This window comes from Marinospirillum perlucidum (genome assembly GCF_003336805.1).
Classification (GTDB): domain Bacteria; phylum Pseudomonadota; class Gammaproteobacteria; order Pseudomonadales; family Halomonadaceae; genus Marinospirillum; species Marinospirillum perlucidum.
Genome location: NZ_QFWJ01000003.1, coordinates 401,322 through 490,887, shown reverse-complemented (window position 1 = coordinate 490,887; position 89,566 = coordinate 401,322). Strand labels below are relative to the sequence as shown.

Genomic DNA, 89,566 nt, shown 5'->3' with positions numbered 1-89,566 from the left:
TCCATCACTCACACATCTTCATGCTGGGAGGAGAAAGCTATCGACTGAAAGAAAAGTTAACCAATTAACGCATCAGGTGGGTCAATTTTATTGGCCAAAGGTGGGTCAAAATAAATGGCCATTGACACCTTCTCAGTCAAATACGCCAGCTTACGACGCCTTTCTTTGGGATCATCCTGTGTGTACACCAGATTCAACCCAGGCTTCCCCAGCCGGTGTTGAGCCGATAACAGTGCCAAATTCCGCGAGCAAGAGGACTGCGACAAACCAGTTTTACTGATCAATTCACTGACCGTAATTCCAGGCTTTCTGGCCACCTCCAGCAGCAAATGTACAGCCTGAATACCGATTTCAGGAGCAACTTCACGAATGGCAGCGACAGCTCCAAGCAGACGCTTGATTCCAATTTTAACGACCAAGTGATTCTTTTCAGCCTGTTTAGCATTAGAGGTAATCGCTGGCTTTTCAATGCTTTCCATCAGCTTTCCCTCCCTGTCGGTGAATAGGATCGATATAGAAGCCAGTCGAATTCCAAGCCATCTCCAAACAACCTGGAATCTTTAAATAGAAATCCCCAAGGAACAAACGCAGCTCGAAATCACCAATTCTAAAACCGGCACCCCAGCGCCCAATTTCCATCTTCATATCTACCTCTCATATCAAGTAAAGACAGGATCTATATAGCACCTCGAAAAACAGATTAAAAGTATCAATATCAGCAACTTACAACACACTTATGCAATTAAATCGCTTCCAGATTAGTTGCGCCAGCGGCTTTAAAAACGCGCAACTCCCTGTAAACTCTTTGCTGTAGTAAGATATTTCTTCAAAGACATGAACATGAGGAGCAGTACACCTTGGTTAACGGAGACGTGGGGAAGCGCCTATGGGCAGCAGCTGACCAGTTATGGGCCAATACCGGCCTCAAGCCCGCCGAGTTCTCAACTCCCGTGCTGGGGCTCATCTTCCTGAAGTACGCCGACAAGAAGTACTCAGCAGCCGAAGAGAAGCTCGGGCCGGTGGGTTCCGGTGGCCGCCGCAAGGTGAGCAAGGATGACTACCTGGCCGAGGGGGTGATTTTCCTCCCCGAGACCGCCCGCTTCTCACACCTGCTGTCGCTCACCGAGGGCGATAACATCGGCAAGGCGATCAACGATGCCATGAAGGCCATCGAGGACGAGAACCCCGACCTCAAGGGGGCCCTGCCGCGCACCTACACGCGCCTGGAAAACTGGGTGCTGATGGAGCTGCTCAAGCAGCTTGCACCGGTTGACCTGTCAGGAGACGCCTTTGGCAAGGTCTACGAATACTTCCTGGGCAACTTCGCCCTCAAGGAAGGTCAGAAGGGCGGTGTCTTCTACACCCCCGAGTCCATCGTAAAACTGATCGTTGAGATCATCGAGCCCTACCACGGACGCATCTTCGACCCGGCTTGTGGCTCAGGAGGTATGTTCGTCCACTCGGCAGACTTCGTGGAGCGTCACCACAAGACGGCCATGGACGAAATCTCGATCTTTGGCACCGAAAAGGACCAGACCACAGTCAACTTGAATAAGATGAACTTGGCTGTGCACGGCCTATCGGGCGATGTCCGGGTCGCCAACACCTACTACGAAGACCCTCACAATGCGGTCGACAAGCTCGGTGGCCGCTTCGACTTTGTGATGGCCAATCCTCCCTTCAACATGTCAGGCGTGGACAAAGAGCGCCTTGAAGGTGATCCACGGTATCCACTCGGGTTGCCCAAGACCGATAACGCCAACTATCTGTGGATTCAGCTCTTCTACATGGCGCTCAATGAGCAAGGGCGCGCTGGCTTCGTCATGGCCAACTCAGCTGGGGATGCACGTGGAAGTGAGCAAGTGATCCGCCAGAAGCTGATCGAGTCCGGTGCCGTCGATGTGATCGTCTCGGTGGGGCCGAACTTCTTTTACACCGTCACGCTGCCCTGCACCCTGTGGTTCTTCGACCGGGCCAAAAGCGAGACCGAGCGTGGCGACAAGGTACTGTTCATCGACGCTCGCCACCTTTACCGCCAGATCGACCGAGCGCATCGGGACTGGTTGCCGGAGCAGATTGAGTTCCTGGCCAATATTGTGCGGCTCTACCGTGGCGAGGCCATCGAGCTGGATCAGGGCAGTAAGACGTTGTTAACCGAGAAGGGGCTAGCCGACGGCTATGCCGATGTTCCTGGGCTCTGCAAATTGGCGACTAGGGAAGAGATCGAAGCGCAGGGCTGGTCATTGAATCCGGGGCGCTATGTCGGGGCAGCGGCAAGAGGTGCTGATGATGTGGATTTTGCTGAACGGCTTGAAGAGCTGTCCGAGGAGCTGGAAGTACTCAACGCTGAGGCTAGAGAGTTCGAGGAAGCCATCAACTCGAACTTGAGTTCTATTCTGGGAGCCGCCTCATGAAGTTGCCAGAAAACTGGATACGCGTACCAATAAAAAAGGTTTACGAAGGCCTGTACGATGGTCCACATGCTACGCCCAAGCCGTCAGAAGAAGGTCCGGTTTTTTTGGGTATTGGTAATGTCACTGAAGACGGCCACCTTGATTTTAGCAAGGTTAGGCATATCTCGGAGGACGACTATCCCAGGTGGACGAAAAGAGTTACACCTCAGAGTGGCGACATTGTCTTCACTTACGAAGCAACCTTGAATAGGTATGCCATTATACCTAATGGCTTCCGTGGCTGCCTTGGAAGAAGGATGGCCTTGATAAGGCCCAATGTCGATAGAATAGACACCAGGTTCCTGCATTACTACTTCTTTAGCAACGACTGGCGAGACACTATTGAAGCAAACAAGCTCGCTGGGGCAACTGTCGACAGGGTTCCACTGACTCAATTCCCTGAGTTCCCTATTAGCCTTCCGCCGTTAACAATACAACGGAAGATAGCCTCCATCCTTTCCGCCTACGACGACCTGATCGAAAACAACACGCGCTGCATCGAGATCCTTGAGGAAATAGCCCGGCGGTTGTACGAGGAGTGGTTCGTTCACTTCCGCTTCCCTGGGCATGAGGAGGTGAGCTTCAAGGAGAGTGAGCTTGGGGAGATTCCTGAGGGGTGGGAGGTTCTGGAGCTTGGTGATGTTGCTCAGATTAACCCAGAAGCTATCAAGCCAAAGTCTGCTCCGGATGAGATCCATTACATTGACATAGCGTCTGTATCGCCAGGACAGATCGATAAAGCTGAGACGATGCAATTCGCCAACGCGCCAGGAAGAGCAAGGCGCATCGTCAAGTCTGGCGATGTCCTCTGGTCTTGTGTCAGGCCCAATCGTCGCTCATGCGCAATGATCGTTGAACCAAGGGAAAATACTGTTGCTTCGACTGGTTTTGCTGTGCTGAGAGCAGGGAGTATCTCCAAGCACTACCTGTACCAGTATGTCCATGCTGATCAATTCGTTAGCTACTTGGTCAACCGAGCTACCGGAGCAGCTTACCCCGCTGTGAAGGCTGCTGACTTCAAAGAGGCGAAGCTCATCGTGCCTCAGAGAGATATCCTCTCAGACTTTGATAAAGCAGTCGCACCGATGAGAAGCCTTATTCACAGGCTGGATCGAAAGAACGCGAACCTCCGCGCCCAACGCGACCTGCTCCTGCCCAAGCTGGTCTCTGGTGAGATCGACGTATCCGACATTCCCATGCCCGAAGACAAGGAGGTCGAAGCCGCATGACGCCCCCGCCATCCCCCGCTTATGCCTACTCCGAGGATGCCCTGGTCGAGCAGCCCGCCATCGAGCTGTTCTCTGACCTGGGCTGGGACACCGCCAATCTCTACGGAGAGTGGTCGGGTACGGTATCGAGCGAGGGACGGCAGACCCAGCAGGATGTGATGCTGGTGCCCCGGCTGCGGGTGGCTCTTCAGAAGCTCAATCCCGAGCTACCCGCCGATGCCCTGGACAAGGCCATCGAGGAACTGACCCGCGACCGCTCCAAGCTGCTCCCGGTGAACGCCAACCTGGAGGTCTACCGGCTGCTCAAGGATGGTGTAAAGGTCGAGGTATCCGAGGAGGATGGTGGCACCGCTATCGAGACCGTGCGGGTGATCAACTGGAGCCAGCCCGAGGAGAACGACTTCCTGCTGACCTCGCAGTTCTGGGTAAGGGGAGAACTGCATACACGACGTACCGATCTTGTAGGCTTCGTGAACGGGCTGCCGCTGCTGTTCGTGGAGCTGAAGGCCAGCCACAAGACCCTCAAGGCCGCCTATGACGGCAACCTGAGCGACTACCGCTCGGTGATCCCCCAGCTGTTCACCTACAACGCCGTGGTGATGCTCTCTAACGGCTCCGAGACCCTGGTGGGCAGCACCTTCTCCCCCTGGGAGCATCTCTTCGAGTGGAAGCGGATCAACGACGAGGGCGAGAAGGGTGTAGTGTCCCTGGAGACCGCCATCCGAGGTATTGCCGAGCGGACGCGGCTGTTGGACATCGTGGAGAACTTCACGGTATTCGAGGAGGCCCAGGGCGGCACCATCAAGAAGATCGCCAAGAACCACCAATACCTTGGGGTGAACAAGGCCATCGCCGAACTGCAGCGGATCAAGAACCGCCCTGCCGGTGAGGCCGGTCGGCTGGGGGTCTTCTGGCATACCCAGGGCTCGGGCAAATCTCTCTCGATGGTGTTCTTCACCCAGAAGATCCATCGCACCATCACCGGAAACTGGACATTCGTGATCGTCACCGACCGTAACGAGTTGGACGAGCAAATCTACAAGACCTTCGCGGCCACGGGTGCCGTCAACGAGGTAGAGGCCCACGCCGAGAGCGGTGCTCACCTCAAGCAGCTGCTCAGCGAGGATCACCGCTACGTCTTCACACTGATCCAGAAGTTCGGCACCAAGCTGGGCGAGACCTACCCCAAGCTCTCGGACCGGCAGGACATCATCGTCATCACCGACGAGGCCCACCGCTCCCAGTACGATACCCTGGCGATGAACATGCGGACCGCTCTGCCTCATGCTGCCTTCCTGGGCTTCACCGGGACACCGCTGATGGCTGGTGAGGAGAAAACCAAGGAGGTGTTCGGTGACTACATCTCTATCTACGACTTCGGCCAGTCCATCGCCGATGGGGCCACGGTGCCGCTCTACTACGAGAACCGCATCCCTGAGCTGCAGCTGATCAACGAGAACCTCAACGACGATCTGACCCAGCTGCTGGAAGATGCCGAGCTGGACGAGGATCAGGAGAAGAAGGTCGAGCGAGTGTTCGCCCGTGAATACCACCTGATCACCCGCGATGACCGCTTGGAAGCCATCGCCGAGGATCTCGTGCAGCACTTCGTCGGTAGGGGCCACCAGGGCAAGGCGATGATGGTCTGTATCGACAAGGCCACCGCCGTGAAGATGTACGACAAGGTACAGGCCCACTGGAAAAACTACCTGGCCCGGCTTCAGGCTGAACTGGCATCGACCCCCAAGGAGCAGCAGGAGGCGCTAAAGCACAAGATCGAGGTGCTGGAGACAACTGATATGGCGGTGGTAGTCTCCCAGGGACAGAACGAGGTCAAGGAGCTGGCGGACAAGGGGCTCGACATCCTGCCCCACCGCAAGCGCATGGTGGAGGAAGACCTTGATGAACAGTTCAAGGATCCTGATGGACCGCTGCGGTTGGTGTTTGTCTGCGCCATGTGGATCACCGGCTTCGATGTGCCATCTTGCTCCACCATCTACCTCGATAAGCCGATGAAGAACCACACCCTGATGCAGACTATTGCCAGGGCAAACCGCAAGTACCCCGGCAAGGAAGCGGGCCTGATCGTGGACTACGCGGGTGTCTTCAGGAAGCTGCAGGAGGCGCTGGCCATCTACGGTGGGGCTTCATCCAAGGTAGCTGAGCCGAGGCCAGGATACGGAGATGAGCCACCTCAAGACGGTGAGACACCGATCCACCAGAAGGCCGAGCTGGTGGAGTACCTCAAGCATCTGCTGGCCAAGGGGATTACTTTCCTGACCGAGAAGCAGATCAACCCCGAGGCTATCAAAACGGCTGGGGGCTTCGATAAGGTTGCCCTGTTGGATGATGCCGTTGAGAAGCTACTGGAGAGTGAGGAGACCAAGAAGGCCTTCTTGAACCTCGCCAGGGCCACTTCCCGAGTCTATCGAGCCATCCTCCCTGATCCCTCAGCAAATGATCTGGCCCCTGATGCGGTGCTGCTGTCCGTGCTGGCCCAGAAGATCAAGGCGCTGGAGCCCGAAGTGGATATCTCCCAGGTGATGAAGGACGTGGACGACCTGCTGGATCAGTCGGTCGCTCCGGTGCCCTACGTCATCGAGGATACGGATAAGGAAAAGCTCTTCGATCTCAGCCAAATCGACTTCGAGAAGCTCAAGGACCGATTTAACAGGGGGAAGCAACGTACTGAGGCCGAAAAACTACGTGCACTGCTGAACCAGAAGCTCGAAAGCATGATGGCCAAGAACCCCAGTCGCACCGATTTCATGGAGAAATTCAAGAAGCTGATCGAGAAGTACAACGCAGGTAGTGTGAACATCGAAACCTTCTTTCAAGAACTGATTAAATTCACCGAGGACCTTCAGGAAGAAGATCAACGAGCTATCCGCGAGGGTCTCACCGAAGAAGAATTGGCACTTTTTGATATAATTACCAAGCCAGCACCGGAAATGACCAATAAGGAAGTAGCCCAGGTTAAAGCCATGTGCCGGGAACTACTGGAGACCCTCAAGGAGGAGAAGCTGGTGTTGGACTGGCGGAAGAAGGCCCAGGCCAAGGGAGATGTCCGCCGCACCCTGGAAATCGTCTTCGACCGGGGACTACCGGATAGCTTCGAGGAGGAAATCTACAACGAGAAATGTGATGCCGCCTTTCATCACCTGATGACCAGCTACTACGGCGGTGGGCAGAGCGTTTATTCAACTCTCACCCACTAGATAAAAATAATCGATCAACACCCCCAAGCACGTTTAGATAATACATAGAAATGCGCAAGTTATTGTTTGTTGGCTTAACGCTATTTGTATCTTCACTTACCGTTTCAGCTGAAATCAATGAACCGAGTAACCATGCAGGACAGTGCTTTGCACTATTTGAGTTTTCTAGGCAAGTCACTGAAGACCCACAGGCTAAATCAATTTTTGAAGAAGCCCGAAAAAGGGCTGGAGCATCTCTCATTCGGTTAAAAACATCAGAGGGCTATTCTTTCGACACAACAAGTGAAAATGCCTTCAATAACCAGATGAAAGAGTTATTGATGCACTACAGCCAGATGAATCGTACTCTCACCCTCGATGAGCTCAATCAGCTATGGGATCAGTGTGAAGTTGAGTTTTTGTGAGCTACAACCGCACCTATTTAGGTATACCTCAACGAGTACGGCCATAGGCCGGTTCTAGGTGTACCGATATAGCATTCTTGACAACCCAAACGGATACGCTATAAATAACCACACCCATACGAGTACATGGGATTGTGAGAGAGGTAGCGAATAATGTCACCACACATTTTTATCCGTGGGTACTTGAGGGCCTCCACCGAGGACCAGAACGCCGAGCGAGCCCGTGAGACCCTCAGCAGGTTTGCACAGGAGCATGGCGCTCGCGTGGCGGCGTGGTATACCGAGAACGTCAGTGGCACCAAGGCAGAGCGTTCCGAGCTGATGCGACTGCTGTCCGACTCAGGGCCTGGAGATGTCCTTCTGATCGAACAGGTGGACCGACTCACCCGCTTGACCCGCGATGATTGGGAAACACTGAAGACCGCCATTCAGAGGGCTGGTGTGAGAGTGGTGTCCCTGGACCTGCCAACGAGCCATGCCGCCATGCGGGTGACCAGCGGAGACGATTTCACCGCCAGGATGCTGGATGCTGTGAATGCCATGTTGCTGGACATGCTGGCAGCCATTGCCAGGAAGGACTACGAGGACCGCAGGAGGCGTCAGGCCCAGGGGATCGAGCAAGCCAAGGCTAAGGGCATCTACAAGGGGCGTCCTGCTGATGAGGCGCTTCATGCCAAAATCAAGGAGCTGCGGGACAAGGGCTTCAGTATTCGCAAGACGGCGGAACTGGCTGGGTGTGCTCCAAGCACAGTTCAGCGAGCCATCAAGATGGGTGCGGCTGCATGACCTGCCTGACACCATCCCCACTTGACCCAGGATTGGGGGCTGGCGTACAAGTTGCCATCACGCACCCGCGCCAGCAGTCTCCTCTAGGTCATGCCCCGGCCTGGCATCATTTTCACAGGCCCATCCCTGGGGCCACGGGGGGGAGTCTCGTCTCGCAGCGCGTATAATACCCCCTCAGATTTTCGCCGGAAAAATTCTGGGTTAGCTAACCTGTGTCCTCTTTCGTCGGTATCGCTTGTTTGGCCTGACTTCAGTCAGAATCGGTTTTCCATTTTGACTTTTGCCCTTAAAGAATGACCAACAGCCTTTCTCGTCATACGGCTTCCCTCCAGTCAAACTGGTAGTCACCGACCTGTCGGTAGCTTTTGAAAACCTGCCCGCGAGCTGCCGCCCCAGCCATGCTATCGGCTAGTTCATTTTGTGGGTGGCCACTGTGGCCCTTCACCTTGTAGAAGGTCACTTCGTACTGCTCCAACAGTTCATCTAACTGCTTCCAGAGATCCAGGTTCTCAACAGGCTTCTTGTCGGACTTGATCCAACCGTTCTTCTTCCAGTTGTGTCGCCAGGTGATGCAACCATTACGAGCATAGGCGCTGTCTGTGTAGACGTTAATAACCTTGCTACTGCTACGGACCGCCTTCAGGCCCTTGATAATAGCCATCAGCTCCATCCGCTGGTTGGTCGTCGGGCATTCTCGTCCACTGATTCGCAGTTGCTTGCAGTCGTTCTCTAAAACCGCTGCCCAGCCACCTGGTGCGAACTCCGATCCGTTGTTCAGGCAAGAACCGTCTGTGTAAATGCTGATATCTGATTTCATGATTGTATCCTCATCGTCGAAAGCGACTGGCTCCCTTCAGGCAGACAGACCAGTGAGCGGATACATACCGCCTACCTGACCAGTCGCCTTCGAGGATGTCACTGGGTTAACTTGGAGATTGGCTCATGGTCGGCTCAGGGAGTGGCCGACAGAGCTGGTGGGTGCTGACAGAATGCTTCAGACAACTGCTCATCAGTCATCATCACAATCCATGTCAGAACCGTTCAGGATGGTTTCATCAAGTGATCTTGTGGATGTCACTCACAGGATTAGCCAACAGAGAGACCACAAGAGAGACTTGATGTAGGTCTTTCAGATAGAGACCTGTATAGGTGATTACTTATGATGGTAATGAAGTAATGGATATCTCATAGAAGAACTATAAGACCCACTGAAAGTGGGGCTTCGCCCCCTCTACTACCACCATCTGAAATTCGTCAGATGTAGCCGACTTCAACGCAGTGCCCCCTCAAATCATCTGCGCCAGTCTTGCCCGGTTCACGTCTGCCCCAACTGCCACCAGTCTGGTTGTGCCAACTGGTGCGTTCATACAGCTCATGCCGGAAGCTCAAAGGGAGTAGGCCTCTGGGGGCGCTGGATGTGCACCCCTCAGTGAGGTCTTCAAGAAACACAAAGCCGGGAACATGCGTTCCTCTTCAATTAAATTGTCACCTAGTTGCCGGACATCGCTGCTCTGTATTGTTCTCCATAACTGGCCCCTAATTGAACGTCGCCGATCTTGCAGCGATCTTGCGCGTTGCTGTTCAGGGGCTCCGTCAGTGAACCTGGGGACCGGATTACACAACTTCCGCCTGTTGCGGTCGAACGGTGGCCGGATCGGACTTCTTGCCGAGCATCTCGTCAATCACTGCGATTGCACGATCCTGCGCTTCCTGAAGCCTCTTGGCATCATAGCCTTTGCTGTAATAGCCGTAACTCATGGTGAGCCCCTTACGGCTGTGGCCGAGGAGGTAGGCTGCTACCAACTCCGAGACATCGCCCTGTTGCAATGCTGTAGCCATCATTACCCGGAATGAATGGAAGCCTTTGTCCTGGCGCTCGGTTACGTGCTTGCGTTTGATCTCGCCGAATCGCTTGGTAGCCAGGTAAGCAAGCCGACCATCCGGTCGAATACTCACCAAATCATGGAAAAGATATTCCGAGCCCACATCGGCTGACTCCATCCTGAGTTTCTCAACTTGGGAGAGGCAAGGCTTTGGCACCGGAATCCATCGGGTTGCTGCCTCTGTCTTACCATCCTCTTGCGAGGCTATACCCATAAGGTGAACACCATCTTCTTCCTTAAAGTCTTGGAGTCTCAAGCTGATCAGTTCACTAATCCGGGCTCCTGTGTACAAACCCATGCACGTCAAAAGCTGCATCGAAAAAGGCTGATCCTCTATAACAACCATGAGTTTTCTCAGCTCAGCTTCAGTGAAGGGTTGTTTCTTTTGACGCCCTTTACTGGTATTTATCTTGTGTTTCTCAAAAGGGTTATCACCTTTAACCCAAGCACGAGAATAGGCGTAATTCCAGAGTGTCTTCAGTCGAGATATATGACCTTGTACAGTTGCACCTGATAGCCTCTCTCGACAATGATCTATAAAATCAAACACTTGGGAACGTTCAATCTGATTGAGTTGAATATCAGCTTCATTCAGGTAAAGCAGAAAGGAATCAACTGTCTTTTTAAACCTCTCCCTGGTTCCCTTTGTGTGGAGTTGCTCTCGTTCACTGGCTCGAATCTGATGGGCTAGAGTTTCTTTCAAGGTAATTCCATAACGATCACTATCAGTCTTTCCTTGTGTAACTACCTTGTAGGCTTCGACATACTCGGGATCATCTTCTTTTCTGACTGAAGCTGGATCAAGCACTTCTTCCCATTCAACATCTGGGCCGACAAACCTGTCCTGGGCTACCTGTCGAAGCTCGTCAACGTAGCGTCGGAACCTTTGGCGGGGCTCCGACTCGATTTTGATTAGGTGCTCTCGCTGACGAAGCTGACCGAGGATGATGTCGCGCCGATGCCTCGCTTCCTTTATGTCTCCGGTCTCCAGTGACTTCTCAATGATGTCAGCATCCGGGTACAGAGGTTTCAGGGCTTTAGGTACGCGCTTCTGGAAATACCAAGTATTGTGGCGTAATTTCAGGTACTTACGATCATTCATTTTTCTAGGCGGCAAGAAATGTAGGAAGATTTGTAGGAATCTATGTATGGCCAAACCCACAAAATTCAATGCTTTCATGAGCTTATAAAGAAACAGACCTGCATGATGTAATCCGCCCGGCTTTTCAGCCTGACCCTAAAAGCCCCGGCTTTCCTTGGAAAGCCGGGGCTTTTTATGTCAGCAAACATTTGAAAGCTTTGCTGGTCGTGAATTAGAGCACCTGGCCATTCACACTCAGCGCTACCTCCAGATTGCCACGAACTGCATTGGAATAGGGGCAGATCTGATGAGCTGAGCGTGTCAGCTCGACGGCTGCGTCTTGGGGCAGATCCAGCTGGATTTCCAGACTGACGCTCAGCGCAAAACCTCCACTGGCATTAGGGCCTAGCCCCACCTCGGCTGTAACCGGGGCTGTCTTAAGTGCAACCTTTCCTTCACGGGCTACGTGAAGAAGTGCATTGGAAAAACAAGCCGAATAGCCTGCTGCAAACAATTGCTCTGGGTTGGTCGCAGCTCCGCTGCCGCCCATTTCCTTGGGATAGGCCAAATCCAGGTCAAGAAGACCATCATCAGTTTTAACCTGGCCGTTACGTCCTGCTGAAGCAGTTGCACGAGTTGAATAGAGATTTGCCATGATTCCTCCTTATATAGATTGCGCACAATTTAATTGCTAGCAACCATTATAACCGGCAAAACCCTGCTTGCAAGAAGGTTGTGCGCAATTTATATTGAGCCCACTTTGTTTTCACTCTTTTTCAGGCCTGACTATGTCCTCCTGCACCAACAAACCAACCCTTGACGCTGAAGAAGCACTGCTGCTTAAAAACCAGATCTGCTTTCCTCTGTATAGTGCCGCCAATGCGGTGATCCGGGCCTATCGCCCTTTGCTGGAAGCGCTGGAACTCACTTATTTGCAGTATCTGGTTATGCTATTGCTGTGGGAAAAAGACGGTGTCAGTGTCAAGGATCTGGGCCAGCAGCTGCATTTGGACTCAGGCACCCTAACTCCCTTGCTCAAGCGCCTGGAAGCCAAGCAATATCTGACTCGAGGCCGGAGTGAAACCGATGAACGTATTCGGGTACTCAACCTGACGACTGAGGGCAAAAAACTCAGGGAACGCGCACTTACCGTGCCCGGAGCCATGGCCTGCAAGGTAACCCTGGATACGAATGAGCTCATCCAGTTAAGAAATCTTTGTGAAAAAATCATTGATCGCCTGGAAGGAGACGATCATCCAGGCTAACCAGTAAATAAAAGCCAAGCTCACCTTTCTACTAGGCAAGTGTTTTCCCCAGTACAACCCATTTGCCCTGCGAGCCGGGTAAGGGCTTTTTTCTCGCTCCTGTCTCGGCTAGTCTAAGGGCTTTTACACAAGAGCCTGACATGACCCCGACCTACCGTCTGACCCAATACAGCCACGGTGCTGGCTGTGGCTGCAAGATTTCCCCGAAAATGCTGGATCAGATCTTGAGCAAGGCTGGCTCCCAGGTTGCTGACCCACGCCTTTGGGTGGGCAATGCTTCGCGCGATGATGCTGCTGTCTTTGCCTTGAATGCTGATCAGGGCGTGGTTTCCACCACGGACTTTTTCATGCCCATTGTCGATGATCCCTTTGATTTTGGTCGCATTGCCGCGACCAATGCGATTAGTGACATCTATGCCATGGGCGGAACCCCACTGATGGCCATTGCCATTCTGGGCTGGCCGATCAGTAAACTCCCTGCCGAAGTAGCGGGTGAAGTCATTGCCGGAGCCCGCTCCATTTGCGATCAAGCCGGAATTGCCCTGGCGGGTGGTCATTCCATCGATGCGCCCGAACCGATTTTCGGTCTGGCCGTGACGGGCTTGGTAGAAAAAAGCCAGCTCAAGCAAAACAACACTGCCAACGAAGGCGATCTGCTCTTTCTGACCAAACCCCTGGGTATCGGCATCCTGACGACAGCAGAAAAACAGGGCAAATTGCGCCCGGAGCACCAGGGACTGGCGACCGAATGGATGTGCCGGTTAAACCGGATCGGTCAGGAACTGGCTCGTCTGGCCGGCGTCACTGCCATGACCGATGTCACCGGTTTTGGTTTACTGGGCCATCTGGTGGAAATGGCTGATGGCAGTGGTTTGACTGCTTGCATCCAGGCTGATCGAGTTCCCCGACTGGAGGCAGCCGATGAGTACCTACAAATGGGCTGCATCCCCGGAGGTACCGGACGCAATCTGGATAGCTATGGTCACCGTCTGGGCAAGATGACACCCGAACAGCAGCAGCTATTTTGCGATCCTCAAACCAGTGGCGGTCTGCTGGTCGCAGTCCATCCCCAGGCAGAGACAGAATTTCTTGCGCTTACCAGCCAAGCCGGTCTGCAACTCCAGTCACTGGGTCAGATGCAAGCGGCTACTGCTCAGGCAGTCGAGGTTAGCTAATGACAAGGGCGTCTCAGCTTTACCGCGAGTTATTTATGGCATCCACACCGCTGATGGATACCCGGGCTCCGGTGGAATTTAACCGTGGCAGTTTTCCGACGGCAGAAAACCTGCCACTCATGACCGATGACGAACGCGCCCAAGTGGGCACCTGCTACAAACAAAAAGGCCAGGAAGCGGCCATCAAGCTCGGTCACCAACTGGTCCAGGGAGCCACCAAACAGGCCAGGGTGGAAGCCTGGATCGACTTTACCCGCCGTCATCCAGAGGGGTATCTGTTCTGTTTTCGTGGTGGGCTGAGATCACAACTGGTGCAGCAGTGGCTAGCTGATGCCGGCGTTCACTATCCACGCGTACCCGGTGGCTACAAGGCACTCAGGCGTTATCTACTGGATACCAGTGAAACACTGATTGAGGCCGCTTCGCCCCTGCTACTGGGTGGCATGACCGGCACCGGAAAAACCGAGTTACTCCCCCGGCTTCCCGGCAGTATCGATCTCGAGGGCCTGGCTCACCACCGGGGCTCCAGCTTTGGACGTCATGCCAGCGGCCAGCCCACGCAAATCAATTTTGAGAATCAGCTCGCCCTAGCTTTACTCAAACAGCAGCATCAAGGCTCCTTCCTGATTCTGGAAGATGAAAACCCCATGATCGGTCGTCTGGCCCTGCCCAGAAGCCTTTATTTAAAAATGCAGAAAAGTCCTCTGGTACTCCTGGAAGCACCGCGCGAGGAAAGAATTGAGCGCCTGCTGCAAGAGTATGTTATCAAGCTGCAACAGGAATTTATTGACCGTGACGGTCAGCTCAGTGGCCCTGCCAACTTCGGGGGGCACCTCCAGGCCGCTCTGGGTCGCATACGCAAGCGTCTGGGGTCAGAGAACTACCTTAAGCTACTGAAAATCCTGCAGGAAGCACTGGCCTGTCCGGATGAGAAGCTGAGTCTGGCTCTTCACCGGCGCTGGATCGAGGGGCTGCTGGATCGTTACTATGACCCCATGTACCACTACCATGAACAACAAAAAAGCGAACGCCTGATTTTTCGCGGCTCTGCCACCGAAGTCCAAGCCTTTCTGCAAGCCCGCAATCAGCCAAGCCATCCTCTTGTAAACGAGTAGATACCCTCCATGGCCACCCTCTTATTCAAACTCTATGGCGTTCCTGAAGACGAAGCTCAGGAGGTTCGTGAACTCCTCGAAGAAGCTGAACTTGCCTTTTATGAAACCTCAGCCGGTCGCTGGTTTCTGGGTGTAGATGCCCTCTGGCTGGTTCATAACGAGGATTTGCCGGAAGCCAGGCGCCTTCTCAACGAATACCAGCAAAAACGCTACCTGGCAGCCCAGGAGAATGCCGAGCAAGAACGGGCTCAGGGCCAACAAGTGAGCTTTTTTGAGCAACTACAGGCAAGACCTGGTCGCTTTTTGTTATCCATGCTGGCCATCCTGATCATCCTGACCCTCGGCTTTCTACCGGTTGTCTGGCTCTTTTTCTGATCGGAAGACAGATCAGAAATAAAAACAAATAACAATAATTACCACTTGCAAACCTCTCAACAAGGCGCTAACCTTATTAATAATAGTTAGCATTTGCAGGAGAAAGCCACATGTATGTTTGTGTTTGCAAGGGGATAACCGATCAGCAAATCAAGACCTCCATTGAACAGGGGGCAGCGAGCATGCGTGATCTTTACAAACAGCATTCACTGGGCAGCCAGTGTGGCAAATGCGTTTGTACGGCCAGAGAACTCCTGCGCAACCAGAAGGAAGCCTGTAGTTCGTGTGAAATAGTAGCCGCCTGACTCTAACTGACCGCACAAACAACCCACCTTTTTTTGCCTAATTTACTTGGGCATACTATCCTATACCCTGAATTTGCCAGCCAGCCGCTATGGCAAGCCAGCTTTCATTCATTTGGCAACCTCAGGGTAACTAACATGCAAGGCAATTCAGCCATTAAGGAAGAACTCAACAAGGTCCTCACCTTGGAGTTAACTTCAATTAACCAGTATTTCCTCCACGCCCGGATGTTTCGCAACTGGGGCTTTGAAAAGCTCAATAAAGCCGCTTACAAGAAGTCCATCAAGGACATGAAGCAGGCCGATGAACTGATTGAGCGGATTCTTTTCCTCGAAGGCCTGCCCAACCTGCAACACCTGGATAAACTTCGCATCGGCGAACACACCCAGGAAATGCTCAAGTGTGATGAAGACCTGCAGCTGGATGCTATCAAGATGCTGCGTTCTGCCATTGCCCTCTGCGAGAAAGAAGAAGACTTCATCAGCCGCCATCTGCTCCAGGAGATTCTGGAAGATGAAGAAGAGTATCTGGACTGGCTGGAAACCCAGCAGTACCAGATCAAAGAAATGGGCATTGAAAACTATCTTCAGGCATCGATGGAAGAGGAATAAGACATGAAAGGCAATAAAAAAGTAATTCAGGCACTGAACGAGCTGCTTGGCGGCGAACTCACTGCAATGGATCAATACTTCATCCACTCGGAGATGTACGCGGATTGGGGACTGAGCAAACTGCACGAGCGAATTGCGCATGAGTTTGATGATGAAAAACAGCATGCCAAGGCTCTGATCGAACGGATTCTCTTTCTGGAAGGTACACCTGACATGGTGACCCGTCCCCCCATCAATGTGGGCAAGGACGTCAAAGAAATGCTGACCAACGATCTCAAGCTGGAATACCAGGTCGTGGCTGATCTGAAAAAGGCCATCGCCCTGTGTGAAAAAGAACAGGACTATCAAACCCGCGAAATTCTGCGTCAAATGTTGGATGATACAGAAATGGATCATGCCTACTGGCTGGAAATCCAACTGGGCTTGATCGAGCGTATTGGCATGAAGAACTACCAGCAGTCGCAAATCTGATTCCTTCAATCAGAAGCTGCCAGGAAGCACCTCCCAGCGGAGGTGCTTTTTTTATGCTCAAAAAAAAAGCCGCCCCAAGGGGGCGGCAAAGACTCGCTTGATGATGAGGAGAACCTAAAACAATGAGGGAACCTGTAAACACCCTTTGCTTTAAGCCATGGATTTCTCAACCCATGAGTTAATGGTAACGATTCTCATTTTTGATTGCAAGTACTTTTTAAAAACTTTTCTGTCAGACGGGTTTCTGGATCGAGTCACCGGCCAGCAATAAAAAAAGCCGCCCTTGAAAAGGGCGGCTTAAAACTCGCTTGATGATGAGGAGAACCTAAAACAATCTGAGCAGCGACCTGCCCTTGCCTTAAGTCAGGATCCTTGATCCCATGGTTTTAATGTTAATGTTTCTCGTTTACCTTTGCAAGGTTTTTTCACAGGATTTGTTTGCTAACCCAACTGATTCAGCAAAGGGGCCAGAATACTCAAAAACAAGCCTGTCATGACCAGTTGCAACCAAAGATTTCTTTTAAGCATGATCAACTCCTTTATTGCAGCCGGGTAAAAAGATTACGCACCAGCAGATTTTCTGCCGCTTCTGGATCCGAGTCCTCACGAACCTGCAGAACCAACTGACCCGTATCCGAAAAAATATCCAGTGAGGTCATCCACCCCTGCCCCTTGGGTGTTCGAACCAGAAAAGCCTCCCCCAATTGCGCCGGGTTTAGATCAATTCGGCCACCGCAATAGGCCAGCTGCCACTCTTGCCGTTCCAGTCGAGTGGCCCTCAAGTAACCGCGACATCCCTGCACACTGCCTGGCGTGTAAAAATCCAGACGCAAACCTCTGGATTTGCAACCACAACCACCTAATTGCTGCTGAGCGGCCAACAGGCTTTCCAGGCTGTCAATACTGACACTACGGGCCAATCTGGGTTCCAGAAGCTCCACAGCCTGACGGTAGTTGATTCCCTGCTGATTCAGCAGCTGATTCACCTGGCTGGGAGATCCCAACTGCCGCCATGCCTGACAAAAAGAATCAGGGTTAAGCGTGGAAGCTTGGGTCCTTGTCTCTGTACGGGTAGCAAAGAGTGGACGGACCAACTGCTGCTGGCTCCGAGAGAAGGTTTCCACCAGCGTCATCCAGGCGTTCAAGGCTGTGCCGGCCACTGCCGCGATTTTTAGAAACCTTTTTCCCTCACGATCGAAAAACTGCAGACTCCATTGCTGTTCGCCTTGAGCATCCTCCTCTTCCAGTGCACAACCCCAATACCAGTCCTCAAGAAAAAAACTGATTTCCTGAGATCCACTGGTAAATTTCAAACCCAACTGACTGGGATCTTGCAGGCAGAGTTCCGGTGCCGAAAAGCTGCCCAGGTAGCTGACCTGGCCGCCATCATTAAAGCTGGTGACCTCTACCTCCTCCAAACTCGACAACTGATAGAGCAGGGAGAAAACATCTTCCAGGGCATGAATATTTTCCTGACCCAGGCGTGAGGCCTGCAATTCACCTTCACTGGTCGCCAAAAGCCGACTCCAGTGCTGCAAGCCAAGATGCGGGTGAGCCTGGCGAACGCCGCTCAAGGCAAGGTAGACCAGAGAGGGAGCGGATTCCTGCTGAAATTGCTCTTGAAGGGGAAGCTGGACCAAAGCATTCATGACGATCTCCTGACGGCAAAATACAAACAAACCTTAAGGGATGCCTTGGCTAGTTAAACGCGGGGTTATCACTGGCTCAGCACCAATTGATAATCATTATCATTTGTATTGCTATGCCTGTCAAGCCTGAATGAAAAAACCCGGCAGTTGCCGGGTTCAGGGGAAGCAAGACAGGAAAACCGGGGTTACTTGGTCAAGATCAAACGCCCCTTGCTGGTGATGCGCAGGCTATAAACCTCACCCTCATGCTCGATGAGAAGTTGTTTGCAGGAACCGGGAAAAAGCTCACGCGTCGTAACCTTAGGTGGCGTTGTCGCCGCTGGGCTGGAGTTCGGGGAAGGTTTTACATCCATTTGCTGTAACCTGCCTTCTGGACGGACCAAAAACTGTTAGCAGTTTTTTCATATGATTCTATATATCAAATGAGAATACTATCAATTATCACCTATGTCCAGTTCAGCAATAAAAAAGGCCTCCACAGAGGCCTTAAAGCTACTGCACTAGCAACCAGAATTCATGGTAGAGCGGAATCCCCAGGAGCACATTGAAGGGAAAGGTAATCCCCAGTGAAGCCAACATCGCCAGACCGATATCCGCTTCAGGAATGGCATTACGAATTGCCACCGGGGCTGCAATATAGGAAGCACTCGCCGTCAAGGCTGCTAGAATCAGGGCAGAGCCTTCGGGTAGCCCCAAAAGTACTGCAGCAAATATACCCGCCAGGGATAGCACCATTGGTGCCAGTGCAGCAAAGACAACCACCCGCCAGTAATGCCAGCGCAGATTGCGCAGGCTTTCTGCTGCAACCAAACCCATTTCCAGCAGGAAGAGCGCCAAAACCACCGCAAAGCTGCCAGTCAGCAACTGGGTGACCTGAGATCCTTGGTCATAACCGTAAAGGGCACCTATGACGACACCACCCACCAGAAGCACGACACTACGGTTGGTAAAGGTTTCATGCAGCAGCGCCTTGAGGCTGAAAGCTGTCTCACTCTTTTCACGCGTTAATTGATAGATACTCAGAGCTACCAATAGAGCAGGCAGCTCCAGGAGAACCAGATAGAGAGTCACCTGGCCGCCGGTTTCCAGCTGATGGGTCATGGTGTAGGCCAAAGCCACCGCAAAGGTACCCGCACTCACCGAACCATAGTGAGCCGCCAGACTGATAGCATTGGGGGCAGTCAGCCCGACCACCAGTTTCAATAGAGGAATCAGAATCAAGGGAATAACGAACCCCAGACTCAGGACAACTAAGGCCTCCAGCAAAAGATCCGAAGAAAAATTACCATGCAGAGCCATCCCGCCTTTTAGACCGATGGTCAGCATCAGGAGAAGACTCAGGGTGTCATAAGCAGCTTTAGGCAGATTGAGGTCGGATTTCAACAGACCTGAAATCACCCCCAGAACAAAAAACATGGCCACGATATCCGGCATCAATTCACCTCGGATTTTCTGATTCAAGTCAAAAACTGCGGCTAGTTTACCCTAGTCTTTAGTCGCTAGCCTACTCCTGACCCCTAAAGATGCTTTTAGCGAATACGATTACGCCCCTCACTTTTGGCCTGATAGCAGGCTTCGTCAGCTCTTTTAACCAGATCCTTGGCTGCTTGATCAGTGTCTTCAAAAGAAGCCAAGCCAATACTCGTGGTGACTTGAAAGCCTTCAGAACCTGGCAGTGTCAGATTCATAACCGCCTGACGCAGAATTTCAGCTTCGCGAGCAGCTTCTTCCCGAGACATCCCGCTTAACAAGAGAGCAAACTCGTCGCCCCCCTGGCGAGCTGCTGCCCCAGATTCGCCAGCCCTTTCCTCAATCAGCTCGGCAATACGAATCAACCAGCGATCTCCCACATCATGCCCCAGGTTATCGTTGATGGGTTTGAAGTGGTCCAGATCAATCAGTAACAACACGGCTGGCTGGCGTTTTTCCTTCCAGGCTCTGAAGGCCTGATGCATGACGGCATCAAAGCCCCGCCGGTTGAGCAGATGGGTAAGCCCATCATGGTGGGCGGCCCAGCGATCAGCTTCCTCTTTCTTCTTACGCTCGGTAATATCCCTGATGGTTCCGATATACCCCTGGACCTGTCCAGCTTCATCGACAATAGGTGAGGCATGAGCCTCCAGCCAGATCAACTGCTTGTCCCAGGTCCAGTAGCGGTACTCCACCTCATAATTGCTCTTGGTGGCCATGGCCAGCTTCCAGTCCTGCAAGAGGGAGGATTTATGGTCGGCATGCAGCTGCTCCAACCACCTCCAACCCAGCAATGCCTCCTCGGGCAGGCCGGTCATGCGCATATAGGCCGTATTTACATAGATACTGCGCCCTTCCAGATCGGTCAGGAAGATGCCTGCCGGAGAAGAGTCGAGTACCGCCGACAAGTACACCTGACGCTGCTGTAGCTCATCCTTGATACGCGCCTGGTTGGATAAGAGAGTATTAAAACGCCGCGCCACCGATTGTAATTCACTGAGTGGAGACTGGGCTTCGATTCGCTCCTGCTCGCCCCGGGTGATGGATTCTATTTGCAAGGAAAAGCGCTTCACCGGACGCAGTAGAAACCAGAGCAACCACCAGATAAAGGGCAGAGTCAGCAGAATCACAGCCCCACCAATAATCCAGAGCAACCACCAGAGGCGATCAAAAGCCTTGTAGGCCTCATCAATCGGCAGGAAAACGCCTATCACCCAATCGGCACTCCAGATTTGCTGGTAGGCTTGGAGAGCTCGTACATCCAAGTAGCTGGATTCTACTGCACCTTCCCAGCCTAGCAGGGCCAGCTCAAGATACGGATTACTGCCTGGGAAGGGCTGCAGAATCATCTCGTGATTCGGATGCACCAATATTTGTCCCGAAGAGGAAGCAATACCGGCGAAACCTTGCAGCCCCAACCGGTGCCTTTGCAGGAATCCCAGAAAATTATTGCCGCTGATTGGCAGCGTCCCGCCAACTATACCGATAAATTCGCCATCATCATTACGGATGGGATCAACCAAAACGACCAAGGGCGTATGACTAATACGCCCTATCAGGGGCTCACTGACAAAGCCAAGGTGGACTTCCCGGGCCCGTCGAAAATATTCGCGATTGGAGATATCCAGTTGATGTGCTTTGGGGTTATCCGGCCAGAGAGCTTCTATCCGCCCCGCTGCGGAAGCATAAAACAAGCGGTCAAAGTAGGCTAGAAGCGCTGAGTTCTCTGAAAGAAGCTTGTCTGCAAGCTGAGGTTGATTTTGAACTTCCTGCCCCAGTTGATCTAATGCCTGAAGACGATTATCGATATTCTGTTCTATCGTTTGGCCCAGCATTTCCGCCTGATAGTCCAACTGCACCAACAGGGATTCACGGGTAATATCCCGACCGACATACCAGGAGGTGGATAGAAGCACACTGACCACCAACACCCAGCCCAGGCCCAGACTGAGCATCAGGCGTGCGTGTAAAGAATTCATCCAGTACTTCATTATTGTTCCTTGGAAAACATCGCTCTAAGCTATAGCTTTGTACAACGATCTAGGGGTTACCCGGAATTCTGCATGCAGTCACTCACACTCCCGCAAAACCTGCCCTGGACTCAACTGACCGAACTCCTGCAAGGCCACCAGCAGTGGCTGGTCCTCTCAGGAGCAGGCCTCAGCACGGGTTCGGGCATCCCCGACTACCGGGATGATCAGGGCCAATGGAAACGCCGCCAACCGGTCCAACATCAAGATTTCATGACCCGGCCCGAAGTACGCCAGCGCTACTGGGCCAGAGCTCTGGCCGGTTTTGAAGCCTTCCGGCAGGCTCAGCCAACCCAGGGTCACCTGGCTTTGTGTCAACTGCAAAATCAGGGCCTAGTTGACCAGATTATCACCCAGAATGTCGACCGCCTGCATCAAAAGGCGGGTTCTCGCCGGGTCATCGACCTGCATGGACGGGGAGATACCGTCAGCTGCCAGACCTGCGGTTTCCGCAGTATGCGCTACGCCTACCATCAGCAACTTAAAGAACTGAATCCAGATTTCTCCACCCTCACTGCAAAGATAGCACCTGATGGCGATGCCGACCTTGAAAACCGGAATTTTGAAGCTTTTCACCTGCTTCCCTGCCCCCGCTGTGGTGGTATTATCAAACCGGATGTGGTCTTTTTCGGTGATCTGGTTCCCCAATCGGTGCGCCTGGCTGCAGAAAAAGCACTGGAAACAGCCGGTGGACTCTTAATCGTCGGCTCCTCCTTGATGGTCTATTCAGGGTTCCGGTTTTGCCGCCTGGCCCAACAAAAAGGAGTGCCCCTGGTGGCCATCAATCGTGGCAAAACCCGGGCCGATGACCTGCTGGATCTAAAAATCTCCGCCGACGTCAATGAAGTTCTAGGCGCTCTGGTAAATTTTTAGTAGGATCAATAACCTTTAAAAAAATGCGCTCAATATAACAGGCGCTGCGGAGACGGGGCTGATGCTGCAAAAACTCTATAACGTCAAACTCTGGATTCGACTGGTCGGTGTTCTCTGGCTGCTACTGGTACTCTCCTGGACCGGCATGATTGGCTGGGCTTCCTGGGAACAACGCAAAACGGCCTATGACCAGTCTCAGGTCTTTGCCTACTCACTCTATGAAAGCACCATGGCAGGCCTGACTACCATGATGCTGACCGGTACCATAGATCAAAGGGATGCCTTTCTGGATCAAATCACCGAACTACAAAACGTCTCCGATTTACGCGTGATCCGCAGCGAACATGTTAAAAAGCAGTTTGGCGAAGGGACTGAAAGCGAACAAAGCCAGGATGCCCTGGAGCAGCAGGTGTTGCGCGAGGGTACTCCCTATTTGGCAGTAGATAACGAAGCCCAGGTGCTCAGAGCCATTATTCCTGCCTTCAATCGCACCGATTACCTGGGCAAAAACTGCACCCTCTGCCATGCCATGGCTCCCGAAGGTGCGGTTCTGGGTGCCGTGACCATGAATATCTCGCTGGAGGATGTGAATAACGAAGCCAACAGCTTCAGCATCAAACTCTTCACTCTGGCCGTAATCATCAGCTTCATCCTTTTGGGTATTGTCTATATCTTTGTGCGCCTGTTCATCACCAACCCCCTGCATCAAATGACAAAAGGCATGCAGGAAGTGGCTCGTGGCGGCAAAAACAGCCTGCAGCACCAGCTGGAGGTCAAGGGGCAGGATGAAATCGGCCAGGCCTCCTCCGCTTTCAATCAGGTGCTGCAACGCTTTGCCACCCTGGTTGAAGCCATTCGTAACTCGGTAACCGGTATGCAAGGCTCGGTCGAACGCCTGGCCGAGGTAGCCGATACCACTTCCCGGGCGGCCACTAGCCAGCAGGATCAGACCGATCAGGTGGCCACAGCCATGAACGAAATGACCGCCACGGTTCAGGAGGTCTCGCAAAGTGCAGTGAGTGCTGCCGATTCAGCGCAAAATGCCCGTGATCGCGCAGCAAATGGCAAGGAAGTCGTCATGCAGACCATTGCCATGATTAATACCCTGGCCCGGGATATCCAGGAAGCCGACTCGGTCATTCAGGAAGTGGAAAGCAATACCGAAAACATCGGTGTAGTGCTCCAGGTCATTCGTGATGTCGCTGAACAAACCAATCTGCTGGCTCTGAATGCTGCTATCGAAGCAGCCAGGGCAGGCGAAGCCGGGCGCGGATTTGCCGTGGTCGCTGATGAGGTCCGCAATCTGGCCCAACGAACCCAGGACTCCACTCAGGATATTGAAGATCAGGTTGCCCGCCTGCAGGAAAAAACCCGCAAGGCTGTGGAAGTCATGCAGCACAGTCGTAAACAGGCTGAAGAAGGCATGCAGCAGGCCAGCCAGGGTGATGAAGCGCTGGACACCATCACTGAAGGGGTGGATTCCATCAGCGACATGACCAGCCAGATAGCCAGTGCTGCTGAAGAGCAGAGTAGCGTTGCCAATGAAATCGATCGCAATATCATTGAGATTAGCCAGATGGCCGAGAATACTTCCAGCCAGGCTCAGGAAGCTGTCCAGGTAGTCGAGCAGTTACGTCAGATTGCCCGCGATCTGGGCCAACTGATCAACGAAGAGGATCGCTAGCTCGTAAGCCCGGGGTTAGCCCCGGGCAAATTCACGAATGGCATTAATGCAGGTTTGCGGTTCCTCCTTCTGGGGAAAATGCCCGCAGCCTTCCAGTATCAGGGAACGGGCCGGGCCGCCTGCTGCGCTCACCAGCGCCTCGGGGCTGGCCAGGGATGCATATTCATCTTCATCGCCATGAATGGCCAAAAGAGGCACCTGCAACTGCTGAGCCCAGGGTTTCAGCGTCCAGTCGGCAAAATCCTCGGATAACCAGATTTCTGTCCAGGCATCCAGAACCCAGCGCGCCTTCTCGCCATGCCAACGGGCCAGGCGTTCAAAGACCTCGGGCCGACCAAATTCCCCCCTTGCCTTGCGAATGCCTTCCAGCGTTCTGACCTCAACAAACGCCTGGGCAGCCAGAGTCACCACCCACTCACAAGCCTTGCCCTGAATAGCAGCCAGAGTCACAGCCATAGGGCCACCAACACTATGGCCCAGTAATGCGTAGCGCTCTAGACCCAGAGCCCTGACCAGAGGTGGAAAATACAGCTCCGCCTCTTCCTGGATAAACCCCAAAGAAGGCAAGGCCTGACGCGAATCCGATCGCCCGTACCCCAGGCGGTCGTAAGCGATTACCGGCCTTTCCAGCGCTTCGGCCAGCCGTTCGGGAAAATCTCGCCAAAGATCCACGCATCCCAGAGAATCATGCAAGAGAATCAAGGGGGTCGAGGTTACCAGAGACTCAGGTGTCCAACGACGTACAAACACCTGTCCTTCTGCCAGTTGTAGATAACGATCATCAGTTTTCACAGCCAGGGCTCCCTTGAATATCAAGAAGGATAGGAATCAAGCTCTAGGCTGGCCTGCCAGCCTTTTTTTCTGCAGACGCACGGCTTCCGTCATGAACTCCAGTAAGGAATTGATCCGGGCCACGCCACGCAAATCCGGGTGCAATAAGAACCACAAGGGGTAACTCAGGGATTCGATCGGATCGGTCAACTGGATCAGATCGGTTTCATAGTCAGCCAGATAACAGGGTAAAACCGCTATGCCCATACCGGCTTTGACGGCACTGAGCATGCCGATCAGGGTATCCACCCGAAAATAGCAGAGGTCGTCATAGCCCTGGTCGGTCATCCAATCGATCAATGGCTGGTCCATCAAACGGGCGCCCGGCCCCACCCAGGGTTCTTCATCAAGATTGGCCACTGCCTGGGGATAATCGGATTTACGCCCGTAAACAGCCATGCCGATTTCCACCAGTTTGCGTCCCACCAGATGATCCGGTGGTGAATTGGAAGCGCGGATGGCCACATCAGCTTCACGCCGGGTCAAGTTGAACGGCTGGTTAGAAACCGCTATATCCAGGCTGATTTCAGGAAACTCCTGACGAAAATCCACAAATAAAGGCGCCAGCAAACCGGCCAGCAAGGAGTCAGTGGTAGTCACCCAGATAGGCCCACGCGGTTGCAGATCCCGTCCGGCCACTTTTCTTTCCACAGCCAGCACCGAAGCCTGGATTTCTCGGGCAGTGGCAGCCAGGTCTTCCCCGGCCTGGGTGGGCGCATAACCCCGACGTGAACGTTCAAACAGCAGCACCCCCAGGCGTTTTTCCATCTCACCCAAACGCCTGAAAATCGTTGCATGACTGACGCCCAGCTCTCTGGCAGCACCCGATAGAGAGCCGGTATCAGCAATGGCCAGCAGGGTCTCAAAATCATCCCAGTGGATGCGATTGGGGCCTGTTTTGGGGCGTCGTTTCTTCTGTTCGATTTTGCAAACTCCATTTTTAATTTTAGGGAATTTTATTGCACCCGACTTCAGATTAGCATGCGCATCCCAATTCACAAGACATAGGAGGAAAGCCATGAATCAACAGGCCGCAAACCAGTTTCCCGAATACACCACCGACCTGCTGAACACCACTGCAGCCGCTGCCAACGACCAGCATCTGCAGATCAAGGAAGTGCTTCCTCTGGAATACCGTCTGAACAATGACCGCATTGATCTGCAGCGCGTCCATCGCCAGGTTCGTGCTGCCAAAGCACAACTGGTTCGTCAGTTTTTTGCCCGCCTGCTGGGATAAACCCTTGCTGGTCTGGAAGAGGAAAACAGACGCCCTCTGTTCCTCCTGCATTTAACCTTCCCTGTTGATCAACAGGGAAGGTTTTGATCCGGCCAGGTACCAGCCGCATGGCTCTACTCTTTTAACGTTCAACTGATCAACCTAACCCTAGCATTCCCTCGCAAAATAAAAAACGCCTGCAAGGATTCCTCCTCGCAGACGCTCTAGGTGTTTAACTTCAAGCCCGTGTTAAAGCTTAACGATCAGCTTACCCTGGTTCTCACCGGTCAAGAACAACTGTAGGCCATCAATTGCTGCATCCAGCCCTTCGATCACGTGAGCACGATACTTGATTTCTCCCTTTTGCACGTGCGGCAATAGTTGCTGCAAGAGTTCGCCTGTCTGGTGCAGATGATCCGGCATGGTAAAGCCCTGGATGAGAAGCCGCTTCTTGATAATTTGCATCCAGTTAGGACCGGGTGCAGGAGTCGCTGCTGTATAGTCGGCAATCAAACCACAAACCACGATTCGACCCTGGGCATTCATACGGTAATAGACTTCCTCCTGGGCGGCCCCCCCGGTGTTTTCAAAAAAGACATCGATGCCCTCGGCAGCCACTTCATCCAGCTTTTCACCGATAGCCTCGGTTTTGTAATTGATGGCGGCATCAAAACCCAGTTCATGCGTTAACCAGTCACATTTTTCCTGGCTACCGGCGATACCAATCACCTTCATGCCTCGGGCCTTACCCAGTTGGCCGACCAGAGATCCCACCGAACCGGCTGCACCTGTAACCACCAGGGTTTCCCCGGCCTGGGGACGACCGATATTGAGCAACCCCTGAGTAGCCGTCAGCCCGGGCAGTGCCAGAACCGAAAGCACCATCTCTGGTGGCAGATCAGGGTCGACTGCATTCACCTCTGACGCTGAGACCAGGGCATACTCCTGCCAGCCAAAGCCCCCCTGAACTCGATCACCGGCTTGAAAATCCGGATGATGAGACTCCACGACCTCGCCATAACCAAAAGACCGCATCACCTCGCCCAGTTCAACCGGAGCAATATAGCTGTTGCGGTCACTGGTCATCCACCCCAGCATGGCCGGGTCCAGGGACATGTGTGTCTGGCGTACCAGCAACTGGCCATCTGCCACTGTAGGCAAGGGTGTCTGCCGGGTTTCAAAAAGCTGTGGTCCCAGAGGGGTGGTATCCAGATGGCGAACCAGATGGATGGCGGTATTCTGTGGCATAAGTCCTCGCTTGCTTAGGATAAAAAGCCGATCCTAAACCTTCATAAAGAATTTTATAGAGGGTAATCTGATAATCTCTTTTGTCATTAAGGCAATAATCATCATGGACCAGCTCAAGGCTATACACTATTTTATTGCCGTTGCCGAAGAAGGCAGCTTTACCGCAGCGGCCAGACGCTTCCGGCTTCCCCCCTCTTCGATTTCCCGCAGAGTCGCAGATCTGGAAAAACATCTGGGTGTGCAGCTACTGCTACGCAGCACACGCCTGGTGCGCCTGACGGAAATGGGGCAAATCTATCTACAAACCATCAAGCCCTTGACCCAGCAGTTGGCTGCCACTCACGAAAAGCTAAGCAGTTATCAGCGTCAGCCTTCCGGGCTTTTGAAAATCAGTGCCATGGTGACCTTTGGTGAGCAGCTCCTCTTACCCCTACTGGATAGATTCAACCAGCAGTACCCTCAGATTCAGCTAGATGTGCACCTGACAGATACCCTTTCGGCACTGGATTACGACGATCTGGATCTGGCCATTCGCGGTGGCACAGCTCCAAACACCCGGGTTCTGGCCCATCGTCTGATGGATAACCACTTTTATCCGGTTGCGGCACCGGCCTATCTGGAAACAGCAGGTTACCCGAAAACGGCCCGTGAACTGGCTCAACATCGGGGACTTTACTACCGCACTCCCCAGGGGCCTACACCCTGGCTGGCTTATCTGGACGGGCAATGGGTGGATGTTTCCGGCCCCAGGGTTGCTGTTTCTAATCACACCCCCTGGCTACTGCAAAAAGCGCTGGCCGGTGAGGGCATTCTCATGCTACCCAGGTGGGCATCTGCTCACCTGATCCAGCGAGGGGAACTCCTGCCTTTGCAGTTCAGCGATCCGGTGCGAATCAGCCGCTCCCCCAGCAATGAAGTTTACCTCCTCTACCAGCCCCAGCGTTTTGAGGTTCCCAAAATACGGGTTGCTGTGGAGTTTATTCTCCAGGAAATGCAAAAACTGGAAGTCAGACTGGGGCTCTAGGCTTCCAGTCCCTGACCGGCCGCCACACCTGAAGCCCAGGCCCACTGGAAGTTATAGCCGCCCAGGTGGCCGGTCACATCCAGCACCTCACCGATAAAGCGAATCCGGGGGCAGGCTTGTACACTGAAATCCCGCGATGACAAGGCCCGTGTATCCACGCCCCCCAGGGTTACTTCTGCGGTGCGATAACCTTCTGTGCCTGCCGGGATGAACGACCAGGCTTGTAAAAAAGCAGCTACTTCCTGCAGACGATTATTGGAAAAATCGGCCAAGCGCAAAGGCAAGGAGCCTTGGGAAGCCTCCAAGAACTCAACCAGGGTCGCAGCCAGGCGTTTGGGCAACTGCTCAGCCAGCCAGCTGGCCAAAGAGGTTTTAGGCTGCTGCTCTCTTAATCGTGTCAATTCCGCTTTCAGATCCAGACGCGGTAGCCAGTTGATCACCACTTCTTCACCTGCCTGCCAATAGCTGGAGGCTTGCAAAATGGCCGGGCCGGAGAGTCCTCGATGGGTGATCAAAAGCGGTTCCTGAAAGGTTCGGCCACCCGTGGTGACACTCACCTCTGTACTCAGGCCGGACAAGGGAGCTAGGTGTTCTTTCAGGTCAGGATGCAGCGTCAAGGGCACCAGACCTGCTCGCAGAGGCAGAACGTCCAGCCCCAGATCCCGAGCCAGATCATAGCCAAAGCCTGTCGCACCCAGGGTGGGAATGGACAGCCCTCCGGTTGCCACGATTAGATGGCCTGCCTCAATCCGACCTGCGGAGGTAGCCAGATTAACGCCTGAAGCCGTCGCTTCAACCGCCTCTATGCGTGTTTTCATGCGTAAATCCACACCGGCCCAGTCTGCTTCAGTGAGCAGGATATCCAGCAGTTCACGACTCTTGCCTGCACAAAACAACTGCCCGGGGGCTTTTTCCACATAATCCACGCCATGGCGCTCCACCAATTCCAGAAAATGCTGAGGCGTGTAGCGTTTCAATGCAGAAATACAGAAATGAGGATTGCTCGAGATAAAGTTTTCGGGTGTGGTGTTGAGGTTGGTGAAATTACAGCGCCCACCTCCCGACATGAGAATTTTTTTGCCCGGTTTATCGGTATGATCCAAAAGCAGGACCCGGTTACCGGCATAGCCCGCTGTCGCCGCAGCCATCAACCCTGCGGCCCCGGCTCCGATAATGACCACATCAGCGGTTGTCTGCGACATAAAATCTCCGCATTGAATTCAAGGGTGTTTTCAGGAGCAGAAGGATAAAGGATTTGCGACTTTTATGCAGTCTCTGGCTTTCCTTTCTTTTGGATGCATTTTAGTGTCATTTGAATCGGATCACTTCGATACCGTAAGATTAAAGCTGCATCCGGCGGAAACCCCACTCAAGGAAAGTCATGTTCAAGTTATCCCTGACCCAACGTCTTCTCGCAGCCCTTCTGGTGCCGCTGGTGATTGCCTTCTTACTCCTCGGTTTTTTGATGACCTGGCAATTGAACACCAGCGTGCCCTCCCTGATCAAAAACACCAGCCAACTTCAGGTCGAAGCTCGCAGTGACGAAGTGGGTCGCTGGCTTGAAGGTTACCGCCAGTGGCTGGATGCATTGGCCAGTGACCCCCGTCTTCTTGAAGAGGTCCCTTTAAGAGCCTTGCAGATCCATCTGCGTAGTTGGCTGGATGAAGACCCGGCCATAGAATCTCTCTTTTTTGCCAATCTCGAGGGTCGTGCCATTACCCATCGTGGCGCTCTGATCAGAATCAATGACCGCGACTACTTCCAAAAGCTGGTGGTTGAACAGCAACAGGAGCAAGCGCTCACCAATCCGGTTTTATCCCTGATCTCCCAGGAGCCGGTAGCCATTCTGGCTCGCCAGGTTGTGGATGCCGATGGCCAGGTTCGTGGCCTGCTGGGCATCTCCCTGACCATGTCGGAACTTTCCAAGATAGTGGCCGCTCTGGAAATGGGGGAAGGTAGCTATGGGTGGGTCGTGGATGGCCAGGGGATGATGGTCGCCCATCCAGACCCCGAGGTTCGCATGCAATTGCAAGTTACCCAGGCCGACCAATCCGGTTTTGAAGGCATGAATGAACTGGGCCAACGACTGATCCAGGGGGAAGCCGGTCTAGGCAGTATTCGTAACCATCAGGGTGAAGACATGACCCTGATCTGGAACCCCATTGCCAACACGCCCAACTGGACAGTGGGAGTCTCCGTCCCGGACCATATTTTCACGGACACAACTGCAGAATTGCTGGGCAGTCTGAGTCTGCTTTTGATCATCACTCTGGCAGTACTGGTGGGTCTGATTTTCCTGATTTCGCGGCAACTGGTTCTGCCCATTCGCCGTGTGGTCAAACAGCTCCAGGCCATTGCCCAGGGGGAAGCCGACCTGACCCACAAACTGCCGGTGGATCGCAGTGATGAAATGGGGCAATTGGCCGAGGCTTTTAACCGCTTCATAGATTCCATTCGCCAGCTGGTCAGTGATATCACCTCCACTTCTACACAACTGGCCGCAACGGCTCAACAGGTCAGCAGCAGCAGTCGACAGATGGATGCAGACATGGCTAATCAGCAAGCAGAAGTCGATCAGGTAGCAGCGGCCATGAATCAACTGGTAGCCACTGTGGATCAGGTGGCTCGCCATGCTCAGGAAGCTTCTACTGCCGCTCAGGATGGTGGCAGTGAAACCACTCAGGGCAGCCAGCGAGTCGAAGGCGTGGTTGCCTCTATTCAACAGCAGGCAGGAGTGATTGGGGAAACGGCCGAGGAAGTGGAAAAACTGCAGGAATCCGGCGAGGAAATCGGCGAAGTCATGGAAGTCATCAGCGCCATTGCCGAACAGACCAACCTCTTGGCCCTGAATGCAGCCATTGAAGCTGCACGTGCCGGTGAAGCCGGTCGTGGCTTTGCCGTGGTCGCCGAAGAAGTCCGCTCCCTGGCTGCTCGTACCCAGGAATCAACCGAAGGAATTCGCTCCACCATCGAGCGTCTGCGCGAACAAATTGCCCAGGCCGCCAGCTCCATGCGCACTACAACCGAACAGGTTACTGCCAGTGTTGCTGAAGCAGAAGCCGCCGGCCAGGCACTCAGCAGTATTACCCAGGCGATTGAAAAGATCGAGGGCATGAATATTCAGATCGCCTCAGCGACAGAAGAACAGAGTGCAACCGTTGATGAACTGAATTACAACCTGGAAAAGATCGTTGAACTGAGTGGTGCCACCAGTCAGGCGACTCGGGAAACATCATCCAGTGGCCGGGAATTGGACCAGGTTTCGGAAGAACTTCAAGCGCTGGTGGGTCGCTTCAAGGTCTAGTCAAGGCGGCTAGCAGTGAAGGAAGAGGGTAAAAGAAATAATTAAAGGGTCTGCAAAGACCAAGTCAGGCCCTTAGCAAAAAATCACAGGCATTAAAAAACCCGCCAGAAGGCGGGTTTTTTACGTAAAACTAAGAAGTAATTCTTAGATTACAGTAATTTTTGCAGCCTGCTTACCTTTAGGACCTTCGGTTACGTCGAAGGAAACCTTCTGGTTTTCAGACAGAGATTTGAAGCCGGAAGCTTGAATCTCGGAGAAGTGAGCAAAGAGGTCGTCGCCACCGTCGTCTGGAGTGATGAAACCAAAACCTTTAGTGTCGTTGAACCACTTAACTGTACCAGTTGCCATATCGATAATTCCTATGTGTTACTGTTTTAAATTTGAGCGCCACCCTAGTCATGAGGATTTTGCTCTGTCTTGCGGGAATCAAGATAGTACGTATGACGAACTGACTGGTGTTACCGATATTTCGATTACAACTGCGTTACGACACTACTTTTTGCTACCTTGCTGCCTACAGGATCTAGACTGATCCAATTCAGGCCCCACGTCAAGTAGTTTTAGAAAAACTTTCTGACAGCGTCAAGTCAGTAGGAAGACGTTTTTGTTGCACCACTTGCAGTTTCTGTGAACGCGGTAGTTTTTTGATTTTGCGCTCCAGCCGCAGGGCTTGGCTCAGATCACCAACGGGGCAGGAAAACACCAGTTGCAAAGGCCCCTTGCCCCGCAAACTCTTGGCGGCGCGGCGACCTCCAGCCTGGTGTTCTGCAAAACGACGGGGAACATCGGTAGTAATACCGGTATAAAGCTGGCCTCTGGCCAGCTTGAGAATATAAAGATACCACTGGGCGTCTGATTCAGCGGTCATGCTCTTGGGTACTCGTCTGAGAAGCGCCCCACTGCTGATCCAGATCCCGATCAGAAAACCCGATCAGGTAAAGAATGGCATCCAGCCCCAGGGTGGAGAGCGCATGGCGTGCCGTCTCACGAACCAGAGGCTTGGCCCGAAAAGCAATCCCCAGCCCGGCCAGCCCTAACATGGGCAGATCATTGGCACCATCGCCTACGGCAATGGACTGTTCCAGGTTGATGCCTTCCTTGCGGGCAATTTCCTGAAGCAATTCGGCCTTGCATTCACCATCAACCACCCGGCCCACAACGCGACCGGTTACCCGGCCATTTTCGATCTCCAGTTCATTGGCATGGACTTCGTCAATACCCAGCTTTTCCTGCAAATAGCGGCCAAAATAGGTAAAACCACCCGAAAGTATGGCCGTACGATAGCCCAGTGCCTTGAGTGTGGAAACCAGTTTCTCCGCACCTTCGGTAATCGGCAAACGCTGGGCAATCTTTTCCAGTACAGAGGCATCCAGTCCTTCCAGAAGCGCCACCCGGGCCCGAAAGCTTTCGCCAAAATCCAGCTCACCGCACATGGCCCTTTCGGTTATTGCAGCGACCTGATCCCCGACACCGGCTTCATGCGCCAGCTCATCAATCACCTCGGTCTCGATCAGGGTCGAATCCATATCAAAGACCACCAGGCGGCGGTTGCGGCGATAAATATTATCTTCCTGAACAGCAATGTCGACTTCCAACTCGCCGGCCAGAGCCAGGAAATGGCGTCTCAGTTCAGCCGGATCCAGGGCTTCCCCCCTGACGGAGAATTCCACACAGGCCCGCCCGGGATTATTCATTTGTGAACGGCTGACCCGTCCGGACAAACGATTGATGCGATCGATATTCAGACCATTATCGGCAACCGTGCGTGTCACCCGGGCAATCTGTTCTGCCGTGATCTGACGACCCAAGAGGGTGACGATATAACGGCTCTTCCCCTGACCGGCCACCCAGTGCTCATAGCTGGTTTCAGCAACCGGGGTAAAACGTATCTGCATGCCCCATTCATGCGCCTTGAAAAGCAGTTCCTGCAAAACAGGCGAATGCTGAGCTTCAGCCGGAAGGTGGACCAGCAGCCCCAAAGCCAGGGTGTCATGGATGACGGCCTGACCAATATCCAGAACCTGGACAGAATAGTTGGCAAGTATCTCGGTAATGGCCGAGGTGATCCCCGGACGATCATGGCCGGACAGATTGATGAGCACGATGCTGCGATCCTGGATATTCATTCGTAGCCTGTAGAAATAAAAAAATTGTTCATGCAGAAAAACAGAAAATTTCTATACTGAAATCATTTGTTAATATAGGGATATTTCATGCACCAGTATAACGCTCCTTGACAGTAACTTGCACTGTCAGGGCTTTGGAGATGAAGAGCCATGACCACACGAGGTCATCAAAATCTTGATTCCCTAACCCCCCAGCTGGGCAAGGTGTGTTCACCCTGTTTTCGCCGGGTCACGAATAATTGTAAAAAACACTTCCAGGTCAGCCTGGCCGCTATTGCGCTGCGTGAAGACCGCCATCTCCGACTTTACTATGACAACGCCTACCAGCGCCGGATGCTGCTGGATGATGCCCTTTGCGGGCTACCCCTGGTGATTCCCGGCGAGCAGGTCGTGATTCCCGATCTACATGAAGTTCCCGAGGAAATGCAACCGCATTTTGCCGTTGCCCTGGGCATGCGCAGCTATGCCGGTGTCCCCATCTTTCTCGATGAACACCTTGTTGGCAGCCTCAGCTTGGCTGATTCCCAACCCAGGAACTTCGTGGACGATGAAATCAGCTACCTAAAAAAACTGGCAGACTGGACCGGAGATCTGCTCAAGCTGCATCTTTAGTCATGAGCAGAGCGGCTGTGCTAAAATTGCTAAAAAACAGAGCAAGGATTATCAAGCCGCATGTCTGCCAAAGAACAACCCCCACATCTGATCTGGATCGACCTGGAAATGACCGGTCTCAATCCGCGTCAGGAAAGAATCATCGAGATCGCCACCCTGGTCACTGACAGTGATTTGAACCTTATCGCGGAAGGCCCGGTCATGGCCATTCAGCAGCCGGATAGCCTGCTGGATGCCATGGATGACTGGTGCACCAAGACCCATGGCGCTTCCGGCCTGACCCAGAGAGTCAAGGAAAGCCAGATCACCACACGTGAAGCCGAAGAAGCCACCCTCGCTTTTCTGCGCCAGTATGTTGAAGCCGGTGCCAGCCCCATGTGTGGTAACAGCGTGCACCAGGACCGGCGTTTCCTGGTCCAGGAAATGCCCGAACTGGAAGCTTTTTTCCACTACCGCAACCTTGATGTCTCCACCCTGAAAGAATTGGCCAAGCGCTGGAATCCAGAAGCGCTCAAGGGTTTCAAGAAACAAAACACCCATCTGGCACTGGATGACATTCGTGAATCCGTGGCAGAACTGCGCCATTATCGTGAAACCCTGCTACAAACGGCAGCTGCCAAGCCTGCATGAGCAAACGTAAACTGAGCCGCCAACAGCGCTGGCGTATAGAAAAGGTTCAGGCCGAACGCACCCAGCGGGCTCAGAACAAGGACAAGCAACTCACGGCTGCGGTTGAAGAAGGCCGCCTGGCAGAGGCCATCAGCGGGCAGGTGACCGCTCACTTCGGGCGACAGGTTGAAGTTCGGGCCCTGGATCACCCGGAACAGCCTGGGTTGCAACAACGCTGCCATGTCAGAGCCAATGTCGAAACCCTGGTCACTGGCGATAAAGTCACTTGGCGCCCCTCACTGGAAAACGAGCAAATCGGTGTCGTAGAAGCCCGGCAAACCCGCCAGAGCCTTCTCGCCCGCCCCGATATGCGCGGAGTGATGAAACCTGTTGCCGCCAATGTCGACCAGTTGATGCTGGTCGTGGCTCCCGAACCGGAACCCTTTGCCAATCTGATTGATCGTTATCTGGTTGCGGCCGAGGATTCGGGGCTGGAACCCGTGCTGGTGATCAACAAATGGGACCTGGTCACTCAAGGCCAGTTGACCGACAAGATCGTGACCCGACTTCAAGAATTCATCCACCTTTATCAGCAAATCGGCTATCGCGTTCTGACCACGTCCACCCAGTCAGCTGCTGACCTGGAAACCCTGCAGACACAATTACAAAACCGTATCAGTGTTTTTGTGGGGCAATCGGGGGTGGGCAAATCCTCCTTGATCAATCAGCTGTTACCGGGGGTGGATCTGCGGGTGGGTAGCCTCTCCGAAGACAGCCGCAAGGGGCGGCATACCACCACCACGGCTCAACTCTTTGATTTTCCGCTAGGTGGCCAACTAATCGATTCTCCGGGAATTCGCGAATTTGCTCTGGGCTTTCTTGAAGCCGATGACATTGCCCAGGGCTTTCGTGAATTCAGACCCTTTCTGGGACGCTGCCGCTTCCGCGATTGTCGCCATCAGGGCGATCCCGGCTGTGCCCTGCAGGAAGCCGTTGATCAGGGTGAGATTAGTGTGAGCCGCTTTGCCAGCTTCCAGCACCTGATCAATAGCCTCAAAGAGCGTTAATGCACTAGGGTTAATCCATCAATTTACGCATCTCATCATGCAAACGGGCATCCAGGGTCAGAGGGGCCTGGCGCAACCAGCGGTTCGTTGTCATCAGCTCGCGCAACAGATCAATGGAAAGCACGGGGCCGCGCCAGCTGGCTCCCTTGTCTTCACTGCCGGGGTCAACCGGTTCGGCAAAAGCATCCAGATAATCCCGCCAGAAACCGGGAATAAAGCGGCGCACCGGCCGCTGACTGAGCATGCCCAGTCGCTCGGCAACTACCAAGCCCTGGTGATCAAGATCGCCAAAATGCACATGGGGTACAAACTGGGGCAGAAAACGCAAAAAGGCTCCGGCCAGTTCCAGTTGCTCGGGTGCAACCCAAACCAGCAGCAGATTCTCGGGCAGATCAATATCCAGAAAAACACCCCGGTCTTCTATGGTCATCACCAGGTAGGGCAATTCACCATCCAGCTCACGTACCTGTTCAAAATCCCTTTCCGGCAGTACCGCTTCACTCAGCTGTCGCCAGATTTTTTTCAGCTCAATGCTGCTGCCATGCCGCTTGACCAATTTAAGATCGAGATTACCTCTCAGGTGCAGGCAGCGGTCTTCACACATTTCCAACTTGGGAAGCTGTTTGAACAGATGCTCGGGAAACTCGTCCATTTCCTGACCCAGCAGAGCCTGCTGCAGACTGGCCCGGTTCATGACCCGGGGCAAATCGGAGCGTAATTCCTTCTGTACAAACTGCCAACGCCGATCGAAGGTTTCGCTGACCAGGGGAGCTTCACCATCCAGCACCTCCAGCCATTCGCGCCATTCCGGCAAACGCAGATCCAGCAGTTCCACCAGCCCCGCCTTGCCCCGGGCACTCAGGGTGAAATAGTCTTCCGCTTCACTGGGCAGCAGCCAATTGCTGGTTATCAGTTCATCCACCAGACCCGCATTGGCCTGGGTTCGACGAACCTGGTGGTGCTTGTAGAGCGTCAATACGGCTTCCTGAATCGCCAGCGACTGCCAGTCGATCTGTGCATCTAGCATGATGTCCTCTCTGCTTCACTTTAGGGATCAAGATACCACAGGTTGAGCTTCTCACTGAGTCCGGAAAAAAGCGGTTCACCAGTTTTACACGCCGGGTCTCTTTCCCCGACTACACTTTGCCTTCAATAAGGGATAGACTGCTTGATTAGCAATACCTGATCCATCAACAAGGCTCCCGGTTTTACTATGCAAGCATCCTGTCTTCTGACTCTTCACAAACGCATCCTCATGGTTGCCTTGCTGGGGGTTCTGGTGACAGGACTACTGGTCAGTCTGGCCACTGCTATCCCTCTTTATCAGAATGCCCGAACCAGTCTGGCGGAAAACAATCGCATCAGCACCCAGGCCCAGGCTGCAGCGATCAATAATCTGCTGGAAAAATACCGAGGCATTGCCCGCCAGTTTACCAGCCGCACGGAAATTCGCCGCCGCCTGCAAGCTTATCAACAACAGCAGCTCTCGCTGGCCGAAATTCGTGCCTTTACACAACCACGTTTGGCTGATGCCATGCGCATATCGCCTGCGGTGGATGCGCTGTTACGCCTGGGCCGCAACGGCGAGGTGATTGCCCAGTTGGGGCAGTTGGTCAACCCCCATGAGGTCAATAAATTCCTGCGCCATCCTTCTTCGACTCAGCAGTATATTTTCAGTGGTGGCGGCAAAATGCAACTGATGATCACTGCCGACATCTTTGATGAAGAAGGTGAAAAATTGGGTCAGGATATTCTGTTTTTCAATCTGCAGGAACTGGCTAAACAACTGGTTGCTCCCACTTCCTTTGGTGAAGAAGCCCAACAATTGCTGATTCACTGGCCAACGCGCCAGCAGCTGGTGGGGCACCCACTGGCTGGCCTGAAACTCCAGGCGGTGGATCAACAGCTCAATCGCCTCCAGGGGCATTTGTCCACTCGCCAGCAGGAGTTGCTGGTTCGCTCTCAAATGTCAGATCGTGAACAGCTGGCTTTTTCCGCTCCTCTGGGCAGTCAGGGCTGGACACTGGTCATCCAACGCCCGGCCAGCCTCTTCTATCTATCGGTATGGGAAAGGCTCTGGCTTCCTTTTATCACGACTTTTTGCATGCTGGTGCTGGCAACCCTGGTCATGACCCGAACCCTGCAACCTCTGATTCAGGATGCCCGTGAGCAGAGTCTGCAAGACAGTCTGACCGGTTTGGCCAACCGCAACCAACTGGAACAGACGCTCGAACGTCGTGTCGCCCTAGCTCGACACCAATCCAAACGTCTGGCCGTCATTTTCATGGATCTGGATTATTTCAAGGAAGTCAACGACAGCCTGGGTCACCAGGCGGGCGATCGTATCCTGCAACTGGTCGGTCAACGCTTAAGCCGTCTGATGAGAGAGGAAGACCTGCTGGGACGCTTATCCGGCGATGAATTCCTGATTCTGGTGGATACCAGCCAGGACAGAGGAACAGCCGAACGCCTGGCTACCCGTATCATCCAGGCCATTCAGGAACCCTTTCAACTGGAGCAACAGCTGATCAACCTGGGGGCTTCTCTGGGAATCAGCCATTTCCCCGAAGATGGCCTGGAAGCCAGAGACCTGATCCGCCGCGCCGATCTGGCCATGTATCAAGCCAAACAGGAAGGTCGCAACAACTGGAAAACCTTTACCCGCAAACTGGATCCCCGAACGTCCTAAAGGCTCAACTCATAAAGGGGAAGGTTTGTGCACACTGCCTGCAGCCGCAGCTTCGGCTAAATAAAACTGCAGGGTAAAACAGGCCCCTTCCGGGGTATTTTCCACCTGAATACTGCCGTGCATCTGTTGTTCAATGACCATCTTGGCCATATAGAGGCCGATCCCACTGCCTTCAGGCTTGGTCGTGAAGTAGGGATCAAAAATCTGGCTGAGAATATCCTCGGGAATCCCCCCGGCATTATCACTGATGGTCAAGCTGGCCTGATCGTGACGTTTATGCAATTCAATCTTGATAGAGCCCTGATCGATCTCCCTGTTTTTGATGGCTTCACGAGCATTTTGCAGCAACACCAGAATCACTTGAATAATCTCATTGGGGTAGCCCAAGACTGCCAGGGTGGGGTCCAGATCCATTTCCAGTTCCACCTGCTGTAGACTACTGGTCAGCATATCCACGGATTTTTCCACAATGGTCGCCAGATTAAAGCTCTCTGCCTGTTTGCGCGGTCGAAAGAAGGTGACAAAATCCCTGACGGTCTGATTCATCTGGTTAATCAGCTTGTCTGCCTGCTCCAGGTTTTCTTCAAACACCTCTTCGGTCAGGTCGCCAAATTCCTTGGCATCACTGAGATTACCCAGCGTCAAACGCAGGCTGTTCAGAGGCTGACGCCACTGGTGGGCGATATTGGAGACCATCTCACCCATCGCAGCCCTGCGCGCCTGATGCCGCAAGAGCTGTTCCTGTTCTTTAACCTTGGTTTCCGCTGCATGGCTTTCGGTAATATCAAGAATGATGCCATCAACCCTCTGGGGGCTGCCCCGATCATGGTAGACCAGCCAATAACGTAGGCTCAGTACTCGCCAGGATTCATCCCGGGGATTAAAGAAAAACAGGTCTCTTTGTCCCCGTCCACGCGAGGCCATATTCTGTAATTCATGAATCACACTACCGGCCTGCTTGGGATCCAGATGAGAACGCAGGATCACCAGAGGCTGTTGCAACCATTCTGCGGCGGTATAACCGGTCATGGCCAGTACACTGGGGCTGATATAACTGAGTTTAAAACGTGCTTTGTCCTGCTCTTTATCCAGACTGGCCGACCAGAGAACTGCCTCCATGGAGTCCATAACGCTCTGCAGGTGAATATGGGCATCCATAAGTTCCTGGGTTCTTTGAACCACCGTGTTTTCCAGTCTCAACTCCTTGTTTTGCAGACGTTGAAACTGATCCCTAAGCAGCCCTTCCATCTTCTGCAATTCCTGACTCAACTGAGAAAATTCCAGAATCTGATGGGTGGCCGGCCAGGTGTAATGAGGTTCGGGCAGCTTTAGCTGCTCGGGAATAGTACGGGCAATATTTACCAGCTGCTTGGCCGGGCGCGCTGCCCAGGCGGCCAGCCAGTGGTTGAGAACCAACCCCAACGCCATCATGATGCCTGCCAGGGTAAAGAGGAGGCCATACATCTGGTAAATGGTGCCCTGCTCCTGACGAGGCGAGAGTTCCACCCTTAACTCCCCTGGCAGTTCCACACCCAACTGGGTCCAGGGTGTTTGTAGATAAAAAACCGAATCAGCCCAGCGGGAAACCAGCATGCGTCCCTGGTTGGGCACCCAGTGCAGCAGAGCATTGGAGGCGCTGGATGGCGTATCCAGAGGCAGGGGAGAATAATAATCGCCCTTGGGGTCCACCAATACCGGCTCTTCCTGGTTTATCCAGAGGTAATCCAAGTGGGGATGGTTGCTACCAGAGAGGAGTTCGGACTGGATACGGTAGAGGTTAACGAGACCGGCCAACCAGGTTTTTTCTCCACGTGGTCCCAGAACCTGTCGCATGATCAGCAGGCGGCCGCGGCCAGCCAATTGCTGATAGGTATTTTCCTGACGGGCGATCAGCTGGCTACGAGCCTGAGTCAAAGCAGCAATCAATTCAGGAGTTAACCGCTGACGTGGCGAAAGAGCATTCAAGGCAGACCAGGCAGTGGTTTCCGTTTCATACAGGAAAAACTGCTGAAAAGACCCGAAAAGGGCCCTGCGATTATAGCAATGCTGCTGTTTGATGCGGTCACTGAAAGCCACTTCCTGGCAAAGGTTATTGGCCTGATACAACTGATTATGCAGTTGCGAAATTTCCGTTTGCAGCTGAAAAGCCAAAAATTGCTGGCTGTTCTCCAATTCCCGATGAATATCCGCTTTAAGCTTGTCCAGATGATAGTTTCCGCTCAGGGTCACCAAGAGCAGACTGCCCAGCATCAACAAGAGAGTCGGCAGATAAAAGAAGAGATCCGTAATGGCAAGCGAGCGCCGATCGCCCAGCCGTGAACTCTGTGGAAAGAGGGAATACACCAAAATCAGTGCCAGGGTCCCGCCCCCCAGGGCATTCATGGCCTGTTTGCCCGACAGCATCCAGGCTTCGACCCAGGAAAAATCCATCAACAGGATATAGGTCATCAGCGAAAGCGGCAGCCCCAACAACAGCCAGAAAAACACCTGTAACAAGGGAAGACTGCGAAAACGTAAATAACGTAAGCCGATGCCAACAAAGATTAACTCCAGAACATGAGTCAATCCCGACCAAGGTTGTTCCCAAAGCAGCCAGGTCAGCAGATAGGCTGGCAAGGCTGCCAAGAAAGCCGGTAAAAGCCCCCAATATAAAAGGATGAGATAAATAAAAACCCCACCCAACAGCAGATCTACCCCAGGCAAAAGATGCAGAGGGAAATAATTACCTAGACACGCCAGTAGGGTTAATCCGCCCCAAACCAGCAGGGATGACGGCGAGGGCATCAGCATTTAGCCATCCATTTCCCGCGCCAGCCTTCGCAAGCCCATGGCCCAGGCCATGGCTCTGACACTCAGGCGGGTTTTCTGATGTTGCAAATTGGGATTGGCACCTGCTTGCAACAATAAACGTGCAGCCTCTTCATTACGCATCATGACCGCAAACATCAGCGCCGAATTGCCCTGCTGATCAGGCAAATCGATATCCCCCAGCTCTTCGACCAGCTCTTCCAGAGTCTGAGTATCGCCTTCCACAGCAGCAATTCTCAGGGCCACGGCCTGATTATGACTACCCCCGTTTAGCTGTTGACGCTCTTGCTTAAGATGGCTGAGTGAATGATGCTTTCCCAGACGCAACTGGATCGCTTTCAATAATCCGGCGCGGGTAAAGGGCTTGGTCAGATAATCATCGGCTCCCAGCTTACGACCCAACTCCTGATCTTGTTCCGAGGATTTGGCGGTTAAGAAAATAAATGGCAGGTGAGCTGTTTGAGGATGACTGCGGACAGCTTTTAAAAACTCAAAGCCATCCATAACCGGCATCATGATGTCGCAAATGATCAGTTCCGGAAGCTGGTTTTTCAGTGCAGTCAGACCTTCCTGCCCTTGTTTGCATTGAATCACCTGATAGCCTTCCAGCTCCAGCATCTCGGCAATATTATTCAGCAAATGAGGTTCATCCTCGACCAGAAGAAGGGTTTTATCCATTTGCTTGCTCCTCCATTACTTGTGCCCAAGGCAGGCTGATACGAAAGCAACTGCCAATATCCAGCCGGGTCTGGATATTCAAAGCCCCGCCGTGCAAATCCACAAAATGTTTGACGATTGACAAGCCGAGACCTGTTCCCGGTACATCAGCGACATTACTGGCCCGGTAAAAGGACTCGCCCAAATAACAAATCTCATCTTCGGGAATACCGCATCCCTGATCTTTAACTTCCAGATATAAATAATCTTGCTCACAACCCAGATTAATAAAAACCTTTTCGCCAGCATCACTAAAACGGATAGCATTGGAAACCAGGTTGGTCAGAATATGTTGCACCAAATAAACATCCAGGTTAAAAACTTTATTCTTTAATGGAGGCTGGCAGGAAAAAACCAGACTAATATCCAGTTTTTCTGCCAAGGGAGCCAGGCTGCCGAGTACTTCATCGATCAGGCGACTCAAGTTAACCGACCCCGGCTTGAATTGGATGCGTCCCGCCTGACTCTTTTCCAAAACCAGCATTTCCTTGACCAGCCCTTCCAGGCCTTCCACGGTATTTTCCATGAGCCGGATATGATCGTTTAACTTATCCAGCCAGGGGCTATTGACTGTTGCTTCCAGTTTTTCACAGTAGCTTTCCATCAGTTGCAAGCTGGAATAAACACTGGCCAAGGGCGTACGCAGCTCATGGCTGGCCATAGACATGAACTCGGATTTCATCCGGTTCACTTCTTCCAGGCTGGAGACGGCTTCTTCCAGCTTGCGTCGAGCCTCGATTTCCAGACTGACATCATGCAACAAAAGCACTCGCGCGGGCTGATGCTGCCATTGAATCGGAGTTTCCTTGACTAGAAAGACCGCCTCTCCACCTGGGTGATAGGTCTTATCTACCTTCACGAACAATTCCTGATCAGCCACCAGGGCAGGTAAAAAATCGGCCAGGCAAGCCCCCTGCCTTTGCAGCTGCTCACGGGTGATCCCCGACGCGTAAAAGAGTTGACGGGCAGCGGCATTGGTCAAAAGCAGACAGGTATCCTGATCCACGACCATCAAAGGAGCCGGATGACTGAGCAATAAATCCCGCATCTTGATTTCGGTGGCCACCAACTGCTTAAGCAGTACCGAAGGCTCTGATTCCTGCAGGTCATCATGATTGGCTATGGCTAGTCTCGAAGCCAGTTCCTGGCCCTGTTTTTGGGCTTTTTTCACTCTAGTCCTTAGATCCTGCCTTTCCTTATTAAGCCAACTCTTTAAGGGTAAAGTAGAGGAAGGGGCATCCGTCATTGTCCTGACTCCGTAATTAGACCCTGTTAATAGAGCTGCAATTTTTTTATTAAAATATTTAAATAAAAATTATCTGCAAAAAAATTATAATAACCAATAAAAAATAGCAGATCCATCCTGATAAAGCGAATCAAATAATAAAAATAAACCAACAGCCAAGTTAAAGCTCTGAAAGATAATTGATTGTATGGTCCTCTGAGAAAAGAAGTTCTTTGAAAAGTGCCTGGAAATCTCTGAACAATGACTGAGAGAAAAACATTCGATGATGCTAGTCAGTCAAGATCAATCCTCCGGGAAAGAAGAGAGCTCACAGAGGGATTCCATGGTCATTTCCAACACTTCGACCAGGGCCTTCTGCTCTGCCAGGCTAGCCAGGGTTTCCGTCGCATCACGACAAGTCAGTACACCCAGCTCCTGATGACCGGTGTAGAAATGAGCCACCAATAACTCAGCAGGGAGAGGCTGGCCTGAGCTTTTTTGCATATTGACCAGCATGATGTCCTGTTGGTCCGCGGTTTCTTCCAGCAGCTGACGGATACCGGCCGGGTCTTTTTGGCTAAAAAGATCTGTCACACTGAGTTTTCCCAGTTGCTTCAGCGTGTGGCCAAACAGCTGCTGATGCTTGCGATTGAATTCGAGGATTTCCAGGTTTTGCCAATCAAAAATACAAAAGGCGTCCATGGCTGTCCAAAAAAGGGTTCGGTAATGTGCTTCACTTTTCTGCAAAGCCAAGCGTGCGGCCTCCAGCTCATTTTGCAGATACAGCTGTTCAGCCAGGTTCATGAGGGTGGAATGGAGTTGGCGGGTGTTGACCGGTTTGAGGATAAACTTATCTACGCCCAGATCGATAGCCTTGAGCAGATATTCCGTTTCTTCATGGGCGGTGGTCATGACGATTGGCTGACGTGGCCGGGTTTGCCTGATTTCTTCTGCCATGCTCAATCCATCCAGGCGGGGCATACGGATATCACTGACCACCAGATCCGGCGGGTTGACCCCCTCATGATAAAGTTCCAAACCTTCAGCACCATTGGTGGCAATCTTCACGTCTTGAAAACGCCGCTGAAGAAAACGTGTTAACTGCTCGCGCACGTCATCGTTATCTTCCACATAGAGAACACTCAGCGGCTGTTTTTTCAGTTCTGCCTTGCCTTTTTCCGAACCAAAAATTTCCATGTCCCGACCTCCTGGATGACTTGGGCCACTGATTCACGTCATTAACGCCAAACCCGGCAAGGAGCATGAATCAGGCATTGACTAAGGAGCCTTTGATCTACGCCGCAACACTAAGACAGTAGTTAATCAGAGGTTTCCTAACCGCGGCCTTGGGTTTTGTTTTTATAGGGCGCTGCGTTCTTTTCAATATAGTCAATAATCAGGCCAGCGACATCTTTTCCAGTCGCTTTTTCTATGCCTTCCAGGCCGGGCGAGGAGTTCACCTCCATCACAACCGGGCCATGATTGGAGCGCAACAGGTCCACACCACTGACCCTCAATCCCATGGCCTTGGCCGCTCTTACGGCGGTGGATCGCTCTTCCGGGGTGATCTTGATCAGTTCAGCCTGACCACCCCGGTGCAGGTTGGAACGAAATTCGCCATCCGGTGCCTGACGTTTCATCGCTGCAACCACCTTATCGCCAATCACAAAGCAACGGATATCAGCCCCACCCGCTTCCTTGATGTATTCCTGCACCATGATATTGGCCTTCAAGCCCATGAATGCCTGGATAACACTCTCGGCTGCTTTCTCTGTTTCCGCCAGGACCACACCGATGCCCTGGGTTCCTTCCAGCAGCTTGATCACCAGCGGAGCACCGCCGACCATCTGAATCAAATCGGGAATATCATCCGGCGAATGCGCAAAACCGGTTACCGGCAGCCCGATTCCTTTGCGCGAGAGAAGCTGCAGGGAACGTAGCTTGTCTCGCGAGCGGGTAATGGCCACGGATTCATTCAGGCTGAAAACACCCATCATCTCGAACTGGCGCACCACGGAGGCACCGTAAAAGGTGATGGAAGAACCGATGCGTGGAATAACGGCGTCAAAATCTTCAAGGTCTTCCCCCTTATAGTGAATACGGGGTTTATGCGAAGCAATGTTCATGTAGCAGCGCAGGGTGTCCACGACACGAATCGTGTGACCCCGAGCTTCAGCAGCTTCCATCAGACGACGGGTTGAGTACAGAGAGGAATTACGCGAAAGAATGCCTAGATGCATAGTAACTTCATCCACTGATTAATGGGTATTCAAAAGATAGCGGACCCCTGGTGCGACCAGGATGCCTTCTTCCAGGGCCGTACGCCCCAGAAGCATGGGGTATTTCATTTGCGAACGATCGGCCAGGGTGACTTCCACCTTCCTCTCCAGTTCGCCCAAACGCAGTAACAGGTGTACGACGTAACGCTGGGTTTCAGCGCCATTGGAACTGCGAACCCAGCGCTTGTCATACACAGGCAGACTCATGGCAATTTCTTCTGTGCCTTCTTTATCCTGAAAAGTATAGAAATTCACCCACTGCTGCTGGCCTCTAACTTCGACCTGTAGATCACGAGCGTGAAGACTGGAGGTCTTGGCACCGGTATCCACCTTGGCCTTGACCCAAAAATCATGATCCGGAAAGAACACCCTTTCCCGGGCACCGATGATCAACCAGCCATCCACCTGGGGCAGTGGCATCCACCTTGTTTTGTGCGTCATAAATCCAGCCCTGTCACTGGTGATTAATTAACCAGAAATATTCAGCCAGGGGTCCTGGCTGGCTAAGAGGAGTTTTACTAAAGTTATCCACATCCCTGTCCACGCAATCTGTGAGTAAAAGCCTGCATCAAAAGTTTTCCACCCAGGTACGGCATTGCCCGTCGGCGTATAAATCCAGGCAACGCAAACCTGCAGCAGCCTGATAATCCAGCATAAATTCATCCTTGCCCGGTGCAAACTGCAGGGCGGTGGAGGGTGTGGAGTAAACCTTCACACCCTGATGCTGCCAGGTTTGCGTCTGGTGGACATGTCCACACACCACCACCACGGGTGACCGAGCCAACTGCAGACGCTGCCAGAAAGCATCAGCATTTTCCAGTGCAATGGCATCCATCCAGCGACTACCAACAGCCAGGGGATGATGATGCAAGGCCAGCAATAACGGCCGGGGTTGCATCAGGGCCTGATCAAGCCGGAGCAGCTGTGCCTCCGGCAAATACCCCGAGGCTTTACCCGGCTGACGGCTGTCCAGTCCCAGCAGCTGCCAAATCGGGCCCTGTTGCCAGAAGCCGGGCTCCGCCCAGTTTTGCATGAGTTCAGGGGCGTCATGATTGCCCGGTAACCATAGCCACTTGAGTCCCGAGGCCTGTAATTGCTCCACCAACCACTGGTAGGTTTCAGCCTTCTCATCCTGGGCCAGATCCCCGGTTAAAAGCAGGTAATCCGGTGCCAGGCTAGTAGCCAAATCCAGACCCTGCAAAAACTGGCGACGTGAATCCACACCCTTGAAGAGGGCCTGGTCATCCGCGAGTAGATGCAAATCCGTCAGCTGTACCAGCCGCCAGCTAGAAGTCATGACTCAACTCCACCTCCAGGCTGTAGCCCTTGTCCAGTACAAATCGCAGCAGTTCACTCAAAAAACTGTTCACCTGCACCTTTTCATCGGGATGAAACATGGCCTCATTAGGGTAGTCATAACGTCCCTCTCTGGCCTGTTTTTTCTGGAAGGCCACCACTTCGGTCAGGCGCACATCATGATAGCTGCGAACCTGAAGCTGGGCCGGTTTAATGCCCTGAAAACCGGTTTCCACCTGCAAGCACAATTCCAGTAATTCCGTCCAGCGTGTCGCTTCCCGCCTTTCCACACTAAACCAGCCCAGGTCCCGGCCATGATGGCGTAAACCATAACGAACCCGGCCGGATTCCGGGGCCTGCCAGAGGCGCTGTAAAAGCAGGTAGTTAGCGGCTGCATCTCTTTGCAAGCGCTGTAATTCAGCGACATAACGACGTGGCATAGACTCTCTCTTTATTCAAGGTAGCAGTAATCAGCTAGGCTGAAGCTTCCTCCCTGATCTTGTGATAATGGCTCTGCAACCACTGCAAAGCAATCAGTGTCATGGCATTGCCCGCTTGCCCACGGCAGGCTTCGCTAAAGGCATCCTCGCGTGCCAGCACCCGGACGCGGATATCCTCGTTTTCTTCGACCAGACCATGTACACCTCCAGCCTGGCTGGAATCCACCAGTCCGCAAAAGAGCAGCACCTGCTCATCCGTACCACCGGGACTGGAATAATAGGTATAAAGATGGCGTAGCCCGGTCAAGGTTAATCCGGCTTCTTCCTGCGCTTCACGGACAGCTACTTCCTGGGGCTCTTCACCCTCTTCCACCAGGCCGGCGATCACCTCGATCAGCCAGGGGTTGTCCGATTCCAGAGCACCGACACGAAACTGTTCCACCAGGACCACCTGATCCAGATGGGGATCATAAGCCAGAACACCAACTGCCTGCCCCCGGTAGAGGAGTTCTCGACTCATGACCGGTGTCCAGTCTCCGGCAAACCGCCGATGCTTGAGGCGCAGGCGATGCATGCTAAAAAAACCCTGGAAGACAGGTTTGTTTTCCAGAATCTGATAATCCTTGTCTTGCTGGTCAGTGGATGTCACAGAAGTCTCCTGATGGTAAATTAACTGCTTCAATTCACGCCTACCCTGACGCCATTTCATCAAGAGGCAAGCATGCAAGGTCGTTATACCCAGCGCTGGCGAGATCCCGCCAAGGATCCCAGGGCAGAAGCCAAAACCAATCTGATCACTCCGGAAGGGTATCAAAAATTACGTTCAACAAGGGATTTTCTGTGGAGAGTCAGGCACCCGGAGTTGGCCGCCAAGGTTCAGGAAGCGGCAGCCAATGGTGATCGCAGCGAGAATGCCGATTATACCTACAATAAGCGCGAATTGAATCGCACGCTTTCACGTATCAGCTATCTGGATAAACGCCTGGATGAACTCCAGGTGGTGGACCGCCTGCCTGCAGATCCCGAAAAGGTCTATTTTGGAGCCTGGATCACCCTGGAGGACGAAGAAGGAGCAGAAAGCCGCTGGCAGTTGGTGGGGCCTGATGAGGCGGATGCCAGCAAGGGCTGGATCAGCATTGACGCTCCCCGGGCGCGTTTGCTGCTAGGCCAACCTCTTGATGCTGAAGTTGTCCTGCCCACGCCCGAGGGTAAAGCTCAATTTATTATTACCGAAATCAGTTACTTGCGCCGCTGAAGATTGAGACTACCAATAAAGTTTTCCGCCAGCAGATGCAGGTTGCCGACCTGATTATCCAGCTTGTCTGATTCGACGCGCGCCGCTTCGCCCGATTCTACCGACTGCTGAGCCAGATCGGCCAACTCACTCACCTGGCGGCTTGTTTGTTCACTGAGTACCGACTGGTTTTCCGTCATCTGTGAAACTTCAACAGCCAACTGATTGATCTGCTTCACAGCCTCCAGAATCTCTTCCAGTGAAGAACGCATGCTGGCTGCCAGCTCCACAGTTTCTTCAGAAGCAGCCACCCCCTTCTCAATAGCGGTCACCGAGCCCTGGGTGTCCTGTTGCAGTTGATTGATAATAGAGCGCACCTGCTGGGTGGAATCATGGGTACGCTGGGCCAGCCCCCGAACCTCATCAGCAACCACGGCAAAACCGCGACCGGCTTCGCCAGCACGCGCAGCTTCAATGGCGGCATTCAGCGCCAGCAGGTTGGTCTGCTCGGCCACATTGGTAATCACATCAATCACCGTACCTATCTGTTCACTGCTGGCGGCCAGACTGGCTACCTGCTGCTTGGCTTCTTCCAGTTCATGGGCCTGGGCAGCAATCGCTGTTGCTACCTGATCAATATGATCCTGACCGGCCTGAGTCGCTGCTTGAGACTGATGCGCGGCTTCGGCCGTTCGCTCGGTACTGGCCATCACACTTTCCAGACTCTGCATCTGGTCCTGCATAGCCTGCTGAATTTCAGTGACACGGCTGCCTTGCCTTTCAATGTAATGAAAAGCTTCTTCCAGGCGTTCATCCGAGCGGGATTTACTGCGCCGCAAATACCCCGAGTTGTTATAGAGTCGAGCGACCACAGCACGCAATTCGGAACTGCGTGTCCTGATCGCAAAACCGATAGCCCCTAATTCATCACGCTCACCGGTGTAGATGTAGTGCATGATGTGGTTATCAACTACACGCCGCGCATATTGGGTGAGTGCCTGTAAACCCTGAGTTTGCCAGTAGACCAGCAAGCCTGCCAAAACAGCGCCAGCAGCTACAACACCCGCGGCCAACCATGCCTGCATGAAAGCCAAAGCAGCAGCCGAAAAAATTCCCGGCAGTAAAGCTGCCAAAAACACGCGCAAGCGACGTGCCAAGGGGGGACGCTTAATAAATCCGGGAAGACTTCCATTAAGCCAGGGGCGGTAAATTCTTTCTGCACGGGGAATCGCGTCACGAGGAGCAGCTATACGAACCGATTGATATTCCACCACCTTGCCTTCACGACGGATCGGCGTGACATAGGCATCGACCCAGTAAAAGTCACCATTTTTGCAGCGGTTCTTAACCAGGCCTTTCCAGGATTTCCCTTCAGCAAGGGTATCCCAGAGATTCTGGAAAGCGCCTGGCGGCATGTCGGGATGACGGATAATATTGTGGTTTTGACCAACCAACTCTTTACGCGAGTAACCTGAAACCTGGACAAAAGCATCGTTGGCAAAAGTAATGATACCGCGTAAGTCAGTAATGGTAATCAGTTGAACATCATCGGGAACCTTCAACTCATTACCGGTGACCGGCTCATTAATCCTCATGGGGACATCCTCTTGGTCAATTCTGGCTTGAAATAACTCCTGCAAAGTCCGGGCCATTTATTATTATTGTCCGAACAAGCCAGTTCTCCATTCTATAGAGAAGCCCCCAACCTTAGATGAAATCCAGCCTAAAACCCTTGACAGACATCAACAAACCCACTGCTGCTGACCCAGCCCTTACAGCTAGAATACGAAAAGGGTTCACGAGGCTTCCAACAAAGCCTGCAATTGTGGCAAAAGAACATCCAGCTGGTTTTGTAGTTCAAGCAACACTGGTTCCAGACTCGCCCAGGGAGCATCGCTTCTGGCCAGAGACTCCAACTGCTTGGCCAGTTCCCAAGGCTTCCAGGCTGCAAAGGTGGCCAGAAGACTCTTGAGGGTATGGGCGGCAGTGGCCAGTGCTTCCCTATCATCCTGCTCCCAGGCATCCACCAGCTGTGCCTGATACACCGGATACTCCTCAACAAAGAGCTTCAAGGCCATTCTTAACAGGCTTTCATCCTCACCTAGAGCACTGAGGGCTTCCTGCCAGTTATAATCCAGCTGGGGTTCTGGAGGCGTTGCCTGGACGACCGCTGCTTCATCTCTGCCAGGATTGACTTCGCGAAACCAGTCTTCGGCCTGATCCAGGAGGTCATCCAGTTCACCCGAGCCTTCATTACTGGCTGGGATGGTCTCTTCTTCGGAACGGGGGTAAGCCTCCATGACTCTATCCAGCTCACTATAAAGCAGCTGGGGGTTTACAGGCTTGGGAACATAACCCTGCATGCCTTCAGCCAGGCATTTTTCCTTATCTCCCTGCATGGCATTGGCGGTCATGGCAATAATCGGTGTCAGGGAACGCCCCGTCTCTTCCTCCTTTTGCCGCCACAGGCGGGTGGCATCCAGACCATCCAGAACGGGCATCATGATATCCATGAGTACCAAGTCAAAGTCTTCGGCCTCCAGCGCATTCAGGGCTTCCTGACCATCAGCCACTAGGGTCACCTGGTGTTTCTTCCTTTCCAGCAGTTTCACGGCCAGCTTCTGATTGACCACATTGTCCTCGGCCAAAAGAATATTGAGTCCGGACATTCTTCCTACCGGCTCAGTCGCATCATAGGTCTGCTGATGAGGGTGTTTTTTACCCAGCACATGACTCAGGGTGGATCTCAGTTCCGTGGTGATCAGCGGCTTGGTCAGATAGCCGGTCAATCCCAGTTCACGACATTTTTGTGCATCTCCGGCTTCAGCGGAAGAAGTCAGGAGGATGATCTCGGTGCTGGCCAGCTCGTTATCCTGCTGAATCCTTTCGGCCACCTTGAAACCATCCAGACCCGGCATTTGGGCATCCAGCAGAAGCAGATCGTAAGGCTGCCCCTCCTCGAGGGCATGCCGCAGCTGGAAAAGCGCTTCAGGACCTGAAGTGGCATAGGCATGGGGAATATCCAACTGAGTAAGCATGGCTGATAAAACCCGACGATTTACAGCCTGATCATCAACCAGAAGAATGCGATAAGCGGAAAAATCCACCAGTGGCGGCTGAATTTCGGACGGTGCCGAAGCCAGGGGCAACCTCAGGCGCAGGGTAAAGGTGGAACCCTGATCTGGCTCACTGCGAGCAGAAACCTCACCACCCATCATTTCAGCCAGCTGCTTGACAATGGAAAGCCCCAAGCCCGTGCCTTCAAATTGCCGATTACGGTCACTGTTTACCTGTTCGAAAGGATCAAACACCTTTTCCAAAAGCTCAGGAGCCATGCCGATGCCCGTATCCGTCACATCCAGACGCACCCAGGCTTCTGTTGCATCCAGGGATTCACAGGTCGCGTCCAGCTGAACTTCGCCAGCCAGGGTAAATTTGATGGCATTGCCCAGAAGATTAATCAACATCTGGCGAATGCGAGACGGGTCGGCATAAACAAACTGCGGCAGGTCCGGTTCCATGTTGTAACGCAGACTCAAACGTTTGACCCGGGCACGACTGGAAAGACTGCGTAGCGTCTGACCCAGCAATTCAAGAAAATCAAAAACCTGGGGCTGCAAATCCAGTTTGCCTGCTTCAATCTTGGAGATGTCCAAGAGGTGATTGATGATCTCCAGCAGGTGTTCCGCCGAGAGGCGCGCCAGATCCAGGTGTTCGCGTAGCTCTCTTTCCAGCGAGGTTCCCAGAACCAGATCCAGCATCCCGATAATGCCGTTCATGGGAGTACGAATTTCATGGCTCATATTGGCCAGAAACTGGCTTTTGGTCCGGCTGGCGGTTTTTGCTGCTTCAATCTGCTGGTGCAAGCGAGCTTCATTCAAACAGCCTCGACAGAACTGGGCCAGTTTGTCCATCAACTCCTGCAGGGCAATCAGAAGGTCGTGCGACAAGGGCTCTTGCCTACGCCATAGCAAGAGAACACCAAAGCCGGGGAGATCAAAAATCTGCAGCCAACAATCGGAAAAAGCCTGACTGAATGGCAGACTCTGACGCCAGCGCCCTAACTCCTGCACGCTAGCGGGCAGTTGTAAGAACTCGCTTACCTGGGGGTGTGACCAGCAGGATTCGGCCTCAGCCGGTAACAGTAAACGCGCCTGCCAGTTCACTTTAAGCCGGCATAGGGCTTCCTCACCCAGGCCTTCTGAGCAGACTTCTTCATTGACAAAATCGGATTGGAAAACTTCAGCCTGGTAGCAATCCAGTTTCTCGAGAAGCACTTCCAGCGTACGGGTCAGCATGCTATCCAGATCGGGACTCGAGCCCATGGACAAGGCGATCTCGTAAAGAATTTCCGTTTGCTGAGTTGAATTCACGGTCACTGATTCTCCGTTAACAGGGATTGCGATAAACCTAAGGCCTTGACCTGACGAGATAACTCTTCCAACCAGGAATCCACGGCAGCCAGCACTTGTTGCAACCAAAGGTCGTCCACAGCATCACGAGTCTGTAGGGCCTTGAGAAGCGTCTCCACTGCCTGGGCAAGATGATCGACACCCAGCAAAGACAGGTTGCTCCAAAGTGACTGGAGTGAATTCTGTAAATCCTGCTGGCGTCTCTGTGCAGCTGCATCTCTGGCTTCTTCCACCAGTGGGCCTCCCTGTTGTAAGAGTACAGGGAGTAGCCCTTCAATCACATCCTTGTCTGCTGAAGAAAAAGACCAGTCAAAATTCGCCGGGGTTTGCAAATCCAGCTGTGGAGCTTCGTTGGCTAGCAGTTGCCGCTCGATGACCTCAGCCATTTCCTGGGTGGTAACCGGCCAGGTCAGGTAGGCAGTTGGCTTGAGCCGGGTGACCCTTTGCTGTTCCTGCTGGGCCACCAGAGGAGAGAGAAGAAGTAATGGCGGATAAACCGGCAGCTGACTCCAGTCTACGCTTTCCAGCCAGGCCAGCGCATCAAAGACCGGGGGCTGGTGTTTGATTACCACCGGCAGGTGTGGATAGCGTTGCAGATAATCCAGAAACATCTCTTCACTTCCAGCAGCAATCACCGAGCAGCCCAGGCGGCTCAACTGTAAGGTTAGACTCTGGCGATTGGTTGGATGGGGGTCCAGCAACAAAATGGAAGTCGGTAAAGAAGCTTCTGCTTGCTGCTGGCTAGGTAAAATTTTGAGCGGTACATCCAGCCAGAAGCGACTGCCCTGCCCCAAGCAACTTTCTACAGCCAATTTCCCGCCCATGAGTTCAGCCAGGCGGGAACTGATCGACAGCCCCAACCCCGTCCCGCCATATTCACGGGTGGTGGAGGTATCCGCCTGGGCAAAGGCCGCAAAAATTCGTGCCTGCTGCTCCTGGCTAATCCCCCGACCGGTATCCTTGACTTCCAGGCGCAGCCACCCCTCTTGCTCTGCGCTTGGCTGCCAGTGAACAGCCAGGAGTATTTCCCCCTGCTCGGTAAACTTGATGGCGTTATCCACCAGATTAGTGACCACCTGACGCAGGCGCCCGGCATCAGCCAACAACTGTTGCGGCAACTGGGGGTCCAGCTGCCAGACAAGGGTCAATGCTTTGGCATGAGCACGAATAGCCAGGGGTTTGAGCATCTCCGCCAGGGCATCGACCAGTTGCACAGGCTGCTCTTCAATAACCAGTTTACCTGCTTCTATCTTGGAAAAATCCAGAAGATCATTGAGTAGCTGCATTAGCGCTTGTGCTGATGAATGCACCAGCTGCAGGTAGTCTTTCTGAGTCGGATTCAAGGAAGTCTGCAAAGCCAGCTCAGTCATGCCCAGAATACCGTTCATGGGAGTTCGGATTTCATGGCTCATATTGGCCAGAAATTGGCTTTTGGCCTGATTGGCTTCTTCTGCAGCCTGCTTGGCCTCCAGCAAACTGGCTTCCCACTGGGATCGTTCGGTAATATCAAAAATCACTGCGACCAGACCCGTCACCCGACCATCGGGTGTTTTCAGGGCTGCCTTGTTATAGATGGCTCTTACCCGTCCCTGATCCGGATGCTCATGCTCAGCCTGATAGGTTTGCACCCCCGCTGAATCCAGCAACTGGTGATCTTCACGCAAATGCTGCTCAGCGGCCTGGGCATCGACTAAAGCAAAGACCGTCTGCCCCAGGATCTCCTCTCGCTTGACTGCAAAAAAATCCTCGAAGGCCCTGTTTACTCTTTGAAAACGGCCATGCAGATCCTTGAGATACACGGGCAGGGGCACTGCTTCCAGAATTTCCTGCAGCAGGTGGTAATGACTGCTGAGGTCATCCAGTAGTTCCTGACGCTGCTCGTGGGTGGCACTCAAGGCCTGCTGCTGATCGCGAGCCAGTTGTAAAGCCCGGGCCAGGCGGATATCCATCCAGTAAAGCAGGGCAATGCCCACTAGAAGAACCAGGATCACCAAAACAAAGAAAATCCAGAAACGCTGGTCTTGTAGATAAAAACCTGAAGGCAGGCTGGTTTCCAGTTGCCCCAGACCTTCCAGCAACCAGATCGCCAACCCCATAAAGGCAAATGCCAGGAAAACACCGGCCACCAGTACGCTGGTACGAAAACGCTGGTGATGAAGGTGAGCCAGCTCAACCGGCTTCAAATGCGGTGTTTTCATGCAGCAGTAAAACCTTCAAACAGAAAGAACCAGATCCGCCTTCTGGTCTGGCAGGCTGGCTTCGCCAGGCTTGGCTAACAAAATGTAACGTTATTCATTTTTAGCAGCTGGATGCAAGCCGCTACACTGTTCGCCCTGCTACCTGAAGGCCGAACAAGAGTTTCCGCTTATGAGTCCTACTGCCACACCCATATCTGTGCTTATTGTTGATGATAATGTAGTTATGCGCGGTCTGCTAAGACAAATTCTCACCGACAAGGGGATGAACCTTGTTGGCGAAGCTGCCGATGGTCCCCAGGCGCTGGATATGGTCAGCCGCCTCAAGCCGGATGTTGTCTGTCTGGATATTGAAATGCCGGAAATGAATGGCCTGGATGTGCTGGCCCGCATTCAATCGCAATACGAAGATGTTGCCGTGGTTATGGTCACCGGCGACAGTCAGGCCAGCAGCGTGCAACAAGCGATCAAAACCGGCGCCAGAGGGTACATTGTCAAACCCTTCAACGGCACCAAGGTGGTGGAAACCGTCAGAAAGGCTGCCGGGAGGTAAGGGAGCCAGCCAGACCAGCTTTTAGCTGGCTGCCGGGGTGGTGCGTTTACGAAAATGATCCAGTACCGCCATGGCCAGATCATCAGCATCAAACTTGGCGATAAAGTTATCGGCTCCTACCCGTTTAACCATGGACTCGTTAAAAACACCGGACAGGGAGGTGTGCATCAGAATAAAGAGTTCACTCAGGCGATCATCCTGTTTGACCTGGCGAGTCAGGGTATAGCCATCCATTTCCGGCATCTCGATATCGGAAATCATCAGCAAATACTCTTCCCAAGGCTTTTTGCCCTCATCAGCCATAGTTTTCAAATGCTCAAGGGCCTGCTTGCCATCCTTGAGGAGTACGGTATCCAGCTCTACTTTTTCCAGGCAGCGTTTAATCTGGTTACGCGCAACGACCGAATCATCAACCACCAGCACCTTACGTGGCACTTCAGAGGTCTTGAGCTCACCAAAGTCCTCGGTAATCTGGGCATTCATGTCTTCGGGCAGAGGGGTAACTTCCGAAATCACCTTCTCGACGTCAATAATCTCGACCAAACGTCCGTCATAGCGGGTCACTGAGGTCAAATAATGGCGACTCCCAATACCCTTGGGCGGCAGAACGATGTCGCTCCACTCCATATTGACAATATTCTCGATCTTATCGACCAAAAAACCCTGCATCTTGCGATTGTATTCACAAAGAATGACCTGCTGACTACGCGGGTTATCCACCTTGCCGGATTGAATCGCACTGAGCATATCCAGAATCGGCAGGGAACCATCCATCGTATTGGCCACGCCAGCCACATGCGGATGGTGGTAGGGCATCTGCGTTAGCGGGGGACAGGGGATGATCTTCTTGACCTTGAAGACATTGATGCCGTACAGCTGGCCATTTTGCAGACGAAACAGCAACAACTCCAGACGGTTTTCACCCGCCATCTGCGTACGTTGATTCACATTGCGGAGCAGCTTGCTCATAGGCGGGGTCTCCCGAAGCGGTGCCTGACGATTATTGAAACCCGAACCTCTAACGGACGCAATACATATTTACATTTTGCAACGTCAAAAGGTTCAGATCAGGCCACGCATAAAGGGATCAACCGAAGAAAGGTCGGTTCTGCTGTCCACTCTCAAGGCATCAATGCCCCAGAGGGTGGCAGGATTGATCCGAATTTTCTCGCTGGCATCACACACATACTTGACCGCCAGATCACTGGAATCCAGATTTCTTTTAAGGGGAGAAGGATACATATAGCCATCCGAACGGCGAATGCTGGCTACCTGGGGAGCCTTGGGGTTTTTTGTTCGGCCGACAACAACAGCCAGATCATCGTTACTCAAACGCACATAAACCCCGGGCGGATAGAGACCCAGTTCCATAATAAACAATTCGGTCAACTGGCCATCAAAGGCCTTGCCGCGCTGCTCAAACAAATCCTTGAGGGAATCCTTGAGTTTTAGCGGACCCCGATAGCCCCTTGGCGTCACCATGGCCGAATAAACATCGGCCAAGGCCAGGATTCGAGCCTCGTGACGTACCGCCTCACCACTCAGGCCGCGAGGATAGCCCTGACCATCCAGTTTTTCGTGATGCTGGGCCACCAACTCCAGCCAGAGCTCATCTTCAACACCGGCCGCACGCAGGAGTTCACTACTGATCAGCGGGTGACGGCGGATCAAATCCTTCTGGGCTGCGGTCAAGGGCCCCTTTTGCTGATCCAGACGCTTCTGAAAAGGGTTCATTCCCAGGTTACAGGTCAGGGCTGCACAGATTACGCTGAGCCGGATCGGCTGTTCGACTTTCAGGCGTTCCAGAATCAATTCGGTTAGTACCGAAATCTGCATGGGGTGCTGGATAGGATAGTCAAAGCTTTCGGTCAGGTGCACCGCCCCCATCAGGGCATCGGCATCGTAATGCACCAAGCCCTGAATCTGAGTAGCCAGAGTTATTACTCTTTTCGCAATCAGTCCAGGCGCAAAGTTTTTGCCGGATTCCAGGCGCTTGAAAAGTGCGTCCAATTGCACGCAAAGATCATCGAATTCGGCAAAGGGATTGACCTTACCCCGAAAACGAGTCGGTTGTGGCAAATTTGCTGCTTCTTCTCGGGCAAAAAAGCCCACCTGTTCCAAGAGTTTTTTCAGTTCCTTTGAATCGATCAGGCTTCCTTGCTGCAGGAGTACTTCTCCTCGGTTATCACAGATTGTCCAGGGAACAGGCTGGTTCAGCAGCAGCTCACCTGGTGCAACCTTTAACAGCCTGAAATCTTTAGGTAACATTTTGCATCTCAAGATAACATTTACACCTAAAAATAAGCTGCGAACTGATCTCTGTCAACAGAACCTACTAATATAGGCATAAAAAAACCCGCCAGCAGGCGGGTTAATTAGCAGTCTCCAGACAGGTTTACTTAAAAGCACAACCCGTCTGTATCCCCAGCTTTTTAAAGATCATTACCGCCGGGCAGAAGCCGGTAATACTGGCTTGCATCATGTTGGCCGCAATGAAAACGGTAAACCAGACAAAGCCTGGATGCACGTAATGGGTCAGGGCCAGGCTGACTAGAATCATGATGCCTGCAAACATCAGTAGAGCGCGATCAACGTTCATCTCTTTCTCCAAAAGCAATCACTTAATTAAGTATTATCTTAATTAGTATACTCTACCTTCAATGCTTTGCAAGCCTTTAGCGGGTTTTCAGGGCAACCTCGGCCACCTCTTTGAAATGCTTGGCAAAGTGAACCTTCATCCCCTCCTGCAGATAGTCCGGCAGCTCTTCGTAATCCTGGCGATTGGCTTCAGGCAACACCAGTTCACGGATGGAAGAACGCCGGGCAGCAATCACTTTTTCGCGAATTCCACCCACGGGCAGCACCTGACCGGTCAGACTCAATTCCCCTGTCATGGCTACCTTGGCTGGCTTTTTATTTAACGCCAGTGACATCAGGGCTGTGGCCATGGTGACCCCGGCAGAGGGACCATCCTTGGGCGTAGCCCCTTCGGGCACATGCAGGTGGACAAAAGACTTGTCGAAAAACTTGGGGTTAGCCCCAAAGGTTTTCAGATTACCCTGCACATAGCTGTAAGCGATTTCTGCTGACTCCTTCATCACATCGCCCAGCTTGCCCGTCAGCTTGTAACCCCGGTTGAGCTGATGCACCTGGGTCGCCTCCACCGACAGAGTCGCCCCGCCCATGGCTGTCCAGGCCAGTCCGGTAACCACCCCCACGCCTTTCATCAACTGGTCACTACGGAAAGCAGGCGTGGAGAGATAGTCTTCAAGGTTTTTCACCCCGACACGAATCGAATCCACCTCGTCTTTTTCCAGCAGTTCAACCGCAGCCTTGCGCAGAATCCGGTGGAGCATTTTTTCCAGCTTGCGTACCCCGGCTTCACGGGCATAGCCTTCAATGATCTGACGCAGGGCAGCATCAGTGATGTTCAATTGCTTTTTCTTCAGACCGGCACGCTTGAGCAAGCGTGGCCAGAGGTGATGCTTGGCAATCGCGACTTTTTCTTCAGTGATATAACCGGCCAGGCGAATCACCTCCATCCGGTCCATTAAGGGGCCGGGGATGGTATCCAGCTGGTTGGCAGTGCACAGAAACAGCACCTTGGATAGATCCACCCGCACATCCAGGTAGTGATCCAGGAAATTAACATTCTGCTCAGGGTCCAGTACTTCCAGCAGTGCCGAGGCCGGATCACCCTGGTAGCTGGCTCCCAGCTTGTCGATTTCATCCAGCAGGATAACCGGGTTTTCGGTTTCCGCTTCTTTCAAAGCCTGAATCAGCTTGCCGGGCAGTGCTCCAATATAGGTACGTCGATGCCCCTTGATTTCAGCCTCATCACGCATGCCCCCGACCGAGAAGCGGTAAAACTTACGATCCAGGGCTTCGGCAATGGAGCGACCAATGGAGGTCTTGCCCACACCGGGCGGGCCGACCAGCAGGACGATGGAGCCGCCGACATCCCCTTTGAAATGCCCTTCGGCCAGGAATTCGATAATGCGGTCTTTGACATCTTCCAGGCCATCATGATCACGACCCAGCACCTGACGGGCATGCTGCAAATCCAGGTTGTCATCCGAGCGGATGCCCCAGGGCAGGCTGGTGATCCAATCCAGGTAGTTACGGGTCACGGCATATTCAGGGGAACCGGATTCCAGTACCGCGAATTTTTGCAGTTCTTCATCAATGCGCTTGCGGGCATCCTCGGGTACCACCTTGTCTTCCAGACGCTCCTTGAATTCATCCACTTCGGCAGTCTTGTCATCCTTGCTGATCCCTAGCTCGCGCTGAATCACCTTGAGCTGCTCACGCAGGAAAAATTCACGCTGGCGATCCTGAATCTTCTGGTTTACCTCTTCGCTGATTTCATCCTGCAGGCGAGCGACTTCCACTTCCTTGCGCAGCAGAGGCAGCACCTTCTGCATCCGGGGCAAAAGTGGCAGGGTTTCCAATACTTTTTGCAGCTCCTGGCCCTTGGCCGAGGTAATAGCTGCGGCAAAATCAGCCAGGGGACCTGGTTCGTTGGGGCTGAAGCGATTGAGGTAATGCTTGAGTTCCTCGCCATAAAGAGGGTTCAGTGGCAGCAACTCCTTGATGGCATTGATCAGGGAGAGCGCATAGGCACGCGCCTCATCACTGGTATCTTCCTGTTCGCGAGGATAGCTGACTTCCACCAGATAGGGCGGCTTGCGGGAAATCCAGCGGTCGATACGAAAACGCTTAAGACCCTGGGCAATAAACTGGATGCGGTTGTCCTCGGTTTCCACACGGTGGGTCTTTACTGCGGTGCCCACCTTGGGGAGGGCATCCAGATCGAGTTTCTCCGGCGGCGTTTCGCCCACATAGATGACACCGGCGACTTGATGCGGGGTATCTCCTACGCGCTCCAGGGTGGATTCCCAACGCTTGCGGGGAATCACCAGGGGTTGAATCTGAGCCGGAAAAAACGGGCGATTATGTATAGGCAGAAGGTAGATACGCTCGGGCAGGTACTCATTCGACAGTACCAACTCTCCTGCGTGCACTTGGGAATCCTGTTCTTCAGTCATGCACTGGCCTCTAGTCACAAGGAGTTAACTTATGATTCCCTTGATGCGGCTCCTCGCGCTGAATTTCAAGTCATGACCTAAGCCTACGCCCTGCCTATGGAGACCCAAACGCCGTCAAAAGTGCCGGTAATCCTAAAAGTTTACCGGCCTGGTTGTTAAACAGCGCTTAACTCAGTTCCTGCCAGTTGCCCTGGCCTTGCCAGGAATCATCTTGCTTAAGCCTTTCCTGGGCGATATAAAGCGCCGCAATCGAACGCCCTTCATGAAAATCATCCCGGCCCAGCAGCTCACCCAGCTGATCCAGCGGATGCAGTTTGACTTCCAGGGGTTCCGGTTCGTCGCCTTCCAGCTTGCAAGGGTAGAGATCCCTGGCCAGGACCACCTGCATTTTGTGGCCCATGTAATTGGGAGCCAGAGACAGTTGTGTCAGGGGTTCCAGTTGGCGGGCACCATAGCCGGTTTCTTCCATCAGCTCGCGATTGGCGGCCACCAACAGATCCTCACCGGCTTCCACCAACCCTTTGGGTAAAGCCAGAACATAGTCATGCATACCCCCGGCATATTCCTGGATCAGGACTACTTCCCCCTGATCAGTGAGGGCAACCACCATGACAGCCCCGAGCCCCTGGCTGACCAGCCGCTCATAATGGCGCTGAACCCCATTGGCAAATTCCAGGTGCATCTCTTCCACCTTGAAGAGGCGGCTTTGCGCCACGATTTTCCGCTGCAGAATACTGGGTCGAACCGGCATGGGAGCCACTCCTCGGTTGTTATCGATCAAAAGGTGATATGGGTTCTGGTCGAACTCAACTTCAGCTACAATCCAGTTAATTATCAACCCTATCCCACCGACCCACAAGGCCGAGCATGATCAATTGGAGTTGCATCGACACAGTTTTGCTGGACATGGATGGCACCCTGCTGGATTTGCACTTTGACAGCCACTTCTGGCTGGAGCATCTGCCGCGTCGCTATGCCGAACTGCATAAGCTGGACCCGGAAGCTGTAAAGGCTGATCTGGTTCCCAAAATCCTGGCCGAAAAGGGACAGCTCAACTGGTACAGCCTGGATTACTGGACTGACCGCCTGGGTGTGGACATTGTTGCTTTAAAACATGAAATCCAGCATCTGATTGGTTTTCGAGCTGATGCCGTGGATTTTCTCACCTGGTTACAGGAAGCTCATCCACGGGTGATACTGGCCACCAATGCCGACCGTAAAAGCCTGGAATTGAAGCTCGGCCTCACCGGTCTGGATGACTACCTGGATGCCATCGTCAGCTCGGCAGATGTCGGCATCCCCAAGGAAGAGCAGGGCTACTGGGAAGCCTTGATGAAAATCGAACCCTTTGATCCGGCCCGCACCCTGTTAATCGACGACAATGAAGAGGTGCTCGCCTCGGCCAAGCGCTACGGCATTGCCGAATTGATTACCATCACCCAGCCGGATAGCCAAACCCCGATTCGCCAGATGACCGAATTTCCGGCAGTAACCCGCTTTGCCGAACTGCAACCTGTTAACAAACCACCCTTATCACCGGCATCATGAACAAGAAAAGCGCTGCATCTTCACAGGAGGTCCGTCTGGATAAATGGCTCTGGGCGGCCCGTTTTTTCAAAACCCGCAACCTGGCCAAAACCGCCATTGAAAACGGCAAGGTTGAATATGACGGCCAACGCCCCAAAGTCAGCCGTCTGGTCGAAGTGGGTGCCCGCCTGAAAATTGCTCAGGGCTGGGATCGCAAGGAGATTGAAGTCCTGGCGTTATCGAATCAGCGCGGCCCGGCCAGTGAAGCCCAGAAACTCTACCAGGAAACCCAGGCCAGTCAGGACAAAAGAGCAGCGGAAGCGGAAAAGCGTCGCCTGGCCGGCGCTGCCACCCTGGCGCCTCAACAGCGTCCGGACAAGAAATCTCGCAGACAACTTCAGCGCTTTAAACGGCAGGATATTGAATGACTACTCAAGACAAGGCCCCGACCCAGGATCAGGTACAACGCTTTCTGTTTGACCAGACCGCCGTGCGCGGCGAACTCGTGCACCTGCAAAGCACCTTCCAGGAAGTGTTGGATCGGCATGATTATCCCCAGGCTGTGGAAACCCAACTGGGTCAACTGCTGGCCGCCGCTGCACTACTGACAGCCACCGTTAAGCTGGAAGGCACCCTGAGCCTGGAAGTACGCGGCAAGGGGCCGGTTACTCTGATGATGGCCGAATGCAATACCGGCCGCCAGGGTGGCGATCAGTTGCGGGCCATTGCCCGTTATGAAGGCGAGCCGCAAGCAGAGGGCTTGCAAGCGCTTATGGGCGAAGGTCAACTGGTGATCACCCTAGATCCGGCCCAAGGCAAACGCTATCAGGGCATAGTGGCGTTGGATTCCGATCGGCTCTCCAACTGCCTGGAAAGCTATTTTGCCAACTCCGAACAACTGCCCACCCATATCTGGCTGGAGGCTGATCAGCAACAGGCAGCCGGTTTACTGATTCAACAGCTCCCGGATGATCACAATAATCAGGACCCGGATGCCTGGAATCGCATTACCCAACTGGCAGCAACCGTGAAGGCAGAAGAACTCCTGGAGCTGCCTGCTGAAGAGCTTCTGCACCGCCTCTACCATGAGGAAACCCTGCGGCTTTTCCCGGCCCACCCCTTGGCTTTTGGCTGTACCTGTTCGCGTGAACGCACCGGTGAAGCCCTAGCCAGCCTGGGTGAAGAGCAACTGCAGGAAATCCTTGAGGAAGAAGGCAAGGTGGAAACTCAGTGCCATTTCTGCAATACCCGCTACACTTTTGGCAAAGAAGACTTGTCGGAAATCTTCGGGCAACCCGGTGCCAAAAACCTGCCGGATGGCCACCAACTGCACTAACAAAACCTGGCTGCCCTGACAGGGGCAGCCTTTTCCAAGAGCTGGAACGCCAAAAAAACAGTTGTGCAGGCAGGCCTGAAAAAACCTCGCTAAAAACACTCTGTAGTCACTATTGAACACTTTCTGACCAGAAGTGGAATAATTATTATTTATAGGCTGCAACCAACTGTTTTTAAACGATTTTATTTATGTAATGGGCCTACACTGGCTTTTGGTCACTTTTTGACTGAGCGCAAGTCTTCGCCCTGAAAGGTTTTTTTGACATAATAGCGCCCTCTTTTTTCGGGCGACTAAGATAAAAAGGCCACCCTTGACTAATGACCAACATTAACGAGAGCGCTGTGAAAACTCATACCAACCTAAGCAATGCCCAACTGATCGAACTTGCCATTCAACGTGGCGAAGGCCACCTTGCCAACAACGGAGCCTTGGTTGTCAATACTGGTCAACGCACCGGGCGCTCACCGTTGGATCGTTTTATTGTCGATGAGCCTTCCACTTCCACACAAATTGAATGGGGCGCCATTAACCGTCCTTTCAGTGCCGAAAAGTTCTCCGCGCTCTGGGATCGTGTTGATAGCTTCCTGAAAGAAAGCGATCACTTTGTTTCCGAACTTCATGTTGGTTCCGATCCCGAACACTACCTGCCTGTACGTGTCACCACAGGTACTGCCTGGCACAATCTGTTTGGTCGCACCCTGTTTATCCGCCCTGACAGCTTCAACCCTTCCGCCAAGGAAGAGTGGACCATTCTCAATGCACCTGATTTTGAGTGTGATCCTTCCCGCGACGGCACCAACTCCGATGGCTGTGTCATCATCAACTTTGCCGAGCGTCGCGTTCTGATCGCCGGTATGCGTTATGCCGGGGAAATGAAAAAAGCCATGTTCTCCGTGCAGAACTTCCTGCTGCCGGATGCCGATGTACTGCCCATGCACTGCTCGGCCAATGTTGGCGAAGACGGCGAAACCACCCTCTTCTTTGGTCTGTCCGGTACGGGCAAAACCACCCTGTCCGCCGATCCATCCCGCTACCTGATTGGTGATGACGAGCACGGTTGGGGTGTGGGCACTGTCTTCAACATCGAAGGCGGCTGCTACGCCAAGTGTATCGACCTGTCACAAAAGAACGAACCCATCATCTGGGATGCCATTCGTTTTGGTTCCGTACTGGAAAACGTGGTACTGGACGAGCTGCGCGAGCCGGATTATGCCGATGACAGCCTGACCCAGAACTCCCGCGCAGCCTACCCGCTGGAGCACGTGGAAAAACGCGTTATGGAAAACCGCGCAGGTGAACCCAATGCCATTATCTTCCTGACTTGTGACATGAGCGGTGTTCTGCCTCCCGTTTCTATTCTGTCCAAGGAAGCGGCTGCCTATCACTTCCTGTCCGGTTACACCGCCAAGGTGGGCTCTACAGAAATGGGCTCCACTTCCGGTCTGGAAGCCACCTTCTCGACCTGTTTCGGTGCGCCTTTCTTCCCGCGTCCTGCGCGTGAGTATGCCGATCTGCTGATCAAACGTATCGAAGCCTTTGATTCCAAGGTTTACCTGGTTAACACCGGCTGGACCGGTGGTGCCTACGGCCAGGGCGGTAACCGCTTCAGCATTCCTACAACCCGTGCCATCGTTAATGCGGTACAAAACGGTGCCCTGGCTGATAGCGAAACTGAAACCCTGCGCACCCTGAACCTGCAGATTCCTACGCACGTTCCCGGTGTTGATGCCAGCCTGCTGAACCCCAGAGAAACCTGGGAAGATAAAGATGCCTATGATCGTCAGGCCAAAGAGCTGGCTTCCAGCTTTATCGAGAATTTCCGTAAATTCTCCGGTGTGGACGAGGCCATCATCCAGGCAGGCCCAACGCTGAGCGAATAATTCGCCTGCGTGAAGAATAAGCCTGCAACCTCTTGAGGTCTGCAGGCTTTTTTATGCCTGTCTACTACAAAAACCTTGAATAAAAACACAGTAGTCACTCGACACCCGCCCCTGCTTCAGGGCAAACTAGTGCGCTTTCCACTAGCCTCGGTGTAATCAGGATAAGTCAGATGAGCCAATACAACGCCAGTGCCATTGAAGTTTTAACCGGCCTTGATCCCGTGCGTAAACGCCCGGGCATGTACACCGACACCTCTCGTCCCAACCACTTGGCTCAGGAAGTCATCGATAACAGTGTGGACGAGGCCCTGGCCGGTCACGCCAGCGAGATTACCGTTACCCTGCATGAAGATAACAGTCTTAGCGTGCAGGATAACGGCCGCGGCATGCCCACGGACCCTCACCCTGAATACGGTGTTTCCGGTGTGGAACTCATCCTCACCCGCCTGCATGCCGGGGGCAAGTTTTCCAACAAGAACTATGAATTTTCCGGCGGTCTACACGGCGTGGGTGTCTCGGTCGTCAATGCCCTGTCCCACAAGCTGGAAGTCACCGTCTGGCGTCAGGGGCAGGTGCAACGCATCACCTTTGCCGATGGCGAAAAGGCCTCGGAACTGGAGATCATTGGCAGTTGTGGCAAAAAGAATACCGGCACCTGTCTGCGTTACTGGATCGATGAAAGCTATTTTGATAGCCCGCGCTATGCCCTGGGCCGTCTCAGGCACCTGCTACGGGCCAAGGCCGTACTCTGTCCGGGCCTGAAAATCCGCTTTATCAACGAGCAGGAAAAGGATGCCGAAACCGGCCTGGTCAGTGAAGACGAATGGTATTTTGAAGACGGTCTCAGGGATTACCTGACGCTAAGCTGCAAGGATTGGGAAACCCTGCCCGAACAACCCTTCAGCGGTGAGTTCAGTGCCCAGCATGAGGCCGTAGACTGGGCCATCTTCTGGTTGCCCGAAGGCGGTGAACTCATCCAGGAAAGCTACGTTAACCTGATTCCCACCCCCCAGGGCGGCACTCATGTTAACGGCCTGCGCTCCGGCCTGCTGGATGCCCTGAAAGAATTCTGCGAGTACCGCAACCTGCTGCCACGCGGAGTGCGTCTGGCTCCGGAAGATCTCTGGCAGGACTGTGCTTTTGTACTCTCTCTAAAGATGCAGGACCCCCAGTTTGCCGGTCAAACCAAGGAACGCCTGTCATCACGCCAGAGCGCTGCTTTTATCAGTGGCGTGATCAAGGATGCCTTTTCTCTGTGGCTTAACCAGCACACCCTGGATGCCGAGCGTCTGGCCGAACTGGTACTCAGCCGTGCCAATAGACGCCTGCGTGCGGCCAAGAAAGTAGTACGTAAAAAAGTCACCCAGGGACCGGCCCTGCCCGGCAAACTGGCCGACTGTACCGGCACGGATATCGCCCGCAGTGAACTCTTTCTGGTGGAAGGGGATTCGGCAGGCGGCTCGGCCAAACAGGCCCGAGACCGAACCTATCAGGCCATCATGCCGCTGCGAGGTAAAATCCTGAATACCTGGGAAGTGGACTCCTCGCAGATCCTCGCCTCCCAGGAGGTTCACGACATTGCCGTGGCGCTGGGCATTGACCCCGGCTCCGATGATCTCAAGGGCCTGAGATACAACAAGATCTGTATTCTGGCTGATGCTGACTCGGATGGCCTGCACATCGCCACCCTGCTCTGCGCGCTCTTCCTGCGTCATTTCCCGGCGCTGGTTGACCAGGGCCATGTCTTTGTTGCCATGCCCCCGCTGTATCGCATCGACTGTGGCAAGGAAGTCTTCTATGCCCTGGATGAAGGGGAAAAAGAAGCGGTGCTGGACCGCCTCAGTGGTCGCAAGGCCAAGATCAATACCCAACGCTTCAAGGGTCTGGGTGAAATGAACCCTCAGCAGCTGCGTGAAACCACCATGGCTCCGGAGACCCGCCGCCTGGTGCAGCTCTATCGCGAGGAAGGCGATCAAGTCAGCGAACTGCTGGATATGCTCCTGGCCAAAAAACGCTCTTCTGATCGTAAAAGCTGGCTGGAATCCAAGGGTAATCTTGCGGAAGTAAATTGATTCCGGGGTCATTTCACACGCAGCAGGGCTGGGGTGTTTAAGCACAACCGCTTAGCCAGCCCTTTCAGCCAAGCAATAAAAAAGCCGATCCTGGGATCGGCTTTTTTAGTAAAGGCATCTTTTAGTGAGAAGAAAGACTATCCTGCTTTTCTTCTTCAGCTTCATGACCTGCTTCTTCATGACGCTTTTTCTTGCCCGGCTTGATATTGCGCCCTTTAATGATTTTCACGGGCAGGGTGGAATGCGCCTTGATAATACCGCGTTTACCCTGGGGGGCTTGCTCGGTACGGGTGGTCTCACCGCTTTCATTGCTGTCCGGATAGCTGCTGCGATCAATATCATTGCCCATTAAGAAATCGGCAATGGCGTACATATCCGAGCGCGAGATTTTGAAGGTGTCCAGACCACCGTACATCTGGAATTCGCGCTTCTTGTAAGCACTGAAGGTCCGGTTGATGCTCTGGGTCAGGGCTTCGGCAAAAATAATGCTGGAATTGTTAATGCCCGTTCCCACGATAGCGCTCTTGGGGGCCTGAATAAACAGGGTATCTATGGGCATGTTCTCAAAGGTTTTCTGGCTTCCCTTGGAGCGCGTCAAGAGTTGATCGATGTTCTCAGTCATCATCTGGCGCAGGTTGCGACTGACATATTTGAACATCTCAATGGGGTTCTGCATGGCCACTTCCCGGCCCCGAATACTGCGACTCCATTCCCCACGGTAGTTGATTTCGATCTTGCCATGAATAGCCCGACTGTTGATCAGCGTCATGCCATAGCTATGCAGAACGACATGATCGACATTGACCGTCCGACCTTCGTCATAGGGCACACGAATATCATTTAATACGACAACATCTTCATTGCTTTTAAAAGCATTACGAAGACGGGTTGCCGCATCGGCACAAGTCTCTTCCGACTTGGGGTCGGCATCGGGACGGTGGATATAATCTTTCAAAATCATCGCATGTCTCCCTGACACTCGGGGAAGCTCAGTCATTAGGCTAAAGCTGATTATAGCGGCTGCCTGATGGGGGGGATAGCCTTGTCTACACAAGGAAACAAAGTTGGCTGGTGAATAATGAGGATTTATCCAGTAAGCTATGCAGGTTTTTTTCAAGATCAGCCGTGACCTCAAAATAAAAGGCCAGCCCGATGAGCAGCTATAACGAATTTGTGGATGATAATTTTGAACGCCAGAGCCTGAGCCAGTACACCGAAAAGGCCTATCTCGATTATTCCATGTACGTGATTCTGGATCGTGCCCTGCCTCATATCGGGGATGGCATGAAGCCGGTTCAGCGGCGCATCATCTATGCCATGAGTGAGCTGGGCCTGAATGCCACGGCCAAATACAAGAAATCAGCGCGTACTGTCGGTGATGTTCTGGGTAAATTCCACCCTCACGGCGACTCGGCCTGTTACGAAGCCATGGTGCTCATGGCCCAGGATTTCAGTTACCGCTATCCACTGGTGGATGGCCAGGGTAACTGGGGTAGCCCGGATGACCCTAAATCCTTTGCTGCCATGCGTTATACCGAATCGCGCCTGGCACGCTTTTCCGAACTCCTGCTCAAGGAGCTGGGCCAAGGCACCGTTGATTGGGTTCCCAATTTTGACGGCACCATGCTGGAGCCGGAAGTACTTCCCGCTCGCCTGCCCCATCTGCTACTCAATGGTGGCAGTGGTATTGCCGTGGGTATGGCCACGGACATTCCGCCGCATAATGCTCGCGAGGTAGCCGCAGCCTGTGTGCATCTGCTGGAAAATCCCGAAGCCACTGTGCCCCAGCTGATGCAGTTCGTGAAGGGGCCGGATTTCCCCACCGGGGCACAAATCATCACCCCGAAAGAAGAACTGGAAAAAATCTATACCAGCGGCCGAGGCTCGATTAAAAGCCGCGCCACCTGGACAGTCGAAGACGGTGAAATCATTATTCAGGCCCTGCCTTATCAGGTATCACCCAGCAAGATACTCGAACAGATCGCTGCCCAGATGCAGGCCAAAAAGCTGCCCCTGCTAGCGGACCTGCGCGATGAATCCGACCATGAAAACGCTGTTCGCCTGGTCCTGGTGCCCCGTTCCAAACGCGTGGATATGGATGCGCTGATGGCCCATCTGTTTGCCACCACGGATCTGGAAAAAAACCAGCGCGCCAACTTCAATGTCATCGGTCTGGATGGCCGCCCCCAGGTTAAACCACTAAACACCCTCCTGGGCGAATGGCTAAGTTTTCGCCGCAGCACCGTGGTCAAGCGTCTGCAAAACCGTCTCAAGAAGGTGGAAGATCGCCTGCATCTGCTGGCCGGCCTTTTGATTGCCTACCTTAATATCGATGAAGTCATCCGCATTATCCGCGAAGAAGATCACCCCAAGCAGGAACTCATCCGCGCCTTCGGACTGTCGGATCGCCAGGCCGATGCCATCCTCGATCTGAAGCTGCGTAATCTGGCCCGTCTGGAAGAAGAAAAAATCCGCGGGGAAGAAAACGAGCTGGAAAAAGAACGCAAGAAATTGACTCAACTGCTGGGTAGTGACAGCCAACTGCGCCAGCTACTCAAGGACGAACTGGAAAAGGATGCCGAAGACTTTGGCGATGATCGCCGCTCGGCACTCGTGGAAAGTATCCAGGAAGCCCGCGCCTTCTCGGAGACCGAACTGGTTGGTGCTGATCCGGTGACGGTCGTGCTTTCACAAAAAGGCTGGATTCGCGCGGCCAAGGGGCATGATATCAACCCCGAGGGCCTCAACTATAAAAGTGGTGATAGCTTCTTCCTGGCGGCCGAAGGCAAGACCAACCAGCAGGCCATTTTGCTGGATGATTCCGGCCGCAGCTATAGTTTACCCGCTCACAGCCTGCCCTCGGCCAGAGGCCAGGGTGAACCCTTGACCAGCCGACTGAACCCGCCAGCCGGTGCCGAATTCCGGGGGCTGCTGATCGGTCAGGAAGAAGAACAGGTGCTGGTGGCCTCGGATGCCGGTTACGGCTTTATCACCACCCTGGGTGATATGGCCAGCAAAAACAAAGCGGGCAAGGCGCTGATTAATCCGCCCAAGGGCACGGAAGTTCTGCCGCCGCAAAAACTGCCAGGCTGTGAAGAAGGCCAAAACCTCTATCTGGCTGCGCTTTCCAACGAGGGTCGCCTGCTGGTTTACCCCGTGACCGAGCTGCCACAGCTGAGCAAGGGTAAAGGCAACAAGATTCTGGATATCCCGGCCCGCCGGGCAGCCAATCGCGAGGAAAGAGTGATCGCTCTAGCCCTGCTACCCGAAGGAGCCACCCTCAGAGTTCTGGCCGGTCAGCGCAAGCTCAAGCTCAAACCGGCTGATCTGGAGCACTACCTGGGCGAACGCGGACGTCGGGGCAACAAGCTGCCGCGTGGCTTTCAGAAGGTCGACCGCCTGGAAGTTGAAGAATAAGGGTGAGAGCGTCCCTGCCTGCATCCATACCAGGCAGGGGCGTAGACCATCAGACTTTCAGATTGACGTTATGGCCACTGCGCCCCTGGGGTTCAGGCACAGCCTCCAGTAGCGACAGAAGGGTATTGCTCTGCTGCTCCCTGACTTTCTTGACCAAACCCACCTGGGCTTCCAGACGACTGGTGGCCACTTCCTGCTGGGCCACCGCCTGAACCACCAACTCCGGGCTAACTCCGGATATATCCATTACGACTCCCAAAATTCTTGCGGACCGGTTACAAATAAAAAAGGGAGGCGCTCAGCCTCCCCTGATCCAGGCTGTTCAATCAGACGTGAACATCCAGATTCATGCCCTTTTGGCCTTCCGGCTGAGGCACCGCATTAATCAAATCGGCAATCGTCTTACTAGGCTGCTCCTGGGCATCCTTGAGCAGACTGACCTGGGCTTCCGTTCGACTTTGACCTTCGTTTTGCTTCATGGCGGCCTGCGCCATCACAGAACTAGCACCTGAAATATCCATAAGGTCTCCTTTGAGAGAAAATTAGTCTTGCCAGTCCAATACTAGCAAGAGTCTTGGGATTATGCCAATACATTACATATTTATGCTGTCACTCGGCGGTTACTGCCACTCACCTTTCTCTGTATAATCCTTGGGATCAACGAACCGATTTCAAACGAGCTATAGAGACCAGCCCATGCTGCTGATGATCGATAATTTCGACAGCTTTACCTTTAATGTTGTCCAATACCTGGCAGAGCTGGGAGCCGATGTTCGCGTCGAACGCAACAATGCCCTGACCCTGGAACAGATCGAAACCCTCAATCCCAGTCACCTGGTCATTTCCCCCGGCCCCTGCACCCCCAACGAAGCCGGTATTTCTCTTCAGGCGATTGAACATTTTGCTGGCAAGCTGCCTATCCTGGGCGTCTGCCTGGGGCACCAGGCCATCGGTCAGGTATTCGGAGCAGAAGTTGTCCGTGCTCCCCAGGTGATGCATGGCAAAACCTCCTGGGTGGATCATCAACAGCAGGGCGTTTTCAAGGGGCTGGATCAGCCTCTTTCCGTAACCCGCTATCATTCACTGGTTGTGGATGAAGCCAGCCTGCCCTCCTGCCTGGAGGTCACGGCCCGCGTCAGTCAGGACGACCCCACCCCCGGCCTGATCATGGGCATCAAACACAAAACCCTGCCCATTGAGGGGGTCCAGTTTCATCCCGAGTCCATCCTCTCCCAGCAGGGGCATGAACTTTTGAAGAATTTCCTGGAATACTAAAACTGAATTAAGGTCAGGGATAAAGCGGCGGGCGGTCCGCCACCCGTTACCCTGCCAGAGAGAGGAAATAGCATGGATATGAAAGGTGCCCTCGATGCCATCACCCGCAACCAGGATCTAACCCTGGAAGAAATGCGTGAGGTGATGCAACTGATCATGACCGGCGAAGCCACCCAGGCCCAGATGGGCGGCTTTTTGGTCGGCCTGCGAATGAAAGTCGAAACCGTGGATGAAATCACGGCTGCGGCTCAGGTAATGCGCAGTCTGGCTACCCCGGTCAAAATCAACTCGGATCGGCTGGTGGATATCGTCGGCACCGGCGGTGATGGCGCCGACCTTTTTAATGTTTCCACCTGCACCAGTTTTGTCGTTGCTGCAGCCGGTGGTCAGGTTGCCAAGCATGGCAATCGTTCGGTTTCCTCTTCCAGCGGTAGTGCCGATCTTCTGGAAGCAGCGGGTGTCAATCTGGATATCAGTCCTGAAGCGGTAGCGCGTTGTGTTGAAGAACTGGGTGTGGGCTTCATGTTTGCTCCTGCGCATCACAGTGCCATGAAGCATGCGGTCGGCCCCCGCAAGGAAATGGGCGTGAGAACCATCTTTAATATCCTCGGCCCCCTGACCAACCCCGCTTCTGCCCAATACCAGCTTTTAGGTGTCTATACACCGGAACTGGTGCGCCCTCTGGCCGAAGTTTTGGATCAACTGGGTCTTCAGCATGCTCTGGTAGTCAGTGCCGAGGACGGTCTGGATGAGGTGTCCATTGCTGCGCCCACCCGGGTTGCTGAATGCCGCAATGGCGAGATTCTGGAATACACTATTCAGCCCGAAGACCTGGGACTGGATCGCTACCCACTGGATAGCCTCAAGGTCAAAACGGCTCAAGAATCCCTGGAAAAGGTTCGCCAGGTGTTGAATAACGAGCAGGGGCCAGCTCTCAACATGGTACTCATGAATGCCGGTGCCGCCCTTTACGCGGCTGATATTGCCGATTCCATTATCGAAGGCGTTGCACTCGCCCAGGATGCCCTGGCTTCCGGCCAGGCAGCAGAAAAACTCAAAGCCCTGGTCAATTTCACCCAGGCTTTGAAATAAACAGGTTGCTTGCATGAAAACAGACACCCCGACCATTTTAAAAAAAATCGTTGCCCGTAAATACGAAGAAGTCGCTGAACGCCAGCACCAGGTCTCGCTGGAAAAACTACGTGAACAGGCGCTTCAGGCTTCTGCTCCCCGGGGTTTCAGTCAGGCCTTGTGGAATCGGGCCAACCAGGGCCAGCCCGCCATCATTGCAGAAATCAAAAAGGCTTCTCCCAGCAAGGGAGTGCTACGCGAGGATTTTATTCCTGCTGAAATAGCCCAGCGCTACCAGGAAGCCGGTGCGGCCTGTCTGTCCGTACTTACAGATCGGGATTTTTTCCAGGGCCATGAAGACTACCTGCAAGCAGCGCGAGCAGCCTGTGAGCTGCCGGTGATCCGCAAGGATTTTATCGTGGACCCCTATCAGGTCTATGAAGCCCGGGCCATTGGTGCCGATTGTATTCTGCTGATTGCCGCCTGTCTGGATGACCAGCAACTGGCGGAACTCAACCTGCTGGCCCAGGAATTAGGCATGGATGTGCTGATTGAGGTTCACGACCGTGAAGAACTGCATCGCGCCCTGAAGCTGCCCAACCGTCTGCTGGGCATCAACAACCGCAATCTGCATACCTTTGAAGTCAGCCTGGAACACACCTGGGAGCTGCTCTCGGAAATCCCTGACGATCGCCTGGTGATTACCGAAAGCGGAATTCTCAATCAGGAAGATGTAAAAGCCATGCAGGCCAAATCGGTCAATGCTTTTCTGGTGGGAGAAGCCTTTATGCGTGCCGAAGATCCGGGCCAGGCCCTGCATCAACTCTTTTTCAGTGAGCCGCTCCCGGCTCACTAATCCCGAGAGAGTCCATCACAGCAATCAGCTGGAAGTCTCGGGGGTATAGACTGGTCTTAAACTAGGGTCACGGATGACCAGGGTTTTGCCTTCGGCATCCACCAGCCCCCTTTCTTCCAGGTCCTTGAGAACACGACCGGACATTTCCCGTGAGCAGCCTACCAGCTGGGCGATTTCCTGACGGGTAATCTTGACCTGCATGCCTTCGGGATGCGTCATGGCATCGGGTTGCTTGGCCAATTCCAGCAAGATCCGGGCGATGCGGCCGGTAACATCCAGAAAAGCCAGGTCGCCAACTTTTTCGGTTGTGGCTCGCAGACGTACGGCCAGTTGATTCCCCAAAAGAAACCAGAGGCACTGGTGTTCACCGGCCAGCTGGGCAAAACGCTGGTAGCTCATTTCCGCCACTTCACAGTCGGATTTAGCCCTGACCCAGGCACTGCGGCGGCTGATTTCATCAAACAGACCCAACTCGCCAAAGAAATCGCCCTGGTTGAGGTAGGAAACGATCATTTCGCGACCCTGTTCATCCTCGATATAGACCGCCACACTGCCCTTGATGAGGTAGTAAACCGAATGTGCATCTTCACCGGCGTGAATCACCAGAGAGCGCTTGTTGTAGCGTCTGTTGTGAGCCTGTTCGAGATAAATGCGTAATGCCTTTGCCTGCTCCTCTGACTGAGGCTGTGCCATGCCTGACTCCTGGTAATACCCTGTTAACAAGAATCCCATTAGAACACCAAGAGTGATAAGATAAAAGTCACTTATTTTGGTTAGACACGGGATAAAAAATGCAAGCGAAGATCAAGTGGACCGAGGGCGTCCAGTTTGTTGCTGAGTCTGGCAGCGGCCATGCGGTGGTCGTCGAAGGCCCACCCGAGAAAGGCGGAAACAACACCGGTGCCCGCCCTATGGAACTGCTCCTGATGGGTCTGGGTTCCTGCAGCAGTTTTGATGTGGTGACCATTCTTCAGAAAGCTCGTCAGGAGGTTACTGACTGCCAGGCCGAAGTCACTGCCGAGCGGGTGGATGAAGTACCCGCCACCTTCAGCAAAATTCATTTGCATTTTGTGGTCACCGGCAAGCAACTTAAAGAAAAACAGGTCGCCAAGGCCGTTAGTCTATCCGCAGATAAATACTGCTCGGCTTCCATTATGCTCGCCCGTGCCGGAGTGGAAATCACCCACAGTTACGAGCTTCGCGAAGCCTAATTAAACGTTAGCGCCAATTAAAAAAGGCCGGTTAAACCGGCCTTTTTTATATTCAGGAGAAGTTCAGAGGGCGATCGCCTTGCTCATCACGAATAAAGGTTTGCAAACCCAACTGATTCAACTTGTTCAGAAAAGGCTTGGGTGGTAGTTCCTCAACATTCACCAGACTGCCAACATCCCAGGTTCCCTCGGCAATCAGCAGGGCTGCTGCCACGGGAGGAACCCCGGCAGTAAAGGAAATCCCCTGGCTGCCCACTTCCTCGTAGGCTTCCTTGTGATCAGCGACATTGTAGATAAAGACCTCGCGCTCCTGGCCATCCTTCTTGCCTTTGACCTGATCACCAATGCAGGTTTTGCCGGTGTAATCCGGTGCCAGTGAAGAAGGATCGGGCAAAACGGCTTTAACCACTTTCAGCGGAACCACTTCCTGACCTTCAGCCGTGGTGACCGGCTGTTCAGATAGCAGGCCCAGGGTGTTGAGAACGGTAAAGACATTAATATAACGTTCGCCAAAACCCATCCAGAAACGAATGTTGGGTACATCCAGGTTTTTCGACAGGGAATGGATCTCATCATGCCCGGTCATGTAGCTGGTTCTTTCACCCACGACAGGCAGGTCATCGGTGCGCTGGTGTTCGAACATCTTGTTCTTGACCCACTGGCGGTTCTGCCAGGACCAGACGCGACCGGTAAATTCACGGAAATTGATTTCCGGATCAAAATTGGTAGCAAAGTAGCGGCCATGGTCACCGGCATTGATATCAATGATGTCGATGGATTCCACTTCATCAAAATATTCATCCACAGCCAGCTTGGCATAGGCATTGACCACACCGGGATCAAAGCCCACACCGAGAATACCGGTGGTCTTGGCCCGAGCGAACTCGTCCTTGCGTTTCCACTCGTAGTTGCCGTACCAGGGTGGATCTTCACAAATTTTGTCGGGTTCTTCGTGAATCGCGGTATCCATGTAGGCAGCACCGGTATTGATACAGGCGGTCATCACCGACATATTGATAAAGGCGGAGCCAACATTGATTACGATGCCTGCTTCCGTCTTGCGGATCAGTTCTTCGGTAGCCGGGATATCCAGGGCATCCAGAGCAAAGGTCTGGATTTTGCCTGGCACCTTCATGCTGCCTTTTTCTTCCACGTTCTGGGCAATGGCATCACATTTTTCTTTCGTCCGGGATGCCAGGGTTATCTGGCCCAGAACATCATTATTCTGGGCACATTTATGCGCAACCACCTGGGCAACGCCCCCACCTCCAATAATCAGGACATTTTTTTTCATTTCCGGACTGAACTCCAATTTTAGCTGTTCGTTTAAAACTCAACAGGGAGACTGCCAGCTAGACCAGCTCCCTGCAGCGGATAAATTATGACAAAGCCTGCACAAAATCAGCGTAGGTAAACTCGCGTAGCAGCTCAACCTGGCCATCCAGTTGCTTTACAGCAATGGCTGGCATCTTGACGCCGTTGAACCAGTTTTTCTTGACCAGGGTATAACCGGCGGCATCCTGAAAGGAAAGGCGGTCGCCAATCTGCAGGGGTTTCTCGAACTGGAAATCTCCGAAAATATCCCCCGCCAGACAGGACTTGCCACACACTTGGTAGGCATAGGGGCCTTGATTCGGTTCCAGCTTGGCTGTTTCCCGGTAGATCAACAAGTCCAGCATATGAGCTTCAATCGAGGAGTCCACGATCGCCAGCTCCTTGCCGTTATTGATCAGATCAAGCACGGTCACTTCCAGACTGGTGGATTGGGTGATAGCGGCTTCTCCCGGTTCCAGATAGACCTGAACCTGATAACGCTCGGCAAAATCCTTCAAGCGCTGGCAGAAGGCTTCCAGGGGATAGTCTTCACCTGTGAAATGAATGCCGCCCCCGAGGCTGACCCAGCTCACCTGCTGCAACAAAGCAGCATAGCGCTCTTCAATCTGCGTAAGCTGTTGGTCAAAACGTTCAAAGGAAGCATTTTCACAATTGTTGTGAAACATGAAACCGGAAATCAGCGGCAAGATGCCTTCCAGCCTGGCAGGGTCACTTTCACCCAGGCGGCTGTGGGGGCGGGCCGGATCGGCCAGGATGAAATCGGAACTGCTGACACCCGGGTTGACCCGGATGCCCCTGGGCTTGTCTGCGGATACTGCGGCAAAACGCTGCAACTGGCTAATGGAGTTGAAGATGATCTTGTCGCTATGCGCCAGGACTTCCTCGATCTCATCATCGGCATAGGCCACGCTATAGGCATGGGTTTCACCGCCAAACTTCTGGTAGCCCAGCTTGACTTCATACAGGGATGAAGAGGTCGTACCTGCCATGTATTCGCGCATGAGATCAAAAACGCCCCAGGCCGCAAAACACTTGAGGGCCAGTAGACACTGGGCACCGGACTCCTGCTGCACCTGCTGAATAATCTTCAGGTTACGCAGCAGCTTGGTTTTATCGATCAGGTAGTAGGGCGTTTTGAGCATTGTGATCCCTCAAAAAGCGCGCAATTATATACGATAAACGCTCTTGGTCATCACCTTTGACATCAAGGTCATCATTTTTTTAACGGGTTTGGGAAATTCCACCCCACCCGCCTGCAAAGCCCAGTCGGCATGATGGGCTTCGTCCTCGTGCATTTGACGCAAGACCGAACGCGAACGCTCATCCTGAGGAGGCAGGGATTCAAAATGCTCTTCCAGATGCTTGCACACCTGATCTTCCGTGGCCGCCACAAAACCCAGGCTGTATTTATCCCCTGCAGCTCCTGCCGCCGCACCAATACCAAAGGACAAGGCATAAAACACGGGATTCAGCAGGCTGGTACGACTATCCAGCTCTTGCAGACGTTGGTCACACCAGGCCAGATGATCGATTTCTTCGCGAGCAGCCTGGGTCATCTGGTCTCGAACTTCCTCCAGCTTGGCGGTCAGTGCCTGCCCCTGGTAGAGCGCCTGGGCACAGACTTCGCCGGTGTGATTAATGCGCATCAGGCCAGCGGCATGCTTGCGCTCAGCTTCGTCCAGATCCGGCTGTTCCTGCTGGTTCATGGGGTTGGGGCGATAGGGTTGAGCCGCCTTGGGCACCAGAGTGCGCAGCAGGGTATCAAATTGACCAATCGCCTGGTCGACAGGGCTTTGGTGGCGTGTCAGGGACATGAGGATGCCTCCGGTGGTAAAGGTCTTGGTTAATCAGGCTCGCAAAGCAAGCTTCACTAAAATCAGACTAACAAGAGCTTACTGCCTCAGTTGGTTTTAACCCGAGGCAGCAAACTCCGCCAAAAAAGATTAGCCAGCGACACCCAGTTGTTTCAGGGTATGCCGGGCAATCATTTTCTCTTCGTTAGTGGGAATGGCGAAAATTTTGACTCGGCTGTCGTCTGCTGAAATCAGGTATTCATTGGCCTGATTACGACGCGGATCGATTTTCATGCCCAGCCAGGCGTTCTGTTCCACCACAGCGGCCCGTAGATCAGCATCATTTTCCCCCACACCGCCGGTGAAGACCATCACATCAATACCTTCCAGGGCTGCAGCCAGAGAACCCGTCTCCCGGGCAATCCGGTAGACGTACATATCAATGGCTTCCTGGGCGTGGGGATTATCCGATTCTTTCAGCGCCAGCATTTCGGAAGCTATGCCACCGGAAACACCATACCAGCCGCATTCCTTGTAGAGCATTTTTTCCAGGGCCTTGGCATCCATCCCCTTTTCCTGCATCAGGTAAAGGAGAACGCCCGGATCCAGCTGACCGGAGCGGGTGCCCATGGGCAAGCCTTCCACGGCAGTAAAGCCCATGGTGGAAGCTTTACTTTGCCCCTGATCCAGCGCACACATGGAACTGCCAGCTCCAAGATGGGCCACAATCAGTTTTTTCTGGGCCAGTTCGCTGTCCAGACGACTCAGTTTGTCATGAATGTATTCATAGGAAAGGCCGTGAAACCCATAGCGGCGCACCCCTTCTTCGGTGAATTTACGGGGAATGGCAAACTCCCGCGCCACCTTGGGAATACTGGTATGAAAAGCCGTATCGAAACAGGCCACCTGGGGACAGTCCGGTAGAAATTCACGGCACAGGTGGATCAATTTGAGATTGTAAGGCTGGTGCAGAGGTGCCAGGGGAACCAGCGTCTCCAGAAACTCCAGCACCTGATCATCCACCACCACCGGGCTGGAATAGCGATCGCCACCATGAACCACGCGATGGCCGATCCAGGAGACCTCGTAGTGCGGGGTATTCTGGCTGATCCAGTCCAATACAACCTGCAGGGCACGCGCATGAGCCTGGCTATGAGCTACATCCAACTGCTCTTTATCCAGGGTTTCCTTGTCGACCAGGATACCGTCGATATTTTCGCTGTGGTCGTAAATTTCCAGACGTGCCGGGCCGCCCAGATTGGCGACCTTGACCCGAAAGTGCTGGTTGACCGCCTGATCACGAACATCAAACAGCGAGCATTTAAGACTGGAAGAACCAGCATTGACGATCAGAACCATGGGGGTTTTATCAGACATAGCTTACTCCAGGCGTCCCAGTTTACGTGCCACCATCACCGCTACAGCACAGGAAGAAAGGCGTTCCAGTGGCTTGGCAGCGCGACTGGTGAGGATGATAGGCACGCGGGCCCCCATGACGATCCCGGCAGCCTTGGCATTGGCCAGGTATTGCAGCTGCTTGGCAAACATATTGGCGGATTCCAGATCCGGCGCCATGAGAATATCGACATCACCGGGAACGGGTGATTCTATGCCCTTGTCCTTGGCGGCTTCGCTGGAGATGGCATTATCAAAAGCCAGAGGACCATCAACGATAGCACCGGTGACCTGTTTGCGGTCCAGCATCTTGCACAGGGCTGCTGCATCCAGCGTGGATTGGATATTGGGCTTCACTTTTTCCACTGCCGAGAGGATGGCGGCCTTGGGCAGATCCACACCCAGAGCATGGGCGCAATCGATGGCATTTTGCAGAATGTCCCTTTTTTCCATCAGATTGGGGGCAATGTTGATAGCCGCATCTGAGATAAACAGGGTCTTGTGGTAGCTGGGCACATCCATGGCAAAAACGTGGGAAAGACGGCGATCGGTACGCAGGCCGCCATCACGGGCCACAACAGCACCCAGCAATTCGGAAGTCCCCAGCTTGCCTTTCATCAGGGCATGGACTTCACCACACTTGGCCAGATAAACGGCCTTTTCTGCCGCCTCGTGGCTGTGTTCGGTATTGATAATGGGGTAGTCCTTCAGATCCAGACCATTATCCTTGGCCACCTGACGGATTTTGGATTCAGGGCCGACAAAAAAGGGCTTGATGATGCCAGCTTCTGCAGCTTCCAGCGCCCCTTCCAGGCTATTAAAATCAACCGGGTGGACAACACCGGTGGGAACCGGTGGCGCATCCTTGGCCTGTTGCAGAATTTTTTCCAGCTGATAGTGCTTAACATCTTTGACTTCCAAAGCATGGGGAGCCAATACTTTTTTAATCTCGTCATTCATGGTGCGCTTTCCTTAGATGGGGTGCGTGAAAAAAGTGTCTGCGACAGGCTGTCACCCTTAGGTTGCAAAGCTGTGTCAGCCGGGTGGCCAGGTCAGGGCGCGACCGGCCAGCAGGTGCATGTGAATGTGCCAGACGGTCTGCCCGCCATGTTCATTGCAGTTCATCACCACCCGGTAGCCGTCTTCGGCAAAACCCATTTCCTTGGCCAGACGGGCCGCGGTAATCTGCAAGCGGCCCACCAGAGCGGCATCCTCTTCATTCAGATCATTGAGGGTGGTGATATGGCGTTTGGGAATAATCAGCAGGTGAGTCGGTGCCTGGGGATCAATATCGTGAAAAGCCAGCAGCTCTTCATCCTCATAGGCAATCTTGGCCGGAATTTCCCGGTTAATGATTTTGCAAAAAAGGCAGTCTTGCATGGTTTTTCCTTATTTCTCAAGATATTGAAGCTTATCTTCTTGACCGTCCCACTCTGCGGCATCCGGCAGAGGGTCCTTCTGTTCAGAGATATTGGGCCAGACTTCGGCCAGCTCGGCATTGAGCTGGATGAAGTTTTCCTGCCCTGAGGGCAATTCATCTTCAGAAAAAATGGCTTCTGCCGGACATTCCGGCTCACAAAGCGCACAGTCGATGCATTCATCCGGGTGGATGACCAGAAAGTTGGGCCCCTCGTAAAAACAGTCAACAGGACAGACTTCAACACAATCAGTGTATTTGCAACGAATACAGTTCTCGGTTACGACAAAGGCCACTTCAACCTCCAGCAATTCTTTTTTGGACAGCCACCCTAGCGAAGTATCAAGGGATACGACAAGGGAGGCAGTTTTTCACTTTAAGGATGCATTCTAGACGTCCGGGGGTGTTTTTTCAGCCCTGGAGTTTTTCCTGTAGTCGGTAAATCCACTCCAATGCCTGACGCGGGGTCAAATCATCCGGTGCCAACTTTTCCAACTCCTCAATGACGGGATGTGGCTGACTGGCAAACATATCCGGTTGCCAGGGTGAAGCCTCATCGGTCTGGGCTCGCTCACTCACCACCTGCTGCTGGCCTTGGACTTCCTGCTTTTCCAGTTGAGTCAGTCTTTCCCGAGCGCGCTGGATGACGGTTTCCGGCACGCCCGCCAGACGCGCAACCTGGAGGCCATAACTCTGACTGGCTGGCCCCGGCTCCACCTTATGCATAAAAATCAGGCGTTGGTCATATTCACTGGCGGATAGGTGCACATTGGCTACCGTTTCCAGATCCTCGGCCAGGCTGGTCAACTCAAAGTAGTGGGTAGCAAACAGGGTCCAGGCGCCCAGTTCCGCCAGCTGTTCAGCACTGGCCCAGGCCAGGGAAAGACCGTCAAAGGTGGAGGTGCCCCGTCCGACTTCATCCATGAGTACCAGACTCTGGCGGGTGGCGTTATGCAGAATATTGGCGGTTTCCGTCATCTCCACCATAAAAGTGGAACGGCCGGAGGCCAGATCATCGGAGGCCCCGATGCGGGTAAAGATGCGATCCACGGGACCCAGACGGGCCTCACTGGCCGGAACCCCCGAGCCGATGTAAGCCAGTAGGGTAATCAGGGCAATTTGGCGCATATAGGTGGATTTACCCCCCATATTGGGGCCGGTAATGACCAGCATGCGGGTTTGTGGATCAAAATTCAGGTCATTGGCAACAAAGGGGTCAGTAACCACCTGTTCCACCACCGGATGGCGACCTTCAGTGATCTGCAGACCTTCATCCTCGCTCAAGACCGGCAGGCACCAGTTCTGACTCATGGCTCTTTCTGCCAGGTTCTGGAGCACATCCAGCTGCGACAAGGCCGAAGCATTGCTTTGCAGATCGGCCAGGGCTTCATTGAGGCGATCTAGCAAGTCTTCATAAAGCTGCTTTTCACGACTCAGGGCCCGGCTTTGGCTGGAGAGAGCCTTGTCTTCAAAGACTTTCAGTTCCGGGGTGATAAAGCGCTCAGCATTTTTTAGGGTCTGGCGACGCTGGTACTCCACCGGGGCTTGATCGGATTGAGCCCGGCTAATCTCGATGTAATAACCATGGACACGGTTGTACCCGACCTTCAGGGTGGAAAGACCGGTGCGCTCTTTTTCTCGGGTTTCCAATTCCAGCAGATAGCCACCTGCGTTTTCTCTCAGAGAGCGCAGTTCATCCAGCTCTTCATCATAGCCCGCCGCTATGACGCCACCGTCTCTCAAAACCACCGGCGGGTTGTCGATAATCGCCTGGTCCAGGTTTTGCGCCAATTCCGGCAAGGTTTTTAGCTGCTGATTGAGTGCTTGCAGAAGTGGAGCCTGCAGAGGGGTTAATACCTTTTTCAAGTCAGGCAGTGCCAGCAAAGCATCCCGCAGGCGCGCCAAATCTCGGGGACGAGCCGAGCGCAAGGCGACACGCGAAAGGATGCGCTCCAGGTCACCGATGGCTTTCAGGCGTTCGGCCAGATCCAGCTCCAGGCTTTCCTGTTGCAATTCCTGCAGCGCTTCCTGGCGGGCTTGTAACACCCGTTGATCTCTCAAGGGGCGATGTAGCCAGCGACGCAACAGGCGAGACCCCATAGGCGTGGCTGTGGCATCCAAAACGGACAAGAGGGTGTGTTCACTCCCCCCGCCCAGATTGGTGTCCAATTCCAGGTTTCGACGACTGGCGGCATCGATCAGGATGGCTTCTTTTTCATCCTCTACCACCAGGGAACGCAAGTGAGGCAGCGCAGACTTCTGGGTTTCCCGGGCATACTCCAAAAGAGCCCCGGCTGCAGCGATGGCCGCATCCAATTCCTGACAACCAAAACCGCGTAGATCCTGAACACCAAACTGTTCGCACAACTTACGCTCGGCCGTTTCGCGATCAAACTGCCAGGGTGGCAGACGTCGCAACCCGCGAAAATCCTGCCAGGCCGTAGGAACCTCGGCCATTTCATCCCAGAGCAGCTCGGAAGGAGCCAGACGGGCCAGGGCGGTTTCCAGCTCCTTCTCATCGCGGGTTTCACTGACAACAAAGCGACCACTGGCCAAATCCAGGCTGGCCCAACCCAGACGTTCGCCTTGTTGATAAAAGGCCACCAAGAGGTTTTCGCGTCGCTCGTCCAACAGGGCTTCATCAGTCAGAGTACCGGGGGTGACGATTCTTACCACCTGACGCTCGACCGGTCCCTTGCTGGTGCCCGGGTCCCCCAGCTGTTCACAAATGGCAACGGACAAACCGGCTTTGACCAGGCGGGCCAGATAACCTTCAGCCGAGTGATAAGGAATGCCCGCCATGGGAATGGGTTGCCCACCCGACTGCCCTCTTTGCGTCAGGGTGATATCCAGAAGCCGTGCGGCTTCGCGTGCATCCTCATAAAAGAGTTCATAAAAATCCCCCATGCGATAGAAAAGCAGCGTCTTGGAATACTCCTGCTTGATCTTCAGGTATTGGCGCATCATGGGGGTGTGCTTGGAAAAATCGTCCTGCGGCATCAGCAAGTAACTCTAAGTTGATTTCTTGAATGGCAAATCCCGGTCTAGATCTCTGGCTTGAAAGCAGTAACAAGCAGTGACCGGCAGAGGGCAAAAAATTGAGGACTCATTTTCCCTGTTTGTAGGCCAGAGAAGCAAGCAGGAAAATACCCGCTCACATTCCTCGTGCGCCTTCACTTTAACAAGCTTTAGCATCGGCTCTCCCCACCGCAGAAGGCAAGCTAAGTGCAAACTTGTTTAGACTTTCTTAATCTTTTGTAACCTGTATTTTCAACCCTCTTTTTCATAAGTGATTGTTTTTTTGTCTTTTTACCTACAAAAACGAGTGTTTTGTGACTAACCCTACAAGCCGTCCAATTACAATAAACAATGTATTTTAAACGCAAGTATAAACCCCAAAAGAAGTAGGGCTGCTAAGATCCAAACCACAAAGACACAAAGGTTTATAAATAAGGAAGCTTAACCATGTTCACTTTTCACTTTCTCGTTCAGTTTGCCGATTCCCAGTCGCAGAAAGAAATCACCCTGCATGGTGACTGCAAGGATTCCTTGCAGTGGATGATTTCCTCTTTGGAGCTGGGCAACCATCTCAGTGTTATCAAGCATTGGGTGGCCTCCTGATCACTGCTCACCCCCCACTTTCATCGGTTTCTGCCCGGCTCCGGTAAACCTGTGCCAGCCGGGCACAAACCACCAGCTGTATTTGATGAAAAATCATCAAGGGCAGAAGCATTGGCCCCAGCAAGCTGGCTGAAAAAAGCAACTGGGCCAGGGGCACACCCGTCGCCATGCTTTTTTTCGATGCACAGAAAACGATCGTTATCTCATCCTCGCGATTAAACCCCAAACGCCTGGCCAACCAGGTGGTCAAACCCAGCACCAGCGCCAACAACAGCGAACAAAAAAGCGTCAACCAGAGCAAGCGCTCCAGGGCGACGGTTTGCCAAAGCCCGGCCACCACCGAAGCACTGAAGGCGGTATAGACCACCAGCAAAATCGAAGTCTGGTCCACTCGCCCCAACCAACTGCGATTCTTTTCGATCCAACTGCCGATCCAGGGGCGCAAGAGGTGGCCACTAATAAAGGGCAGCAGCAGCTGCAGACTGATCCCTGCCAGGGTATCCAGAAAGGAAAAACGCGCTGAGGAAGTATCCAGATCCAGCAGTAACCAAACCAACAGGGGCGTCACCAGAATACCGATCAAGCTAGAGGCCGAAGCATTGCAGACGGCCGCAGCCAGATTGCCCCGCGCCAGAGCGGTAAAGGCGATGGCGGATTGCACGGTACCGGGCAAGACGCACAAATAAAGTACCCCCAAAGCCAGGGTTTCTCCCAGCAGAGGCTCATAGACCGGCCAGAAAATCAGTCCCAGCAGGGGAAAACCGATAAAGGTAAAGGCAAAGACCAACAGATGCAGTCGCCAATGCATCAGCCCCCCCAGTATGGCCTGGCGCGATAGCCGGGCTCCATGCAGAAAAAACAAGAGAGCAATGGCCAGACGTGTTATCCAGGTCATGATGACCTCCCCCTGGCCTTCGGCCGGCCAGAGACTGGCCAGTAATATCATGGCAAAGAGGAGCAGGGTGTAGGTGTCCAGCAGTGAACGAAGTAGCTTGAGCATGCTTATCCTTAAAAAAAGAACTCGTGATCATTGAACGGCAAGGATAAACTGACGACTGAATCGCGTTTAACGACAGAAGAGCAATATGTATCGGCAAACGGACAAGATAACCCCAACCGCCAGCCTGGAAGAAATGGCAAACCTCCGGGAGTTGCCCCGCCCTGTTTACGGTCACCGGGATACCCTACCCAATCGTGCCATCAGCGAACCTCATCAACACACCTGGGGGCAGCTTTCCCATACCCTGAGCGGCCTGTTACAGGTAGAAACGCCCACGGCCCGCTATCTGGCTCCACCCGGTCAGGCGGTCTGGATTCCACCGGACCAGGAACATGCAGTCCTGCCTTCGGGACAACCGGAGATTCGCAGCCTCTATATCAGTCGCAACTGGCTGCCCCTGGCTGCCGATCGCTGCCTGGTGATCCAGATCAGCCCACTGCTCAGGGAACTAATCCAGGCCTTCAGTTTGTTACCGGTCGACTATGACCAAAACAGTGCCCAAGGCCGTTTGACCCAAGTACTGCTCGACCAATTGGCTCTGGCCCCAGGCTTACCGTTGGTTTTACCCTGGCCCAGGGATAGACGTTTGTTACGGCTTTGCCAACAGCTTCAGCAGGAACCCTCACTACAACAGGGGCTGGATGCCTTTGGCCAGCAAATCGGTGTAACCGGCAAGACCCTGACCCGCCTTTTTTACCGGGAAACCGGAATGAGTTTTCGCCAATGGCGACAACGTTGTCGTATCCTTTCTGCACTGCCCGGTTTGCAGCAGGGGCAGAGAATTACCGATATTGCACTCAATGCTGGCTATGCCAGCCAGTCTGCCTTTATTGCTGCCTTTCGCGAACAACTGGGGCAAACACCGGGACGTTTTTTTGCTCATCAACAAAGCAGGCAACAACTGGAGATCGCTCATGACAACACGGCTGACACAGCTTGAATCCCTGGCTGAAATCTGCACTTCACAGGGTTGGATGCTGGCTACGGCCGAATCCTGCACCGGCGGCGGAATAGCCAAGGCAATGACAGAAGTGGCAGGCAGTTCCTCCTGGTTTACAGCGGGACTGGTCACCTATTCCAATACCAGCAAGGAAAAGCTTCTGGGCGTGCAGCCAGCCAGCCTGGCTACCGGGGGAGCTGTCAGTGAGGCTGTGGTCAAGGAGATGGTTGCCGGAGCCTGCCTACGCACTGGTGCCGACTTTGCCCTGGCCACCAGCGGAGTTGCTGGTCCCGGCGGTGGAACGCCTGAAAAGCCCGTAGGCACTGTCTGGATTGCCTGGGGGTCAGCCAACCTGCAGCAAGCGCTGAAATGCCATTTTCCCGGCGACCGGCGCGCGATCCGCGAAGCCAGTATTGACCAAGCCCTTCAGCTGCTAAAAAATCACCTGGAAAAAGCTGCAGCGGGGTAAAACCTCCCCTAGCAGCCTGCAATAAAATTTCTTCATTGCAATCAAACTTCTAGAAGCAGAAAACTGGCTAAACCTGCTCTCGTGGAGGCCTTGTCGTTCAGGCCGCTTTGCATTTTTTACTGGCAACCTATACAGTATTTTTATAGAATCTCGGTCAATCGAATACACCAACACTTTGCAAGGATCTTCACTCATGGCAATTGATGAAAACCGCCAAAAAGCACTGAATGCCGCTTTGGGCCAGATTGAAAAACAATTCGGCAAGGGCGCTGTCATGCGCATGGGTGATCAGCCCCGTGTAGCCCTGCCTTCCGTTTCCACCGGCTCCCTGGGGCTGGATATTGCCCTGGGCATCGGCGGCCTGCCCTATGGCCGTGTCGTCGAAATCTACGGGCCGGAATCCTCGGGTAAAACCACCCTGACCCTGTCGGTCATCGCCCAGGCTCAGAAGCAGGGAAAAACCTGTGCTTTTATTGATGCCGAGCACGCTCTGGACCCTGTTTATGCCGAAAAACTGGGCGTCAACATCGATGATCTGCTGGTTTCCCAGCCGGACAATGGCGAGCAGGCTCTGGAAATCACCGACTCGCTGGTTCGCTCCGGCGCGGTGGATGTCCTGATTGTCGACTCGGTCGCAGCTTTGACGCCCAAGGCCGAAATCGAAGGCGAAATGGGTGATTCCCACGTTGGCCTCCAGGCCCGCCTGATGTCCCAGGCTTTGCGCAAGATTACCGGCAACATCAAGAATGCCAACTGTCTGGTCGTCTTTATCAACCAGATTCGCATGAAAATCGGTGTCATGTTCGGTAGCCCCGAAACAACCACCGGTGGTAACGCCCTGAAGTTCTATTCCTCGGTTCGCCTGGACATCCGCCGCATCGGTGCCGTCAAACAGGGCGATGAAGTCACGGGTAATGAAACCCGCGTTAAAGTCGTCAAGAACAAGGTTTCTCCACCTTTCAAACAGGCTGAATTCCAGATTCTCTACGGCAAGGGCATCTACCACGCCGGTGAAGTCATCGATCTGGGTGTGCAATGCAAGCTGGTGGAAAAAGCCGGTGCCTGGTACAGCTACCAGGGCACCAAGATCGGCCAGGGCAAGGCCAATGCTGCGCAATACCTGGAAGACAACCCCGCCATCATGGAAGAAATCGAAAACGGTATCCGCGAGCAGCTGCTGACCCAGGTGGAACCCAAGGCTGCCGAAAGCAAGGAAGAAGCCGCAGCGGATGAACTGCCACCTCTGGACGATTGATCCTGACCGGCAGCATGTCCGAATCAGCTCTGCCTCAGCCAGACCCCGACCTGGAGGTCTGGCTGAAAAGCCTGCGCGAAAGAGCCTTTCGCCTACTCGCCCGACGCGAACACAGTCGCAAGGAATTAGGCGACAAACTCCTGACTCCACCCAACTCCCCCACCCGCCATCGCCTACCGAGTGCACCGGCTGAAATGTCCAGGGCACAACAAGAAGCCGAAGTGGAAACCCTGTTGGACAAGCTGGAAGCCAATAATCTATTGAGTGATCAGCGTTTTGCGGACAACCTGACACGCCAGTATCTACGCAAAGGCAAGGGCTTACTGGCTCTGCAGCAGGCATACCAGCAACACCAACTGGCCACCGAGATCACCCGCCCCCTCCTCGACTGGCTGGCCCCCTTGTGGGAAGAGCAAGCCTGGCGCGTACGCAGCAAACGCTTTGGCGAAGCGCCCCCGGCCGATGCCCGAGAAGCCGCTAAAATGCAGCGTTTTCTGGCATCCCGAGGCTTTACCCCGGAGCAGATTCGCCAGGCTGTTTTCGACTGAAAAACCTCGACCCAAGGGATGATTATCATTTTTTTGTGAACCCCGTATAATAGTGTCCCCAAATACGCCAACCCGCACACTATAGAGAGGCAAGATGAAAAGCGCCGAAATTCGCGAGGCTTTCCTGAAGTTCTTTCAAT

General features: G+C 53.4%; 86 protein-coding genes (1 of these 86 running past the window's edge). 39 read left to right on the top strand and 47 right to left on the bottom strand.

Features of this window, described 5'->3' with window-relative positions:
* Positions 1 to 56: 56 nt before the first annotated feature.
* Positions 57 to 479 (bottom strand): MarR family transcriptional regulator, encoded by a 423-nt coding sequence (locus DFK18_RS07120; protein WP_114417533.1) that lies wholly within the window; start codon positions 477 to 479, stop codon positions 57 to 59.
* Entirely contained in the window at positions 466 to 645 is a 180-nt protein-coding gene (locus DFK18_RS07115; protein WP_114417532.1) for a hypothetical protein, read from the bottom strand. The genes DFK18_RS07120 and DFK18_RS07115 overlap by 14 nt, the downstream gene beginning before the upstream one ends.
* 212 nt (positions 646 to 857) lie before the next feature.
* Between DFK18_RS07115 and DFK18_RS07110 the strand changes: the two genes are divergently transcribed.
* From DFK18_RS07110 to DFK18_RS07090, 5 genes are all read left to right on the top strand, one after another.
* Positions 858 to 2,414 (top strand): type I restriction-modification system subunit M, encoded by a 1,557-nt coding sequence (locus DFK18_RS07110; protein WP_114417531.1) that lies wholly within the window; start codon positions 858 to 860, stop codon positions 2,412 to 2,414.
* Complete coding sequence (locus tag DFK18_RS07105; RefSeq protein ID WP_114417530.1) at positions 2,411 to 3,682, top strand: restriction endonuclease subunit S; 1,272 nt, start codon at positions 2,411 to 2,413, stop codon at positions 3,680 to 3,682. The genes DFK18_RS07110 and DFK18_RS07105 overlap by 4 nt, the downstream gene beginning before the upstream one ends.
* Positions 3,679 to 6,900, top strand: coding sequence for a type I restriction endonuclease subunit R (locus DFK18_RS07100; protein WP_114417529.1), 3,222 nt, complete (start codon positions 3,679 to 3,681; stop codon positions 6,898 to 6,900). Before DFK18_RS07105 ends, DFK18_RS07100 begins: the two co-directional genes overlap by 4 nt.
* A gap of 50 nt (positions 6,901 to 6,950) precedes the next feature.
* Positions 6,951 to 7,304, top strand: coding sequence for a hypothetical protein (locus DFK18_RS07095; protein ID WP_114417528.1), 354 nt, complete (start codon positions 6,951 to 6,953; stop codon positions 7,302 to 7,304).
* A gap of 153 nt (positions 7,305 to 7,457) precedes the next feature.
* Positions 7,458 to 8,090 (top strand): recombinase family protein, encoded by a 633-nt coding sequence (locus tag DFK18_RS07090; RefSeq protein ID WP_245944345.1) that lies wholly within the window; start codon positions 7,458 to 7,460, stop codon positions 8,088 to 8,090.
* Between the two features lie 313 nt (positions 8,091 to 8,403).
* On the opposite strand, the gene rnhA is transcribed toward DFK18_RS07090, so the two are convergent.
* The 3 genes from rnhA to ohr all read right to left on the bottom strand — a co-directional run bounded on the left by rnhA (position 8,404) and on the right by ohr (position 11,709).
* A complete protein-coding gene (rnhA, locus tag DFK18_RS07085; RefSeq protein ID WP_114417527.1) occupies positions 8,404 to 8,907 on the bottom strand; it encodes a ribonuclease HI in 504 nt (167 codons plus the stop codon).
* 797 nt (positions 8,908 to 9,704) lie between these two features.
* Positions 9,705 to 11,075, bottom strand: coding sequence for a site-specific integrase (locus DFK18_RS07080; RefSeq protein ID WP_162299719.1), 1,371 nt, complete (start codon positions 11,073 to 11,075; stop codon positions 9,705 to 9,707).
* A gap of 211 nt (positions 11,076 to 11,286) precedes the next feature.
* Positions 11,287 to 11,709: an organic hydroperoxide reductase Ohr gene (gene ohr, locus DFK18_RS07075; protein ID WP_114417525.1), complete on the bottom strand. Its 423-nt coding sequence runs from the start codon at positions 11,707 to 11,709 to the stop codon at positions 11,287 to 11,289.
* 133 nt (positions 11,710 to 11,842) lie between these two features.
* Here ohr and ohrR point away from each other — a divergent pair, with 133 nt between their 5' ends.
* The 7 genes from ohrR (at position 11,843) to bfr (DFK18_RS07040) (ending at position 16,369) form a co-directional block, all read left to right on the top strand.
* Positions 11,843 to 12,319 carry a transcriptional regulator OhrR gene (gene ohrR, locus DFK18_RS07070; protein WP_114417524.1) on the top strand — a complete coding sequence of 159 codons (477 nt, stop codon included), beginning with the start codon at positions 11,843 to 11,845 and terminating at the stop codon, positions 12,317 to 12,319.
* Positions 12,320 to 12,459: 140 nt separating this feature from the next.
* Positions 12,460 to 13,494: a selenide, water dikinase SelD gene (selD, locus tag DFK18_RS07065; RefSeq protein WP_114417523.1), complete on the top strand. Its 1,035-nt coding sequence runs from the start codon at positions 12,460 to 12,462 to the stop codon at positions 13,492 to 13,494.
* Positions 13,494 to 14,609 (top strand): tRNA 2-selenouridine(34) synthase MnmH, encoded by a 1,116-nt coding sequence (gene mnmH, locus DFK18_RS07060; RefSeq protein WP_114417522.1) that lies wholly within the window; start codon positions 13,494 to 13,496, stop codon positions 14,607 to 14,609. The genes selD and mnmH overlap by 1 nt, the downstream gene beginning before the upstream one ends.
* A gap of 9 nt (positions 14,610 to 14,618) precedes the next feature.
* Positions 14,619 to 14,984, top strand: coding sequence for a DUF6164 family protein (locus DFK18_RS07055; RefSeq protein ID WP_114417521.1), 366 nt, complete (start codon positions 14,619 to 14,621; stop codon positions 14,982 to 14,984).
* A 110-nt stretch (positions 14,985 to 15,094) separates the two neighbouring features.
* Positions 15,095 to 15,289: a (2Fe-2S)-binding protein gene (locus tag DFK18_RS07050; protein WP_114417520.1), complete on the top strand. Its 195-nt coding sequence runs from the start codon at positions 15,095 to 15,097 to the stop codon at positions 15,287 to 15,289.
* 135 nt (positions 15,290 to 15,424) lie between these two features.
* Complete coding sequence (gene bfr, locus DFK18_RS07045; RefSeq protein ID WP_114417519.1) at positions 15,425 to 15,898, top strand: bacterioferritin; 474 nt, start codon at positions 15,425 to 15,427, stop codon at positions 15,896 to 15,898.
* A gap of 3 nt (positions 15,899 to 15,901) precedes the next feature.
* Positions 15,902 to 16,369, top strand: a complete 468-nt coding sequence (gene bfr / locus DFK18_RS07040) for a bacterioferritin (protein WP_114417518.1) — start codon at positions 15,902 to 15,904, stop codon at positions 16,367 to 16,369.
* A 539-nt stretch (positions 16,370 to 16,908) separates the two neighbouring features.
* Here bfr (DFK18_RS07040) and DFK18_RS07035 read toward each other — a convergent pair.
* The 4 genes from DFK18_RS07035 to DFK18_RS07020 all read right to left on the bottom strand — a co-directional run bounded on the left by DFK18_RS07035 (position 16,909) and on the right by DFK18_RS07020 (position 21,467).
* On the bottom strand, positions 16,909 to 18,018 hold the full coding sequence (locus DFK18_RS07035; RefSeq protein ID WP_114417517.1) for a ChuX/HutX family heme-like substrate-binding protein: 1,110 nt from the start codon (positions 18,016 to 18,018) through the stop codon (positions 16,909 to 16,911).
* A 185-nt stretch (positions 18,019 to 18,203) separates the two neighbouring features.
* Positions 18,204 to 18,371, bottom strand: a complete 168-nt coding sequence (gene hemP, locus DFK18_RS07030) for a hemin uptake protein HemP (RefSeq protein ID WP_114417516.1) — start codon at positions 18,369 to 18,371, stop codon at positions 18,204 to 18,206.
* A 139-nt stretch (positions 18,372 to 18,510) separates the two neighbouring features.
* Positions 18,511 to 19,452 carry a sodium-dependent bicarbonate transport family permease gene (locus DFK18_RS07025; protein WP_114417515.1) on the bottom strand — a complete coding sequence of 314 codons (942 nt, stop codon included), beginning with the start codon at positions 19,450 to 19,452 and terminating at the stop codon, positions 18,511 to 18,513.
* 95 nt (positions 19,453 to 19,547) lie between these two features.
* Positions 19,548 to 21,467 carry a diguanylate cyclase domain-containing protein gene (locus DFK18_RS07020; RefSeq protein ID WP_162299718.1) on the bottom strand — a complete coding sequence of 640 codons (1,920 nt, stop codon included), beginning with the start codon at positions 21,465 to 21,467 and terminating at the stop codon, positions 19,548 to 19,550.
* An 84-nt stretch (positions 21,468 to 21,551) separates the two neighbouring features.
* Here DFK18_RS07020 and DFK18_RS07015 point away from each other — a divergent pair, with 84 nt between their 5' ends.
* Positions 21,552 to 22,391 (top strand): NAD-dependent protein deacetylase, encoded by an 840-nt coding sequence (locus tag DFK18_RS07015; protein WP_114417513.1) that lies wholly within the window; start codon positions 21,552 to 21,554, stop codon positions 22,389 to 22,391.
* 61 nt (positions 22,392 to 22,452) lie between these two features.
* On the top strand, positions 22,453 to 24,075 hold the full coding sequence (locus DFK18_RS07010; RefSeq protein ID WP_114417512.1) for a methyl-accepting chemotaxis protein: 1,623 nt from the start codon (positions 22,453 to 22,455) through the stop codon (positions 24,073 to 24,075).
* Positions 24,076 to 24,090: 15 nt separating this feature from the next.
* Here the strand turns inward: DFK18_RS07010 and DFK18_RS07005 are convergent, their stop codons facing one another.
* Positions 24,091 to 24,867, bottom strand: a complete 777-nt coding sequence (locus DFK18_RS07005; RefSeq protein WP_114417511.1) for an alpha/beta fold hydrolase — start codon at positions 24,865 to 24,867, stop codon at positions 24,091 to 24,093.
* A 36-nt stretch (positions 24,868 to 24,903) separates the two neighbouring features.
* Complete coding sequence (locus DFK18_RS07000) at positions 24,904 to 25,905, bottom strand: LysR family transcriptional regulator (RefSeq protein ID WP_245944344.1); 1,002 nt, start codon at positions 25,903 to 25,905, stop codon at positions 24,904 to 24,906.
* A 19-nt stretch (positions 25,906 to 25,924) separates the two neighbouring features.
* On the opposite strand from DFK18_RS07000, the gene DFK18_RS06995 reads away from it, so the two are divergent.
* Positions 25,925 to 26,143, top strand: a complete 219-nt coding sequence (locus DFK18_RS06995) for a hypothetical protein (RefSeq protein WP_114417509.1) — start codon at positions 25,925 to 25,927, stop codon at positions 26,141 to 26,143.
* A gap of 228 nt (positions 26,144 to 26,371) precedes the next feature.
* Here DFK18_RS06995 and DFK18_RS06990 read toward each other — a convergent pair whose 3' ends face one another.
* Positions 26,372 to 27,370, bottom strand: a complete 999-nt coding sequence (locus tag DFK18_RS06990) for an NADP-dependent oxidoreductase (protein ID WP_114417508.1) — start codon at positions 27,368 to 27,370, stop codon at positions 26,372 to 26,374.
* 103 nt (positions 27,371 to 27,473) lie between these two features.
* On the opposite strand from DFK18_RS06990, the gene DFK18_RS06985 reads away from it, so the two are divergent.
* Complete coding sequence (locus DFK18_RS06985; RefSeq protein WP_114417507.1) at positions 27,474 to 28,394, top strand: LysR family transcriptional regulator; 921 nt, start codon at positions 27,474 to 27,476, stop codon at positions 28,392 to 28,394.
* Here DFK18_RS06985 and DFK18_RS06980 read toward each other — a convergent pair.
* A complete protein-coding gene (locus DFK18_RS06980; protein ID WP_114417506.1) occupies positions 28,391 to 29,596 on the bottom strand; it encodes a BaiN/RdsA family NAD(P)/FAD-dependent oxidoreductase in 1,206 nt (401 codons plus the stop codon). The two genes, DFK18_RS06985 and DFK18_RS06980, sit on opposite strands and share 4 nt — an antisense overlap.
* Before the next feature lie 179 nt (positions 29,597 to 29,775).
* On the opposite strand from DFK18_RS06980, the gene DFK18_RS06975 reads away from it, so the two are divergent.
* Complete coding sequence (locus tag DFK18_RS06975; RefSeq protein ID WP_114417505.1) at positions 29,776 to 31,698, top strand: methyl-accepting chemotaxis protein; 1,923 nt, start codon at positions 29,776 to 29,778, stop codon at positions 31,696 to 31,698.
* A 144-nt stretch (positions 31,699 to 31,842) separates the two neighbouring features.
* On the opposite strand, the gene DFK18_RS06970 is transcribed toward DFK18_RS06975, so the two are convergent.
* The 3 genes from DFK18_RS06970 to serB all read right to left on the bottom strand — a co-directional run bounded on the left by DFK18_RS06970 (position 31,843) and on the right by serB (position 33,824).
* Positions 31,843 to 32,046: a cold-shock protein gene (locus DFK18_RS06970; RefSeq protein ID WP_114417504.1), complete on the bottom strand. Its 204-nt coding sequence runs from the start codon at positions 32,044 to 32,046 to the stop codon at positions 31,843 to 31,845.
* Positions 32,047 to 32,248: 202 nt separating this feature from the next.
* Positions 32,249 to 32,566 (bottom strand): GIY-YIG nuclease family protein, encoded by a 318-nt coding sequence (locus tag DFK18_RS06965; RefSeq protein WP_114417503.1) that lies wholly within the window; start codon positions 32,564 to 32,566, stop codon positions 32,249 to 32,251.
* On the bottom strand, positions 32,556 to 33,824 hold the full coding sequence (gene serB / locus DFK18_RS06960) for a phosphoserine phosphatase SerB (RefSeq protein WP_114417502.1): 1,269 nt from the start codon (positions 33,822 to 33,824) through the stop codon (positions 32,556 to 32,558). Before serB ends, DFK18_RS06965 begins: the two co-directional genes overlap by 11 nt.
* Positions 33,825 to 33,974: 150 nt before the next feature.
* On the opposite strand from serB, the gene DFK18_RS06955 reads away from it, so the two are divergent.
* Genes DFK18_RS06955 through rsgA form a run of 3 tightly spaced genes read left to right on the top strand, consistent with a single transcriptional unit; the run spans position 33,975 to position 36,112 of the window.
* On the top strand, positions 33,975 to 34,436 hold the full coding sequence (locus DFK18_RS06955; protein WP_114417501.1) for a GAF domain-containing protein: 462 nt from the start codon (positions 33,975 to 33,977) through the stop codon (positions 34,434 to 34,436).
* Positions 34,437 to 34,496: 60 nt separating this feature from the next.
* Positions 34,497 to 35,066, top strand: coding sequence for an oligoribonuclease (gene orn / locus DFK18_RS06950; RefSeq protein ID WP_114417500.1), 570 nt, complete (start codon positions 34,497 to 34,499; stop codon positions 35,064 to 35,066).
* On the top strand, positions 35,063 to 36,112 hold the full coding sequence (rsgA, locus tag DFK18_RS06945) for a small ribosomal subunit biogenesis GTPase RsgA (protein ID WP_114417499.1): 1,050 nt from the start codon (positions 35,063 to 35,065) through the stop codon (positions 36,110 to 36,112). The genes orn and rsgA overlap by 4 nt, the downstream gene beginning before the upstream one ends.
* Positions 36,113 to 36,122: 10 nt before the next feature.
* Here rsgA and DFK18_RS06940 read toward each other — a convergent pair whose 3' ends face one another.
* Positions 36,123 to 37,139: a hypothetical protein gene (locus tag DFK18_RS06940; protein ID WP_114417498.1), complete on the bottom strand. Its 1,017-nt coding sequence runs from the start codon at positions 37,137 to 37,139 to the stop codon at positions 36,123 to 36,125.
* 186 nt (positions 37,140 to 37,325) lie between these two features.
* On the opposite strand from DFK18_RS06940, the gene DFK18_RS06935 reads away from it, so the two are divergent.
* Positions 37,326 to 38,801 carry a sensor domain-containing diguanylate cyclase gene (locus DFK18_RS06935; RefSeq protein WP_114417497.1) on the top strand — a complete coding sequence of 492 codons (1,476 nt, stop codon included), beginning with the start codon at positions 37,326 to 37,328 and terminating at the stop codon, positions 38,799 to 38,801.
* 9 nt (positions 38,802 to 38,810) lie between these two features.
* Here the strand turns inward: DFK18_RS06935 and DFK18_RS06930 are convergent, their stop codons facing one another.
* The 9 genes from DFK18_RS06930 to DFK18_RS06890 form a co-directional block, all read right to left on the bottom strand.
* Entirely contained in the window at positions 38,811 to 41,591 is a 2,781-nt protein-coding gene (locus DFK18_RS06930) for a sensor histidine kinase (RefSeq protein ID WP_114417496.1), read from the bottom strand.
* Positions 41,592 to 42,287 (bottom strand): response regulator, encoded by a 696-nt coding sequence (locus DFK18_RS06925; RefSeq protein ID WP_114417495.1) that lies wholly within the window; start codon positions 42,285 to 42,287, stop codon positions 41,592 to 41,594.
* Positions 42,280 to 43,497: a sensor histidine kinase gene (locus tag DFK18_RS06920; RefSeq protein ID WP_162299717.1), complete on the bottom strand. Its 1,218-nt coding sequence runs from the start codon at positions 43,495 to 43,497 to the stop codon at positions 42,280 to 42,282. Before DFK18_RS06920 ends, DFK18_RS06925 begins: the two co-directional genes overlap by 8 nt.
* Before the next feature lie 357 nt (positions 43,498 to 43,854).
* Positions 43,855 to 44,748: a response regulator gene (locus tag DFK18_RS06915; RefSeq protein WP_114417493.1), complete on the bottom strand. Its 894-nt coding sequence runs from the start codon at positions 44,746 to 44,748 to the stop codon at positions 43,855 to 43,857.
* A 137-nt stretch (positions 44,749 to 44,885) separates the two neighbouring features.
* Positions 44,886 to 45,791, bottom strand: coding sequence for a 30S ribosomal protein S6--L-glutamate ligase (rimK, locus tag DFK18_RS06910; protein WP_114417492.1), 906 nt, complete (start codon positions 45,789 to 45,791; stop codon positions 44,886 to 44,888).
* Positions 45,792 to 45,809: 18 nt separating this feature from the next.
* Positions 45,810 to 46,271: an ATP-dependent zinc protease family protein gene (locus tag DFK18_RS06905; protein ID WP_114417491.1), complete on the bottom strand. Its 462-nt coding sequence runs from the start codon at positions 46,269 to 46,271 to the stop codon at positions 45,810 to 45,812.
* 127 nt (positions 46,272 to 46,398) lie between these two features.
* Complete coding sequence (locus DFK18_RS06900; RefSeq protein ID WP_114417490.1) at positions 46,399 to 47,127, bottom strand: metallophosphoesterase; 729 nt, start codon at positions 47,125 to 47,127, stop codon at positions 46,399 to 46,401.
* Positions 47,117 to 47,566 carry a DUF1249 domain-containing protein gene (locus DFK18_RS06895; RefSeq protein ID WP_114417489.1) on the bottom strand — a complete coding sequence of 150 codons (450 nt, stop codon included), beginning with the start codon at positions 47,564 to 47,566 and terminating at the stop codon, positions 47,117 to 47,119. The genes DFK18_RS06900 and DFK18_RS06895 overlap by 11 nt, the downstream gene beginning before the upstream one ends.
* A 34-nt stretch (positions 47,567 to 47,600) precedes the next feature.
* A complete protein-coding gene (locus tag DFK18_RS06890; protein ID WP_245944343.1) occupies positions 47,601 to 48,215 on the bottom strand; it encodes an NUDIX domain-containing protein in 615 nt (204 codons plus the stop codon).
* 72 nt (positions 48,216 to 48,287) lie between these two features.
* Between DFK18_RS06890 and greB the strand changes: the two genes are divergently transcribed.
* Positions 48,288 to 48,821 (top strand): transcription elongation factor GreB, encoded by a 534-nt coding sequence (gene greB / locus DFK18_RS06885; protein ID WP_114417487.1) that lies wholly within the window; start codon positions 48,288 to 48,290, stop codon positions 48,819 to 48,821.
* Here the strand turns inward: greB and DFK18_RS06880 are convergent.
* The 3 genes from DFK18_RS06880 to DFK18_RS06870 form a co-directional block, all read right to left on the bottom strand.
* Entirely contained in the window at positions 48,806 to 50,395 is a 1,590-nt protein-coding gene (locus DFK18_RS06880) for a methyl-accepting chemotaxis protein (RefSeq protein ID WP_162299716.1), read from the bottom strand. The genes greB and DFK18_RS06880 overlap by 16 nt on opposite strands.
* Positions 50,396 to 50,596: 201 nt before the next feature.
* Positions 50,597 to 53,179, bottom strand: coding sequence for a response regulator (locus DFK18_RS06875; RefSeq protein WP_114417485.1), 2,583 nt, complete (start codon positions 53,177 to 53,179; stop codon positions 50,597 to 50,599).
* Positions 53,176 to 55,410 carry a PAS domain-containing hybrid sensor histidine kinase/response regulator gene (locus DFK18_RS06870; protein WP_114417484.1) on the bottom strand — a complete coding sequence of 745 codons (2,235 nt, stop codon included), beginning with the start codon at positions 55,408 to 55,410 and terminating at the stop codon, positions 53,176 to 53,178. The genes DFK18_RS06875 and DFK18_RS06870 overlap by 4 nt, the downstream gene beginning before the upstream one ends.
* A 169-nt stretch (positions 55,411 to 55,579) precedes the next feature.
* Here DFK18_RS06870 and DFK18_RS06865 point away from each other — a divergent pair, with 169 nt between their 5' ends.
* Positions 55,580 to 55,960: a response regulator transcription factor gene (locus tag DFK18_RS06865; protein ID WP_114417483.1), complete on the top strand. Its 381-nt coding sequence runs from the start codon at positions 55,580 to 55,582 to the stop codon at positions 55,958 to 55,960.
* 21 nt (positions 55,961 to 55,981) lie between these two features.
* On the opposite strand, the gene DFK18_RS06860 is transcribed toward DFK18_RS06865, so the two are convergent.
* From DFK18_RS06860 to nudE, 5 genes are all read right to left on the bottom strand, one after another.
* Positions 55,982 to 56,929, bottom strand: a complete 948-nt coding sequence (locus tag DFK18_RS06860) for a chemotaxis protein CheV (RefSeq protein WP_114417482.1) — start codon at positions 56,927 to 56,929, stop codon at positions 55,982 to 55,984.
* Between the two features lie 93 nt (positions 56,930 to 57,022).
* Positions 57,023 to 58,228, bottom strand: coding sequence for an HD-GYP domain-containing protein (locus DFK18_RS06855; protein WP_114417481.1), 1,206 nt, complete (start codon positions 58,226 to 58,228; stop codon positions 57,023 to 57,025).
* Positions 58,229 to 58,355: 127 nt separating this feature from the next.
* The gene (locus DFK18_RS06850) at positions 58,356 to 58,559 is read right to left on the bottom strand and encodes a YgaP family membrane protein (protein WP_114417480.1); all 204 of its coding nucleotides are present in this window, start codon (positions 58,557 to 58,559) and stop codon (positions 58,356 to 58,358) included.
* A 76-nt stretch (positions 58,560 to 58,635) separates the two neighbouring features.
* A complete protein-coding gene (gene lon / locus DFK18_RS06845; protein WP_114417479.1) occupies positions 58,636 to 61,008 on the bottom strand; it encodes an endopeptidase La in 2,373 nt (790 codons plus the stop codon).
* Between the two features lie 166 nt (positions 61,009 to 61,174).
* A complete protein-coding gene (gene nudE / locus DFK18_RS06840) occupies positions 61,175 to 61,759 on the bottom strand; it encodes an ADP compounds hydrolase NudE (RefSeq protein ID WP_114417478.1) in 585 nt (194 codons plus the stop codon).
* A gap of 116 nt (positions 61,760 to 61,875) precedes the next feature.
* Here nudE and yrfG point away from each other — a divergent pair, with 116 nt between their 5' ends.
* From yrfG to parE, 5 genes are all read left to right on the top strand, one after another.
* Entirely contained in the window at positions 61,876 to 62,556 is a 681-nt protein-coding gene (gene yrfG / locus DFK18_RS06835) for a GMP/IMP nucleotidase (RefSeq protein WP_114417477.1), read from the top strand.
* Entirely contained in the window at positions 62,553 to 62,963 is a 411-nt protein-coding gene (locus tag DFK18_RS06830) for an RNA-binding S4 domain-containing protein (RefSeq protein WP_114417476.1), read from the top strand. The genes yrfG and DFK18_RS06830 overlap by 4 nt, the downstream gene beginning before the upstream one ends.
* Positions 62,960 to 63,871, top strand: a complete 912-nt coding sequence (hslO, locus tag DFK18_RS06825; protein WP_114417475.1) for an Hsp33 family molecular chaperone HslO — start codon at positions 62,960 to 62,962, stop codon at positions 63,869 to 63,871. Before DFK18_RS06830 ends, hslO begins: the two co-directional genes overlap by 4 nt.
* 317 nt (positions 63,872 to 64,188) lie before the next feature.
* Entirely contained in the window at positions 64,189 to 65,751 is a 1,563-nt protein-coding gene (locus tag DFK18_RS06820) for a phosphoenolpyruvate carboxykinase (protein WP_114417474.1), read from the top strand.
* Between the two features lie 170 nt (positions 65,752 to 65,921).
* Entirely contained in the window at positions 65,922 to 67,823 is a 1,902-nt protein-coding gene (gene parE, locus DFK18_RS06815) for a DNA topoisomerase IV subunit B (protein ID WP_114417473.1), read from the top strand.
* 121 nt (positions 67,824 to 67,944) lie between these two features.
* Here the strand turns inward: parE and DFK18_RS06810 are convergent, their stop codons facing one another.
* A complete protein-coding gene (locus DFK18_RS06810) occupies positions 67,945 to 68,784 on the bottom strand; it encodes a nuclease-related domain-containing protein (RefSeq protein ID WP_162299715.1) in 840 nt (279 codons plus the stop codon).
* Between the two features lie 191 nt (positions 68,785 to 68,975).
* On the opposite strand from DFK18_RS06810, the gene parC reads away from it, so the two are divergent.
* Entirely contained in the window at positions 68,976 to 71,240 is a 2,265-nt protein-coding gene (gene parC / locus DFK18_RS06805) for a DNA topoisomerase IV subunit A (RefSeq protein WP_114417471.1), read from the top strand.
* Positions 71,241 to 71,289: 49 nt separating this feature from the next.
* On the opposite strand, the gene DFK18_RS06800 is transcribed toward parC, so the two are convergent.
* Together DFK18_RS06800 and DFK18_RS06795 are read right to left on the bottom strand one after the other, a co-directional pair.
* Complete coding sequence (locus DFK18_RS06800; protein ID WP_114417470.1) at positions 71,290 to 71,487, bottom strand: hypothetical protein; 198 nt, start codon at positions 71,485 to 71,487, stop codon at positions 71,290 to 71,292.
* Positions 71,488 to 71,566: 79 nt separating this feature from the next.
* Complete coding sequence (locus tag DFK18_RS06795; protein WP_114417469.1) at positions 71,567 to 71,761, bottom strand: hypothetical protein; 195 nt, start codon at positions 71,759 to 71,761, stop codon at positions 71,567 to 71,569.
* A gap of 175 nt (positions 71,762 to 71,936) precedes the next feature.
* On the opposite strand from DFK18_RS06795, the gene DFK18_RS06790 reads away from it, so the two are divergent.
* The 3 genes from DFK18_RS06790 to trpC all read left to right on the top strand — a co-directional run bounded on the left by DFK18_RS06790 (position 71,937) and on the right by trpC (position 74,442).
* Entirely contained in the window at positions 71,937 to 72,515 is a 579-nt protein-coding gene (locus DFK18_RS06790; RefSeq protein ID WP_114417468.1) for an anthranilate synthase component II, read from the top strand.
* Between the two features lie 72 nt (positions 72,516 to 72,587).
* Positions 72,588 to 73,607, top strand: a complete 1,020-nt coding sequence (trpD, locus tag DFK18_RS06785) for an anthranilate phosphoribosyltransferase (protein WP_114417467.1) — start codon at positions 72,588 to 72,590, stop codon at positions 73,605 to 73,607.
* A gap of 13 nt (positions 73,608 to 73,620) precedes the next feature.
* Positions 73,621 to 74,442, top strand: coding sequence for an indole-3-glycerol phosphate synthase TrpC (gene trpC, locus DFK18_RS06780; RefSeq protein ID WP_114417466.1), 822 nt, complete (start codon positions 73,621 to 73,623; stop codon positions 74,440 to 74,442).
* 24 nt (positions 74,443 to 74,466) lie between these two features.
* Here trpC and crp read toward each other — a convergent pair whose 3' ends face one another.
* Positions 74,467 to 75,135 carry a cAMP-activated global transcriptional regulator CRP gene (crp, locus tag DFK18_RS06775; RefSeq protein WP_114417465.1) on the bottom strand — a complete coding sequence of 223 codons (669 nt, stop codon included), beginning with the start codon at positions 75,133 to 75,135 and terminating at the stop codon, positions 74,467 to 74,469.
* 98 nt (positions 75,136 to 75,233) lie between these two features.
* On the opposite strand from crp, the gene DFK18_RS06770 reads away from it, so the two are divergent.
* The gene (locus tag DFK18_RS06770) at positions 75,234 to 75,653 is read left to right on the top strand and encodes an OsmC family protein (RefSeq protein ID WP_114417464.1); all 420 of its coding nucleotides are present in this window, start codon (positions 75,234 to 75,236) and stop codon (positions 75,651 to 75,653) included.
* A gap of 52 nt (positions 75,654 to 75,705) precedes the next feature.
* Here DFK18_RS06770 and DFK18_RS06765 read toward each other — a convergent pair whose 3' ends face one another.
* The 8 genes from DFK18_RS06765 to mutS form a co-directional block, all read right to left on the bottom strand.
* Positions 75,706 to 76,947, bottom strand: a complete 1,242-nt coding sequence (locus tag DFK18_RS06765) for a saccharopine dehydrogenase family protein (RefSeq protein WP_114417463.1) — start codon at positions 76,945 to 76,947, stop codon at positions 75,706 to 75,708.
* An 85-nt stretch (positions 76,948 to 77,032) separates the two neighbouring features.
* Positions 77,033 to 78,130 carry a carboxynorspermidine decarboxylase gene (gene nspC, locus DFK18_RS06760; protein WP_114417462.1) on the bottom strand — a complete coding sequence of 366 codons (1,098 nt, stop codon included), beginning with the start codon at positions 78,128 to 78,130 and terminating at the stop codon, positions 77,033 to 77,035.
* A gap of 24 nt (positions 78,131 to 78,154) precedes the next feature.
* On the bottom strand, positions 78,155 to 78,796 hold the full coding sequence (gene coq7 / locus DFK18_RS06755) for a 2-polyprenyl-3-methyl-6-methoxy-1,4-benzoquinone monooxygenase (protein ID WP_425451591.1): 642 nt from the start codon (positions 78,794 to 78,796) through the stop codon (positions 78,155 to 78,157).
* Positions 78,797 to 78,931: 135 nt separating this feature from the next.
* The gene (locus tag DFK18_RS06750; protein ID WP_245944342.1) at positions 78,932 to 80,158 is read right to left on the bottom strand and encodes an acetate/propionate family kinase; all 1,227 of its coding nucleotides are present in this window, start codon (positions 80,156 to 80,158) and stop codon (positions 78,932 to 78,934) included.
* A 3-nt stretch (positions 80,159 to 80,161) separates the two neighbouring features.
* Entirely contained in the window at positions 80,162 to 81,136 is a 975-nt protein-coding gene (locus DFK18_RS06745) for a bifunctional enoyl-CoA hydratase/phosphate acetyltransferase (protein ID WP_114417460.1), read from the bottom strand.
* Between the two features lie 75 nt (positions 81,137 to 81,211).
* Positions 81,212 to 81,556, bottom strand: coding sequence for a histidine triad nucleotide-binding protein (locus DFK18_RS06740; protein WP_114417459.1), 345 nt, complete (start codon positions 81,554 to 81,556; stop codon positions 81,212 to 81,214).
* 9 nt (positions 81,557 to 81,565) lie between these two features.
* Positions 81,566 to 81,889 carry a ferredoxin FdxA gene (gene fdxA / locus DFK18_RS06735; protein ID WP_114417562.1) on the bottom strand — a complete coding sequence of 108 codons (324 nt, stop codon included), beginning with the start codon at positions 81,887 to 81,889 and terminating at the stop codon, positions 81,566 to 81,568.
* Positions 81,890 to 82,004: 115 nt separating this feature from the next.
* Complete coding sequence (mutS, locus tag DFK18_RS06730) at positions 82,005 to 84,593, bottom strand: DNA mismatch repair protein MutS (protein ID WP_114417458.1); 2,589 nt, start codon at positions 84,591 to 84,593, stop codon at positions 82,005 to 82,007.
* Positions 84,594 to 85,058: 465 nt separating this feature from the next.
* Between mutS and DFK18_RS14490 the strand changes: the two genes are divergently transcribed.
* A complete protein-coding gene (locus DFK18_RS14490; protein WP_162299714.1) occupies positions 85,059 to 85,214 on the top strand; it encodes a hypothetical protein in 156 nt (51 codons plus the stop codon).
* A gap of 7 nt (positions 85,215 to 85,221) precedes the next feature.
* Here DFK18_RS14490 and DFK18_RS06725 read toward each other — a convergent pair whose 3' ends face one another.
* Positions 85,222 to 86,214 (bottom strand): bile acid:sodium symporter family protein, encoded by a 993-nt coding sequence (locus DFK18_RS06725; RefSeq protein WP_114417457.1) that lies wholly within the window; start codon positions 86,212 to 86,214, stop codon positions 85,222 to 85,224.
* Between the two features lie 85 nt (positions 86,215 to 86,299).
* On the opposite strand from DFK18_RS06725, the gene DFK18_RS06720 reads away from it, so the two are divergent.
* From DFK18_RS06720 to alaS, 5 genes are all read left to right on the top strand, one after another.
* Entirely contained in the window at positions 86,300 to 87,154 is an 855-nt protein-coding gene (locus tag DFK18_RS06720) for an AraC family transcriptional regulator (RefSeq protein WP_114417456.1), read from the top strand.
* Positions 87,129 to 87,623, top strand: coding sequence for a CinA family protein (locus DFK18_RS06715; protein ID WP_114417455.1), 495 nt, complete (start codon positions 87,129 to 87,131; stop codon positions 87,621 to 87,623). The genes DFK18_RS06720 and DFK18_RS06715 overlap by 26 nt, the downstream gene beginning before the upstream one ends.
* Before the next feature lie 193 nt (positions 87,624 to 87,816).
* Positions 87,817 to 88,878, top strand: coding sequence for a recombinase RecA (recA, locus tag DFK18_RS06710; RefSeq protein WP_114417454.1), 1,062 nt, complete (start codon positions 87,817 to 87,819; stop codon positions 88,876 to 88,878).
* Positions 88,879 to 88,892: 14 nt separating this feature from the next.
* Positions 88,893 to 89,426 carry a regulatory protein RecX gene (locus DFK18_RS06705; protein ID WP_114417561.1) on the top strand — a complete coding sequence of 178 codons (534 nt, stop codon included), beginning with the start codon at positions 88,893 to 88,895 and terminating at the stop codon, positions 89,424 to 89,426.
* A gap of 94 nt (positions 89,427 to 89,520) precedes the next feature.
* On the top strand, positions 89,521 to 89,566 hold the 5' portion of the coding sequence (gene alaS, locus DFK18_RS06700; protein ID WP_114417453.1) for an alanine--tRNA ligase. Its footprint extends 2,597 nt past the window's final position; 46 of the gene's 2,643 nt are visible here — the first part of the coding sequence; the start codon lies at positions 89,521 to 89,523; its stop codon lies off the right edge, out of view.

Coding starts and splice junctions, on each gene's coding strand:
- DFK18_RS07120 (WP_114417533.1), bottom strand. CDS start 479: ATGGAAAGCATTGAAAAGCCAGCGATTACCTCTAATGCTAAACAGGCT.
- DFK18_RS07115 (WP_114417532.1), bottom strand. CDS start 645: ATGAAGATGGAAATTGGGCGCTGGGGTGCCGGTTTTAGAATTGGTGAT.
- DFK18_RS07105 (WP_114417530.1), top strand. CDS start 2,411: ATGAAGTTGCCAGAAAACTGGATACGCGTACCAATAAAAAAGGTTTAC.
- DFK18_RS07100 (WP_114417529.1), top strand. CDS start 3,679: ATGACGCCCCCGCCATCCCCCGCTTATGCCTACTCCGAGGATGCCCTG.
- DFK18_RS07095 (WP_114417528.1), top strand. CDS start 6,951: ATGCGCAAGTTATTGTTTGTTGGCTTAACGCTATTTGTATCTTCACTT.
- DFK18_RS07090 (WP_245944345.1), top strand. CDS start 7,458: ATGTCACCACACATTTTTATCCGTGGGTACTTGAGGGCCTCCACCGAG.
- rnhA (WP_114417527.1), bottom strand. CDS start 8,907: ATGAAATCAGATATCAGCATTTACACAGACGGTTCTTGCCTGAACAAC.
- DFK18_RS07080 (WP_162299719.1), bottom strand. CDS start 11,075: ATGAATGATCGTAAGTACCTGAAATTACGCCACAATACTTGGTATTTC.
- ohr (WP_114417525.1), bottom strand. CDS start 11,709: ATGGCAAATCTCTATTCAACTCGTGCAACTGCTTCAGCAGGACGTAAC.
- ohrR (WP_114417524.1), top strand. CDS start 11,843: ATGTCCTCCTGCACCAACAAACCAACCCTTGACGCTGAAGAAGCACTG.
- selD (WP_114417523.1), top strand. CDS start 12,460: ATGACCCCGACCTACCGTCTGACCCAATACAGCCACGGTGCTGGCTGT.
- mnmH (WP_114417522.1), top strand. CDS start 13,494: ATGACAAGGGCGTCTCAGCTTTACCGCGAGTTATTTATGGCATCCACA.
- DFK18_RS07055 (WP_114417521.1), top strand. CDS start 14,619: ATGGCCACCCTCTTATTCAAACTCTATGGCGTTCCTGAAGACGAAGCT.
- DFK18_RS07050 (WP_114417520.1), top strand. CDS start 15,095: ATGTATGTTTGTGTTTGCAAGGGGATAACCGATCAGCAAATCAAGACC.
- bfr (WP_114417519.1), top strand. CDS start 15,425: ATGCAAGGCAATTCAGCCATTAAGGAAGAACTCAACAAGGTCCTCACC.
- bfr (WP_114417518.1), top strand. CDS start 15,902: ATGAAAGGCAATAAAAAAGTAATTCAGGCACTGAACGAGCTGCTTGGC.
- DFK18_RS07035 (WP_114417517.1), bottom strand. CDS start 18,018: ATGAATGCTTTGGTCCAGCTTCCCCTTCAAGAGCAATTTCAGCAGGAA.
- hemP (WP_114417516.1), bottom strand. CDS start 18,371: ATGGATGTAAAACCTTCCCCGAACTCCAGCCCAGCGGCGACAACGCCA.
- DFK18_RS07025 (WP_114417515.1), bottom strand. CDS start 19,452: ATGCCGGATATCGTGGCCATGTTTTTTGTTCTGGGGGTGATTTCAGGT.
- DFK18_RS07020 (WP_162299718.1), bottom strand. CDS start 21,467: ATGAATTCTTTACACGCACGCCTGATGCTCAGTCTGGGCCTGGGCTGG.
- DFK18_RS07015 (WP_114417513.1), top strand. CDS start 21,552: ATGCAGTCACTCACACTCCCGCAAAACCTGCCCTGGACTCAACTGACC.
- DFK18_RS07010 (WP_114417512.1), top strand. CDS start 22,453: ATGCTGCAAAAACTCTATAACGTCAAACTCTGGATTCGACTGGTCGGT.
- DFK18_RS06995 (WP_114417509.1), top strand. CDS start 25,925: ATGAATCAACAGGCCGCAAACCAGTTTCCCGAATACACCACCGACCTG.
- DFK18_RS06990 (WP_114417508.1), bottom strand. CDS start 27,370: ATGCCACAGAATACCGCCATCCATCTGGTTCGCCATCTGGATACCACC.
- DFK18_RS06985 (WP_114417507.1), top strand. CDS start 27,474: ATGGACCAGCTCAAGGCTATACACTATTTTATTGCCGTTGCCGAAGAA.
- DFK18_RS06980 (WP_114417506.1), bottom strand. CDS start 29,596: ATGTCGCAGACAACCGCTGATGTGGTCATTATCGGAGCCGGGGCCGCA.
- DFK18_RS06975 (WP_114417505.1), top strand. CDS start 29,776: ATGTTCAAGTTATCCCTGACCCAACGTCTTCTCGCAGCCCTTCTGGTG.
- DFK18_RS06970 (WP_114417504.1), bottom strand. CDS start 32,046: ATGGCAACTGGTACAGTTAAGTGGTTCAACGACACTAAAGGTTTTGGT.
- DFK18_RS06965 (WP_114417503.1), bottom strand. CDS start 32,566: ATGACCGCTGAATCAGACGCCCAGTGGTATCTTTATATTCTCAAGCTG.
- serB (WP_114417502.1), bottom strand. CDS start 33,824: ATGAATATCCAGGATCGCAGCATCGTGCTCATCAATCTGTCCGGCCAT.
- DFK18_RS06955 (WP_114417501.1), top strand. CDS start 33,975: ATGACCACACGAGGTCATCAAAATCTTGATTCCCTAACCCCCCAGCTG.
- orn (WP_114417500.1), top strand. CDS start 34,497: ATGTCTGCCAAAGAACAACCCCCACATCTGATCTGGATCGACCTGGAA.
- rsgA (WP_114417499.1), top strand. CDS start 35,063: ATGAGCAAACGTAAACTGAGCCGCCAACAGCGCTGGCGTATAGAAAAG.
- DFK18_RS06940 (WP_114417498.1), bottom strand. CDS start 37,139: ATGCTAGATGCACAGATCGACTGGCAGTCGCTGGCGATTCAGGAAGCC.
- DFK18_RS06935 (WP_114417497.1), top strand. CDS start 37,326: ATGCAAGCATCCTGTCTTCTGACTCTTCACAAACGCATCCTCATGGTT.
- DFK18_RS06930 (WP_114417496.1), bottom strand. CDS start 41,591: ATGCTGATGCCCTCGCCGTCATCCCTGCTGGTTTGGGGCGGATTAACC.
- DFK18_RS06925 (WP_114417495.1), bottom strand. CDS start 42,287: ATGGATAAAACCCTTCTTCTGGTCGAGGATGAACCTCATTTGCTGAAT.
- DFK18_RS06915 (WP_114417493.1), bottom strand. CDS start 44,748: ATGGAAATTTTTGGTTCGGAAAAAGGCAAGGCAGAACTGAAAAAACAG.
- rimK (WP_114417492.1), bottom strand. CDS start 45,791: ATGCATCTAGGCATTCTTTCGCGTAATTCCTCTCTGTACTCAACCCGT.
- DFK18_RS06905 (WP_114417491.1), bottom strand. CDS start 46,271: ATGACGCACAAAACAAGGTGGATGCCACTGCCCCAGGTGGATGGCTGG.
- DFK18_RS06900 (WP_114417490.1), bottom strand. CDS start 47,127: ATGACTTCTAGCTGGCGGCTGGTACAGCTGACGGATTTGCATCTACTC.
- DFK18_RS06895 (WP_114417489.1), bottom strand. CDS start 47,566: ATGCCACGTCGTTATGTCGCTGAATTACAGCGCTTGCAAAGAGATGCA.
- greB (WP_114417487.1), top strand. CDS start 48,288: ATGCAAGGTCGTTATACCCAGCGCTGGCGAGATCCCGCCAAGGATCCC.
- DFK18_RS06880 (WP_162299716.1), bottom strand. CDS start 50,395: ATGAGGATTAATGAGCCGGTCACCGGTAATGAGTTGAAGGTTCCCGAT.
- DFK18_RS06870 (WP_114417484.1), bottom strand. CDS start 55,410: ATGAAAACACCGCATTTGAAGCCGGTTGAGCTGGCTCACCTTCATCAC.
- DFK18_RS06865 (WP_114417483.1), top strand. CDS start 55,580: ATGAGTCCTACTGCCACACCCATATCTGTGCTTATTGTTGATGATAAT.
- DFK18_RS06860 (WP_114417482.1), bottom strand. CDS start 56,929: ATGAGCAAGCTGCTCCGCAATGTGAATCAACGTACGCAGATGGCGGGT.
- DFK18_RS06855 (WP_114417481.1), bottom strand. CDS start 58,228: ATGTTACCTAAAGATTTCAGGCTGTTAAAGGTTGCACCAGGTGAGCTG.
- DFK18_RS06850 (WP_114417480.1), bottom strand. CDS start 58,559: ATGAACGTTGATCGCGCTCTACTGATGTTTGCAGGCATCATGATTCTA.
- lon (WP_114417479.1), bottom strand. CDS start 61,008: ATGACTGAAGAACAGGATTCCCAAGTGCACGCAGGAGAGTTGGTACTG.
- nudE (WP_114417478.1), bottom strand. CDS start 61,759: ATGCCGGTTCGACCCAGTATTCTGCAGCGGAAAATCGTGGCGCAAAGC.
- yrfG (WP_114417477.1), top strand. CDS start 61,876: ATGATCAATTGGAGTTGCATCGACACAGTTTTGCTGGACATGGATGGC.
- DFK18_RS06830 (WP_114417476.1), top strand. CDS start 62,553: ATGAACAAGAAAAGCGCTGCATCTTCACAGGAGGTCCGTCTGGATAAA.
- hslO (WP_114417475.1), top strand. CDS start 62,960: ATGACTACTCAAGACAAGGCCCCGACCCAGGATCAGGTACAACGCTTT.
- DFK18_RS06820 (WP_114417474.1), top strand. CDS start 64,189: ATGACCAACATTAACGAGAGCGCTGTGAAAACTCATACCAACCTAAGC.
- parE (WP_114417473.1), top strand. CDS start 65,922: ATGAGCCAATACAACGCCAGTGCCATTGAAGTTTTAACCGGCCTTGAT.
- DFK18_RS06810 (WP_162299715.1), bottom strand. CDS start 68,784: ATGATTTTGAAAGATTATATCCACCGTCCCGATGCCGACCCCAAGTCG.
- parC (WP_114417471.1), top strand. CDS start 68,976: ATGAGCAGCTATAACGAATTTGTGGATGATAATTTTGAACGCCAGAGC.
- DFK18_RS06800 (WP_114417470.1), bottom strand. CDS start 71,487: ATGGATATATCCGGAGTTAGCCCGGAGTTGGTGGTTCAGGCGGTGGCC.
- DFK18_RS06795 (WP_114417469.1), bottom strand. CDS start 71,761: ATGGATATTTCAGGTGCTAGTTCTGTGATGGCGCAGGCCGCCATGAAG.
- DFK18_RS06790 (WP_114417468.1), top strand. CDS start 71,937: ATGCTGCTGATGATCGATAATTTCGACAGCTTTACCTTTAATGTTGTC.
- trpD (WP_114417467.1), top strand. CDS start 72,588: ATGGATATGAAAGGTGCCCTCGATGCCATCACCCGCAACCAGGATCTA.
- trpC (WP_114417466.1), top strand. CDS start 73,621: ATGAAAACAGACACCCCGACCATTTTAAAAAAAATCGTTGCCCGTAAA.
- crp (WP_114417465.1), bottom strand. CDS start 75,135: ATGGCACAGCCTCAGTCAGAGGAGCAGGCAAAGGCATTACGCATTTAT.
- DFK18_RS06770 (WP_114417464.1), top strand. CDS start 75,234: ATGCAAGCGAAGATCAAGTGGACCGAGGGCGTCCAGTTTGTTGCTGAG.
- DFK18_RS06765 (WP_114417463.1), bottom strand. CDS start 76,947: ATGAAAAAAAATGTCCTGATTATTGGAGGTGGGGGCGTTGCCCAGGTG.
- nspC (WP_114417462.1), bottom strand. CDS start 78,130: ATGCTCAAAACGCCCTACTACCTGATCGATAAAACCAAGCTGCTGCGT.
- DFK18_RS06750 (WP_245944342.1), bottom strand. CDS start 80,158: ATGTCTGATAAAACCCCCATGGTTCTGATCGTCAATGCTGGTTCTTCC.
- DFK18_RS06745 (WP_114417460.1), bottom strand. CDS start 81,136: ATGAATGACGAGATTAAAAAAGTATTGGCTCCCCATGCTTTGGAAGTC.
- DFK18_RS06740 (WP_114417459.1), bottom strand. CDS start 81,556: ATGCAAGACTGCCTTTTTTGCAAAATCATTAACCGGGAAATTCCGGCC.
- mutS (WP_114417458.1), bottom strand. CDS start 84,593: ATGCCGCAGGACGATTTTTCCAAGCACACCCCCATGATGCGCCAATAC.
- DFK18_RS14490 (WP_162299714.1), top strand. CDS start 85,059: ATGTTCACTTTTCACTTTCTCGTTCAGTTTGCCGATTCCCAGTCGCAG.
- DFK18_RS06725 (WP_114417457.1), bottom strand. CDS start 86,214: ATGCTCAAGCTACTTCGTTCACTGCTGGACACCTACACCCTGCTCCTC.
- DFK18_RS06720 (WP_114417456.1), top strand. CDS start 86,300: ATGTATCGGCAAACGGACAAGATAACCCCAACCGCCAGCCTGGAAGAA.
- DFK18_RS06715 (WP_114417455.1), top strand. CDS start 87,129: ATGACAACACGGCTGACACAGCTTGAATCCCTGGCTGAAATCTGCACT.
- recA (WP_114417454.1), top strand. CDS start 87,817: ATGGCAATTGATGAAAACCGCCAAAAAGCACTGAATGCCGCTTTGGGC.
- DFK18_RS06705 (WP_114417561.1), top strand. CDS start 88,893: ATGTCCGAATCAGCTCTGCCTCAGCCAGACCCCGACCTGGAGGTCTGG.